This window comes from Blastocatellia bacterium, from assembly GCA_016713405.1.
GTDB lineage: Bacteria > Acidobacteriota > Blastocatellia > Chloracidobacteriales > JADJPF01 > JADJPF01.
On record JADJPF010000020.1, the window covers coordinates 576,713 to 681,850 of the forward strand.

92 protein-coding genes, 1 tRNA gene and 9 pseudogenes (1 of these 102 running past the window's edge) are annotated in these 105,138 nt (G+C 34.5%); 48 read left to right on the top strand and 54 right to left on the bottom strand.

Features of this window, described 5'->3' with window-relative positions:
• The gene (gene prfB / locus IPK14_20830; protein MBK7995729.1) for a peptide chain release factor 2 occupies positions 1 to 916 on the top strand (it extends 213 nt beyond the left edge of the window). Within the gene, positions 1 to 916 belong to an annotated coding region that runs on past the window's edge; the region does not span the whole gene.
• 47 nt (positions 917 to 963) lie between these two features.
• Here the strand turns inward: prfB and IPK14_20835 are convergent.
• The 8 genes from IPK14_20835 to IPK14_20870 form a co-directional block, all read right to left on the bottom strand.
• Entirely contained in the window at positions 964 to 3,222 is a 2,259-nt protein-coding gene (locus tag IPK14_20835; protein ID MBK7995730.1) for a transglycosylase SLT domain-containing protein, read from the bottom strand.
• Between the two features lie 526 nt (positions 3,223 to 3,748).
• The gene (locus tag IPK14_20840) at positions 3,749 to 5,092 is read right to left on the bottom strand and encodes a response regulator (GenBank protein MBK7995731.1); all 1,344 of its coding nucleotides are present in this window, start codon (positions 5,090 to 5,092) and stop codon (positions 3,749 to 3,751) included.
• A 31-nt stretch (positions 5,093 to 5,123) separates the two neighbouring features.
• Positions 5,124 to 5,279: a hypothetical protein gene (locus IPK14_20845; protein ID MBK7995732.1), complete on the bottom strand. Its 156-nt coding sequence runs from the start codon at positions 5,277 to 5,279 to the stop codon at positions 5,124 to 5,126.
• Entirely contained in the window at positions 5,276 to 5,878 is a 603-nt protein-coding gene (locus IPK14_20850; GenBank protein ID MBK7995733.1) for a response regulator, read from the bottom strand. The genes IPK14_20845 and IPK14_20850 overlap by 4 nt, the downstream gene beginning before the upstream one ends.
• Positions 5,871 to 7,733, bottom strand: coding sequence for a PAS domain-containing protein (locus IPK14_20855; GenBank protein ID MBK7995734.1), 1,863 nt, complete (start codon positions 7,731 to 7,733; stop codon positions 5,871 to 5,873). The genes IPK14_20850 and IPK14_20855 overlap by 8 nt, the downstream gene beginning before the upstream one ends.
• 82 nt (positions 7,734 to 7,815) lie before the next feature.
• Positions 7,816 to 8,559 (bottom strand): hypothetical protein, encoded by a 744-nt coding sequence (locus tag IPK14_20860; protein MBK7995735.1) that lies wholly within the window; start codon positions 8,557 to 8,559, stop codon positions 7,816 to 7,818.
• On the bottom strand, positions 8,526 to 9,158 hold the full coding sequence (locus IPK14_20865; protein MBK7995736.1) for a serine/threonine protein kinase: 633 nt from the start codon (positions 9,156 to 9,158) through the stop codon (positions 8,526 to 8,528). Before IPK14_20865 ends, IPK14_20860 begins: the two co-directional genes overlap by 34 nt.
• A gap of 17 nt (positions 9,159 to 9,175) precedes the next feature.
• The gene (locus IPK14_20870; GenBank protein MBK7995737.1) at positions 9,176 to 10,966 is read right to left on the bottom strand and encodes a protein kinase; all 1,791 of its coding nucleotides are present in this window, start codon (positions 10,964 to 10,966) and stop codon (positions 9,176 to 9,178) included.
• Positions 10,967 to 11,210: 244 nt separating this feature from the next.
• Here IPK14_20870 and IPK14_20875 point away from each other — a divergent pair, with 244 nt between their 5' ends.
• The 3 genes from IPK14_20875 to IPK14_20885 are packed head-to-tail and all read left to right on the top strand — an operon-like array spanning position 11,211 to position 13,962.
• Entirely contained in the window at positions 11,211 to 11,831 is a 621-nt protein-coding gene (locus tag IPK14_20875) for a hypothetical protein (protein ID MBK7995738.1), read from the top strand.
• Positions 11,812 to 13,032: a tetratricopeptide repeat protein gene (locus tag IPK14_20880; GenBank protein MBK7995739.1), complete on the top strand. Its 1,221-nt coding sequence runs from the start codon at positions 11,812 to 11,814 to the stop codon at positions 13,030 to 13,032. The genes IPK14_20875 and IPK14_20880 overlap by 20 nt, the downstream gene beginning before the upstream one ends.
• A 42-nt stretch (positions 13,033 to 13,074) precedes the next feature.
• Positions 13,075 to 13,962 carry a cysteine synthase family protein gene (locus IPK14_20885; protein MBK7995740.1) on the top strand — a complete coding sequence of 296 codons (888 nt, stop codon included), beginning with the start codon at positions 13,075 to 13,077 and terminating at the stop codon, positions 13,960 to 13,962.
• A gap of 41 nt (positions 13,963 to 14,003) precedes the next feature.
• On the opposite strand, the gene IPK14_20890 is transcribed toward IPK14_20885, so the two are convergent.
• The 6 genes from IPK14_20890 to IPK14_20915 form a co-directional block, all read right to left on the bottom strand.
• The gene (locus IPK14_20890) at positions 14,004 to 14,276 is read right to left on the bottom strand and encodes a hypothetical protein (GenBank protein ID MBK7995741.1); all 273 of its coding nucleotides are present in this window, start codon (positions 14,274 to 14,276) and stop codon (positions 14,004 to 14,006) included.
• Between the two features lie 614 nt (positions 14,277 to 14,890).
• Positions 14,891 to 15,382: a hypothetical protein gene (locus IPK14_20895; GenBank protein MBK7995742.1), complete on the bottom strand. Its 492-nt coding sequence runs from the start codon at positions 15,380 to 15,382 to the stop codon at positions 14,891 to 14,893.
• Between the two features lie 139 nt (positions 15,383 to 15,521).
• Positions 15,522 to 16,094: a matrixin family metalloprotease gene (locus IPK14_20900; protein MBK7995743.1), complete on the bottom strand. Its 573-nt coding sequence runs from the start codon at positions 16,092 to 16,094 to the stop codon at positions 15,522 to 15,524.
• Positions 16,095 to 16,116: 22 nt separating this feature from the next.
• Positions 16,117 to 16,698, bottom strand: a complete 582-nt coding sequence (locus IPK14_20905) for a hypothetical protein (GenBank protein ID MBK7995744.1) — start codon at positions 16,696 to 16,698, stop codon at positions 16,117 to 16,119.
• Positions 16,699 to 16,940: 242 nt separating this feature from the next.
• Positions 16,941 to 17,168 (bottom strand): hypothetical protein, encoded by a 228-nt coding sequence (locus IPK14_20910; protein ID MBK7995745.1) that lies wholly within the window; start codon positions 17,166 to 17,168, stop codon positions 16,941 to 16,943.
• Positions 17,169 to 17,285: 117 nt separating this feature from the next.
• On the bottom strand, positions 17,286 to 17,444 hold the full coding sequence (locus IPK14_20915) for a hypothetical protein (GenBank protein MBK7995746.1): 159 nt from the start codon (positions 17,442 to 17,444) through the stop codon (positions 17,286 to 17,288).
• 441 nt (positions 17,445 to 17,885) lie between these two features.
• Here IPK14_20915 and IPK14_20920 point away from each other — a divergent pair, with 441 nt between their 5' ends.
• Both IPK14_20920 and IPK14_20925 read left to right on the top strand, forming a co-directional pair.
• Positions 17,886 to 19,130, top strand: a complete 1,245-nt coding sequence (locus IPK14_20920; protein ID MBK7995747.1) for a threonine synthase — start codon at positions 17,886 to 17,888, stop codon at positions 19,128 to 19,130.
• 93 nt (positions 19,131 to 19,223) lie between these two features.
• Positions 19,224 to 20,597 carry a hypothetical protein gene (locus tag IPK14_20925; GenBank protein MBK7995748.1) on the top strand — a complete coding sequence of 458 codons (1,374 nt, stop codon included), beginning with the start codon at positions 19,224 to 19,226 and terminating at the stop codon, positions 20,595 to 20,597.
• A gap of 39 nt (positions 20,598 to 20,636) precedes the next feature.
• On the opposite strand, the gene IPK14_20930 is transcribed toward IPK14_20925, so the two are convergent.
• The 7 genes from IPK14_20930 to IPK14_20960 all read right to left on the bottom strand — a co-directional run bounded on the left by IPK14_20930 (position 20,637) and on the right by IPK14_20960 (position 28,295).
• A complete protein-coding gene (locus IPK14_20930) occupies positions 20,637 to 21,083 on the bottom strand; it encodes a YjbQ family protein (protein ID MBK7995749.1) in 447 nt (148 codons plus the stop codon).
• 94 nt (positions 21,084 to 21,177) lie between these two features.
• Positions 21,178 to 21,921, bottom strand: a complete 744-nt coding sequence (locus IPK14_20935) for a di-trans,poly-cis-decaprenylcistransferase (GenBank protein MBK7995750.1) — start codon at positions 21,919 to 21,921, stop codon at positions 21,178 to 21,180.
• A gap of 50 nt (positions 21,922 to 21,971) precedes the next feature.
• Entirely contained in the window at positions 21,972 to 22,262 is a 291-nt protein-coding gene (locus tag IPK14_20940; protein MBK7995751.1) for a transcriptional regulator, read from the bottom strand.
• A gap of 115 nt (positions 22,263 to 22,377) precedes the next feature.
• Positions 22,378 to 23,001 (bottom strand): hypothetical protein, encoded by a 624-nt coding sequence (locus tag IPK14_20945; GenBank protein ID MBK7995752.1) that lies wholly within the window; start codon positions 22,999 to 23,001, stop codon positions 22,378 to 22,380.
• A 69-nt stretch (positions 23,002 to 23,070) separates the two neighbouring features.
• The gene (locus IPK14_20950) at positions 23,071 to 23,559 is read right to left on the bottom strand and encodes a hypothetical protein (protein ID MBK7995753.1); all 489 of its coding nucleotides are present in this window, start codon (positions 23,557 to 23,559) and stop codon (positions 23,071 to 23,073) included.
• Positions 23,560 to 23,571: 12 nt separating this feature from the next.
• A complete protein-coding gene (locus IPK14_20955; protein MBK7995754.1) occupies positions 23,572 to 26,892 on the bottom strand; it encodes a TonB-dependent receptor in 3,321 nt (1,106 codons plus the stop codon).
• Between the two features lie 233 nt (positions 26,893 to 27,125).
• Positions 27,126 to 28,295 carry a phosphopentomutase gene (locus IPK14_20960; GenBank protein ID MBK7995755.1) on the bottom strand — a complete coding sequence of 390 codons (1,170 nt, stop codon included), beginning with the start codon at positions 28,293 to 28,295 and terminating at the stop codon, positions 27,126 to 27,128.
• A 240-nt stretch (positions 28,296 to 28,535) separates the two neighbouring features.
• Between IPK14_20960 and IPK14_20965 the strand changes: the two are divergent.
• The 17 genes and pseudogenes from IPK14_20965 to IPK14_21045 all read left to right on the top strand — a co-directional run bounded on the left by IPK14_20965 (position 28,536) and on the right by IPK14_21045 (position 43,786).
• Positions 28,536 to 29,385 (top strand): annotated as a pseudogene (locus IPK14_20965) (site-specific DNA-methyltransferase).
• Between the two features lie 64 nt (positions 29,386 to 29,449).
• The gene (locus tag IPK14_20970) at positions 29,450 to 30,190 is read left to right on the top strand and encodes a cytosolic protein (protein ID MBK7995756.1); all 741 of its coding nucleotides are present in this window, start codon (positions 29,450 to 29,452) and stop codon (positions 30,188 to 30,190) included.
• Between the two features lie 19 nt (positions 30,191 to 30,209).
• Positions 30,210 to 31,160 (top strand): hypothetical protein, encoded by a 951-nt coding sequence (locus tag IPK14_20975; protein ID MBK7995757.1) that lies wholly within the window; start codon positions 30,210 to 30,212, stop codon positions 31,158 to 31,160.
• A 5-nt stretch (positions 31,161 to 31,165) separates the two neighbouring features.
• Positions 31,166 to 32,665, top strand: a complete 1,500-nt coding sequence (priA, locus tag IPK14_20980; GenBank protein ID MBK7995758.1) for a primosomal protein N' — start codon at positions 31,166 to 31,168, stop codon at positions 32,663 to 32,665.
• Between the two features lie 53 nt (positions 32,666 to 32,718).
• A complete protein-coding gene (locus tag IPK14_20985) occupies positions 32,719 to 32,919 on the top strand; it encodes a hypothetical protein (GenBank protein MBK7995759.1) in 201 nt (66 codons plus the stop codon).
• A 32-nt stretch (positions 32,920 to 32,951) separates the two neighbouring features.
• Positions 32,952 to 34,595 (top strand): arginine--tRNA ligase, encoded by a 1,644-nt coding sequence (argS, locus tag IPK14_20990; protein ID MBK7995760.1) that lies wholly within the window; start codon positions 32,952 to 32,954, stop codon positions 34,593 to 34,595.
• The gene (locus tag IPK14_20995) at positions 34,549 to 34,758 is read left to right on the top strand and encodes a hypothetical protein (GenBank protein MBK7995761.1); all 210 of its coding nucleotides are present in this window, start codon (positions 34,549 to 34,551) and stop codon (positions 34,756 to 34,758) included. The genes argS and IPK14_20995 overlap by 47 nt, the downstream gene beginning before the upstream one ends.
• Positions 34,759 to 34,795: 37 nt before the next feature.
• Positions 34,796 to 34,990: pseudogene (locus IPK14_21000) on the top strand (hypothetical protein).
• Between the two features lie 290 nt (positions 34,991 to 35,280).
• The gene (locus IPK14_21005; GenBank protein MBK7995762.1) at positions 35,281 to 35,652 is read left to right on the top strand and encodes a VOC family protein; all 372 of its coding nucleotides are present in this window, start codon (positions 35,281 to 35,283) and stop codon (positions 35,650 to 35,652) included.
• A 29-nt stretch (positions 35,653 to 35,681) separates the two neighbouring features.
• Positions 35,682 to 35,834, top strand: coding sequence for a hypothetical protein (locus IPK14_21010; protein MBK7995763.1), 153 nt, complete (start codon positions 35,682 to 35,684; stop codon positions 35,832 to 35,834).
• A gap of 23 nt (positions 35,835 to 35,857) precedes the next feature.
• Positions 35,858 to 36,946, top strand: coding sequence for an ACR3 family arsenite efflux transporter (gene arsB, locus IPK14_21015; protein MBK7995764.1), 1,089 nt, complete (start codon positions 35,858 to 35,860; stop codon positions 36,944 to 36,946).
• Positions 36,947 to 36,963: 17 nt separating this feature from the next.
• The gene (locus IPK14_21020) at positions 36,964 to 37,377 is read left to right on the top strand and encodes an arsenate reductase ArsC (GenBank protein ID MBK7995765.1); all 414 of its coding nucleotides are present in this window, start codon (positions 36,964 to 36,966) and stop codon (positions 37,375 to 37,377) included.
• A gap of 51 nt (positions 37,378 to 37,428) precedes the next feature.
• Positions 37,429 to 37,713 carry an FAD-binding oxidoreductase gene (locus IPK14_21025; GenBank protein ID MBK7995766.1) on the top strand — a complete coding sequence of 95 codons (285 nt, stop codon included), beginning with the start codon at positions 37,429 to 37,431 and terminating at the stop codon, positions 37,711 to 37,713.
• Positions 37,710 to 38,792, top strand: coding sequence for an FAD-binding oxidoreductase (locus IPK14_21030; protein MBK7995767.1), 1,083 nt, complete (start codon positions 37,710 to 37,712; stop codon positions 38,790 to 38,792). The genes IPK14_21025 and IPK14_21030 overlap by 4 nt, the downstream gene beginning before the upstream one ends.
• 263 nt (positions 38,793 to 39,055) lie before the next feature.
• Positions 39,056 to 41,107, top strand: coding sequence for a hypothetical protein (locus IPK14_21035; protein ID MBK7995768.1), 2,052 nt, complete (start codon positions 39,056 to 39,058; stop codon positions 41,105 to 41,107).
• A 160-nt stretch (positions 41,108 to 41,267) separates the two neighbouring features.
• Positions 41,268 to 42,977 carry a tetratricopeptide repeat protein gene (locus IPK14_21040; protein MBK7995769.1) on the top strand — a complete coding sequence of 570 codons (1,710 nt, stop codon included), beginning with the start codon at positions 41,268 to 41,270 and terminating at the stop codon, positions 42,975 to 42,977.
• 131 nt (positions 42,978 to 43,108) lie between these two features.
• The gene (locus IPK14_21045; GenBank protein ID MBK7995770.1) at positions 43,109 to 43,786 is read left to right on the top strand and encodes a methyltransferase domain-containing protein; all 678 of its coding nucleotides are present in this window, start codon (positions 43,109 to 43,111) and stop codon (positions 43,784 to 43,786) included.
• A 67-nt stretch (positions 43,787 to 43,853) separates the two neighbouring features.
• Here IPK14_21045 and IPK14_21050 read toward each other — a convergent pair whose 3' ends face one another.
• The 4 genes from IPK14_21050 to lolA all read right to left on the bottom strand — a co-directional run bounded on the left by IPK14_21050 (position 43,854) and on the right by lolA (position 45,902).
• Positions 43,854 to 44,084 (bottom strand): hypothetical protein, encoded by a 231-nt coding sequence (locus tag IPK14_21050; GenBank protein MBK7995771.1) that lies wholly within the window; start codon positions 44,082 to 44,084, stop codon positions 43,854 to 43,856.
• Positions 44,045 to 44,212: a hypothetical protein gene (locus IPK14_21055; GenBank protein MBK7995772.1), complete on the bottom strand. Its 168-nt coding sequence runs from the start codon at positions 44,210 to 44,212 to the stop codon at positions 44,045 to 44,047. The genes IPK14_21050 and IPK14_21055 overlap by 40 nt, the downstream gene beginning before the upstream one ends.
• 158 nt (positions 44,213 to 44,370) lie before the next feature.
• Positions 44,371 to 45,204 carry a class I SAM-dependent methyltransferase gene (locus IPK14_21060; protein MBK7995773.1) on the bottom strand — a complete coding sequence of 278 codons (834 nt, stop codon included), beginning with the start codon at positions 45,202 to 45,204 and terminating at the stop codon, positions 44,371 to 44,373.
• Between the two features lie 23 nt (positions 45,205 to 45,227).
• Positions 45,228 to 45,902, bottom strand: a complete 675-nt coding sequence (lolA, locus tag IPK14_21065) for an outer membrane lipoprotein chaperone LolA (protein MBK7995774.1) — start codon at positions 45,900 to 45,902, stop codon at positions 45,228 to 45,230.
• Positions 45,903 to 46,196: 294 nt separating this feature from the next.
• Here lolA and IPK14_21070 point away from each other — a divergent pair, with 294 nt between their 5' ends.
• The 3 genes from IPK14_21070 (at position 46,197) to IPK14_21080 (ending at position 49,087) form a co-directional block, all read left to right on the top strand.
• Positions 46,197 to 47,777, top strand: a complete 1,581-nt coding sequence (locus IPK14_21070) for an ABC transporter permease (protein MBK7995775.1) — start codon at positions 46,197 to 46,199, stop codon at positions 47,775 to 47,777.
• 104 nt (positions 47,778 to 47,881) lie between these two features.
• The gene (locus IPK14_21075; GenBank protein ID MBK7995776.1) at positions 47,882 to 48,661 is read left to right on the top strand and encodes an FtsX-like permease family protein; all 780 of its coding nucleotides are present in this window, start codon (positions 47,882 to 47,884) and stop codon (positions 48,659 to 48,661) included.
• 186 nt (positions 48,662 to 48,847) lie between these two features.
• A complete protein-coding gene (locus IPK14_21080; GenBank protein MBK7995777.1) occupies positions 48,848 to 49,087 on the top strand; it encodes a hypothetical protein in 240 nt (79 codons plus the stop codon).
• Positions 49,088 to 49,186: 99 nt separating this feature from the next.
• Here IPK14_21080 and IPK14_21085 read toward each other — a convergent pair whose 3' ends face one another.
• Positions 49,187 to 51,424 carry a S8/S53 family peptidase gene (locus tag IPK14_21085; protein MBK7995778.1) on the bottom strand — a complete coding sequence of 746 codons (2,238 nt, stop codon included), beginning with the start codon at positions 51,422 to 51,424 and terminating at the stop codon, positions 49,187 to 49,189.
• A 136-nt stretch (positions 51,425 to 51,560) separates the two neighbouring features.
• Between IPK14_21085 and IPK14_21090 the strand changes: the two genes are divergently transcribed.
• Positions 51,561 to 52,199 carry a hypothetical protein gene (locus tag IPK14_21090; protein MBK7995779.1) on the top strand — a complete coding sequence of 213 codons (639 nt, stop codon included), beginning with the start codon at positions 51,561 to 51,563 and terminating at the stop codon, positions 52,197 to 52,199.
• Positions 52,142 to 52,618: pseudogene (locus IPK14_21095) on the top strand (hypothetical protein). The gene IPK14_21090 and the pseudogene IPK14_21095 overlap by 58 nt, the downstream one beginning before the upstream one ends.
• 50 nt (positions 52,619 to 52,668) lie before the next feature.
• Here the strand turns inward: IPK14_21095 and IPK14_21100 are convergent.
• From IPK14_21100 to IPK14_21165, 14 genes are all read right to left on the bottom strand, one after another.
• A complete protein-coding gene (locus tag IPK14_21100) occupies positions 52,669 to 53,736 on the bottom strand; it encodes a biotin/lipoyl-binding protein (protein ID MBK7995780.1) in 1,068 nt (355 codons plus the stop codon).
• A gap of 19 nt (positions 53,737 to 53,755) precedes the next feature.
• Positions 53,756 to 54,502: an ABC transporter ATP-binding protein gene (locus IPK14_21105; GenBank protein MBK7995781.1), complete on the bottom strand. Its 747-nt coding sequence runs from the start codon at positions 54,500 to 54,502 to the stop codon at positions 53,756 to 53,758.
• A 5-nt stretch (positions 54,503 to 54,507) separates the two neighbouring features.
• Entirely contained in the window at positions 54,508 to 55,629 is a 1,122-nt protein-coding gene (locus IPK14_21110; GenBank protein MBK7995782.1) for an ABC transporter permease, read from the bottom strand.
• A gap of 2 nt (positions 55,630 to 55,631) precedes the next feature.
• Positions 55,632 to 56,306, bottom strand: coding sequence for a CerR family C-terminal domain-containing protein (locus IPK14_21115; protein ID MBK7995783.1), 675 nt, complete (start codon positions 56,304 to 56,306; stop codon positions 55,632 to 55,634).
• A 118-nt stretch (positions 56,307 to 56,424) separates the two neighbouring features.
• Entirely contained in the window at positions 56,425 to 56,676 is a 252-nt protein-coding gene (locus tag IPK14_21120) for a hypothetical protein (protein MBK7995784.1), read from the bottom strand.
• A 99-nt stretch (positions 56,677 to 56,775) separates the two neighbouring features.
• Positions 56,776 to 56,955, bottom strand: a complete 180-nt coding sequence (locus IPK14_21125; GenBank protein ID MBK7995785.1) for a hypothetical protein — start codon at positions 56,953 to 56,955, stop codon at positions 56,776 to 56,778.
• Between the two features lie 209 nt (positions 56,956 to 57,164).
• Positions 57,165 to 57,698, bottom strand: coding sequence for a hypothetical protein (locus IPK14_21130; GenBank protein MBK7995786.1), 534 nt, complete (start codon positions 57,696 to 57,698; stop codon positions 57,165 to 57,167).
• Positions 57,692 to 58,018 (bottom strand): methyltransferase domain-containing protein, encoded by a 327-nt coding sequence (locus tag IPK14_21135; protein MBK7995787.1) that lies wholly within the window; start codon positions 58,016 to 58,018, stop codon positions 57,692 to 57,694. The genes IPK14_21130 and IPK14_21135 overlap by 7 nt, the downstream gene beginning before the upstream one ends.
• A gap of 6 nt (positions 58,019 to 58,024) precedes the next feature.
• Positions 58,025 to 59,164, bottom strand: coding sequence for a bifunctional diaminohydroxyphosphoribosylaminopyrimidine deaminase/5-amino-6-(5-phosphoribosylamino)uracil reductase RibD (gene ribD / locus IPK14_21140; GenBank protein MBK7995788.1), 1,140 nt, complete (start codon positions 59,162 to 59,164; stop codon positions 58,025 to 58,027).
• Positions 59,165 to 59,167: 3 nt separating this feature from the next.
• On the bottom strand, positions 59,168 to 60,562 hold the full coding sequence (gene glmU, locus IPK14_21145; GenBank protein MBK7995789.1) for a bifunctional UDP-N-acetylglucosamine diphosphorylase/glucosamine-1-phosphate N-acetyltransferase GlmU: 1,395 nt from the start codon (positions 60,560 to 60,562) through the stop codon (positions 59,168 to 59,170).
• A gap of 143 nt (positions 60,563 to 60,705) precedes the next feature.
• Entirely contained in the window at positions 60,706 to 62,664 is a 1,959-nt protein-coding gene (locus tag IPK14_21150) for a hypothetical protein (GenBank protein ID MBK7995790.1), read from the bottom strand.
• A 2-nt stretch (positions 62,665 to 62,666) separates the two neighbouring features.
• On the bottom strand, positions 62,667 to 63,584 hold the full coding sequence (locus tag IPK14_21155) for an ABC transporter ATP-binding protein (protein MBK7995791.1): 918 nt from the start codon (positions 63,582 to 63,584) through the stop codon (positions 62,667 to 62,669).
• A 14-nt stretch (positions 63,585 to 63,598) separates the two neighbouring features.
• A complete protein-coding gene (locus IPK14_21160) occupies positions 63,599 to 64,030 on the bottom strand; it encodes a GntR family transcriptional regulator (GenBank protein MBK7995792.1) in 432 nt (143 codons plus the stop codon).
• A 19-nt stretch (positions 64,031 to 64,049) separates the two neighbouring features.
• Positions 64,050 to 64,457: a GntR family transcriptional regulator gene (locus IPK14_21165; protein ID MBK7995793.1), complete on the bottom strand. Its 408-nt coding sequence runs from the start codon at positions 64,455 to 64,457 to the stop codon at positions 64,050 to 64,052.
• Between the two features lie 755 nt (positions 64,458 to 65,212).
• Here IPK14_21165 and IPK14_21170 point away from each other — a divergent pair.
• From IPK14_21170 to IPK14_21190, 5 genes are all read left to right on the top strand, one after another.
• Entirely contained in the window at positions 65,213 to 67,264 is a 2,052-nt protein-coding gene (locus tag IPK14_21170) for a hypothetical protein (GenBank protein ID MBK7995794.1), read from the top strand.
• 341 nt (positions 67,265 to 67,605) lie between these two features.
• Positions 67,606 to 68,460, top strand: coding sequence for a response regulator (locus IPK14_21175; protein ID MBK7995795.1), 855 nt, complete (start codon positions 67,606 to 67,608; stop codon positions 68,458 to 68,460).
• 6 nt (positions 68,461 to 68,466) lie between these two features.
• Positions 68,467 to 69,111: a hypothetical protein gene (locus tag IPK14_21180; protein MBK7995796.1), complete on the top strand. Its 645-nt coding sequence runs from the start codon at positions 68,467 to 68,469 to the stop codon at positions 69,109 to 69,111.
• 227 nt (positions 69,112 to 69,338) lie between these two features.
• Positions 69,339 to 71,969: a DUF4388 domain-containing protein gene (locus tag IPK14_21185; GenBank protein ID MBK7995797.1), complete on the top strand. Its 2,631-nt coding sequence runs from the start codon at positions 69,339 to 69,341 to the stop codon at positions 71,967 to 71,969.
• A gap of 114 nt (positions 71,970 to 72,083) precedes the next feature.
• Positions 72,084 to 72,170 (top strand) — tRNA-Ser (locus IPK14_21190).
• Positions 72,171 to 72,341: 171 nt separating this feature from the next.
• Here the strand turns inward: IPK14_21190 and IPK14_21195 are convergent.
• The gene (locus tag IPK14_21195) at positions 72,342 to 73,562 is read right to left on the bottom strand and encodes an alginate export family protein (GenBank protein MBK7995798.1); all 1,221 of its coding nucleotides are present in this window, start codon (positions 73,560 to 73,562) and stop codon (positions 72,342 to 72,344) included.
• 455 nt (positions 73,563 to 74,017) lie between these two features.
• Between IPK14_21195 and IPK14_21200 the strand changes: the two genes are divergently transcribed.
• Positions 74,018 to 75,904 (top strand): hypothetical protein, encoded by a 1,887-nt coding sequence (locus IPK14_21200; protein MBK7995799.1) that lies wholly within the window; start codon positions 74,018 to 74,020, stop codon positions 75,902 to 75,904.
• Between the two features lie 105 nt (positions 75,905 to 76,009).
• On the opposite strand, the gene IPK14_21205 is transcribed toward IPK14_21200, so the two are convergent.
• The 11 genes and pseudogenes from IPK14_21205 to IPK14_21255 form a co-directional block, all read right to left on the bottom strand.
• On the bottom strand, positions 76,010 to 76,474 hold the full coding sequence (locus IPK14_21205) for a L,D-transpeptidase family protein (GenBank protein ID MBK7995800.1): 465 nt from the start codon (positions 76,472 to 76,474) through the stop codon (positions 76,010 to 76,012).
• On the bottom strand, positions 76,447 to 76,740 hold the full coding sequence (locus IPK14_21210; GenBank protein ID MBK7995801.1) for a hypothetical protein: 294 nt from the start codon (positions 76,738 to 76,740) through the stop codon (positions 76,447 to 76,449). The genes IPK14_21205 and IPK14_21210 overlap by 28 nt, the downstream gene beginning before the upstream one ends.
• A gap of 6 nt (positions 76,741 to 76,746) precedes the next feature.
• Positions 76,747 to 77,148 (bottom strand): 6-carboxytetrahydropterin synthase QueD, encoded by a 402-nt coding sequence (gene queD, locus IPK14_21215; protein MBK7995802.1) that lies wholly within the window; start codon positions 77,146 to 77,148, stop codon positions 76,747 to 76,749.
• Positions 77,149 to 77,232: 84 nt separating this feature from the next.
• Entirely contained in the window at positions 77,233 to 78,309 is a 1,077-nt protein-coding gene (locus IPK14_21220; protein ID MBK7995803.1) for an ADP-ribosylglycohydrolase family protein, read from the bottom strand.
• Positions 78,310 to 78,351: 42 nt separating this feature from the next.
• Positions 78,352 to 80,054: pseudogene (locus IPK14_21225) on the bottom strand (glycosyltransferase family 39 protein).
• Between the two features lie 73 nt (positions 80,055 to 80,127).
• Complete coding sequence (locus IPK14_21230) at positions 80,128 to 81,306, bottom strand: glycosyltransferase (protein ID MBK7995804.1); 1,179 nt, start codon at positions 81,304 to 81,306, stop codon at positions 80,128 to 80,130.
• A 204-nt stretch (positions 81,307 to 81,510) separates the two neighbouring features.
• Positions 81,511 to 82,722 carry a sterol desaturase family protein gene (locus tag IPK14_21235; protein ID MBK7995805.1) on the bottom strand — a complete coding sequence of 404 codons (1,212 nt, stop codon included), beginning with the start codon at positions 82,720 to 82,722 and terminating at the stop codon, positions 81,511 to 81,513.
• A 259-nt stretch (positions 82,723 to 82,981) separates the two neighbouring features.
• A pseudogene (locus tag IPK14_21240) lies at positions 82,982 to 85,021 on the bottom strand (radical SAM protein).
• Positions 85,022 to 85,168: 147 nt separating this feature from the next.
• Positions 85,169 to 86,224, bottom strand: coding sequence for a radical SAM protein (locus IPK14_21245; GenBank protein ID MBK7995806.1), 1,056 nt, complete (start codon positions 86,222 to 86,224; stop codon positions 85,169 to 85,171).
• Between the two features lie 491 nt (positions 86,225 to 86,715).
• On the bottom strand, positions 86,716 to 88,557 hold the full coding sequence (locus IPK14_21250) for a patatin-like phospholipase family protein (GenBank protein MBK7995807.1): 1,842 nt from the start codon (positions 88,555 to 88,557) through the stop codon (positions 86,716 to 86,718).
• A gap of 37 nt (positions 88,558 to 88,594) precedes the next feature.
• Positions 88,595 to 89,161: a NifU family protein gene (locus IPK14_21255; protein ID MBK7995808.1), complete on the bottom strand. Its 567-nt coding sequence runs from the start codon at positions 89,159 to 89,161 to the stop codon at positions 88,595 to 88,597.
• Positions 89,162 to 89,490: 329 nt separating this feature from the next.
• Between IPK14_21255 and IPK14_21260 the strand changes: the two genes are divergently transcribed.
• From IPK14_21260 to IPK14_21290, 7 genes and pseudogenes are all read left to right on the top strand, one after another.
• Positions 89,491 to 89,814 carry a winged helix-turn-helix transcriptional regulator gene (locus IPK14_21260; GenBank protein ID MBK7995809.1) on the top strand — a complete coding sequence of 108 codons (324 nt, stop codon included), beginning with the start codon at positions 89,491 to 89,493 and terminating at the stop codon, positions 89,812 to 89,814.
• A 192-nt stretch (positions 89,815 to 90,006) separates the two neighbouring features.
• A complete protein-coding gene (locus IPK14_21265) occupies positions 90,007 to 92,535 on the top strand; it encodes a penicillin acylase family protein (protein ID MBK7995810.1) in 2,529 nt (842 codons plus the stop codon).
• The gene (locus tag IPK14_21270) at positions 92,480 to 92,959 is read left to right on the top strand and encodes a penicillin acylase family protein (protein ID MBK7995811.1); all 480 of its coding nucleotides are present in this window, start codon (positions 92,480 to 92,482) and stop codon (positions 92,957 to 92,959) included. Before IPK14_21265 ends, IPK14_21270 begins: the two co-directional genes overlap by 56 nt.
• A gap of 234 nt (positions 92,960 to 93,193) precedes the next feature.
• A pseudogene (locus IPK14_21275) lies at positions 93,194 to 94,447 on the top strand (efflux RND transporter periplasmic adaptor subunit).
• Between the two features lie 30 nt (positions 94,448 to 94,477).
• A complete protein-coding gene (locus tag IPK14_21280; GenBank protein ID MBK7995812.1) occupies positions 94,478 to 95,191 on the top strand; it encodes an ABC transporter ATP-binding protein in 714 nt (237 codons plus the stop codon).
• 99 nt (positions 95,192 to 95,290) lie between these two features.
• A pseudogene (locus IPK14_21285) lies at positions 95,291 to 95,947 on the top strand (ATP-binding cassette domain-containing protein).
• Positions 95,948 to 95,968: 21 nt separating this feature from the next.
• Positions 95,969 to 97,329, top strand: a pseudogene (locus IPK14_21290) (sigma-54-dependent Fis family transcriptional regulator).
• Positions 97,330 to 97,369: 40 nt separating this feature from the next.
• Here IPK14_21290 and IPK14_21295 read toward each other — a convergent pair.
• Positions 97,370 to 98,716 (bottom strand): hypothetical protein, encoded by a 1,347-nt coding sequence (locus tag IPK14_21295; protein ID MBK7995813.1) that lies wholly within the window; start codon positions 98,714 to 98,716, stop codon positions 97,370 to 97,372.
• Positions 98,717 to 98,845: 129 nt separating this feature from the next.
• Here IPK14_21295 and IPK14_21300 point away from each other — a divergent pair, with 129 nt between their 5' ends.
• The 4 genes from IPK14_21300 to IPK14_21315 all read left to right on the top strand — a co-directional run bounded on the left by IPK14_21300 (position 98,846) and on the right by IPK14_21315 (position 102,288).
• Positions 98,846 to 100,225, top strand: a complete 1,380-nt coding sequence (locus IPK14_21300) for a PAS domain-containing sensor histidine kinase (GenBank protein ID MBK7995814.1) — start codon at positions 98,846 to 98,848, stop codon at positions 100,223 to 100,225.
• Between the two features lie 14 nt (positions 100,226 to 100,239).
• The gene (locus tag IPK14_21305; protein MBK7995815.1) at positions 100,240 to 101,175 is read left to right on the top strand and encodes a WD40 repeat domain-containing protein; all 936 of its coding nucleotides are present in this window, start codon (positions 100,240 to 100,242) and stop codon (positions 101,173 to 101,175) included.
• 61 nt (positions 101,176 to 101,236) lie between these two features.
• Complete coding sequence (msrA, locus tag IPK14_21310; GenBank protein ID MBK7995816.1) at positions 101,237 to 101,719, top strand: peptide-methionine (S)-S-oxide reductase MsrA; 483 nt, start codon at positions 101,237 to 101,239, stop codon at positions 101,717 to 101,719.
• Between the two features lie 125 nt (positions 101,720 to 101,844).
• Positions 101,845 to 102,288, top strand: a complete 444-nt coding sequence (locus IPK14_21315) for a chromate transporter (GenBank protein MBK7995817.1) — start codon at positions 101,845 to 101,847, stop codon at positions 102,286 to 102,288.
• Here IPK14_21315 and IPK14_21320 read toward each other — a convergent pair.
• A complete protein-coding gene (locus tag IPK14_21320; GenBank protein ID MBK7995818.1) occupies positions 102,272 to 102,553 on the bottom strand; it encodes a hypothetical protein in 282 nt (93 codons plus the stop codon). The two genes, IPK14_21315 and IPK14_21320, sit on opposite strands and share 17 nt — an antisense overlap.
• Between IPK14_21320 and IPK14_21325 the strand changes: the two genes are divergently transcribed.
• The 3 genes and pseudogenes from IPK14_21325 to IPK14_21335 all read left to right on the top strand — a co-directional run bounded on the left by IPK14_21325 (position 102,511) and on the right by IPK14_21335 (position 104,538).
• Positions 102,511 to 102,639 (top strand): chromate transporter, encoded by a 129-nt coding sequence (locus tag IPK14_21325; protein ID MBK7995819.1) that lies wholly within the window; start codon positions 102,511 to 102,513, stop codon positions 102,637 to 102,639. The genes IPK14_21320 and IPK14_21325 overlap by 43 nt on opposite strands.
• Complete coding sequence (locus IPK14_21330) at positions 102,629 to 102,883, top strand: chromate transporter (protein MBK7995820.1); 255 nt, start codon at positions 102,629 to 102,631, stop codon at positions 102,881 to 102,883. Before IPK14_21325 ends, IPK14_21330 begins: the two co-directional genes overlap by 11 nt.
• A gap of 213 nt (positions 102,884 to 103,096) precedes the next feature.
• Positions 103,097 to 104,538: pseudogene (locus tag IPK14_21335) on the top strand (aldehyde dehydrogenase family protein).
• The last annotated feature ends 600 nt before the right edge of the window (positions 104,539 to 105,138 follow it).

Below are 105,138 nucleotides of genomic sequence, written 5' to 3' on the forward strand. Positions count from 1 at the left end.
AACTAGGTTAGTAGAAGACTCAGAAGTTTTATTAGAATTTGCTCAAGAGGACGAAAATTCTCTAAGTGAATTAGGTAAAACCCTTGATCAATTGGATAAACTTACTAGCGAAGTAGAAACAGAAATGCTTTTTACAGGAGTTAATGATAGTGCTAATGCAATTGTAGAAATTAAGCCTGGTGCAGGTGGAACGGATGCTCAAGACTGGGCAGAAATGATGCTAAGAATGTATTTGCGTTGGGCCGAGCGCAAAGGCTTTAAGACGGAAATCTTAGACCAACAAGCAGGCAAAGAAGCTGGTATCAAATCAGTCACCTTTACTGTTACGGGTGATTATTCTTATGGACTTCTAAAATCAGAAATGGGAGTTCACCGCCTAGTACGTAACTCTCCTTTTAATGCTGGTCATAGTCGGGAAACAAGTTTTGCTTCTGTTGATGTTACTCCAGAAATAGACGACGATATTGAGATAGAAATTAATGAAAAAGATATTCGCATAGATACTTATAGATCTTCTGGTGCAGGCGGCCAACACGTTAATACAACAGATTCAGCCGTTAGAATTACACATTTTCCTACAGGCATAGTAGTTAGCTGTCAAAATCAACGTTCCCAACATCAAAACCGCGAGGTAGCCTTTAAGATTTTGCGCTCTCGTCTCTATGAACTAGAAATGCAAAAGAAACGCGAAGAAATTGCTAGACAAGAAGCTGCAAAAATGGATATTAGTTTTGGCTCACAAATTAGAAACTATGTTTTACAACCTTATCGACTAGTTAAAGATACTCGTACACGTTATGAAACTGGCGATGTAGACGCGGTGTTAGATGGGGAAATAAATGCTTTTATTAATGAGTATTTGCTACAAAATTCACGTCAGCAACAGCAAGTAGATGTTGTTGTAACAGAAAAATAATAAAAGCTCTAAATCCTAGAATTTAGAGCTTTTAGAGATCTTAAAGCTTATTTTTGGGCTGTTTGGCTTTTTCCATAAATGCGTTTATATTGTTGACTGTTACGAATTACACCAAAGACATAAAGGCGTGTCTCTGTAATAGGTATTGATTCTACCCAATCTTCTATATTGCTTGTAGGTAAAGTAGTTAGCCACTTGCTAACACGCCCTGGGCCACCATTATAAGCTGCTGCTGCATATTCAATCTTTCCATATTTATCCAACATTTCAGCTAAATAAGCTGTCCCTAGCTGAATATTTAATTTTGGATTATAAAGCTGTTCGTTAGTGATTTTACCTGCACCTTGTTTACGTGCAACTAATTGACCTGTTGAAGGAAGTAGCTGCATTAAACCTAGAGCATTAGCACGAGACTTGGCCCTAGGGTCAAAAACCGACTCTTGGCGAATTAAACCTGCCACCGTGTAAGGGTCAAGTCCATGTCGTTTAGCTTCAGTTTGAATAGTTTCCCACTCAATTAACGGGAAGAAAATATCATAAACTTCCTGAGAAACTTCATCACCCTGATAAATACTGTAGTCTGGATGTGCTTTCTTTAAGGTATCAACAGCACGGAAATTTTCTCCACGATCTCGATAAATAGCGGCTTGAGCAAAATTAACTTTATGTGAGGTAGGGAATTCCTTACGCACAAACTCGATTTCACTAAAAGCTTGGTCATCTAGTCCTATTTCATGCAATTGCTCTGCTTTTTTCAAGTAGGGGACAACTTTGTCTGTTGCTGTTTCAGGTAAAGGGCTAGCAGGTTTTAAGTTTTCGATGGCTCTGGCTAACTGTGAACCTTCAGCAGCCTTTTGAGCTTTAACACCTTGTTTTTTTAGTTGACCTAAGTATTGCTCTGTTAAATAGCCATAGTAGTTATATTTATAGCGTTTTAACAAGGCTTCATAAAGAGCTACAGCTTTAGAGGGTTGACCAGCTTTTTCAGCATTACGAGCAGCCCAAAAGATGGCAGGGCCACGAAAATCAGTATTAGGAATATTAGCTAAATGTTCTACAAGTGCTTCACTTGCTTCTGCATATCTTTTTTGTTGATGTATTTTCCATGCAGGCTTATAAGAAATTTCGTCAGCTTCTTTAGAATTTGGATAATTTTGGATTAATTGATTTCGATAACGTGTTGCTAAAGATTCATTAGCAATTTGATAGTATTCAACCATTGCTCCTAGCAGGCTTGCAGCTTGTTCCGAGCTAGGTTTTAGGGTTGTTAAAACTTGGTTTGCAACCTCGGCAAACTGTCCCATTTGTTTTTGTTTTAAGTAACTATTGGCTAAATAATAACGAGCTTGTAAATAATCTTCTTTATTGCTATTAGAAACATTTTGTAGTGGTGTAACAGCCTCGCGGAAACGGTTGAGTTTATAGAAGCTAATTCCTAACTCTAGCTCATTATTTGCGCTAACGGCTTGGTTTGGAAAATTAGTTTTTAAGCTGGTGTAAGTTTCTGTTGTACGGGCATATTGACCTGCTCGAAAAAGTTCTTGTGCGCGAGTTTGATAAAGCTCATAAGAGGATTTACTAGTTTCTGGTAGATATTTTTGTTCTATAAGTCGTTTTTCAGCTAAATCCGCTTCGCTACTTTGAGGGACTTGGAAATAAAGTTTTTTATAAAACTCTACTGCTAAATCAGTTTTTTGTAGTTTCTCATAAGCTTGAGCCGTTAGGAATAAAGCTGTTGCGTCTTTGCTATCAGTTAGCCGACTAAGTTTTTTAATTGCTGTGTTAGCATCGTTTAATTGATTTAATGTTATTTCTCCAACAGCTATTTCAGCATTTCGAGCAAGTAGGGAATCGGGATATTTTTCTGCTAATTGGCTAAAGGTCGCAATAGCTTTATTAAATTCTCCTATTTCACGATAAGAGCGACCTTGATAATAAAGTGCATAATCGCTTAAAACGCTTCCTTGACTGATAAAATCAGCATCAAAAAGCTTTGCACTTACAGAAAAATCACTTTTGTTATAATGTAAATACCCTCGTAAAAACCGAGCTAAAGAACCTGTTTTTGAATTAGGAAACTTTTCCTCTAATCTAATTAAGTCTTGATCTGTAGGATTACCATTACTAGCAACTACTAGTTGTCGTATTTGTTCAGTTGAACCAACAATGCGTTTTCTATCTGCTTCGGCTGGGGAAGATGCGCTATATTTTAGTAAAAATGCAGAAAATACGGCTAGAATAACTACTGGCAGTAAAATAGCATAATAAAATTTAGATGAACGAATTAAGGAAAATATTTTTTGCATATTAAACCCTTGTCACTAAAATAACTACTTAAGTAGTTAGGAGGAAAATTATTAATTATAATTTATTGGCTTTATTTTGTTAATTTTGGCTTATGTTCTGGTAAATGTGCAATGAGTTTGTGTATTAGTTTTGGTGTTTTTAAGTTAGAGAAAGCAAACCACGAAGTGTACAAAAAGCATGAAGAAAAAGCCTCTTAAACCTCATGTTTTTAGTAAACTTCGTGGGTAGTTGGCTGCGGTAAAATTAAAAGCTTTGTCAAAACTTTCCTAGCGTGCAAGCTACATTTTTTATTGTGGCATTCCACAGTTTAGATAAAAAGTTTGCTATAAATACACTGTAAACTAACTAATCAAATATTTTTAATTCTAAAACCTTAAAAGAGCATAAGATATATAACTTAGGCTATCAAGCTTAGGAATGTCTTTGCTTATCTTGTTTATTTACTCCATATTACTTGTATTATTGCTATTTTCCTTTTCCTATTATTTTCTATTTCTTTTTTGTATTTTATCACTGCTTATTTATTTAGGCTTGATTTTGATAATAAGCAGCTAATTTTTCAAATATTTGGTCTAAAGAATCCGTAATAACCCGAGGGCCAACTATTTCTTGAGACTCAAAAATAAAACGCCCTGTTTGCCAGCTAATTAGTGAAAATAGTGCTGTTTCTCCATTGATTGCTTCATATTGAGCATCTGTAATCCAACCTTCTTGAAAAGAAATAGAACCAGATGCTTCATCATTAATTAAAGTTAGTAGCCCAGTTTTAGCCATATATTCCAACATTCTTAGTAGGTGTGGCATAGGAATAGTACCTAATCTGCCTGATAATTCTGCTTGATCTGGATATAAAGTGGTTGAAGAAGAGGCATTTTTTTGCCATTGGCGCAGAAGAAGTTTTTTAGTACGTGCAGCAAGTTCGGAAATAACAAAGGGTTTAACCCAATAATCTTCTACACCTTTGCTAAAAGCAGCTAGCTTTTCATCTTCTTGACCACGAGAACTAAGGCAAACAAAAGGAATATTTTGAGTTTCAGGATTTTCTTGTAATTTAGCAAAAAACTGGCTTCCATCCATTTGAGGCATTAGTAAGTCAGAAATAATCAAGTGGGGTTTCCAACTAGATACAGTTTGTAAGGCTTCTGTCCCATTACTAGCTGTAGAGGATTGACAGCCAATAGAGCGAAGCATTGCAGTCAAAATTTTGCAAACACTTTGATCATCATCTACTACTAAAACCCGCATGGGAGCAAAAATAGCTTTTTCTGCTGGAAGGGTGACAGGGACTTTGGATGCTGTATAACCGGGTAAAGTAGCAATTAATTGAGTTGGTTTAGGAGAGTTTTCTTCTACCCAAGTTCCCCGCGCACCCTGGGCCCAAGTTTCGTCTTTTTCACCAATCATTTCCCTAAGTTCTTTTCGGTAAATAGCATCTTTTTCACCTAAAGCAGGAAGGTTAATTACAAAGCCTCGAGCCGCTTCTTTTTGGTTAATCTCCAAGTAAATTTCAATTATTTGTCGGGCCGCTTTATAAGCTTCTTCAAACTGTCCTGTAACATGATAGGTTTTTTCTATGTCTTTTAAAATTGTAGCGCGTTCTGTTTGGTCAGCTAAGCGTTCAGCTTTGCGAAAGTATGCTATTGATAATGCTGTTTGAGGGCTTTTTTGGTAAATTCTACCTAAAGTAGAAAAATGCTGTATAGCCTCCCTATTTAACCCATGATTTTCACAAGCAATGCCTAATTGCCGCAAGATTTCTGGGTCATTAGGTTTATTTTGTAATTGGTGCTTTAATTCTATTATCTCTTTAGGTACTTTTGCGTCAGTTGGTGCAGCGTTTTGTTGTTTAAATTTATCAAATAAGGACATAAAAACCTTTCCTAAGAATTACTAGTAAATATTAAGCTAAATCCAAGTGAGCAATTTTTTCTCTTTCGTGTAATAATACACTTTCTGCACGTATAAATTCCATTTCTAGTTGAAGTAAAAGATTTTCTAATCCTTCAAAAGATTTGTTTTTACAACGTTGTTCTATTTCTGCACAAATTTTCATCATTTGGTTTGCTCCAAGTGATCCAGAACTCCCTTTAATGTATGAGCAACTCGGCGAACCTCTACAAAGTCAGACTGTTGCAAAGCATTACGCAAAATATCTAGTTTTTTTGGTGCATCTTTAACAAACATATCAATTAGTTCTAGTAAAAGGTTAGGTTCTCCAGGAACCTGTATTTGTAGCAAGCTTTCTATAACACTTAAATCTATAGGAGGTAACATAGTTAGTTCACTTAGTTTATTAGTTAGTTTACTAGTTAAATGTTCAGTGGTTTTACGAGCTAATTTTTCTGTAGGCAGTTGATAGCAGCGTTTTAGTACAGCTTGTAATTGCTCTATTTTAACAGGCTTACTAATATAATCATCCATACCGGCTTCTAAGCAATTTTCTCGGTCTCCTTGCATTACACTAGCAGTCATAGCAATTATTCTAGGTTTATGATTAGTATAGTTTTGACGAATTTCTCGAGTAGCTGTTAAACCGTCCATTTCAGGCATTTGTAAATCCATTAAAATTACATCATAGTTTTGACGAGCTAAAGAATATAATACTTCTAACCCATTGGCTGCTATATCAGCACGATACCCCATTTTTTCAAGCATTCGTAAGGTTACTTTTTTGATTTACTACATTATCTTCTGCAACAAGTATTCTTAGCGGATGTTTTAAGGCCATTTCATAATCTATTTGAAGTAATGTGTTTGTATGTCGGGATTTAATAGGTAAATTAGAGAAAATATTAGTAAATACTTCATATAAATGTTGAGGGTTAAAAGGTTTAGTTAATGAACCTGCTATTATTGCATTTAATTGTGAAGTAGGTTTATCAGGACTTACTAAAGCTAGAAGAGGTATATTTTCTTTTAGTTGGCTAAGAAAATACTGGTAGTTATCAACTTCTGTATCAATCACTACAATATCAAATAATGAGCCATCACGTAGCCAATAAATTGCTTCATCTACAAGTGTTGTTGCACGTGGGTGCATACCCCAAGCAACAGCTTGTTGTTGTAACAAATATTGATCTACTGGATCATCAACAATCATTAATAGCCGTTTATCTACTAAAATATTTTCTACTTCACCATGAGTAAATTCATCATCCGTTACTTTTGCCAAAATAGTGAAATGAAAAGTAGCTCCAGACCCTACTTGGCTTTCTACCCAAATATTTCCCCCCATTAGTTCACAAAGTAATTTACTAATAGCTAAACCTAGACCTGTACCACCATATTTTCGAGTTGTAGAAGTGTCTAGTTGAGAAAATGCTTGGAATAATTTATTTACCCTATCAGGAGCAATACCAATACCATTGTCTTTAACAGAGAATTGTATTTTATAAATATTGTAACTATCTTTTTCTAAACAAGAACTAGCTTGTAAAGGTTGTTCTAAAAGACTGGCTTTAACTAAAATAGATACTTCTCCAACCTTAGTAAACTTAACAGCATTACTTAATAAATTAACTAGGATTTGACGAAGCCTAGCTATATCACCTAGTATAATTCTTGGGGTAAGAGGGTCAATAGAATAAGTTAAATTTAAGCCTTTTTCTGCTGCTTTAGGTGCTATTAATACCAAAGATTCCTCAATACAATCTTTAATATCAAAAGGAGCTTGCTCAAGCTGTAATTTGCCAGCTTCAATCTTAGAAAAATCTAAAATGTCATTGATAATTGTTAAAAGAGCATCACCACTACTACGAATTGTTGCTACATAATCTTTTTGTTCTTCTGAAAGGCTTGTATCTAATAAAAGCCCAGTCATACCAATAACAGCATTCATAGGGGTACGAATTTCATGGCTCATATTTGCTAGAAATTCTGATTTAACCCTTACAGCCATTTCTGCTGTCTCTTTGGCTTTTTGTAGTTCTTTATGAACTTGTTTTTGTTCACTAATATCAGTAGCAATGCTTAAGAATCCAAGTGAATTTCCTAAATTATCCTTTAATGCAGTAACTGATAAATTAACGGTTAGGGTTTGATTATTTTTCTTAATATATGTCCATTCTCTAGCTTCTTGTTTACCTTGACGAGCATATTCAGTTAAAACATTTACTCCTGTGATTTTATGATGGAACTTATGACTTAATTCTTGTCCGCGCAAATTAATTTCTGAGCTTAAATGAAAAATTGTTAATTCTTTTCCTATTACTTCTTCAGAATTATAAGCTAGCATTTTCTCTGCGCCAGAATTGAAAATAGAAATAACTCCATTAACATCTGTAATAATAATTGCTACTAAGGAAGCTGCTTCTAGTATGGAAGTAATATTAGCTAAAGGGTTAAATTTTGTGCTTAAGCTATTTTCTGAGGCTTTAGAAAAATTTGAGCTAGATAATTGCGTTTCTAAAATTTTGCCCTTAGATTTATTTTTTGATAGTTTGGTGACACATCGACGTAATTTTTTTAGTTCTAAAATTAGCTGTTTTTTGGTTTTTTTACTCTCCCTCATACAGCTTGTCCTTTGAAAAAAGTTAATCTCAATAACATAATGTGTTTCTTAATTTTTTATTTAAGTACAAAATTAAATACTATTAAGGATTTTGTGTTAAGTATAGGGCTAATGTTATTATTAATAATCCAAATAACACTCCTACTGTGATGATAAGAAATTTAACTTGTTTTTCGCTTGTTTCCCTAGGACTTATTGATGATTGATGAACTTCTCTTGAAAAAGAATCACTATTCATACTATTCATAGAATTTGAGTTTATAGATGGAGAAGAATCAATTTCACTAGGCTGAGGGATTTTATTTAAGGGAGGAACTTGAGTAATAGGAGAGTTAATAGCAATAATATTACTAGGCTTAGTTGCTGTATTATTTATAGTAGCTATTTCAGCTATGGGGGAAAGATTAGGTGTTTGTTCTAGCGAATTATTTGAAAAAGATAAATCTTTTTGTGAGATACTATATTCTTGTCTTAGTTCTGAAATCATTCCTTGATCTAGGACAGGTTGTGTTGCTTGAGAATATTCTAAGCTAATCTCAAAAACAGCTTTTTGGAAATTATCAAATAACTCTTTTGCTGTTTGGTAGCGTTTGCGAGGATCTCTAGATAAAGCAGTTTGTAGAACAACGTCTAAAACTTTAGGGATAAAAGGAAATTTCTGTGATGCTACAGGGGGATCTTGGTTAATTTTGATCGCTAATATTTGCCTAACATTATTACTTTCTATAGGCATTTTGCCTGTAAGCATTTGATAAAGAATAATACCAAGGCTATAAATATCAGCCGTTGGGCCTAGTTGTTGACCAATAATTTGTTCTGGAGACATATAATAGGAGTACCACAAGCTTCTCCCATAGCTGTAAGGTTAGAACCCGCAGTAATTTCACTATCTGGTTGCAAGAGTTTTACTAAACCAAAATCTACCAGTTTAATAACTTCTTTTCCTTGGCTGTCTTTAGCTAATAACACATTAGCAGGTTTTAAGTCTCTATGCAGTATATTGCGTTTATGTGCAGTATCAAGTGCTTCTGAAAGAGGTCGCAGTATTTCTAAAGCACGCATAACATTAAGTGGGGATGAGTGGGTGATGTATTCATCTAAGGTTTTTCCTTCGATAAACTCCATAGCCATAAATAAAATACCTTCTGGAGTTTCCCCAAATTCATGAACTTTTACAATATTAGGGTGAGATAAAAGCGATCCTACTTTAGCTTCTCTTTGAAAACGCTTAACAAAAACACTATTAGCTGTTAAGTGGGGGGAGATAACTTTAATTGCTACTACTTCATTAGTACTTACTTGAACACCACGAAACACAGCACCCATCCCACCTAGAGCTACTTGGCTATCGATGCGATAGGTTTGGTTTAATAGCTTACCTAGAAGGCTATTAAAGTAACTAATTTGTCCAGTTTTACCACTCATTTGAGTTTACCACTCATTTAGTCAGCTTTATAAGCAATACGAAATCCTAAATTTTCAAAAGAAAAGCTGGGTTGTTCCCAAAATCGGTATATTATAGGGTCAACTTTTCCCATCTTACCATCTTCTTTTAGTCCTCGAATAATGTAAAAATTTCCAGGCCCTAACTTTTCAGCTTTTGAGTTTGGATAAGCTTTAAACTCAGAGTTAGTCCATTCAATATTATCTTCCATCATTTGTTTTACATTTAAACTTGCATGATTATTTGCTAAATATTCCCATTCTGCTTCTGTAGGCATTCTATAAGCTTTGCCTGTTTGTTGTGTTAACCAATCACAGTAAGCTTTGGCATCTTGCCAACGAACTGTTGTTACTGGCTTTTCTAGTTGATCGTTAGGAGGAGTTTTTTGACCTCTCCAGTTATCTGGAGGAGGATAGTTAGAGTTCTTAATAAATACTGCGTATTGATGGTTAGTAACTAAGAAGCTAGAAACATAAAAAGATTCTAATTGTACTAAATGCTCTGGGGAAGAATAGAGGTCAATTTTGCTATTTCTTCCCATCTTAAAGGAATCCCCTTTTATTTTTACCATTGGAGGAAGTTCTGTTGCAGATACCTTGTTATTAGTATCAGTATTTTCTGTATTGGCTTTAGATTGGTAATATTTCCAGCCACCAAATCCACCTGCCACTAATAGCACTAATACTACAACATAAACAATAGGGTTAGTACGGGGTTTTTCGTAAGAAATAACTTCTGGGTAATCATCTTCTGGAGGAAGGTTTTGTTGAGGTTTAATACTATTATCTTGACGTTTTCCAGATGCCGTAGTGTTATGACGTTGGGTTTGATTGGTATTATTAAAGTTTTGTCTACCAGTTCTACCAGTTCTATTAGTACTATTGCTAGTATTATTATAGTATATTCCACTAGCATCTTCAGTCCCATCTCTAATAATGTCCATCATAGCATCTTGCTCAACATTATCTATTTCTTTCTTAAGTGCTAGAGCAGATTGCTGACGTTGGTCAGGTGATTGGGCTAGACCTTTTAAGATAATATCACTTAAACGTAAAGAGATTTCTGGGCAAAGTTCATGCAGTGGCTGTGCTAATGACATTACTGCTGGAGGAACTATGCCAGCTAGCATTTCATAAACAATTAAACAAATCCCAAAAACGTCTGAGCGAGCATCTACAGGAGTACCTAAGAATTGTTCTGGAGTCATATATTTTAATGTTCCTAACAATTCTTCATTAGATGTTAAATTTTGACTTGATGGATCATCCACCAGTAATTTAGCAATACCAAAATCTAAAACCTTAGTTACTATCTCTTCTTCGTTAAGTTGTTGAACCATAATGTTTTCTGGTTTTAGATCACGGTGTACAATACCTTGAGTATGTGCTGCATGAAGACCAGAACACATTTGTTTAGCAATTTGAATAGCTTGTTTTTCAGGAAGTTTTCCCATCTTTTCAAGTAAAGATCTAAGAGAAACTCCTTGAATATACTCCATTACAATATAAGGGACTTGTTCTGCTGTAACCCCAAAGTCTGTCACCATAACTACATTAGGATGAGCAATCTTAGCCAATGCTTCTGCTTCACGTCTAAAACGAGCTAAATGGTTTGGGTCTGTAACATTTGAACTAAAATTCATAAGTTTAAGTGCAAATGTTTTATTTAAGTTTAAGTGAGTAACTTTGAAAACTTTACCCATACCGCCTTTGCTCATCAAAGAATCAATGCGGTACTTGTCTTCAATAATAGTTCCGATTGCTGGATCGGCAGCTTGCGCTTGAGACATATTAATCCCCAATTTGTAAACAGATCTAAAATACTTCTAGATCTAAAATTAATGAAAGACTAAACTTTCAGCTAAGGGTTTTTGATATTGTGTTTAGGCAAACAAATAATAGCTATCAATCATATATTAAGGTGGTAGTAGAGACAAGATTTTAGTTATAATTCTAACAAGTTGTCTACCTAAAGCATCTATAAAAAGGATTTTCTCACATCGGTTAATTTAATGTAAAGGGAGAATGTTGGTAATGGTTGCTAATAACAAATTAAATAGCATCTTAAAAAGAAAAAAAGGCTTTTTTAATAAATTTATTCCTACTACTAAAGTAGCCTTAATTCAAATTTTGGGAATAGGACTCTTTTCCAGTGCCTCTTTAGCACAACAACCTATTGCTAATAACCCAGGTATAGCGACTAATAATTATTTAGCTAATGTAGTTTCTTTAATAAACAATAAAGAACCCCAGTTTTCTTTATTAACTACAACTCTTGATGCTCAACGTCCTGGTACTACTAGTCAATCTGGTACAAGCACCCCTTTATCACGTCCAGGTACAGGAACCCCTCTGTCACGTCCAGGCACAGGCAAAGCTTTATCACGTCCAGGTATTGGCGGTACTGTTGGGTTAAATAAAGGTGTTAGCTTATCTCGTCCAGGAATTTCTAATGTTCTTTCACGTCCTGGTATTGAACGTAGCCAAGCACTTGGAATCCAACAAGTAGGAGAAGCTACAGCACAAGCTACAAGACGTGTGGTAACTGCAACCACTGGCCCGGAAGCAATAATAAAAACAGGAGATTCTATAGTTGAAAAAGATCCAGATAAAGCTATTGGTATTTATAAAAAACTTGATAGAAAAAAATCCTAACTTTGGCCCAGCCTATGCTGCTCTAGGTTATGCCTATCTCCAAAAAGAAGATTTTGACCTAGCTATTGATAACCTACGAACTGCTATAGAAAAAGATAATAAAGACTCTGACGCCCGCCTTAATTTACGTGTAGCTCTTTATCGTAATGGGGAAATTGAAGATGCTATAAAAGAATATGAACAATTAATGAGAGATAAGTCTGATAACCCTGAAGTTTACTATAATTTAGGCGTAGCTTATGCCCACCAAGGAAAATTTAAAGATGCTCTTGATCAAATAAACCTAGCAATCACCAAGCGGAAAAACAAAAAATACCCAGAAGCCTACAATAATTTAGGGTTAATTTATGAAGTTATGGGACAATTTGATAAATCAATAGAAAGTTTTCAATCTGCTATTGAACAACAAGGAGGCAGCTACCCCATTGCTAACTATAATTTAGGAAGAATTTATGTAAATAGTAATAATAAAGAAAATAAATTTGCTGCAATTAAACAATATGAACTTGCAGTAAAGCAAAATCCAAAATTTGCAGAAGCTTACTTAGAACAAGGAAATGCTTGGCTTTTTCTTAATAATAATGGAGTTGAAGGTTCTTTAGGAAAAGCAATAGAAAAATATCAAAAAGCTTTAGAAATAAGAGAAAATTTTTACCCACTTGCACATGAAAACATGGCAATTGTCTATAGTAAGTTAGGACAAAAAAATAAAGCCTTACAACACTATTATTTAGCTTTTGAACAATATGATGGTCGTTGTCCTGAAGCTTTACAAAATTTAGTAAATACTATTATAGATGAACAATTTTTTTCTATAACTAATGAACTAGATAAAGTAAATAATGCAGGAAGCTTAAAAAATAAGGCAGTACAAGAAAAAATCACTACTAAAGATGGTGAAGAAATAGAAGCAATATTTTTCCGAACAATGAAGAATTTACTTTCCTATGCTGATGTTGATGAAGAACTAAAAGATAATGCACTAATTCGTTATTGTGGTGGACGTTCCTATGCTTTTGTTGGTGATTGGCAGCTAGCAACTAACGAACTAGCAGCAGCTTTAACATTAGCTAAAAAAGAGGCAAAACAACCTGATAAAAATAAAGAAAAAGCAGATAATGAAATAAATGTTAAAGAAGATGCTGAACGTGCTTTGCTTACAATAGCATCTAATAATTTGGTAGCTATTCTACCGCAGTAGTTTTTAGAAAATATTGTTGGAGGATCTGTGTACAAAGGGCAGTTGTTGGATTTAATAGGAAATACACCTTTAGTAGAATTAAGAAGTTTTAGTAAAAACCCTTCTGTTAAGATATTTGCTAAATTAGAGTTAATGAACCCTAGCGGCTCTCTAAAAGATCGTATTGCAAAATATATGATAGAGTCAGCAGAAGCTACTGGGAAATTAACATCAGGTAAAACCATCATAGAAGCATCAAGTGGAAATACGGGTATTTCTCTTTCAATGGTCGGTTCACTAAAAGGATATCGGACAAAAATCTTTATGCCTGAATCCAAAAGTATAGAACGACGAATAATGATGAGAATGTGGGGGGCCGAACTTATACTGACACCTCGCAATAACCCTCATAGCCACATTGAAGCTGCAAAAGAACTATCAACCAACACTACAGACTATTTTTATATTGACCAAAATGAAAACCAAGATAATGTACTAGCCCATTATCACCATACAGCAGCAGAAATCTTAGAACAAATGCCAGGTTCAATAGATGCTGTTATTGCAGGTATTGGTACAGGTGGGACTATAATGGGAGTTGGACGAAGGCTAAAAGAAGCTAATAGTAAAACCCAAGTAGTTGCTGTACAACCGGCTGAAGGTATTAGCAAAATAGAAGGACTACTTCATTTAGATGGTAGTTATGTACCTGGTATTTGTGACCTTTCTTTAATAGACAAAAATATCTATGTAGAAGATCCTAATGCAATTGAAACAGCCTGTAAATTAGCTTTGCAGGAAGGTATTTTTGCTGGCATTAGCTCAGGAGCCGTACTTTATGCAGCTTTATCTTTAGCTGAAACAATGGAAAAAGGACAAATTGTCATTATTCTAGGTGATCGTGGGGAACGTTACCTAAGCACAGATCTATGTTTACACGCTAGAAGTTAGTACATTTACTAACTTCTAAAATTTTACTTAAAGTCAATTTATTACCAACCTGAACGCCTTTTTGATTCTGGCGGGAGTGTAACATCTTCAGGCCAATCTGTTTCATGAGAAACTACATTAACAATTACACTAGGTGTTAAGTACCCATAAGCAGGACGAAAAGAATAAACATATTGTATATCTTGAACCGTCCATAACTTTCTATTTTCACCACTTACAATCATAATGCTTTCTCCCACACGAGGAATACAAGAGGTGTGCTGACTAAAAATTTCTTTATCATAATGTAGAAATTTTACTAGCGGGACATCCATAGTAATCAGTCTCCAAATAATATAAATATATTAATGATAATTATTATTAATGTATTTTATTAGCAAATACTTAGCGCAAAATAAAAAACAATTATTTTGTTTTGTCCAAACTCTTTTCAACTCTACTTTATTTATAGATTTGAAAAATATGTTTTAAGACTGTTAAGCTATTTTGCAAGTATTTTTTTGATTGTGCAACCTGTTAAATAACTAAATCAATAGTTGCAAGTTTGTTCTTTTAACCTAAAAAGTAGTAAAAGTAAGACTTAAAAAATAAGTTAATTTTTGTTGCACCATAGATCAAACAAATTAGATTCCTATTGCCTAATGTATAAACCCTAAGTTATAGCTCTTTTGCTACTTTGTAGCTTTACTTTTAATGAAATTTGCTTATGTTATGCTGTATTAAATATGGGTTTCTAAACCAAAGATTAAGTTATAAGTTGGATAGCTCTGGGTAGAGGTTTAATAGAAGTGTTAAGTTTCGCTTCATATTGAAGATAAAATAGGTCAATAAAATAACCAAAAATGGAAAATTGAATGTGTAAGACCTTTGATGGTCAGATGTGTAAATATATCATCTGACCATCAAAGTCTTTTTGCAAAATGAAAAGTTATTTGGGTTCAATTCTAACTAAAATTCCTTCAATACTGCGTGACTGGCCTCTTGTACCGCAAAATTGGCCGTTCTTAAGTATAGGAGTATCTCCTTGGCCTTCTAGTTGTGCCATATATAAAACATTGTAATTACTTGCAGCACTACCAGTAAGTTCAATAGAAAAACCTTCTAGCCTTCTTGATTGTCCTCTAGTACCAACAAATTGTCCTTCACCAACGAAAGCAACATCTCCAACGCCTTGTAAATGAGCTTTATATCTTAAACTAACATTAGGGATTGGTTGAGTAATGTTTATTTGAAATCCTTCTAAAATGTTGGGTTGTCCTTTTGTTCCTGTAAATTCATTATCTCTAAAGACTCTATCTCCAATGTTTCGTAAATGTGATAGGACTCTTAATTGTGGGCCTCTACGACCATAAAGAGAACGAACTCCTTGAATGTCATCGTTTGACAAAGAGCGTAATTGTCCGCCATAGTTTGCAAACATAACGGCACTTTGTATTGTAGAGTGATCTAAACCTAATAAATGACCTATTTCATCAAAGCAACTGTTTCAGTATCAAATGTGTTTATTGAGTGTGAGAGTCCCCAAGTTTCATCTTCATCAAAATGTAATGCACCAGCATTTAGACCACCACATGGAGGAGGATAAAAGCATTAAGCAAAACATTTCCAATACCATCAAATGGGTTGTTATCTCCATGGCTACCAGAAAACCATCCTATTCTAAAATTTGGATTGTTGGCTAAACCAACTTCTTGAAAGTCTATAGGAATTTCTCTTTGCCAAGTTGCAAAAGCATTTCTAACAGCTTGTTGCTCACTATTGCCATTTATATCATTTGTTCCATTTATAAAGGCATAAGTTAAAGTACGGAATTTTGCTTGATAGCTGCAACCACGAACAACAAAACTTGAGGATGTTTCTTCACCTGATGGAGGTATATCTCTTAGACCGCATCTAGGTAAATTTAAAACATCTACAGTCTCTTTATCTAAATAGCCTGTTTCTTTAAGGCTCATATTTCTTTGATAAAGCTTCAAAGCTTTTTCTGTTGGTTCATCCAGCCTTCTATCTTCACATTTTTGCTGTAGATATCCAAAACGTCTAAGATATTTTTGTACAAGGTGCATTTCTTCATTCACATCATTTGGTTTAACATCACAAGTTTGTATAAAAAAACGTCTAGTATTAGACATAAAACAGAGTCCTTTCTATTAGCTATTTTATTAGGTTCAATTTTAATTTACAGTAACTTACTGTAGAAGCTTCTCTTAAATGTTCTGCTTTAATGCAAGATGTTAGAAGGTTAGTTTTTGTTGTGCTATCAATCTGAGTAAAAGATGTAATATAGTTGTCAAACTGTTTGTTGAGATTTTTTAGTTGGGTAATAACCATTTTTAATTTTTCTTGGTCAAGTTTTGCTAAATTTCCAGCTAGACTTTCAAATTCTTTTTGTAAAGAACTTAGTTCACCTTCCAACTTTAGTTTTTTGCTTGTTAGAGAGGTTTTTAAGTCTTGTATGATCTTGATATTGTCTCTAAGAGCTAAGATCATTTCTTTTTCCTTCAAAGGCATGGAATAGGTTGAAGATGCTATTTTGTTGAATTTTGCTGAAATATCTATGGTTTCTTTGTAGATATCTGTTGCATAAACTTCCATAAGTCGGGAAGCTTTTTCTATTTCCTCTTTTTCTTTCTTTGATGCAGCTAATAATTCTTCTTCTGTTGATTTAATACTTTTCTCTTTTTCTGTGATTTCACTATTTTTATCCCCTATATTTTGAGACAAGTTTTTAAGCATATTAACTTTTTCTAAAAGACCCAGAATTTCAGAATCAATGTTTCTTAAGAATGGAGGAAAGGTTTTAGGGTAATAAAGGTTTTTTCCTAAACCTTTATCTGTTTGAGCGGCTCTAAATACTTCTGCTACTAATGCACTTTCATCTATATCAAAAGTTTGACCTTTAATTTCGACATTTGTTCTTAAAAAAGCTGTTAAATCAACAAAACCACCTAAAAAACTTTGTGCTATTTTTAATGGTGCTAACGAAGTAATAGAGCACTAGCACCATCAGAAGATTTTTTAGGACAATCAGAATTAGTTATCAAATCACAATAAGCACCTTGCATTAATTCGATTTGTTTTCTTGCTACTTGGTAAGTTAGTAACAAACTAACGTCTTTTTCATTGTAAATAGATAAGCTTGTACTGGATTTTAAAGTGTCCTTTTCTTTAATAGTTGCAACAATTCTGTTAGCAAGTTCTGCCATAGAGATATAAGAAACTGTTTGAGGTTCTATTACAACATTATCATTAATGGTTGTTTTCCTTCTAAAGGTTTACTACTAAAGGCCGGAAAGCTTGCTGAAAAAGCTGCATTGGCGGCATCAATTTCTGCTTTTCTGGCATTTTGCCTCAGCTAATCTAGCTTCAGCTTCATTTTTTCTGTCTTGTGAAGTGCCTTGTGCTAAAACACAAGGTGCCACAATAAATAAGGTAAAAATAAATAAAATCAAGAACTTAAACTTTGGCAAATTGTATCTCATAAATTTCTCCTTGATGATTTTTAAGAAAATTCCTATTAGTAAAAACTTTCTTTTTAAATTTTTTTCTAATGATTAATTATTTATTATTTAAGAACTTATGCGTATTGCACTATACTTACAAACCGTAAGCTACTTTTTACATTGATTTAATATAGTAGTATTACTTTTGTAAATTTCTCTTCTTATTAATTATCTTGTTGTTAGATAAATTGCTTCCAAAGACAAAAGGACATCCTATGAATATTTAATTAGTAATATTCATATAACTTAATACACTTAATTAGCTATGATTAGGAGACGTAGGAGGAAGAAAAAAACATACAGAAAAATAGAAAAATTTTTCCTAGAATTTCCAGATTATTTTCAAAAAGTAGTTTTATATAAAAAAAGATCGCTTATTATCTTGCTTACTTAAGAAAATGAAATAGCTAAGGAAAATACATGACAACTCGCCACATTACTTCTTTGCACTGCGTTAAATGCCATAAAATCTATACTTTAGAGCAGGAGTATACTTGCTCAAGTTGTGGTTTGGATGGAATCTTAGACATAGAATATAATTATGATTTAGCTGCTAAAACATTGACTAAAGAAGCTTTAGCTAGTCGAGAGTTTAACCATTGGCGTTACCTGGAACTACTACCAATTGCAGAAGATGCTGTATTACCACATCTTCAAGTAGGCTGGACACCTGTTTATAATGCACCAAAAATTGCTACAACCCTGAATATGAAAGCTGTTTATATTAAAGATGATGGACGTAACCCTACGGCATCGTTTAAGGATCGTGCTAGCTCGGTTGGGGTGGTAAAAGCTACAGAAAAGAAAGCACCGATTATTGCTTGTGCTTCGACGGGCAATGCTGCTAGCTCGCTAGCTGGTTTTGCTGCGGCAATGGGAATTGCAAGTATTATTTTTGTCCCTGAACGCGCACCAGAGCCAAAAATTACCCAACTATTAATTTTTGGTGCTACTGTAATACGTGTTAAAGGAAGTTATGAAGATGCTTGGTGGTTTTGTCAAAGAGCTTGTGAAAAATGGGGTTGGTATAATCGTAATGCTGCGGTTAATCCTTATTTAGTGGAAGGAAAAAAGACTGCTGGCTTAGAAATAGGCGAACAAATGGCGGATAATATGCCGGATTGGGTCGTCTTTTCTGTTGGGGATGGTTGCACTATTGCAGGAGCTTGGAAAGGTATTTGGGAGATGTACAAACTAGGAATAGCAAAACGTTTGCCTAAAATGCTAGGTGTACAAGCCGAGGGTGCAAGTCCAATTGTAAAAGCTTTTCGTACTAATTCAGACTTAATAACATCAGAGGCACAGACCATTGCTGATAGTATTTGTGTTGGTGAGCCTAGGAATTGGCGTAAAGCTCTAAAAGCAATTCAAGATTCTAATGGTGAAATGATTCAAGTAACAGATGAGGAGATTTTAGAAGCAATGAGGCTTACTGCTAGAAGTGCTGCTGTATTTGGTGAACCAGCCGGAGTTGCTGCACTAGCAGGATTAAAACGCGCTAGAGAAGAAGGAATTGTAAAAGAAGGTGAGACGGCTTTAGTTGCTATTACTGGTAATGGGTTAAAAGATGTGCAAACTGCTCGCAAAGCAGCGGGTGAGCCAATTGCAATTGAGCCAGATATAGAAAAATTAGCTCAAGTTTTACAGGAAAAATTTTTAATTTAAGTTGTTATATTGCTATTACTTTTTTTGTCTTAAGTGGTAGCTTCCGAAAAATATCTATTAACCTTAAGCAAAACAAGTAAATAAATAAAAACAATGGCAAATATTGTTGATGAGCTAAAGAAAATTATTTTTGCAGCCAAAATAGGCCCTTGTTATTCCCAAGAAGAATGGCAAAAGTTTTATTCTGGTAATGCTAAAGACTTGCCAATCAAGCATTTAACTAGTTGTAGTAAATGCTTAGATATTGTTAATCAACTTCATTCATTACCTTTGCTAAATGAACGTAGCCCTTTTGATGTTCTTGAGCGAGATGGCAATAATAATGATGATAATCATGATAAACCCAATCAAAACAATAGTAACAGCCCATTTAGTAGTAATAAAACTGGTTCTAATCAGGCTTTGTTACTAAAACAATTAGAAGAAAAAAGAAAAGAGCATTTTGATTATTTACCACAAGAAATTACTTTTTGTGTTAATGGTTGGCCTTTTACATCTTGCAAAGTAGATGATCAAGTGAAATTGCTTAGTCTAAGACCAAATTTAGATGAGCCGTTGGAATCTATAGAATTACTAGATGAAAAAGGAAAGCTGATTTTTCATAAAATGTTTTCTGAAGAAATAGAACAAGAAATTAAAGAAGATATTAAACTTAATGAAAATCAACAGTTAAAATTTACAATAATCTACTTAAACGACACTCCAGAAATTAACTTAGAGTATACTGACAAGCGAGTTGTCAAGAGTAGAGTTAAGAATAGTTTACTAGCAAGTTTTATTAGTAGCTTTCAGCAGTCAATGGTTTTTCCTAAATTACTGTGGGCTACAAGTGTAGTAGTTATAATGGTTACTAGCTTAGCTGTGCTGCAAATTTACTGGCAACAAAAATTTAATAAATTACAACAAGAACTAGCCAAAATTAATCAGGAAAAAAGCACGTTTGAAGACAGATTAATAAAATCAGAGACCTTAAGTAGAAAACTGTCAGATGAATTAGCTAGTGTTGAGCAACAGAAAATAGAGATTAAGCCAAGCATTATTGAAAAACCAAAAATTATTAGTAAGATTACTAAAATTGATGTGTTAAGCAATATAAAATTAGCACTTGTTTTAGCTACACGTAACACAATTAGTAATTTAATTAATAACACTCGTGCAGTAGTTTCACCGATTTTATTAACACGAGGAACACAATCAAGTTTTGCTGTTAGGTTGCCAAAATATGAAGAAAACAGCCAAGAAGAATTTACCTCTTATTTGGTAAAAATTAACCTATCAAAGGAAAAAACTTTAGTAGAGAAAATAAAACTTCCTAAAACTTCTGAAGATATAGATTTTATTTCTATAGAAGTTAAACTTGCTAATACTAATAACTTACAGGTGAATACTTTAGCACAAGCAACTATTATAGGTATTATTGGAAAACAAGAAGTAGAAATTGCTACATTACCATTAAAATTTGAATAAATACTTTGTTATAACGTAAAATTCAATTCTTGCGTATATTTACACCATACCCATTAGCATTACAGAGATATTTCTGGTTTGTGAGCTATCTAATTCTAGTAAAAAAATCCTCTGCCAAGTGCCAAGTTGAAGTTCCCCTGCAAAAATATTTAATGTTTCAGAGGTTCTTAAAAAAATAGCTTTACAATGAGAATGCCCATTTTCCCGTTCATTAGCGGTCATGTTTACTGTACGAATCTTAAAATTATTGTGCTGATATGCTATTTCTTGTGGAACAAGTCGTTCTAAAGTACTTTTTATGTCTGATAAAAGTAGTGGCTCATGCTCATTAATGATAATTCCTGTAGTAGTATGCTTGGTTTGAATATTAATAATTCCGTTTGAGATTTGAGATTTTTTTACTAAATCAATAATTTGCTCTGTTATATCTATAAATTCTAAGCAGTTAGAAGTTTTGATTGACAAAGTTTGGTGATAGGTTTTCATTACAGAAATAGACTCAACTATATCTACAGTTGCTAACATAAAGCCTCCAAAATTATTCAAATTGGTTGAAAATTGATGGTTGAATGTTTGGTATTTAACTAGCGGCCACTTTACTTAATCCACCAAAACGACGATCACGAGCTAAAAAGCTATTAACTGCTCCAGCTAAATCATTAGCATCAAAGTCGGGCCACATTCGGTTGGTAAAGAAAAACTCTGCATAAGCACATTCCCATAAAAGAAAATCACTTAAGCGTTGTTCTCCACTAGTGCGGATTAGTAAATCTACGTCAGGTGCGCTTGTCTGTGGACAGTCAGCAATTAGTTGTGAAAAAGTTTGCTGATTTAAGGCTTGAAGAGAAGGATTTTCACTAAGTCTTTTAGCAGCACGTAAAATAGCTTCACGAGCAGAATAATCTATAGCAATCCTTAAATGTAATGTTTGACCATTAATAGTTGCTTGTTCTGCTGTTTCAATTGCACTTAACACTGATGAAGAAAGACGATCTCGGCGGCCTATTACACTAATTCGCACTCCATTTTTAAGGGAATTTGCTATCTCTTTACGCATAAAAAGCTTAAGTAATCTCATTAGTGCATTTACTTCTGCTGATGGTCGTCTCCAATTATCAGAAGAAAAAGCGTAAAGTGTTAAAGTTCCAATTCCTAAACTAGGGCAAGCTGTTACAGTTCTTCTTACTGCTTCGGCTCCAACGCGATGTCCAGCAATTCGTGGTAGTCCTCGCCCTACGGCCCAACGTCCATTGCCATCCATAATTATTGCTACATGTAATTTTGGGGGTAAATCATTTTTAATTAATTGTAAAGAACTTTGCATTATAAAGTAGCTCCTCAAAAAAATTTAACTATCTTGGTTTATATTAAATTCTAGCGATCTCTCATAGCTTGAATTAAAGCTTCCATATGGTCTAAGTAACGCTCTAATGCCCTTTTACCAGCAGCGGTTAGCCGATATTCTGTTTTAGGTACTCGGCCTTCAAAGTATTTTTCACAAGTTATATATTCAGCTTCTTCTAATTTACGTGCATGTACGCTTAAATTACCATCAGAGGTTTTAAGTAAAGTTTTTAGCTCATTAAAAGATAGAGAAGCATTTACAGCTAACGCGCTAACAATGCCTAAGCGCAAACGTTCATGAATTAGGCGGTCTAGTTCCATTGGCCCATCATCTGCTAACCCAGGCAAGCCACGTAGTTGCGGGCTTTGTTGGCTGGAAGATAAATTTTTGTTTGTTACTAAATCATCAACAGTTGATTTAGTATTAGCCTTTAACTTAGCCACCATACCTCCAAGCAATAATTAAACCAAAAACTATATGCAGTAAACCAAACCCTAATGCCATAAAAGCATTTCCCCAAGTGGCTGGCGAAAATACTGCAATTAGTCCTAACACCATAAAACAAATGCCCATTACAGGCACAACTTTAACAGAAAATGCTCCACCAGTAATAATTCCTGCACCATAAAGTAACAACCACATACCAGTAAAAAGCGAAAAATTATTACTATTATATAAACTTAATGTAAGTATTGCTGCTGCCAACATTGGTGGAGAGCAGCTTAACGCAAACTTTTGCCCGGGCCTAGAAAATAACGGTATTTTTGATACTTTAGCTTTTAACTGCATTGAAATTAGCGAAATTACTAATGATAAAATAGCTAAGGTTATCCAAATAATTAACCAATAATTAGAGTTAGTTTGTTTGTTAGCTAAATAAGCCGTTATTACAGCCAAAACTCCAATGATAACTTGCCCCCAACCGGGAACTGCCGTGAAGGATGCCGCCGATTCCATTGTTTCACGAATAAATTTTAAGTTGTCCATTGCGTGCAAGTGCAGCGCAGGCGGCTCGCTATCTTTTTCTGTCTGAGAACGAACAGGACGAATTGTTGACATAACGCTATCTTAAAAGACAAGAATCTTTACTGTCAAGTACTTTATTATATAAAGTGCTTTTTATTTTATTTAATTAAAAATTTCTTTAATTGCTTGTTTACAAGTTTCTTCTAAAGTATTGCAAATAGTAATATTAGGGCAATCTTGACTAAAACGTCTACGAATATAGCGACTACCGCTAAAACCTTCTTCAATACCTAAAATTAGCTTAATTTTATCTCTTTCATAACGAACTTTCCATTCAGCTAATTCAAATCTAGAAGTTTGAGCATAAGCACGATCGCAAGAGTGAACAAGCTCTTTTGCAAGCCAAAACATTATTGCCCCATTTTGTTCTGCATAGCGTAGATAGTAGGTTTCCCAGTCTACTTGTTTTTCATAGATAAATTCGCCTTTTGGGTAATCTCGACGAGGGCAAGCAATATTAAGTTTGGGAGAGTGTTTTTGTAAGTATTCTATAGCTAGATGTTGCCAATCAGCACCTTGAATTGGGCCAGCTAAAAAAACTACTGGCCCTGCAATGTCTAAGTAAAAAGGAGGTAAAATTAACTGACCCATAATTAGTAAAACTTAGAATTTTATTTTTAATGAGAATTGAAATTGTCTTGGGTCAAAAAGTGCTGTTGGAGGACTCTTAAAACGTCCTTCATCAAATGTCACCACACGAAAGTTATTATTAACTGTTGAAACATTAACACGGTTAAATAAATTAAATACTTCTGAAATTAGCTCAAGTTTTAAGTTTTCGCCTAAAGAAATACTACGAGAAAGCCGCATATCTACAGAAGCAAACCCAGGGCTAATTCCAACATTACGACCTAGAGAGCCTATTTCTGCTGGCCCAGGGATAGATAACATTCCTGTTGTAATATCTACATTTGGACGATCTGTTACAGAAGATTGATCTAGATTGGTATCTGTACCAGTTAAAATATTAAAAGGTCTACCAGAAGATAACTCAATAATTGGTGAAAATGTAGTGTCAGCTAGTAATTTTCTAAAACCTGCACTATTTTGCTTAAATGGGCTTTTAAGAACACCACTAATAACAAAGCGATGGCGTTGGTCAAATAGCGATAAACTGCGCTCTAGTCCAGGTCTACGATTATCTTGAGGTTGGAGCAAGGATTGTAAATCTGTTGAATCATCAATGGTTTTTGAGTAGCTATAGCTAGCTTGAAGTTGTAGATTGCCTGAAAAGCGTTTGGTTACATTAAAAGAAACACCATGATAGACAGAACTAGAAGTTGCTTCTTGTACTCCTACAGTACCAAAGGGAATTGGTCGATCTGTTTTAACAAAAACTGGATTTGGGCCAGAAGGTCTAAAAAAGTTGTTAATTACTCTATCTGTCGCGCTTGCTGTCAAAACACGCCTTCCATCAGGAGCATTTCGATTAACTGAATGAGGAAGTTTGCGACCGCCTGTAAATAAATAAGTCACCTGTAATGCTGTATCTGAAAATAGCTCATGTTCAATTGTTAGATTGACTTGATTGGTATAGGCAAATTGAAAATCTCTATCTACAGGTAAAGTAAATGGAAGCAACGCGCCATAACCAACAAATGCTGCTTTAGGGTCAAAACGCGACTGACCTGATAAAAATCTAGCTCCTCGATCAATGCCAGGTGTTGCAGGTAGTAATGTGCCTTGGAAAATTTGTGCTGCATTAAGACTATTATTTGGTAATGGACTACCACCAGGTGCAATTAATTGTGGTGAAGTAACACCATTTGCAAATACTGAGTTACCAGCAATAAATAACAATGGATTATCATAAAATAAACCGTATGCAGCACGAATTACTGTTTTACCATTTCCTCTTGGGTCATAAGCTATTGCAATGCGTGGAGCTATATTATTTCTATCTCTTGGTATGCCTTGCATTACATTAAGAAATCTTTCTGCTGCATCTACTTGCTCAGCACTAAGTGTTAACCTATCTGTAGAAATACCAGTAGCAGGAAAAGAAGGTGTTAATTCAAAATCATAACGTACACCATAATTTAGTATTAAGTTAGGTCGTATTTTCCAACTATCTTGACCATAAAATCCAAATTGAGTGTTATTAACTTCAATACTAGAATTTCCAAAGCCTTGAATAAAAGTTTGAGGAAGCCCTAATCCATAAGCTTGAACTGCTGTAAATGATGGTGCGCCAGCAAACATTGGACTAACTGATGTTGCTGCTAAATCCCCAAAGTTAAATACTCCAGAAAAATTTAGCTCAAACATAAATGGCGATGTCCTAACAAAATTTACTGAAGCTCCAAATTTAGTTGTATGTTGGCCTATGATATAAGAAAAATTATCTTTTATTTCATAAACTCTTTCTTGTCTTGAAGCAGGTGAAAAAGGCTCACGTCCAAAAAATGCTGCTCCAGGTATATTGATTGCTACATTAGCACTAGAGGAAAATATAGCAGAACGACGACCAAAGTTAAAAATAAACTCATTTATTTTTGTGTTATCTAAAATACTGGTTAACTGAGCTACTGCCGCAGTATCTCTTATAGATGCTACTCCAGTACGAGATACATCGTTGAGGCCAAAAGGTTGATTTTGCCCAGATGATTGAATACCTGTAGTTGTGATAGGAGTAAAATTATAGCGTGCTGAAAGCCGGTTATTTAAGTTTATTTGTTGGTCTACTTTGGCAGAGTAAAAAGTAAAGTCATCTTTTATTGGGTACACATTTTGTGCTGTAGTAAATGTGCGGAAAATCCCAGGAATTGCTCCTAATTGTCCATTAGAAGCTAAAAATGTTGGTAAAAATACGGCTGCACCTGTAGTTGGGTCAATTCCTGTTTGAGCTACTGAGGCACCAGAACGGGCAAACATTGCATAAAGATTGCCTACACTAGGATTATTAGCAATAAAAGCTTGTTGTGCAGGTGTTAAATCAAAAAGGGTAGAATCTCGCCCAATATCAGAAAAACCTGATTCACGCCGACGTGTTTGATCCAAAGATAAAAAGAAAAATGTCTTATCACGCTTTATCGGGCCACCAAAAGTAAAACCATATTGACCACGAGTAAAAGCTGGTTTTGGATTAGCTCCAACTGGAGGAAAAGCTAGTGCATTGCGGGCCTGGATTGCTCTTTGACGTAAAAATCCAAAAGCATTGCCATGAAATTCATTTGTGCCAGATTTAGTAACAATATTAACTACACCGCCAGCCGTGCGGCCATATTCAGCAGCAAAACTATTTATTACTACTTGAAATTCTTGAACAGCTTCTTGTGAAATTGTAGAACGCGCACCTTTAGAACCATTATCAATATTATCTGCCCCATCAACTTGCACTAGATTAGAGCGTGCGCGTTGACCAGCAAAATTTAATCCTGTTGTTGGGGCTGGGCCTAAGGGCGGGGTATTATCCCGACCAATTAAAGCATTGATAAAAGCAAAGCCTAAAAAATTTCGCCCATTGATTGGTAAATTATCTATTCTATTTGAATCTACGGTTTGGGTGACAGCACTTTTAGTAGTTTCTACTATTTTTGTTCCAGTTACTACTACTACATTAGACTCACCAGCAATATTCATTGTTACATCTAATGAGCCTATCGAACCAAGCACAAGGTTAAATAGTTGTTTATAATCAGCAAAACCTGGAGCAGATACAATTAATTCATAAGTACCCGGACGAAGTGCTAAAAATTGATAAGTCCCATCTTCATTAGCTGTAATTGTTCGTTCAAAATTAGTTTCTGGATTTCTAACAACAATATTTGCCGCAGATATAACACCTCCAGATTGATCTTTGATAACTCCAATTAAATCTGCTCCTGTTGCTCTTGATTGTGCAAATATATCCTTAGTAGTAACTTGAAAGAAAATAAGGCATAAAAACAGAGAGTAGAAAAATACTAAATACCGTTTTTTCATAGGATTAACCTTTTACTTAATGATTTATCTAATTAATTTTGTTGAGAAATGGAATCGCTTTTGAAGTAAAACTAGTAGCAAATTTACTAGCTTTTTATCTCCTGGTAAAGCTATTTTTTAAGATTTTTGTCTAACCTAATTATCCCTAATTTAAGTAAAGATATTTTGGCAAACAAAGAACACTACAAATTTAAGCGAAGGGGGCAGATTTTTATACAAAATACTATTAATAACTAAGCTATTTGGCCTAAGAAACTTTCTCCTGCACCTAATTTTAAGTTAAAATTTTCTGCTATAGTTTGACCAATATCAGCCAAACTCTTTCTTAAACCTAAATTGACACCTTTCCGCGCATTTTTACCATAAGCAATTACTGGAACATATTCGCGAGTATGATCTGTTGAAATATCTGTTGGGTCACATCCATGATCAGCACTAATAATTAGTAAATCATCTGGCTGCATTGCTTCAAAAACTTCTGTTAGGCGATTGTCAAAATCTTCTAAGGCTTTAGCATAACCTACTACATCATTACGATGACCAAAAAGCATGTCAAAATCCACTAGGTTAGTAAAAATAATGCCATGAGAATCTTCTTTTAACGCATCAATAGTGCGATCCATTAACGACATATTATTTTTAGCTTTAACTTCTTTAGTTACACCACGATCACAATAAATAGAGCTAATTTTTCCTATACAAACCGTGTCCAAGTTAGCTTGGAATAGTTCATCTAGAAGGGTATTTGGAGGAGGGGAAATTGCGTAATCATGGCGGCGTTCTGTACGAGTAAAATTTCCTACAGTGCCAATAAATGGACGGGCAATTACGCGCCCTACTTCATGTTTTCCTCTTAGGATTTCTCTAGCTATTTCGCACATTTTATAAAGTTCTGGAATAGGGATAATTTCTTCGTGTGCTGCAATTTGAAAAACGCTATCTGCGGAAGTATAAACAATTGGATAACCAGTTTTTATATGCTCTTCGCCAAGTTCGGCAATAATTTCTGTTCCTGATGCAGCGATATTGCCTAATGTTTTACGACTAATAGCAGTCTCAAAAGCATTCATTACATCATCTGGAAAACCATTTGGATATGTTGGAAAAGGTGTCTCAGTGATAATGCCAGCCATTTCCCAATGTCCAGTTGTGGTATCTTTACCACGAGAGGCTAAAGCGGCTCGTCCATAGCAACCAATAGGGTTATCAGAAGGTGATAAAGGTAAATTTCTAATATTGCCTAAGCCTAATTTTTGTAAATTAGGAATTTTAACTTCACGTGATGCCAAAATATGTCCAAGTGTATCACTTCCAGCATCACCATATTCTGCGGCATCAGGCATCTCGCCAATACCTAAAGAATCACAAACAATAATGGTTACTCGACCAAAAGGAGACGGCATAAAACCTCCAAGCTAGATCTTGTTTTGGGAAATATAATAACTGAGGTGAAAAGATTTTATCTCATTGTAATTAATAGAAAAACCGCTTTCTCCGTTTAAGTTGAGTTACTTAGTTTGCCAGAGAATCGGAAAAATATTTCTCTTATTTTTTGTATTGTGGGCTAAAATAAATTTTACCTTAAAAATAGTTTTAGTGAGCATTCAATAAAATAATTTAGTAATTAACTGTAGAAATTAATAATGTTTTTAGAAAAAGACTACCTCTATCATAGTGATTGTCGGGATATTTTGCCTAAATTACCAGATAGTTGTGTTGATCTCATTATCACCTCTCCACCTTATGCAGACCAACGCAGTAATACTTACGGAGGAATAAAACCAGATGATTATGTTAACTGGTTTTGCCAATAACTAAAGAATTGTTCCGAATATTAAAACCAACAGGAACTTTTATCTTAAACATTAAAGAAAAAGCTGTGAATGGTGAACGGCACACTTATGGTTTAGAGCTAATCATTGCTTTACGTAAACAAGGATGGTATTGGACAGAAGAATTTATTTGGCATAAAAAAAATTGTTATCCAGGTAAATGGCCTAATCGATTTAGGGACGCTTGGGAAAGATTATTACAATTTAATAAGTCTAAAAAATTTAATATGTACCAAGAAAATGTAATGGTTCCAGTAGGAGATTGGGCAAAAAACAGGCTTAAAAACTTAAGCGAAGTGGATAAAATACGAGATACTTCTAAAGTGGGAAGTGGATTTGGCAAAAATGTTTCTAACTGGATAGGTAGAGATTTGGTTTATCCAACTAATGTTTTACATTTATCTACAGAATGCGCCAATAAAGAACTAGTGCAGCTTTTCCTGTAGAACTTCCTTCTTGGTTTATAAACTTATTTACCCAAGAAGGCGATATAGTTTTAGATCCTTTTCTTGGTTCTGGAACAACAGCTAAGGCAGCTTACCAATTAAAACGCCATTATATCGGGATAGAGATTCAGGAAGACTACTATATAAAAAGTAAAAAAAATTTAGAATTATTAACTAATTTATCTCAACCTTATTTATTTGTTGATGTTAAGTAACGAACATAGTTCTAATTAAGGATAATATAATTAAGTAGAGGATTTTCTTAATGTCGTCACAAATATGGCAATATTTTCTTATTTAGGGGAAAATGTTGTAATCCCTTTTTATGAAAAGCGATTGGAGAAACTAAAAAAACTCAGCTTAAAGGATATTTTGCAAAGAAAAAATCCGTATCTTTTCAAAGCTAAAAACATAATGACTGCTGCTGAATTTGTAGAAAGCATTTTGATGGCCTATTTATCTTCTCAAGAAGAAACTATTTTTGGAGATTTACTAGAAAAATTTGCTCTTTATGTTTCATATATTGAATATCAAGGAAAAAAGTCAAATTTTAAAAGTGTAGATTTAGAATTTGAAAAAGAAAATGTTTATTACATTGTAGGAATAAAATCTGGCCCAAATTGGGGCAACAGTGATCAAATTGCACAAATGAGAACTAATTTTAAGCTTGCAAAAGAAAAGTTAAAAAATAATGGAGTTAATAAAGAGATAATTGCAATTAATGGTTGTATTTATGGAAAAGATAACCACCCATTTAAAACACATATTGAGCTAGAAAAAGCTTATTACAAATATTGTGGACAAGATTTTTGGGAGTTTATTTCAGGAGACAACAACTTATACCGCGAAATTATTACACCCATAGACAAAGAAGCTAAGAAAAAAGATGAAGTATTTAAGATAGCTTATGTAGGTAAATTTAATGAAATGACCCAGGAGTTTATGAGACATTTTATTACTGATAATCAAATAGATTGGGTAAAGTTAATAGATTTTGTTTCTCAAAGGAAAAGCTCTTAGAACTCTAGACTAAGATTTTATGTATGTCGAAGTTGCATTGCCGCTTTATATTTTTCAAACCTTTACTTATCTTGTTCCTAAAGAAATAGAGATAGATGTACAGGTAGGGTGTCGCTGTTTAGTCCCTTTTGGCAAACGTTCAATGGTGGGCTATATTGTTGCTTTGCATGATGAAATAGACACAGAAATTGAATCAATTAAAGAACTTTTAGTAATAATTGATGAAGAACCAATAATTATTGTTGAAGTATTAGAGCTAACCCGCTGGATTTCTGATTATTATTATGCTCCCTGGGGAGAAAGCATTAAGGCTGCTTTGCCTGCTGCAATAAATGCTGCTGTAGAGGTAACTATTTCTGTTACTGAAGCAGGCCGTGAGCAATTAAATAGCTTGGATGCTAGCCGAATTGAACGTTCTACAAAATGGAAAGTTCTTGAACAAATGGCAAGCAACAAAAACTTAAAATCCCTAGAAAAAGACTTTCAAAAATCTAGGTTGAGTTCTATAACTCGTGAGCTAGAGCAAACTGGGCTAATTCAAGTTGAACACCAACTAGAACAAAAAACACGCACTAAAAAACAAGCCGCAGTTCGCTTAAATCCTAATTTCACTATAGAAGAATATATAACAAAAGAATCTCAAGAACTTTCTACTAATCAAAAACGAGTGATGGATTATTTAGCTGCTTCAGCAACTGCGCCATTTCTTACTGAGCTACTAGATGGCTTAAACATCAGTGTTTCAGTAATTCGCACATTAGAAAAGCGTGGTCTTGTAGAAATATTTTTCCAAAATGTCCGACGTAATCCGCTAGCCCATATGGAACAGCCTGCTTTAATGCCTACATTAAGCTTAACTGATGCTCAAGCCGAGGCTTTAGAGCAGATCGTTACAGCTATTTTTGCTGAAGAATATGCTACATTTCTATTACATGGCGTTACGGGTTCAGGAAAACAGAAATCTACTTAAGAGCAATGCGAGCAGCAATAGAAATTGGAAAAACGGCTTTAATGTTAGTGCCAGAAATCGCTCTAACACCTGTTTTTTCACGTCGTCTTTGTGAACATTTTGGAGAATCAGTAGCAATTCTTCACTCTTCGCTTTCAGAAGGAGAACGCTTTGATGAATGGCAGCGAATTTATAGAGGCGAAGCTAAAGTAGTTATTGGGACACGATCAGCCGTATTTGCTCCTATTCGTAATCTAGGGCTAATTGTTGTAGATGAAGAACATGAAACGTCTTATAAACAAGATGAAGTACCACGTTATAACGGTCGAGATAGCGCGATAATGCGAGCCTTAAAAGCTCAAGCAGTAGTAATTTTAGGTAGTGCAACACCCTCACTTGAGACTTACCATAATGCTTACTTAAAAAAATACCAATATATTAGTCTTCCTGAACGAGTAGCAAAACGTCCGCTAGCCAAAGTTGAAGTTGTAGACATGCGCGAAGTTTTTCGCCGACATGGAAAAATGCAGATTTTTGCTGATGAACTTATAGAAGCTATCAAAGAAGTACAAGCAAAAGGCGAACAATCCATAGTTTTACTTAATAGACGGGGTTTTTCTGCTTTTGTTATTTGTCGTAGTTGTGGTCAATCAATACGTTGCCGCGATTGTGCTGTAACTTTAACTTATCATCGGGAAGCTAGCCGGCTGATTTGCCATTATTGCAACTATCAAATAGGCGTTCCTCAAGCTTGTCCTAATTGTAAAGGCCCATACATTTATTATATGGGCGAAGGAACTGAGCAACTAGAAGCAAAAATTAAAGAACTTTTTCCAGAAAATAAGATTGCTCGACTAGACCGAGACACTACACGAAGGAAAGGAAGTTTTGAGAAAATTTTAGGTGAATTTGCTGATGGATTAATTGAAATTTTAGTTGGTACACAAATGATTGCTAAGGGGCATGACTTTCCTAATGTTACTTTGGTTGGTGTAGTTTCAGTTGATGCAGGGCTTTCAATGCCAGATTTTCGTTCTGCTGAACGAACTTTTCAGCTATTAACCCAAGTTGCTGGTCGTGCTGGTCGTGGAAATAGTCCGGGACGAGTAATTATTCAAACTTACCATCCTGACCATTACTCTTTACAACACGCTTGTAAGCAAGATTACCTAGCTTTTTACCAGCAAGAAATTAACTTTCGTCGCTCGCTCTACTATCCACCTTTTAGCGTGCTAGTAAATATAATTATTAAACATAAAGAGTTATCTCAAGCTCAGGCTCAAGCCGCAGAACTAGCTAAACAACTAAGAACAGCTAGCGGAGATGATAGAACCATCCGTATTTTAGGCCCGGCTACTGCTCCTTTAGCACGACTTAGAGCAGAACACAGACTGCAAATTTTAATTAAAGCTCGCTCAAGAACTAGGGCGCGGGAAATCTTAGATTTAGCAATGAATAGCTTAAGCTATAATCAGCAAGATCTAAGCTCTATCAATATTGAAGTTGATCCAATTGATTTAATGTAATAATCTTTCGGTTTTTAACCTTTTCATTTATTAATTAAAAAGGTAGCTTGGCTATGGAAATTATACCTGCAAATTTAGTTTTAATTATTGCTGGACTAGCTGTTTTAGCAATAGCAGCAGTCGTTTTTTGGATTGGGGTTAAAATTACAAGTTTTATAACTAAAGTTATTATGTGGGCCATTGGCTTTATAATATTTTTAGCTGCATTAGGTATTTTGTTTCATAAATTTTTACCTAGAATTTATTTTCCATAAATAAAATATACTCAACTCACGGAGAGAAATTAATGTTATTAACTTTACATCGCACAATAAAAGAACAACTTCAAACAGCAGTTAAAAAGAGCTTTGATATAGAACTAGCACTAAGCGATATTATGTTAGAATATCCACCAAAAAGCGAAATGGGAGATCTAGCTTTTCCAATTGCGTTTGAAATTGCAAAACGGCTAAAAGTGGCTACAGGAACAAAACAAAATCCAAGACAAATAGCTGATAAAATTCGCGGTGAACTTACTTCCATAGATAAAGTAGCACGTATAGAAACAGCCGGAGCAGGATACTTAAATTTCTTTCTTGATAGAGGTGCTTTTTTTCAAACAAGAGCGACAGCAGAAAAATGTGTAAAGCTTGATGAAATAACAGGCGGCAAGCTAATTGTTGAACATACTAGCATTAACCCAAATAAAGCTGCACATATTGGGCATGTTCGTAATGCTGTACTAGGTGACACAATTGTTAGAATGTTAAAAGCTAGCGGCGAGACAGTAGAAACACATAATTATATTGATAATACGGGTGTTCAAGTTGCTGATGTCGTTGTAGGCTTTAAGTATTTAGAAAAGAAATCTTTAGCAGAAATTGAAGCTATAACAGAAAAATTTGATTATTATTGTTGGGATCTTTATGCACAAGTGGGAAAATTCTATGAAGAGGCCCCAGATAATAAAAAGCTACGTGCGCAAACCCTTCATGAAATTGAACATAACCTTGGCGACACAGCTATAATGGCTGAATATGTTTCTAATCGTATTCTAAAAACTCATCTTGATACAATGTGGCGATTAGGTATTACTTATGACGTACTGCCTAGAGAAAGTGATGTCTTACATCTAAATTTTTGGCAAACAGCTTTTGAAAAACTAAAAGAAAAAGAAGCAATTTATTTTGAAACCGAAGGTAAAAACAAAGGTTGTTGGGTGATGAGAGCAGAAAATAAAGCTGAAACTGCGCCTACAACCGAAACCGAAGCAACTGATTATGAGGCTGATAAAATTCTAGTTCGTTCTAATGGTACAGTTACTTATACAGGTAAAGATATTGCTTACCATTTGTGGAAATTAGGCCAACTAGGGCTAGATTTTCAGTATCAAGAATTTTACAAGTACCCAACAGATAAAAAAGTTTGGATAACAACTTCAAAAATTGCTTCTGATAATGCAAAAGGCTTAGATTTTGGTAATGGAGTAGCCTATTTTAATGTTATTGATGTAGGGCAATCTTACCCACAAGCTTATGTAAAATTAGGGGTTAAGCTGCTTTCAACAGATGATCGAATTGATCGTAGTTCCCATTTAGCTTATGAAAAAGTAGTTCTAACCCCAGCTAGTGCGAGGGAATTAGGCTATGAGCTATCAGAAGAAGAAAGTAAACGTAGCCAAATTAGTATGTCAGGACGTAAAGGTTTAGGTGTAAAAGCTGATGATTTAATTGATAAGCTAATAGAGAAATCACGTCCAAAAGTTGATGAACACCATCCAGAAGCAAGTGTAGAAGAGCGTCAAGAAATTGCTCAACGTATTGTTGTTAGTGCATTGCGCTATTTCTTACTGAAATATACTCGTAGCTCCATTATTGCTTTTGATTTTGATGAAGCACTAGCATTTGAAGGCGAAACCGGCCTACCTACTTTATGCCGTAGTTCGCATTAATAGCATTTTCCGTAAATTAGCAGAAAAAAATAGAGCTATAGAATTTACTTTAACAGATAATGAAATCAATGAATTATTGGCAGCTAAAGATGATAAGGGTTGGGATGGCAATTATCTTTGGAGTTTAATTTATTTTGCTAGTAGACTTCCTGATGTAGTGTGAATGTCTATAAACTCATTAGAACCAACACATTTAGCAAAAATATTCTCATCAATTAGCTTCAAGTTTCAATAATTTCTATAACTTAAAGAAAGATGCTAAAGTTGTTTATAAAATTGTTGATGAGCCAGATACAAAACGTTATCAACTGCTAGTAGCAATTATGAGTTTTGTTCGCCAGCAATTAAAACAAGCTCTTTGGATATTAGGCGTTGAAGTACCAGAAAAAATGTAAATTTGGGGTATTGTGGAAAATATCCCATGCATAAGTAGCAAAATACTAAGAAAACCGACTGCTTCCTCAATAATACTAATAGTGATAATAAACGGACAATAACCTTTTAATGAGTCACTTGTTAGTTCTTACTCTTTATATTCATATAAAAAATATTCGTTTTACTAACTTTGTAGAAAGGAAAGCTATTTTTATTAGATAAATATGGCTTGACATATATAATTTTTGAAACATAATATAAACATATTCGTTGAGGCATATATCAATTAACTAAAAAGGAGATTTACACAATGAATAGCTTACCAATACAAAGCCTAAAAGCGCATATTTCACTAAATGTTAGCAATGTTGAAAATAGCATTGAATTTTACAAAAAACTGTTTGGCATTGAACCATTAAAAGTACGTAAAGGATATGCTAAGTTTGATGTACAAAACCCACCTCTTAACCTAGCACTTAATCAAATAGCAGTAAAAGATCGAGGCGTGCTTTCCCATCTTGGGATACAGGTTGCAACAACCGAAGATGTTATGGCAGTGCGTGAGCAATGGATAAAGGAAGGACTTACGCCTCGTGATGAAATGCAAACTAATTGTTGTTATGCAATTCAAGATAAAACCTGGGCCCAAGACCCTGATGGTAATGAGTGGGAAGTTTTGTAGTACTTCAAGATAACTTAGCGGAAACTTCTATGTGCTGTGTAACTGATGACAGTAAAGAAGTTAAAACAGAAAATGCTTCTTGTCAGACTACAAATTTAGAAACTTTACAAGCAACTGCCTCTTGTTGTGGAACTAGTGAAGTAGCAGCAAATCTAGTGGGCTTATCTAGCAAAAAACAATAGTAAATCTAATCAAGGATAAAATTATGAGTAACTCAAGTGTAGCAAGCCGACTTTCTTTTCTGGATAGATTTTTAACTTTGTGGATATTTCTAGCTATGGGTTTGGGTGTTAGCTTGGGTTATTTTTATCCTGAAGTTGTTCCAATGCTTAATGGTTTAAGTGTTGGGACAACTTCAATTCCTATTGCTATAGGGCTAATTTTGATGATGTATCCACCCCTAGCTAAAGTACGCTATGAAGAAATGGGAAGGGTTTTCCATAACTTCAAAATATTAGGATTATCTCTAGTACTAAATTGGGTAATTGGCCCATCGCTAATGTTTTTATTAGCAATAACTTTGCTAACCGACAAGCCAGAGTATATGATAGGGTTGATTATGATTGGAATAGCACCATGTATTGCTATGGTGTTGGTTTGGAATGAGTTAGCTAAAGGTGATTCTGAATATTGTGCTGGACTTGTAGCTTTTAATTCCATTTTTCAGGTTTTCTTTTATCCAATTTATGCTTACTTTTTTATTACACTTCTACCTACTTGGTTTGGATTAAAGAGTATTACGGTAAATATAACTGTTTTAGAAATTGCTAAAACTGTATTTATTTACTTAGGGATCCCTTTTCTAGCAGGAATAATAACTCGCTTTTCCTTAATAAAATTAAAAGGAAAAGATTGGTATCAAACAAGTTTTATCCCTAAAATTAGCCCATTAACCCTTATTGCTTTACTATTTACAATTATTGTTATGTTTTCTCTAAAAGGAGGAGCAATTATAGAACTACCATTAGATGTAATTAAAATTGCTATCCCTTTACTAATTTATTTTGTTGTAATGTTTGTATTTTCGTTTTTTATGAGCAAAAAATTACAAGCTAACTATGCTCAGTCGGCTACACTTTCTTTTACTGCTGCTTCAAACAATTTTGAGTTAGCTATTGCTGTAGCTGTAGCAACTTTTGGTATTCATCATGGGGCTGCTTTTGCTGCCGTTATTGGGCCACTGGTTGAAGTGCCAGTCCTTATAGCTTTGGTTAATGTCGCGCTTTGGTTTGAAAAAAGATATTTTCCAGAAAATTTATCTACCAAAGAAATTAAATTATGTAAAACAACATAAAGAAAAGGTGATTTATAATGAGCAATTTACCAAGAGTTTTATTTGTATGTGTAGAAAATTCTTGTCGTAGCCAGTTGGCAGAAGCTTTTGGAAAAATTCATGGTCAAGCAGTTATTGAAGTTTATAGCGCGGGTTCTCGACCATCTGGAACGGTAAACCCTAAAGCTATAGAAGCAATGAAGGGAATAGGCTACGACCTTACCCAACATAAATCTAAATCTTTAGAAGATATTCCTACAAGCGAATATGAATATGCAATTACAATGGGATGTGGTGATGAATGTCCATTTATAGTTGCTAAAAATAGAGAAGATTGGAAAATTCCCGACCCAAAACATATGTCTACAGACGAATTTAAGGAAGTCCGAGATTTAATAGAGTCTAAAGTTAAAGACTTGATTGCAAATATTTCCAAATCATTATTATATTAAAAGACATAAATTTTCAGAATAACGACAAAATTAAAACAGGTTACTTAAGTAATGTCTAAAATGTCTCCTCAAATAGTTGTTTGTGGTGCTGGAATGGCGGGTATTTCGGCTGCTTATCATCTAACAGTTAAACACAAAAAACGTGTTTTAATTATTGATGAAGGTCAACCGCTTTCACTTACAAGTAACAAAGGCACTCAAGCTTATCGTAACTGGTGGCCTGGCCCAGATGATACTATGGTGAAGTTTATTAATCGTAGTATTGAGCTTATAGCAGAACTTGCAGAAAAAACTAATAACCATTTTGGGCTTAATCAAAGAGGCTATCTTTTTTGACTGCTCAAGAGAGCCAAATCAACAATTGGAGAAAATCATCCCAAGAAATTTCTAAACTTGGAGCAGGTGAGTTTAGAGAGCATTCTAGCCTAGATAATTACTTACCAACATTAACGGAAAACTTTAATAAAACACTCTTAGGAGCAGATTTAATTTTAGATCCAGAGTATATTAATAAGCTTTATCCTTTTCTTACAAAAGATGTTAAGGCTGCTTTGCATATTCGTCGTGCTGGTTGGATGAACTCTATAAAGCTAGGAGAATGGCTTAAAGAAGAAGTAGAGCGATGTGGAGGAGAATTTCTTTTAGATAAATTAGAGTCAATAAAAGTAATAAATAATAAAATAGTTTCTATTAAACTAGCTTCTGGCAAAGTCTTAGAGCCAGAAAGTTTAGTTTTAGCTGTAGGGCCTCATCTTAAAAGTGTAGGGGATATGTTAGGGTTAGACTTACCTGTTTTTAATGAATTACATAGCAAAATTACTTTTCCTGATACTAAAAATATTTTTTCAGCAAATGCTCCCTTAATGATTTGGGATGATGAACTTTATTTACCTTGGACAGATGAAGAAAAGCGTTTATGGTCTTCTAATGTTTCTACTAGTTGGCTACTAAATAAATTTCCTAGTGGAGTACACTTAAGGCCAAAAGGAGATAGCAAAAACTTAGAAATAATGATTATTTGGACATATAAACAGCAGATAGAAAAAGATTTTAAGCCAATAAAATTTAATTCTCATTATGGAGAAGTTTTAATTAGAGCAATTTCAAGGATGATTCCAGAAATGTCTCATTATTTCGCTCAAGGCGACAAAGCTTATATAGATGGGGGTTATTACTGTAAAACATCAGAGAATCGCCCATTGATAGGGCATTTACCAATAAGCGGAGTATATATAATTGGTGCATTATCTGGTTATGGCATTATGTCTTCTCAAGCAGCAGGTGAACTTCTAGCTTTACATGTTTTAGGTGAAAAGTTACCTGATTATGCTCCAATGTTTTTGCTTGAACGCTATCAGAATGCTTCTTATCAAAAACTTCTTAAAGAACTTCAAAGCAATTCTGGACAACTTTAATTCATAACAATTTTTTGATGAAAAGATGTTTTGCTCATTATTGGCTTTGTAGAAACAAGCGATTGACGCTAGTAAAAAATCCTCTTATTCTTCAAGAAAACAACTAAAAATCCTTTTTCTACAATCTTTATTACAACCTTTTTACGATTTTATAAAGTTTTTGGAGGCATCCGGCAATGAAAAATCTTAAAACGCTAATACTAGCCTTAGCTTTAGCATCAACACTTACATTTCCTATCCCAACTTTAACAAGAGCAAATAATATGAATAGTCCCAAGCAAGTAGAGTCAGAATTTCCTTGGATTAAAGAAGTCGCAAATAAATTAGAGAGTGAGCTAATTGCTAAACATGGTGAGACTCAGCGAGCAAGATTACAACAAGGTATAAAGCAAGTAGCAAGTTTTTGGCGTGCCGAAGATGGAGACAAAGAAGTTTTTGAGCAATTTGTTAAAGAGCATTTTGCTGGAGATCAAGCTACTTTAGATGAGCTATTTAAGCGTTTTGAGCATAATTTAGAACAACTTGATGGGCATATGCACGAAATTAACCGGGAATTTCGCAATCAATCTGACTTAGATATTGGCCCAATAATGCCTTTTGATGATTTATTTGCTGGTTATGATCCATCGGCACACTTTATTGATGACTTTTTTAAGAATAAATTAGCTTTTGTTGTACTACTTAATTTTCCATTAACTACTTTAGAACAACGCTTAAATGAGGGTGAAAAGTGGTCGCGTCGTCAATGGGCAGAAACCAGGCTAGCACAAAGATTTTCTAAACGTGTTCCAGCAGAAGTTAATTTGGCTATTGCTAAAGTTTCGTCTGAAAGTGAGCGTTATATTTCTGAATATAATATTTGGATGCACCACTTAATAGATGACAAAGGGCAAAGAATTTTCCCTCCAAAATTACGATTACTTTCACATTGGAATTTAAGGGATGAAATTAAGGCTAGTTATAGTGATGCTAACAGTGGGCTAGCTAAACAACAAATGATTCAACGAGTTATGGAACATATTGTTAATCAAACTATTCCAGAAATAGTAGTAAATAACCCTAATGTTGATTGGAACCCTTTGACTAATGAAGTAAAAAAAGCAGCAGTAAAAGATTTTGAAGGTGATGGAAAAGTTGCTGATAATCCTACTAACACGCCTGAGCCTAATACACGTTATGCACAGCTTTTATCAACTTTTCAAGCCGCAAGAAAGGTTGATCCTTATTCACCAACTGCACCAACTTTAATTGCTAGACGTTTTGAAGAAAATAGGGAACTGCCAGAAGCTAGAGTTAAGGCTATGTTGGAGGATGTCGTCTCGTCTCCATTAGTCGCTCAAACTGCTAAATTGATAGAAGCCCGACTTGGACGGCCACTTGAGCCTTTTGATATTTGGTATAACGGTTTTAGACCTCGTGGAAGTTATAGCGAAGCACAACTTGATGAAATTGTATCAAAACACTATCCAAACGGTGAAGCTTATAAAAAGGATATGCCTAATTTGTTGGTAAAATTAGGCTTTAGCAAAGAACGTGCAGAATATTTAGCTAATAATATTGAAGTTGATGCTGCTCGTGGTTCAGGTCATGCTATGGGTGCTTCTATGCGTTCAGAAAAAGCACATCTACGAACTAGAGTTGAAAAAACAGGAATGAATTATAAAGGTTACAATATTGCAGTTCATGAAATGGGGCATAATGTTGAGCAAACGTTTTCGCTTAATAATATTGACCATTTTCTATTGCAAGGCGTTCCAAACACAGCTTTTACAGAAGCTTTAGCTTTTGTTTTCCAAGGGCATGATTTAGAGCTTTTAGGACTAGCTAAACCTGATAGCAAAAGCCAGGCCCTAAAAACACTTAATGATTTTTGGGCAACTTATGAAATTGCTGGAGTAGCTTTAGTTGATATGACGGTTTGGCATTGGATGTATGATCATCCTAACGCTACGCCAGCAGAGCTAAAAGACGCTACTGTAAAAATTGCTAAGGATGTTTGGAATAAATACTATGCACCAGTATTTAAGAAAAAAGATGTTGTTCTACTAGGCATTTATTCTCATATGATTGATGGCTTTATGTATTTGCCTGATTATCCAATAGGCCATTTAATTGCATTTCAAATTGAAGAACAAATGGAAAAAGCAGGTAATATTGGACAAGAGTTTGAACGAATGGCAGTTGTGGGTAGTGTTACGCCTGATATGTGGATGAAAAAGGCTAGCGGCGCACCTGTTGGAGCAGAAGCTTTACTTCATGCTACTAAAAAAGCTTTAACAGAAATTAATCTAAGTAATGCCAAAGCAGAAAAATAAATTAGCAAGTAGATAAGACTAAGCATTTTATATAGTAGTAAGCAAAAAAGCTTGGAACTACTAGATTTTAGTAATCAATGGTTAGGTAGAGAAAAGCTAGTTTTGTTATAATGCAAATTCTCACCTAGCCAAAATTGTTTAAAATCTTTGAGGAATAGCAATGCGTTTATTGAAGTTATTTGCCATTTGTTTGATTCTAACTTTTCCAATTTCTAGTTTAGCTTTTCAGGAAAATGAAGTAAAAGATAAAAAAGAGCAAACAAATAAAAAAGAAAAGAAAGAAAAGAAAGAAAAACAAGATAAAAATAAAAAAGAACAAGATAACCAACAAGAAAATCAAGCCAATACAGAAGAAAATCAAGAACAAACACCAGCACCAAAACCAGAACCTGCTACTAATCCTTTAGTAACACAAATTGAACTAGCAATTTCTCTTAAGCAACTAATTGAGCCACCTGGACAAAACGCTTATGAACTTTATCAAATATTAGCTAAAAATTCTCCAAATGAACCAGCATTAAAAAGCTTAAAAGAAACACTTACTTTAATACTTGGGGATATAGCTAGATCGCCTTTAGAACTTTATGTTCAAGGAGCTAATTATAGCTTTACCCGGGAAGATTGGGCCTCGGCTCAAAAGTATTCAGAACGCTTAAAAACATTACAGCCTAAAGATAAACGCTTTGCTGCATTTGATTTATTTTATCAAGGGATGATCGCTTTAGCTGATAAAGACCCTAAAAAAGCAGAAGAGCTTTTTCGTCAAGGAATAAAAAAAGATGATAAAGCACCCTATTTTTATAATGCTTTAGGACGAGCATTATCTGAACAAAAGAAGGAAGAAGATTCCTTAAAATCTTACTTAAAAGCCGCTTCGCTAGCACCAGATTGGAATTATCCTTTAGTTAATGTTGCGTTAAAATATTTACGACGAGGAAACTTAGAAGAAGCTCAACGCTTTGCTTTAGGAGCATTAAGTGTAAATGTTAATGATGTAGAAGCTCACTCTGTATTAGGTAATATTTATGCTAGTGTTGGGAATTATGATGAAGCAATTAAGGAATATGAAATAGTGATTTCTCAGCGTCCTAATTCTATAGCAGATCAAATTGCTTATGGAAAATTGATGTTAGAAGAAGGGAATTTATTAGCAGCCGAAAGAGCCTTTAGCACGGCATTACAAGCTAATCCTAACGATCAAACAGCAAAACTTTATCTCAGTATTACTACTCAAAGATATTCTGATATTGTGCTTAATGATGCTACTAATCAATTAAAAGATGTTGCCTCAAAAAATAATAATGCCCAAGCACAAGTAGCAATAGCTGAAGGGGCAGCCCATAAAGGTAATACTACGCTAGCTATAGAAGCCTTTCAAGCAGCATTAAAAATAGAGCCTTGGCTTGCAGGTGCTAGATTAAAACTAGCTACCCTATTAGCTCAAACTGGCAAAACAGCAGAAGCCATTGCAGAATATCGTAATGTAAGTAAAACAAACCCATCATTAAAAGAAGCTTATTTTAGTCTTGGTAATTTACTTAGAAGAGAAGGGGATACTAAATCTGCAATTTTAGAATACCGTAAGGCTATTGCTGTAGCACCAAATTTTATACCAGCACATTCTAATTTGGCTATATTACTTCAAGAAATAGGGGAACTTGCGGCAGCGGCTGCTGAGTATCGAGCAATTTTATCTATTGAAGGAAATAATAGTGTTGCTGCTAGTGCATTAAAAGATCTTGAGGTAAAAATTGCTGAACAAAATAAACCTGAACCAGCTAAAACAGTAGAGGAACCAAAACCAACAAAACCAACAGAACCAGCTAAACCAAATGAAGAACCAAAAACTAACATTGAGAATAACAAATAAAAATTTTCTTAAGGAAAATATTATCTTGCTTGCTTCTAAAGATTAAGTTCGTTAGAATCGTCCCCAATAATCTTAATTTTTATAACTAAAAACTAGTAGATTTTAGTAACTTCCAAATGGGTTTTTTTGCTATGCAAAATTCTAAAAAAAAGTTAGCTCTTGACTTAAAAAAATTTCCTAACTTAGATAAGTTTTCTAAAAACTTAGAAAAATTTCCTAAAAACTTAGATAGTTTTTCTAAAGATAAATTTTTATTTGTTAAAACTCTAGTTGAAAATCCTATAGAACTTGGTCAAGTAACACCTAGTTCACGCTTTTTAGCAGAAGGAATGGTGGCTAGTTTAGATTTGGCTAATGCCAAAGCAGTAGTTGAATTTGGCCCTGGTACAGGAGCAATTACCAAAGCTATTGTTAAAAAATGTGGTGATAAAACTAAATTTTTTGCTGTAGAAACTAACGCTAATATGATTGAAATTTGGCAAAGACGTTTTCCAGAACATCAAATTATTCAAGATAGTGCAGAAAATATTGGCGAACTTCTAAAACGTAACGGTTTGGAACATGCAGACTATATTATCTCTAGTCTCCCTTTTGCTTTAATTGAACCAAAACTTGGGCAACGAATCTTAAATAATTCTTATGCCAGTTTGCGACCCGGCGGCGTTTTTGTTACTTATCAATATGTACATGCTAGGGTTATTAATAGTGTTATGAGGCTTTTAAGAAAAACTTTTCCTGTGGTTGATACGTCAGTAGTGTTTCGTAATCTGCCTCCTTCTTTTGTTTTTCGCTGTCAAAAACCTGAGTAAAAGAAAAATACAAAAAAATAAGAGAGTAACAATTTACTCTCTTATTTTCCTTAAGATTTTAGCTAATTTATTTTTTGGCTAATTCTTCAATTCTTTCATTTTCTTCAATGATAGTTGAGCGTAAAGCAATAAAAGCTCGTTGAACATTATCAGGTAAGCTATCACAATTAGCACAAGCATCTGCATTTCCTTTTAATGCAGTAACTCCACAAATTCCACAAAGACGACGGTTAGCTACTTCTTGATAAGATTTTTTTTCTAAATATTTTTTGCTTCTATGACTGCATCTTCTAACCAAGCAAAGTGTTTTACATCTGTTTCAACAAATTCTGTAATATGTTCAATAGTCATTACATTATGTTCGCTTGATTTAGTCAAAACTTCAAAGGTTGGTTCAAATAAAATTGCATGTTTTCCTAGTCTCATAACTTCAACTCCTCCTATAACTTGCAAAATAAGATTTTAGGCAGACATTAGATAAATCTGCATTAATAATTTTAAGTATTACTTAATTGTTAGGATGTTTTTATAGCCGACAGTATAGCACGAGTTAGAAAAATCTAACCATTTTTGTCAAGAGATTTTTAATAATTTTCTAGTTTTTCAGCCACAACTAAACAGCTACCACCAAAAGGGATCTGGCGTTTGGATTTAATAAAGCTAAGTTCTAGCTCTAAATATTGATTAAGCAAATGGTTAAATAACCCTCGTTGAACATTATGTTCCTTACGTGTAGTTTCTAGGCTTCCTTCTTGTCGCCAACCTAATTTACTAGGGATTGTTCTAAGTAAAAATATTGGTAAGGGTAAAAATGAAAAAAAATAAGAAGAATAATTAATTTTATAGCCTAAATTAACTAATTTTTTGGTTAATTTATTGAGTGTATAGCGTCTAAAATGTCCTGTTATTTCATCTTCGGTTGACCAAAGAAATTGATAAGCAGGAACTGTTAAATAAAGCTTACCACCTATTTTTAAGATAGATTTTATTTGAAGCAAAAAATCTTTTTCTGCTTCAATGTGTTCTAAAACATCAAATAAACCTATAGCAGACAAAGAATTAGCAAAAAATCCAGCATCTTCTAAAGAAGAGCAGATCACTGTTAAACCTTTATTTTTAGCATTTTGTGCGCCAATCATTCCTGGCTCAACAGCTACTGAGTTAAAACCTGCTTGGCTTAAAGCTTTTGAAACATAACCGTTACCTGCACCAATATCAAAAATTGTTCCTTGAGGAGAAAAATTTTTCATTGTATCAATCAAGCAATTATTCCGATGGTAAAACCAAAAAGACTTTTCTTCTACTTGTTCACATTCTGAGTGACCATCTTCAGGAAAGGCTATTGCACGCTGATTATTTGCTACCCAAATATCATTGCTTGAAAGAGTTAAATTTTTGGCTAATTGCTCTATATTCATAACTTAGTTGGAGATATTGTAGATTACTGCAATATTTTTACTCCAGGTGGAACAGAAAATTCAAATTGTTCATCTATAGCTAAAAAGTTTTCTCGGAAATTTGATAAAATAAAATCTGACCGACGATCATTTGCATTAATTAATACTAACCGACTTAATTGCATAGCTTTAGGGTTTACTTCTACAAATAATCTTTTCAATGAACTACTTATACGTTTAGGGATTAACTCTAGCACAATATTACCAGAGATTACTGGTGATTCTACATTAGAAATTTCTATAGACTTAAAATCTTTTTGTAGATTACGGCGACCTAAGAGAAAAACAAATGGTGCGCGTGGATCATCGCTTTCTTTAAGTGCAGTGATTGTTACTTCTTTTTCTTCAGGGAGGTAAAAATAAACTTTTTTATCATTTACAATAAATATTTTTTCTTCAGGCTGTTGATAATCCCAACGCATTTTTCCGGGTCGTTTTAAGGTTAAAGTGCCTTGTTCACGGAGTTTGCGCCCGGCTCGGTCGCTATAAACTTGGGTAAAATCTGCTGCTAACCCTTTCATATTGCCATAGCGATTTTCTAGCCCAATAATTAACTTTTTGACTGTTTCATCTTCAGCTTGCCCTGGTAAAGCAATTAATATCAATAAGATAAAAACGAAAATAGCCTTAAAAATTGCAAAATTAATAAAACGTGTCATAAATAAAATATCCTTAAATTTATTGTCTAATGCTAATTTCTAAAAGTTTTAGATGCAGCATAAGTTTATTTTTGTATCTTTCTAATAGTTTTTTCTACATAAGAAAAGTTTTGTTATTTATTCTTTTTGGGACAGCATTATCCCACAAACGAACAAACCTAAATATGCAAAGTTAGAGATTTTTCTACAAGGCTAATTTTATCAATTAAATAAAATAAATCAAAAAGTTGGCACAGCATTTGGGTAAGTATTTTAATGGCCTTTTTAAGTTCTACAAAATAAAAGGGGAAAGTTATGGAAAAATTTCTTCAAGATTTCCGCTATGGATTACGAGTATTAGCAAAAAGCAAAATTTTTACTGTAGCAGTAGTTTTTATTTTAGCTTTGGGCATTGGGGCAAACACAACTATTTTTACAATCCTAAATGCTATTTTCCTACAACCATTGCCAATGGAAAAGGTTGAAGAAGTAGTTTCCCTTTTTACTCTAGATGGAAAAAATTCTAATGATAGTCGTAACACCTTGGCGGTTTCTTTTCCAAACTATAAAGATTACCGTGACCAAAATACTACTTTTACCGCTATTGCAGCCTTTTCAGGCGCATCTTTAAGTCTAATAGGTCAAGGAGAGCCTAGACAGCTTAATGGCTCAATCGTTACAGGGAATTACTTTGATGTTTTAGGAGTAAAAGCTTTAATAGGGCGGACTTTTTTACCTGAAGAAGACCAAACCCCAGGACTGCATCCTGTGATTGTTTTAAGCCATAATGTATGGAAAAACCAATTTGGTGCAAAGCCTGAAATTATAGGTAGCCAAATTACATTAAATGCTACTAGCTACACAGTAATTGGTGTAACTCCACCAAACTTTCGAGGAACTTTTGCTATAGGATCAGTGGACTTTTTTGTCCCAATGATGATGCATGAACAAGTTTTTAATGGCATTTTTAAGCAATGGTTTGATTCTCGGCGGGCATTACTTTTTAATTTGGTAGGTAGACTTAAGCCAAATGTAACTATCGAACAAGCACAAGCCGAAATCACAACCATTGCTAGCCAATTAGCTAAAGAATATCCAAAAGATAATGATGGTCGTACACTAACGCTTATACCATTAGCACAATCTACTATTAATCCTAACCAACGAGACATTTTTATAAGAGGTGGGGCATTATTAATGGTAGTTGTTGGATTAGTTTTATTAATTGCTTGTGCAAATATTGCTAATCTTTTGTTAATACGGGCTAATATTCGTCGTCGGGAAGTTGCTATTCGTATTGCTCTTGGTGCTAGTGCGTGGCGATTATTTCAACAATTTATGATTGAAAGTATTTTACTTTCCACTATAGGGGGTATTATTGGCCTTTGTTTAGCTCTTTGGGGACGTGATTTATTATGGTCTTATCGTCCTGTTTTTATTCAAGCTGATGGACTGGATTTAAGTCTAGATTTAAGAGTGCTAGTTTTTACTTTTTTGATTTCACTAATTACAGGGATAATTTTTGGTATTATTCCAACACTTCAAGCTACTAGGTCAAACTTAGTAATAGAATTAAAAGAAAAAACAGCCCCAATTAATTCAGGTAATAAACTGCTAACACTACGTAATATTCTAGTGATTGCTCAAATAGCTTTTTCATTAGTAGCTTTAATTAGTGCTAGTCTTTTCCTTCATAGCCTTATCAATGCCCAATCAATTAACCCAGGCTTTGAAACTAAAAAAGTTTTTACAATCTCATTTGAATTAAATCGCCAAAATTATAATGAAGTTCAAGGAAAAGAATTTTTCCGTAATGTTCAAAGCCATGTTCAAGGCTTACCGGGTGTAAAGTCTGTTAGCGTAGCGGCTAACCCTCCGCTTGGAGGAGGCTTTTAAGGAGCGTTTTCCCTGAAGGTGGAGATCCTCAAGCTTTAGGTAAAGGTATCCTTACAACTACTAATAATATTGGAACAAAATTCTTTGAAACCCTTAATATTCCTATGCTTCAAGGGCGCGATTTTAATGACTCTGATAGAGAAACGGCTCCAGGAGTTGCAATTATTAATGAAGCAATGGTAAAACGCTTTTGGCCCGGACAAGATGCTGTCGGAAAACGATTTAGGTTTTTTGGAGATGATAATTTTACCGAAGTAATAGGGATAGTTAAAGATACAAAAATAGTTTCTCTTGGTGAAGAGCCAACACCTTGTGCTTATATTCCAATATTTCAACGCTATACAAATTTAGTAACTTTATATGTCCAAAGCAAAGAAGACCCTAAAACCATTTTAGGAATAGTTAGAGCAGAAGTACAATCGCTTGATAGCAATTTAGCTCTTACAAATATCAACACGGTTTCCGAAATAATAGGTCAAAGTCTTTGGGCTGCTCGTATGAGTGCTACTTTGTTAGTTTTGTTTGGGTTGTTAGCTTTAGTTCTTGCTGCTGTTGGAATTTATGGAATTTTAGCCTACTCTGTAAATCAGCGTACCCAAGAAATAGGTGTTCGCATGGCGTTAGGTGCAAAACCATTTGATATCTTAAAACTAGTTCTTAGCCAAGCAATGTTGTTAGTTGGAATAGGGATTACGCTTGGCACAGTGGGCGGTTTATTTTTAGTACGTATTTTTGCAGGTCTTTTATTTGGTGTAAGTGCTTTTGATCCAGTAACTTTTATAGTAGCCCCATTAATTTTAGCTCTAGTGGCCTTGCTAGCTAGCTATATCCCAGCTTATCGTGCTACAAAAGTTGATCCATTAGTAGCCTTACGCTGTGAATAATAAAGTCATATTAAACTAGGGCTAATTTTTTTCTTAGCCCTAGTAATTAACCTAAAGTCCAGTTTAATCTAATACTTACGCTATTTTTCTAAAACATTACTCACACAACTTAAAAAAATGTTATTGCATCCCAACAATGGTTAAGCAACAATTAATTATCTCGAAAAAGGAAGGTTGGGTAATTTTATGGGAAAAGAAGGGACTAATAAAACTTCTGGTGCAAAATGTTGGATTAGATTAAGAGGATCTCCAAATGACCCAGAATCCTTTGAATTAGCTGCTTGGACTGGTATTGCTTGGGAAATCCCTGCAAAAACGAATGATGGACGTATAGTAGTTTTATCTATACCTGATTATATGGTTGCAGAAACATTACCAGCAGAAACAGACCCAGAAAAGCTCTATCATCCATTAAAAGTAGCTTAAGATTGCAAGTGCAATCTTAAAAAATTTGTAAATTATAGCTAGCACAACGTTAAAAAGTGTTTAAAAGTATTTCTTTTGCCCTCCTCATTTTGTTAAAAGCTAGGAAACAAAAAACTTATAAGTAGCTGAACGTATACCATTAATTTCTATTACTAGGGTATTTTCACCTTTTTTAAACTTAAATTTTTTCTCTTTACCCTTAAAAAATAATAAATCCTCTGTTAATTTTGCTGCGCGGTTAATAGAAACACCATTAATCAATAATTTTACTTTTGTAGAAAGCCCTTCACCTATTACTTCTAAGCGGTTATCTAGAATTGAATAACGGGCAAAATCTATGCGTAAATTTGTGCCAATATTGATGTTAGCATCACTTGTGTCAACTATTTGACTACTAGAATTTGTACGTACAACAATACGAAAAAGTGCTGTTGCGGTTATTTTTGTTGGAGTAAAATCAAAACTTCGCAAGTTTGCAGCTAAATTGCTAGCAATGGTTTGGAATGTTTTTCCTTCATCTGTAGAAAGCATTAAATCTTGGTTTGTAGTCTTAGCAGCTAGGTCTTGAGATAAAATCCAGCGAATATTGATTGCTTGGTTTTGTGGTAAAACTTCACCTCCATTTGGAAAAGTTAAAAATAATCCATCAACTTTATCTGGAACGCTAGCGAGACTACGAGCAAAACGATCAACATTAGGAGTCCCCCAACCTGTAGCTAGATCGTAACCTGGGCGTGCTTGATAGCCATCAAGTCCACCACCACTATTATTTCCTACCGTAATATCATTGAAAAATAATGAACGTGGGCTAGCACTAGTTTCTTGTTGTTTACCTAGTTGGTAGATGCGATGGTTGGCATTACCAAACCCATCTGTTTTAGAAAATTGATTAGTTAAAGCTAAAATCCCCGCCCAAACCGGAGCAGAAGCACTTGTTCCACCAATAACACGAGTAACACCACTTTCAACAACAAAAAATCCTGGACGGCTAAAGTCGGCTAGTAATGAAACATCTGGCACAGTTCGACCTGTTTGAGTAATTCCGGCTAAAGTTTGAAAGTCTGGACGTGGAAACATTACACTTATTCCACCGCCGCTACCTTGCCAAACTTGTTCGTCTTGATAAGCTGTTACATTTCCATTTGCATCACTTTCAACCATTAAAGATGTGCCTCCAACCCCAACTATAAAAGGACTTGAGGCTAAACCATTAACTTGCAAACTTTGCCCATCACCACAATCATTTGCACCTCGATCACCTGAGGAAACAAAAACCGTCTGACCCTGAGCCGCAGCTTGTTTATAAAGATTGTTAAATATGGCGACAAATTGAGGAAATAAAAACTTTTCACAAGCTCCAAAGCTAATACTTAATATTTTCGTATCAGGTAAAACATTTAGAAAATAGGTTAAAGATTGATCAATCTCGCTATCTCTATCAGCAATAACAACTTGGATATCTGCTTTTGGTGCTGCCGCGCCTGATAATTGGGTGTCAAGCAAAACTTCTAAAGTTTCTATGCCTCCACGATCAATAATTTCTCCGCCAGCAGGGATTTTTACAATGTTAACAGCAGGTAACTTAAATAAATCTCGATAAGTGTTAACATCTGACATATCAAAATCACTTCTAGCAATAATACCAATTTTTTGTCCTTGGCCTTCAATACCATTAGCAAAAAGAGGTTTGAAATTATAAGCAACGTGTAAATCCTGTGGGCCAATAGCAAAACGTCCGCGATCTATTACAGTAGGCAAAATATCTTGGGGTTGTCTTTTAAGGCTTGGTTCTGTAAAAAGAAAACTATTTAACTTAACATCCATAATCTCTAAAGCTAAGTTAGAAGGTAAGTAGTTAGTTTGGGAGTTTGCATAATAAATTTGGTTATCTAATTCAAATAATTTTATTTGTGTTTGAAAAGCTTTTTGTAGCGTTGAGACGGAAGCTTGAAAATCTAGCCTTAAACGATTTGACCAGCTTTGAGTAACTTTAATATTTGAGCTTTCTAGCCAACTAATAGCCATTTGATAAACATCTTTTGAAACACCAAACTTTTCGCCAAATTGAGTAGGAGTAAGCCATTTTTGATAATTTTCGCTTGTAGGGTTTTGTTGTTCTCTTAAAAGCTCATCAAGTGTAGATTCATTTTTTAAGCGAAAATATAATGTACCACTAATAAGCATATTTGCTGGTGCAGCAGTTTTTAATCTTGCTTGAAGAGGAATAAAGGGTTTGCTAACAGGCTCTAAATTTTCTACTTGGGCTTTAGTTGTAGGAAAGATAATTGTTAAAAGGCAGAAAATACAAATTATTAGCAAGAAAACTTTTTTAGCCATAAATAACCTACTCTCAACAATTTATTTTGATAAATTTATATTATTTGTTATTAACTCTTTTATTTTCTGTAAAAAACCGTGATAGAATTTTAATCATTTTTTAATTATTCAAACAAGGGGATAAACTAGCTAAATTATGGACTCACCACAATCAAAAACCAAGACTAAAACACCTAATAAATCAACTAGTGAAGCTAACAATAACGATAGACAATCGGATATTAAAAAAATCTATGATATTGCTACAGGGTTTTGGGCTTCTGGCGCACTTATTGCCGCAATTAAACTTGGAGTCTTTACTAGGCTAGAAAATAACCCTGCTACAAGTGATTATTTAGCACGTAAACTTGGCTTAAATCGCCGTTGGACAGAAAAACTTTTAACTGCTTGTGCTGCTATGGGAATGTTAGAAAAAAGCGATAAATATTTCAGCAACTCCCCCACCGCATCACAATATCTAGTTGAATATAAACCACATTACCAAGGTCATTTCCTGCTGCATTTAGGATCATTATGGGAAAGATTTGGTTCTTTAGCCAGTACAGTCCAAACTGGTATGCGAAATGATAGTCAAACAACAGAACGAACAGATCAAGAAACTAGTAGAGCCTGGATTCTTAGCTCACATAGTGTTGCAATGAGTGGTCAGGCAGAAGCTTTAGCTAAAATGCTGGATTTAAGCGATAGTCAGCATTTATGTGATGTTGGAGGAGGCCCGGAACCTATGCAGCAGTTCTTTGTTTACGTAATCCAAATTTACAGGCCACTGTTTTAGATGATCCAGAAGTAGTTCCTTATGCTGAGGAAATTATTGCTCGCTCTGGCCTAAAAGAGCGTGTTAGCGTTAAACCAGCACAAGTTCCTTTTCATACCTATGATCAAGACTATGACGTAATGTTGATTTCTGGTGTTTTGCATGGTTTTTCTGAAGCTACTTGTAAAAAAATGTTACGTAAAGCCTATAAAGCTATGTCTTCAAATGGTTTAATTGTAATTCAAGAAATGCTCTTAGATGATGAAGACGCTCAACCCTTGTTACCAGCACTATTTAGCTTAAATATGACTATGGGAGAAAGTTACACGGCTGCACAAATTATGTCTTGGCTTTATGATGCAGGGTTTGTTAAAGCGGAAGTAAAAGAAATTCCTGATGGTTCTTGGATGGATCATGTAATTATGGCTGTAAAAGCCTAAAAAACTTATATTTAACTTAAAAATAGCCTAGTGACTGCTAGGCTATTTTTTTATTTGGCTGCAACTTTAGGTGCTGCATCAACAAATACATCTACTTGTTGACCAACATAAACAGGAAATGAAGGTGGTGAAAACCTGTAAATTACTTGTAAAACCCGAATATCTACACGCTCAGTATTATCACCAGTTAAACTTTTCTTTGGCAAAATATAAGGGTCTATTCTGACAAATTCTAAGGGAATTTTTTTATTTGAATCTCCTTTTAGATGTGCAACTGCTTGGCTACCAGAAGAAAATTTAACAGCATTGACCTCATCTATATCTACTCTAACCTGTAAAAGGTCTGTTTCTCCAAGCAACATTGAAGCTTGATTTGGGTTAGCTGTAATCATTTCTCCAACACGAATATTAAGTTGTAGGACTCGTCCAGTTTGCGGTGCAGTAACTGTTAATCTTTCTAAATTAACTAAAAGTTCTGCTCTTTGTGCTTTTAAGACACTTAAATTGGCTTCAGATTCTTTTATTCTAGCTTTTGCACTGTTAAGCAAGGCATCTGCTTGTTGAAATTGTGCCTCGGCTTGACTTACGCGAGCTTTTGCAGCATCACGAGCCTTAAGGCTAGTGTTATAAGTTAAAAAAGGAATTACACCAGTCTGATAAAGTTTTTCATTGCTGATTAAAACTTGTTCATTATCTTCTAGTAGTGCTTTTAATTGAGAAATATTAGCATCAGCACTTTGTTTAGCTGCTTCTTGAGTAGCAATATCAGCTTGTGCTGTAGCTAAAGTTGCTTCAGCACGGGCAATATTAGCCTCGGCACTAACAATTTTAGATCGTTGTTCCCGATCATCTATCAAAAAAAGTTTATCACCTGTTTTTACCAAATCGTTTTCTTTAACAAATATTTGTATAACTTGACCCGCTATAGGAGGGTTAATTTGAATATTTCGCCCTGCTGCTTCAATAATTCCGGCTCCAGCAATGGTTTGATCATAAGTATTTTGGGCAGGTTCATTAAGAGGTGGGGCAACAGGTGTTGGACGAGCAGAGACTTTTACCCAATAGATCGCAAAACTTATTCCAATTAATGCTAATAAAATACTGGCATACTTTCTCATACTTTCTAATCCCTCTATATTATTGATGTACTAAATTGTTATCGTTATTTTGGTTAGTATGAACGGCTATAATTTCCCCATCTAGCATTTCTGCTATTCGGTCGCCATAAGAAAAAATACGGTTATCATGTGTTACAACAATAATTGCTCGATCTTTGCTAAGAGCAGTACGTCTAAACATTTCCATTACTAATTTTCCTGTATCTCCATCCAAGCTAGCTGTAGGTTCATCACAGACAATAAGCCTAGGTTCAGATACTAAAGCACGAGCAATAGCGACACGTTGTTGTTGACCGCCTGAAAGTTGTGTAGGAAAAAATTCTGTTCTTTCGCCTAACCCTACTAAAGATAAAAACTCTCGCCCTTTTTTTACAGCCTTTGCATAAGGAGTTTTGGCAATTAGTAAGGGAACAGCAACATTTTCCGCGGCTGTTAAAGTTGGAATTAAGTTAAATTGCTGAAAAATAAAGCCTATATACTGGCGGCGAAAACTAGTTTTTTGAGATTGGCTTAATTTATCTACTCTTACACCAAAAACATCAACTACCCCATCATCATTATCTAATATTCCAGCCATTACACTTAGTAAGGTAGTTTTACCGCATCCAGACGGCCCAACTAGCAAAAGTAGCTCACCACAAGAAACTTGTAAATCTACTGTTTTTAATGCTTTAACCTGAGTATCTCCAACGCCAAAAGTTTTAGACACTTTAGTTAAAGACACTGCTATATCATAATTTGTTAATTGATTATCTTGTATTTTCATAATTATTAACTTCGGAAAACTACGGCAGGTTCTAATTGTAAGACTCGTTTAATACTAATTAAACTAGACACCATACATATTACTATTGTTATAACAAAACTAATTAAAAGTAGTTGATAGGGAGTAAAAAATGCTAGTCGGCCAGTTTGATTTACCCAACCAATAAGGCAGCCTGCTCCTGAACCAATACTATAGCCAATTATTCCTACTGTTAAACTTTGAAGTAAAATCATTTTAACTAATGTAAAACTACTAGTTCCCATCGCTTTAAGCGCGCCAAAATAACGCTCGTTTTGCAGAGCAAAAGCATAAAATGTTTGTCCCGCAATAGCCATTCCAACAAGAAAAACTAGGGTTAAAGAAATACCGATATTAATTGGAATACCAGTATTTTTCATATAGTAGCCAATAGTAAGCCACTGCATATCTGCTTTAGTATAAGCAGCTAAACCTGTAGATTTTTTAATAGTTTCTACAAGTTCTTTTGGGTCTAAAGAGTCTTGAGCTTGGACTAAAATAAAATTAAGTTGTTTACGTTGACGGGGTGAATATTGTAATGCACGGTCATAAGTAGTGTAAACATAAGGGTTAGACAAAAAATCTCTTGGAACATCAGCAATTCCAACTACACGAGCAAGACGGTCATTAATTTCAAAAGTATCCCCAATTTTAGGACTATTTAAGCGTTCTGATTCTGCTTTTCCAATAATTACAGAATCAGGAGAATTAAGCGCAGATGTGTCGCCTTCAAGCATTTTGCCGGGACGACCTGCTAAACTAGCATTATCTAAACCAAAAAGTCTTACAGTTTGAAACTTACCAGTTTTTAACCTTACCTGTGTTTGTCTCATAAATAGAGGAACTGCCCATTTTACACCTGGCACACTTCGCACACGTGTTAAATCGGTGTCTAGTAATGGTTTAGACTCATCAATAGATTGTAGTGTAGGATCTGCTACCCAAATTTGCGCTCCAACAGTTTCTATAGGTTTGGCAGTACGAAGCATTAATCCACAGAAAACAGAGCCTTGTTGAATAAATAACAATGAAACAAAGGCTAATCCACTAACTAAAGTAATGTACTTAGCGCGATCACCAATAAGCATTTGTAAGGCAATACGTAACATATTTAGACCTCTATTTGATTTACACCTTTTAATGCTGTTAGGGAAAACTCAGCAATATGTTTAGCAATACGACTAATTAAGTCGGGAGACATTTCTTTTTGATTAAGCACTTTTAAGATAATTGGTAGGGCAAAATGATAATGCAAACATTGAGAAACAATACTAAGAGTATAAAGCGGTAACTTATCAGAATTTGCTAAAGCAGGTTGAAATTGGGCAATTAATCTAGATAAAGCTCTATTTTTAGGCAAAATAAATTCCTGCACAATAACATCTAAAGCTGGTGTAGGATCGCTAATTTCTCTGCTCATTAAACAAGCGTGCCGACGTGCTTGGTCAGAGGAAAGAATTAAGAGCAGAAATTCTTCAATATATTTAGTAATAGCTATTTCGGCAGCTTCTTTTGTATTAATGACTTCAGCTTTTTTAATTATTTTTTGAAATTCTGGAGAACTTACACCGGTTTGTTGAAAAGCATAACGCAGAGTTTCTAGGTAAAGATTTTCTTTACTACCAAAATAATAATTTACCGCAGCAACATTAACTTCTGCTTCCCGTGCTAAGTCTCGAATGCTTGTTGCAGCTAAACCACGCTCGGCAAAAAGCTTTTCTGCAACTGCTAGTAGCCGTTCTTTGGTTCCTAATTCTTCCTGATTTTCTACTAAATTATTTGCCATTTTTATAATTTAAAACAGATGATTAAAACAAACGTTTGATTTTCTTAAAGTAAATGGCAATGGCAAAAAGGTCAATTAAATTTTGCTAAAACTTGGATAATTTTTAAGACAGAAAATTTTATAGTTGAAGTATTGGAATAGAGAACTGACGGGCTTGGGTAAAAATACTTTCTACTTCAGTTGCTTTTAATTTGCGGGAAATCACAACTAAAGCATTATTTTTTGCTTTGGAAAAATCATAAGTATTAAGTTCACTAGGCTTTTTACTAGTAAAATTTACTATGCCACATTTTATTAAGAGACACTTTAAGCTAATAAGCTCTATGTCCTCGCCGCTACCAAAAATTACTATTGATAAATTTTTTCTCATAAGATTACCTAGCAAATTTATTAAAACTAGCAAAAAGCTACATTTAAGGATAAGTCCTGCCTAAGCTCAATGTAGTTTTTGCTAGCATTTTGTAAAAATTTAAGGTGTCTTAAAGTTGCTTATTTCAATGACTCTTGCGCTTATTACACCATTTTCTGCACAAATTATGCGACGCTCAGAAGGAAACCAAATGTCTAGTTTATCCTTTACGTAGCGGACAATCTTTACAGTATTTACCAGCTTTTTTGTATTTTTTACAGCATTTTTCTTATAGTGCATAACTTATCCTTCTTTTAGTAAATTAGAAATTAGACTCATAGTTTTAACCTAATAAAAATACTATTTTGTTAATGTTAATTTTGAAAATCAATGTCAATTTCATTTTTCTAAAAATACTAAATCTTCTAGAAATATGTCAAGGTAAGTTAGGAAAGGTTTTGGCAAGTTTTCTAAAAATTTTTAACTGTTGTGGTAAGTGCTAAATTTATCTATAAGTTATGGGCAGTATTTTTAGTATATTGGTAAAAAGTGTTTGCTAGCAGAGCAAATTCCTTAGAACTAAGAGTTTCAGCGCGTCTTGTTAAAACAATATTGGCTTGCTCAAGAATAATTGGTATTTGAGAAGGTTCTAGCTTTGAATCAATAGTTTTGTAGTTGGATTTTAGGCTGTTTAAGATGGTTTTGCGACGTTCAGAAAAAGCAGCACAAACAACTTTTACAAATAAATTTCGGTCTAAAACCTCAACTAAAGGTTGTGGATAGACTTTTAATTGTAAAATGGCTGATTCTACTTTAGGAATAGGGCGAAATGAGCCAGCTTTTACAGGAAATAAAACCCTTGTATCAGCATAAAGTTGGGAAATTACAGATAAAATTCCATAATCTTTTCCTCCAGCCGTGCTAGCAATTCGTTCTGCTACTTCTCTTTGAAGCATTAAAGTCATATCTCGAATTAAATCACTAGCTGATAATAATCTAGTTAATATTGCTGTAGAAATATAGTAAGGAAGGTTAGCTACAATGCGAACTTTCTTTTTAACTCAGGGTGCAAATTTAATTGGCTATGAATTAACTGTTCTAAGTCTAAATCTAAGGCATCGGCTAAGATTAGCTCTAAATTATTTTGGGGAAGAGTTATTTTTAGTTCTTGAAGAAGTTCGCTATCTATTTCAATTGCAACAACTTTGCCCGCTTTTTCAAGTAAAGCTTCGGTCAAAATACCATGACCTGGGCCAATTTCTATTATTAATTCATCTGATGTTGGCGCAACATGTCCGACAATTCGGGCAATAATGTTTTGATCAACAAGAAAATTTTGTCCAAGGCTTTTTTTTGCTTTCAATGTAGTTTAATTTTCCACCTGAGTTTTAGGATAGCCAGTAATTTCAATATCTTTGTTATGTTGGATGATTTCAACGTTTTCTAGCTCTACGGCTTCATCTAGGCTTTCAAAGCCAGTTGCGCCCATTGCTACAGTTGCATTTTGTCCACCAACTAATTTAGGAGCAATAAAAAATGAGGCTTTATCAAACAAATGATTTTCTAAAAACTGTCCTGTGATGCTTGAGCCGCCTTCAACAATTAAGCTTGTAATTTGACGGCGTGCTAGTTCATTAAGTAGTGCAGGAAGCGACACATAGCCGCTTATTCCTGCTTCAAAAATTATTTGAACTCCAAGATCTTCATATTGTTTAACACGCTGCATTAAAGCTTCTTTGCTTCCAAGATTATTAATAGCTGATTGCTCATCAGCAAAAATAACTACAGGATATAGCGTGGTAGTAGTAAACATTTTTGCTGTAAGTGGAGTGTTTAGACTACCATCAACAATAATTCTAAATAATGCGCGATGTCGTTTAGCTTCAATTCTTAGGGTTAGTTCTGGATCATCAGCAATAACAGTTCCAGCACCTACTAAAATAGCATCATATTCTGCTCGGAGTTTTTGAGATGCTAGGCGAGAGGCTTCGCCCGTTATCCATTGGGATTTGCCAGAGTAAGTAGCAATTTTACCACCTAGGGTCATAGCTGTTTTTAGCAAAACAAAAGGGCGTTTTTTAGTAACAAAAGTAACAAATTTTTCATTAAGCTTTTGAGCTTCTTTTTCACATAGTCCAACTTGAACTTCTACACCATTTACTTGAAGCGCGTGAAAACCTCCACCAGCTACCAAAGGATTAGGGTCTGTCATTGCAGCAACTACACGACTTACACCGCTTCTTAAAATTAAATCTGTACAAGGGGGAGTTCGTCCATGATGGCAACAAGGCTCAAGATTTACAAAAAGTGTCGCATTTTGGGCAAGACTTCCAGCTTCTCTTAAAGCGTGTACCTCGGCATGGTCAAAACTGCTATAGCGATGATAGCCACGTCCAAGAACTACATCGCTTTTTACTACCAAAGCACCAACCATTGGATTAGGGCTAACTTGACCTTGACCCTTAGCGGCAAGTTTTAAGACTTCCTGCATCCATTTAAGATCATTCATAATTTAAGCCTTTGTTATTTGTTTTTTGATTACTGCTGGAACACCTACAGCTAAAGAGTTTGCTGGAATATCTTTTGTAACAACAGTTCCGGCACCTGTTATTGAACCTTCGCCAACTGTGACAGGGGCAACTAGCATTGTATCGCTGCCAATCTTAACATTATCAGCAATGATTGTAGAATGCTTATTTTTCCCATCATAATTACAAGTAATCGTTCCTGCACCAATATTTACTTGGTTGCCAATGGTTGCATCTCCTAAATAAGCTAGGTGCATAGCTTTAGTTTTACAGCCTAAAGTTGATTTTTTTACTTCAACAAAATTTCCTACAGTTGCATTAGCTTCTAATCTTGCTCCCATACGTAGATGTGCAAATGGGCCAACCATAGTGTCATCAGCTAAAAAGCTATCTACAACTAAACAGTAATCCTTAACCGTAACTCCATTAGCTAGTTGAGCGTTAACTAAATGAACTCCCGGGTAAAGTGTGCAATTTTCTCCTACAGTTGTATAACCTTCAATAACTACATTTGGGTAAATTACGCTATCCATTCCAATTGTAACTTGTGGGTCAATAAAAGTGCTATCAGGGTCAATAATTGTGACACCTGAAAGCATTAGGTTAGTTAATTTGCTTTTACGCAGGCGTTTTTCGGCTTCGGCAAGTTCTAAACGGTTATTAATTCCTAACACTTCATTGGCTACAGGGTATTGATAAATAGCTACTTTATTACCTTGTTTTTTTAGAACAGATAAAACATCTGTTAAATAATATTCACCTTGGGAATTGTTAGGGGAAATTCGCTCTAAAGCATTAAAAAGGGCATTAGATTCAAAACAATAAATTCCTGCATTAATTTCATTAATTGCTAGCTCTGTTGGGCTAGCATCTCGATGCTCAACAATATAGCTAAAATCTTCACCAGTGCGAACTATACGACCATAACCAGTTGGATCTGCAATAGTTGTAGTTAAAACAGTAGCTTTAGCATTATTTGATTTATGGACTTCAAAAAGATTTTTTAAGGTTTGAGCAGAAATTAAAGGAACATCGCCAGATAAAACTAAAATAGGTGTATTGTCGTTTGCAAGCTGTTCTTTAGCCATCATTACCATATGACCTGTGCCGCGTTGCTCAAGTTGTAAAACATGCTCTGGAGCAACAAGATTAGAGTCTGATAATTTTGTAAGTTGTTGATGACAAGTTTTTAAGTTTCGGGCTACATCGTCAGCTTGATGACCAATAATCATTAGGATTCTTTTTGGTGAAAGTGAAAGGGCTGTTTGGTAGACATGATTTATCAAAGGTTGACCAACTAAATTATGTAAAACCTTAGCTTTACGTGATTTCATTCTTGTACCTAAACCAGCAGCCATTACTAAAATATTTAAGTCCATAAATATATCCTACAAAAAAGAAGTTTTAAGAAAGCCAAGATTTTAACTACTTAAAAGCAAAAAGTTAATAGACTTATGCAAATACAAAAAAATAAGGCAGCCATTTAAGCTGCCTTATTTTTTGGATTATTTGTTAAAAGTTATTAGTTAGTAAAGCCAAAGCTATTCATCACTTCTGAGCTATCTTTTGTAAAGTCCATTTTTACTAACCCTTGCTTATTTAAGAAATATCTTTCAGAAGTACTTGATATGGTAGGGATATTTCTTTTTAGTCCCCAAGTCCAGTCTTGAATTTGTTGGAGTTTTTGTTGTTTGCTAACAGTTAATAAACCAGTGTTGATGTCTAGGATTGCAAGTTGTTGTTCAGGAGCAACATTGTAATCTTTTACTAAAGTTACTAGTATTTGGCTATTATTAATATAATCCATAATGTAAACATCAGCAAAATTCCCTGTTTCAATGGTTTTTTCTACTTGTCCTTCAGAAGATAAAATTTGCATAGTAGATTTTTTAGCATTTCTATCTACTTGTGCTAAAGCTATTTTGTCATTAGCAATAAAACGGACACGTTGATTTAACTCTTTATTTGGAGTGTAGATATTAGCTATAAGTTCACCTGTTTTAGCATTATAGAGTCCTGTAAGTTCATCGTTGCTTAGAATCATTTTTTCATTGTTGGATGACAACATAATTTGGTGAAATCTAAATGCTGTTGCTTTGCCAACTTCAACTAATTTTTTGTCACTAACATTTAGTTCAAATATTGCTAAATCATAGCTATCTTTGTTTCTTTTAGTATCATCAACTATATAAAAGCGTGCTAACTCAGGAGTTAAAAACACACCACCTTTATAAACCTTGTTTGTTAAAGGAATATGAACAGTTGCTAATTCTTTATCTGTGTTTAAGTCAAATATAGTAATCATATTATCTCTAACAAAAGCAAGACGTGAACCATCATCAGAAAGCTCTATTTGACCAAAAGAGGACACATTAATATCAGTGTAAACAGGTTTAATTTTGTCTGTGCTTAAATCTGCTTTAACTATTGAAAATTTGTCATAAAGTAAACCATAAACTCCAGCTTTGCTTTCTAACCAAACAGCCTTGTTACCATCAGCAGAAAATACTATTCCATAGAAGGAAGCACTAAAATTATCAAGTTGATGATAGTTACCACTTTTTACATTAAGTAAATAGCCGGATGTATAGTTGCCGCGTCCCCAACCTGCGCCCTGGAAAGTTACCCAACTACCTTTTGAATTAGTTTCAGCATAATTTACATTAGTTAAATCATCTGGAGCAGCAGAAACTATCCATTGAGAAACACCATAACCACCTACTATTAGAGTCATTATCATGCTCCAAAAAGAGATAGATAAAAATTTGTGTATACTTTTAATGTTAGAACGACCAAAAGAGAGAGCAAAACCATTAACAACTAGTAGCAGTAAGCCTAAGCCAAAAGGTAAAGCAGTTGCTAAAGTTTCGCTATAGTTGGTAGATACATAACCAGGGTTAAAATAGGCGACGAAGATAACAAAAAAGGAAAATGCTCCTAAAACTAGTGCAACAGGAGTAAGTGCTAAATCAGTTATTAACCAAAGAGATTTAGAACGAAAAATAATGCCTGCTGTTACGCCTAAACCTAGGCAAAGAACGGTTAGCGTACTATATATTTCTATTGCCTCGGGTGCAAAGAACTGATGGGATTGTGAACTAAAAAATAATAAGCTTGGTAGTGTTGTAAGCATTAGTGAGAGAACAACTATAGATAATGCACCTAGCACTTTTCCTATATAAAGGGTTGTAGCCGATAAGGGACGGGAAAAATAAAAACTCATTTGTCGGTTTGCTAGTTCTCTACCTAAAATAGATTCTCCTAATAGTAAAGAGAAGGCAAAAACAACACAAATTGTTATAGCAAAAGTACCAATTCCAACATCATTACCAGTAAAAGGTGCGCCAAATTTATTAAACACTGGGAATAGTGCGGGGAAAAGACCTATTACAAATGCTGCACCAAATAATGTGATTCTAGATTTTACTTCTCTTAAGGCGACGGTAAATAAACTTTTTAATTCTCTTTTAATTTCTCTCATAGCTATTCTCCTTTTTCTCCTACCATAACAGTAAAAATATCTTCTAATGACGTTGCAGAAACTTCTGCATCAGTTATTCCACCTAAATTTCTAAATTTATTAAATGAATATTCGTCATAGTTTGAAACAACAGCCTCTACTCCCCAACCCGACACCTTAACTTGAACTGTTGTAAGTCCATCCCAAGCCGCATCTCGGCTAGTTATTTCCATACCTCGGTTAGGGCAGCGGATACGACGAAATTTTGCTTTTAATGTTTCAATTTCTTCATTTGCTACTAATTTATTGTCCTTAATAATTCCTACTCGATCAGCGATTCTTTCAATACCAGCTAAATCATGCGAAGTAATAATTACGGTCATACCGCGATCAGCTAATTCACCAACTAATTCTTCAAAAAAATTTTTTCGTGCTACCACATCTAAGCCAAGTGTTGGGTCGTCAAGCACTAAAATTTCTGGGCAAGAACCAAGTGCAAGTGCAAGTGCAACTTGACCTTTTTGGCCTTTAGATAAATTGCCAAAAGCTACATTTAAGGGGACTTGAAAACGTGCTAGACGTTGGTTAACTCCAACAGCATCCCATTTTGGATAAAGATCTGAACAAAAATTTACTAATTGTTTAGCTGTCATATCAGCAGGGGCATCTGGTTCTTCTGGAATTACTCCAACTTTTTCCATTAGTCTAGAACGGTTTTTCCAGACATCTTGACCAAACATTGTTACTCTACCTGTTGTGGGCTTTTGTTGTCCTAAAAGACAACGTACAGTAGAAGATTTTCCTGTACCATTGCGCCCAAGTAGAGCATAAACTGAACCTGAAGGAACTTGAAAAGAAACATTTTCTAAAACGCTTTTTTTACCATAGCGGATGGTTAAAGCTTCAAAACCTATTGTTGCACCATCTGACAAACTTTCCATAAAACCTCCCATTCCTACCTTTGCCCTAACCTTGTTAATTTTACGGCTACTTTTAATCTACCTTGTTGTAGTTTTATATTGTGAAATGCCATTTTTAATTGCTGAATGGCTACTTCTTTTTCTATTCCTAATTCACTGGCAGCATAGGCATATCTTAAAGCTTCTTGATGTAATAAATCTTTTTGTTCATCTACTGTTAAATAATTAGCTACTATGATACCTTCCCAACGCTTATTTACTAAAAGCCCTGTATCTATTAAACGTTGATAAGCCTTTGCTACAATGGTTGGATTGATTTTTAATTCTTGAGCTAGCTCACGTACAGAAATAATTAAGCTTCCAGGGGCTAGAATTCCACTTGTAATTAACTTTCTTACGCCTTCTTCAACTTGTTGCCATAAGGGTTTTTCATTACTTGGATCTACTTTTAATCTAAAACTGACCATAAGTAACTACTCCTAATCCTTAAAATTCTGTTTCAAGTTCACTGCTACTAATTTGTTCAATAGCTTCTTTTAACTCTAAAATAGCTTCTTCAGAACTAGCTCCAATAGTAATAGCTGTAGTTGCATAGCGAATAGCACCTTCTCTTAAGAGTTGCTTACGTTCAACAATTCCCATTACTGGGCGACTTTCAGCAACAAAAGTTCCTTCACCACGCTTGACCATTAAAACTCCAGCGTCTACTAGACGTTGATAAGCTTTTGCTACTGTTGCTGGATTAACTCTTAACTCTTTGGCTAAATCTCTGACAGAAGGAACAGCTTCTCCTGGCACTAAAGCACCAGAAGCAACCAAACGTCGCAACCCTTCTTCTATTTGCCGCCAAATTGGAGCAGCATCACTAGGATCTATATGCAACGCTCGACTCATCTGTCCTCCTTAAAATTTAACTAATACGCTTTAGTTTTACTGTATTACTGTGTCACTGTATTAGTGTATTAGAAGTCTAATACACTAATACAGTGAAGTCAATAATAATTTTGCAAAAATTTTTAATTTTTAGCTTAAGATAATAAAAAATTAGAAAAAACTATAAAAATAGTAAAAAATAATAAAGATAATAAGAATAAAAGCCTAGGAATTTTGCTAAATACAAATTAACATCCATAAATAGCTTGTTAGTTAGGAGGTCTATACATAAAATAAGAAATTTAGCTAAGGTTGGTTTGTTAATTAGCAATTTTTTAGCAATTTTTAATAAATATAGAAATAGGAATAAAATTAAAACTTATAGCTTTAACATATAATTGAAGCTTTTATAAAAATAGTATTGATGATTAGTACACTGTAAACAAAGTTTTCTGAAATTTTATCTCTTAAAGCCCCAACGGGGCGGCATATTTGTAGCGCAGGGGTTCAACCCTACGTATGATAGTGTAATATTTATAGAGTCACGTAGTGACGACATAATTAAAATATTGTGTTAATTAGGTTTATTATGTTGTCGCTACGCGACTCTAGTTATGTATAATCACTAAGCTTATGTCTTACGACCTAGGCTACAATTATTTCGTCCCTTCAGGACTCAAGAAATTCAAAAAATATTAACTTACTTAGTTTACGCTGTAATTAGCTAATTTTTAATAAAAATCTTGCTGTAGTCTTAGGACAAAACTTTTAACTATATGAGTTCACAACAAATTAAATCCTTTGTTTCTTTACATCAATTTAATCAAATAACCCAGTTTGAGCTAGTAAGCGATGAGCAAAATGCCAAAGCTTATCAATTTACAGAAGATTTGCAAGAACTAGCTATAAGAATATTAGTTAATGCTGCTGCTGGTATTGGCACACAAGCTATTGTAGCTGAGCGTGGTATGGGTAAAAGTCATTTGCTTAATTTAGTACGTAGTTTAGCTAATCGCCCAAGATTTGTTAATTTATTACAAGATCAAAACGTAGTCAGTGCTTTTGAGAAACTAGCTTTACCTAAATTACCATCAGATGGATTTCCTACTTTAATTTTAGGGTTTGATTTAGAAAAAGGGTTAAATCTAGTAAAAGCTTATCCTATCATTCCTGGAACAGAAAATCTTTCTCCAGAAAATTTAATTACTCAAGTAGATGATATTATTGATCAAAAAATACGCACAGGAGTACAAATAGCTTTATTTATTGATGGTATTTCTCAATTTCTTATTGATCCACAACAAGGTGGGCCACTACTTGAATGGCTCCAAGAATTAGCAAAAGAGGCTGTTAATGGCAAATTTAGTTTGGTAATTACCTTGGATCAAAATGTTGCTGAAGGATCACTAAAAAAAGTACTCTCTACTATATTTAAGTATGAATACATCAATACTAATAGTATTGTTAATATTATTGATAAAAAGATCTTTGTTAAAACACAATCCCAACGCTTACAAGTAGAAAGTCTTTATTCTGATTTACGCCGTAGAATACCTTATTTTTCTTCTTCACAATCTCAATTTGCACAACTTTATCCCTTACATCCTTTAGTTGTAAAGCTAGCACCAGCAGTAAGACGCTATGCACGTTCATTTTCATTATTTGGATTTATTACAGCCGTTTCTTCTCGCGCATTGCTTAGACGAGCATTTAATTTAATTTGCTTAGATGAAGTGTTTGATAGTTTTGAGTTTGATTTACGTAAACATCCAAGTTTAGCTGAGACTTTTGTTCTTTATGATTATCTGTTTAATAAATACATTCCTTCCTTACCACAACCACAACCGCTTTATGCCAAAATGATGTTAAAAGCTTTGTTAATATTTTCATTAGCAGGCCAATCTGTAGCAGCAAAAAGCTTAGCTGATTCTGTAATGCTTTATGATGAGCGAGATCCATTATCTTTTATTGAAATGCTTAATTCCATTATGGCGCGACTTGCTGCTACAAGTAGCGGAATTGTTGTTAGTGCAGAGGGGCCAGAACTAAGCTATAAATTTAATATTGCAGAAACCAACCCCTTATCTTTACTTGCTAATAAACCTGATATAGATATTAGAACTATTACTAAAACTATTGCTAGAGATAAGCCCAAACGACAAGTCTCTAGCCAAAACTTTAAACCTATAGAAGTTAAAGGTGAACCTAGTTTATTGCCCCAATCCCCTATTAAAACAGATAGTCTTGTTGCTGCTAGTTCTAATGCTTCCGATATTTTACTAGATTTAGCTGATGCAATACCTGATGATGAGATTAAGCTAGATTACCTGCTTGTATCTACAGGAAAGAAGTTTTTTAAGGATTGGCCTTTTGTCTTAGAACAGGATAAACTCCGCGATAGAATAGAACTTAACGTAAAATGGCGAGGTTCATTAAGAAAAGGTATATTAGCCTTTGGTGGAAGTATTGAGTTATTTAATGATACAGATGAGCATCAAGCTGTTTGTGAGTATGATTGGCAAATAATTATGCTACGTGCTTATGCTCCAATGGCACTACCTCCACCAATAGAATTACCTAATACTTTGCTGTATTGGCAACCAATAGCAGTTAGTAGTATAGAACGTTTGTTATTAAAACAGTTATTAGTTATCAATGAAGGTAAATCACCTTTAAGCAAAGAAGAAACTTTACAGCTTAAAACTCATTTGGAAGAAGAAATAGGAAATATTTTTCAGCATGTTTATTTGACTAAAGGACGCTTAATTAATAATCAACAAACAGACTTACATTTAACTGCTAGTAATTCTTTTTTAATACTAATTTAACTAAACTCTTAGAACCTCTTTTAAGCAAACGTTTTTCTAAACATCCTGAATTTGAAGATTTATTAACTTTAGAAACAGTTTATGAGCTACTTCCTGGGTTATTTCAACCAACTAGTACACCTAGCCCAGATCAACAAGTTTCATTAGAACAATTTGCACGTCCTTTACACTTAATTTTTAATGAAGGAAATACTTATAAAATATCTGATTTATTAAATAATGTTGTAAAAGGTTCTGTAGTTGATTATTTTCATCAAGCACTTGAGCAAAATCAAGTCATAACTAAATTACAAGCTTTTAAGTTAGTTCATAAAGAGCCTTTTGGACTTCAACGACCAGCTTTGCTGTTGATTCTTGCTATTTTAGCTGCTAGTGGTCAAATAGTCTTATTAGATGAGGTTGACTTACCTATTCATGATAGTAATGGTCTTCGTACCGATATAGACCTTTCAGATTTTAGTTCTATACGCCTTTTACAAGGAAATATTAAACAAGTTAGCTGGAAAGATGTTAATACAAAACCAGTAGATGAGATTACTGAGTACCAAAACTCTAATATATTAGTAGTCGATGATGATCCTACCATCCATATGATCTTAAAGATTGCTGCACAAAAGCTTAAATGCCATATAGAAACAGCACTAGATGGGGTAAATGCTTTAGAAAAATTAGAAAAACTTCCTATACATTTACTAATATCTGATTTACGTATGCCCAATATGACAGGTATAGAATTATTTCAAAGTTTGCAAAATAATCCTAAATTAGCAGATATTCCTTTTGTTGTACTATCTTCTATTGATGATGATGAAGAAGTTGCAGCAGCTTTAGAACAAGGTGTAGAAGATTATTGGATTAAACCCTTAAGAGTAAATGAAATCCAAGCTCGTATCAAACGCTTACTTACACGTCAAAATAAAAAAACAACCAAAGCTAAAGACTCAAAACCACCTGCTCTAAATATACCAACATTGCCTAATAAAGATGTAGTTGTCAAAGGATTAGCTGCCCCACCAACTTTGCCAACTTCAATAACTCCAGCAATTACACCACCACCAATAATAACTTCATCCACTACACCACCTCAACAAACAAGTAAAACACTTGATGAGCAAACAGCACAAAACTTGTTGCACTATTTCAAGAAGAAGCTAATAAGGAAATTACTATTCTTCCAGGAAAAATGGATCTTATAAAAAGAAATGCTGCCCAAAGTCAGTGCAGCAAAAACACCAGCAAATCCTGTTACTTCCACAAAAACGCCAGCTAACTCTGCTGTTTTACCAAAAGTTTCTCAAGTGGAAAAACCTACCGCAAGTAACACTGATAGTAAGTTTACTACCAGGAAGTATGCTATTAAACCATTACCACCAAATATAGATCTATTTCAAAGTGAGTCTTCTCAACCTACTACAATAGAAAATAAATCTACTACAGATGGCTTAACTATCCCTACTATAGATAAAGAAACTCCACCTATTAATCAATTACCAGAATTTGAAATTACATCTGATGAAGAAAAAGAAACTTCACATAAAATAAATGAATCAATACCTACAACTTTTAGTATTAACTTATCAAATCCAGAAGCAATGGGTATTGAAATTATGCAGCTTTATAATCAATTTTGGGACACTTGTCGCCGAGTTGGTAAACCTACTATTATTCCAGAATATGAAGAATTTAAGGATCTCGTTATAACAAAAGCTAATAAATTAAAAAAACAATTTCATTGTGATGAAATTGCTTTTATTGTGATCACAGAAGAAGATCAAGCTTATATAGATTGTCAGGTAAATCGCACTAGTAATTTCCTAAAAACCCCACCTAAGTTTAGATTATTATAGTATTTTTTCTTAAGATCGGTATTTTTGCTAGAATAACAAATAAAATTATCTAACTAATCCAATACAATTTTTGTTAAAATGGATTTTTACTTTGATAATTTCACAAGAAATAGATATTGTTTTATTAAAATCTTAACAAAATTTTAACAATTATTTCTCACACTAAAAAAACTGTTAAGTATGTGTTTGTAACATGTTGATTTAGTTCAACTTAAACGGGAATCTATATGTCTGAGCTAAAAGAAAATTTTATCCCACAAATACTACTAGACTATTACTTTAATCAAAGAACAGGTATTCTTACCATTAAACAGCAATCTGTCCGTAAGACTATACATTTTGAAAATGGTAATATCGTTTTTGCTACTAGTAATTTAGAAACTGAGCAGTTAGGTCAATATCTTCTTAGTTGCAACTTACTTACTTTACAACAATTAGAAGAAGTAAATAAATTAGTCCAAGAAAACCGACGTTTTGGAAAAAGTTTAGTTCAACTAGGTTATTTTCAGACAGAAGCATTACCAGCGATGTTTCAACAGCAAATAATAAGCATTATTACTAGTATGTTTATATGGCAAAACTTTGATAATCGTTTTACTCGTTGTGCATTGCCAGAATATGAAGTTAAAAATCTTATTTCTGTACCACAAATTTTATTAGCTGGATTTCGTGAACTAACTGATCTCTCAGTAGTTGAGCAAATTTTGGGTAATTTTCAAGCACCATTAAAACTAGCTAAACCGCTAGTAGAAATTCGTAAGCAAATAATTTTAAGTCCCCAAGAAGATATTTTATTAGGTAGGTTAGAAAATATTACTTTTAATATTAATGAAATAATAAAACTAGCTTCTTTTCCTAAAGAACTAATCCTAAAAACTTTGGCTACCTTGCAATTACTAGGATATTTATCTGTTTCTGCTGAACCAATTAGTTTGACTAATTTAGTAGAACAAAGTAAGGGAACTAAAACAGAACATAATAGCGGTAAAACAGGGGATTTAATGCAACAAATGGCTAGTTTACTTATAGAGTCCTCTAGTCCAAGTTTACAAGAAAAATTACCTAATGTTTCTCCTGTAATACATAGTAAAACAGCTAACGTGCCAGATTCACAAAATACTTCTAAAGCTTATGTTGATAATAGTTTAGATACACGTTCAGCAATGGAATTTTATTATCAAGTTGAATCAAAAGTAAGAGCTATAAATTCTCAAGCTTCTATTTATGAAGTACTAGAAGTAGATATTAGCTCTAGTTTGACACAAATAAATGTTTCTTATCAAAAACTAAGTAATTACTTTAACCCGAGTAGGCAAAAAGAGTTACAAGCTTATAACATGGATGTTAGTTCACACATAAATTATATAAATACTGCTCTCAATCAACCCTATCAAATATTAATTACCCAACAATCTCAAAACAAAACAAATAATGCTAGTTCTTCTGGCAATAAAACAGCACCTATTGCCAAAACACCTAGTTCTCAAACTGTATTACCTTCTACAAGTCCAAATACAAATTCAAAAACTTCTCTTAATTATCAAGAAATAATGGAGTTTTGTTATCTTATAGAAAATAAGTTAAATCAAATTCGTGCTAATGCAACTCATTATCAAGTATTGGAGCTAGAACGAAGTGCAACAAAAGATATGATTGAACAGTCATATACTAATTTGATGAGGCAATTTGATATAAAAAAACAAGAAAACTTGACAGCGTATGGAATGAATATGTCTTTGCAGTTGGAAGAAATTTCTAGGGCAATCCGCTTAGCTGTAGAAGTTTTATCTAATCCGCATAAAAGAAACTTATATGATGATCAAACAGGTAAAATGTTACGTAGAAATACAGGTCAATATAATACTTTACCAAATCCACAAGAACAAAAAATAGTTTCTACAGATAATAAATATGCTTCTCCAATTACAGGCTCTAAATATCAACCTTCTCCACCAAGGCCAACTCCATCAGCAATGCCATCTCTAAAAGTAGATTCTAAAACAGGTAGTCAGCTATCTAATCAGGCCCCAAAGACAAGTGGTAGTTATTCCTTAAACCCTGAGTTGCTTCGCTCTAATGCTGGTACTCGTCCAAATACAAATGAATTGGTTGACCCTAATAAATCTAGTGCAGGTACTAAAATACCAACTAATCTTCCTAATACTAATCAAAGTCCAGTACGCTCTAATCCTGGTGCAAAACCTTCTATAGTAATTGATACAACTAGCAATATACGCCCAACTATTACACCTTTAGCAGCTTCTCGCGCACAGTTTAATCAGCCAGCAGTACCTGTGGCGCAAGTACCGACACCACCCATTAATGAGCCTACTACTAATAATAGCGTTGCTAAACAATCAACTCCCACAACTCCTATAACTCCTACAAATGAATTACCCTCACAAAATAGGCCATCTCCTGGAGGTAAAAGCAAATCTTTTACAGCCGCAGAATATTACTTAAAATCTATTGAGTTTTGTGATGAAAAAAAATATGTTGAAGCAATAGAAATGTTAATGATGGCAATAAAAATTTCTTCAAAAGACGCAGAATACTGGGCCCAACTTGCTCGTGCTTATAATCATTTGCCTGGTTATGAAAATGATGCAGAATTTGGTTATCAAAAAGCTATTGAATGTGCGCCTAGAGATAGCAACTATTTGTTAGAGTTAGGGGATTTTTATCGCAATCACAATAAAATAGATAAAGCCATAGAAACCTATCAGGATGCGTTAAGAGTAAATCCTAATGGTAAACGTGCTAGACAAGCATTAGAAGAAATAGAAAAAGAGGAAACAGATACTAAATCTGGCACAAAACCTAAAGGTTTTTGGTCAAAACTCCTTGGTCAAGAATAGTTTTTATTTTATCTAACAACTATCCTCCTTACTATGCTTGCTGTTTATAAAACATTTTTTTATAATAGCCAAGTTTTGCAGTCACAAACTATAGATTACTTAAAATAACTTCTTGGAGAGGTGGCTGAGTGGTTTAAAGCAACGGTCTTGAAAACCGTCGTAGGGTTACTCCTACCGTGGGTTCAAATCCCACCCTCTCCGTAAATAAAAAAGCTCTAGTATGTACTAGAGCTTTTTTATTTACGGAACTAAAATAAGAAACTAAAATTTATAAGTTAACATACTATAGGCAAAAGAAACTTTAGCTCCCATAGTTGCTTCTTTCCAAAAATCTCCAGGTATCCAGCGACCATAACCGTTTTCTAAATCAACTCATGGACGTAAATTATAAGTAGCTCTTATATCTATTTCTTGGGCGACATGATTTGATTTTGCTCCCATTGCAACACGAGCAATTAAATTTCCACCAGCGTTATAAAGGCCATCCCGACGTTTAGCTAGCCAAATTGAATGATAATCAAGCTGCAATTTTAGTTTTTTATGTGCCTGCCAAACACTACCTACCCAAACATCGTGCATATTACGTAAACCAACTAAATCAGTTAATCCATATTTTGCATGTCCTGTAGGAAATAACTGGTCAAATGTTCCTCTAACACGATCATTAGGACTGGCATCTCCAGAAGCATGATTATATTCAACAAAAAGTGTAGGAATATTTTCTTTTTTGGAGAAAGTATAGTTAATTTTACTATGAGCAGCATAAGCCCTAACATCATCAGTTGAAAAAGAGCCTCTTTGCAGCATTAAATCAACTTCATAGTTTATTTTTGGATTTAATGCACCTATAAGATTTGTTCCTAAGGTGACAATGTTAGCTGAACCAATTAGACCGTTTTCGCTACGTACAAGTGGACGCTCAGTTTTCCAAAATAAATATGTATTAAGTGTGGTTTTAGGAGCTATTTTTGGAAGTTTAAGATATGCCCCATATAAGTTTTTACCATCTCTATGACGGTCAAATACAGTATTATCAACATTTACAACTGAAGAAGCAAAAACTTCTAGTCCATAATTTTTTTGGCTATAACCAATTTTAATTGCATCAAAAGTCCTTGATGTGTTAGTCCAATTAAGGCTTCCAATTAAACGCTGATCTCCAAAATTTAGTTCTTGACGGCCTGCTTTTACTGACCAACCAACTTTAGATTTTTGTTGCCATTCAATATAAGCTTGTCTTAAGTCAATACTATTAGCATGTATTGTTGGAGTTGGTTTGCTGTTAAATCCAAAAACTCGTGAGTCTTGAGCTTGTAGGAAAATTTTTAAGTTTTCTGTAGGCTTTATAGTTAAATCTAAGCGAATCCTAGAAAGACTATAAAGGTCATCTCGGTTTCTTTGACCATTAATACCAGAAAATCCCTCTACTCTTAATCTATATTCACCAGAAAAACTCAACCATTTAGGAAGTTCTTTATTTATTTCATCAGAGATTGGGGTACTTGATACTTTTTGTGTTTGTCCATTAACCTCACTAACATAAATTATTACTATAAGAAATAAGAATGCTAATTTTGTTATTAAGTTATTCATAATTTTTGCCCCCAAGTATATAGTTTTACAACTTTTAAGCAATTTTTATTCCAGCAATTAATCTATTGATAGGACAGCTTTTATAGGTTTTAAATAATTGTTTTTGCGAACATTTCACCAAATTTAGCAAAAGATTTTTAATTTTCCCCATTCCTAGACAACCATTTTTAACTATACAATTTTAAGAATTTTTAATTCGTATTATTACTATTATGCAATTTTATTCTAACTTAAGATCTAACTTGTAGTAAAACAAGAGCTTTATCTTATTAAATAGAAATAGTTTTATCAAATTTATATTAAACCTACTGGTTTAATATAAGTTTGGAATAATGGTTGCTTTATTTGTTGCTCAAATAAGCTAGATAAAGTTCTTAGAAATTTAAGTTTAATCTTTCTAAAGATATAGGCTAGATAAAATACTACTTATTAGTATTAAAGTAAGAGGAGGGATTATGAAACAGGTAATATTTACACTACTATTAATTTTGATTAGCCTTAATGTATTGCCATCAAATACTTTAGCTCAAATTACTAATCATGATCGAATACCTCAAGCAGCAATGGCAAAACCTGAAATAAGAATGGCTGTTAAAGAGCCTGATTTTTTTACAAAAATGGTAAGAATAACAGATAGCCAAACTGCTAATATGAAAGGCTCTTTCCCACTTTTGTCTAAACGCCAAGCTTGGAACATAGACGAAAGCTTAATGATTCTAAAAAATGGCGATGATTCTGTTTTACTTTATGATGCTCAAACTTATGAGTTTAAGAAAATACTAATGGGTGTATCGGGCCAAGACATCTTTTGGCATCCAACCGACCCTTTTTCAATAATTTACAACCCAGGAAATGCACTCTATTCTTACAATGTAATTACTGATGAAGTAAAACTTATTCGCTCTTTTTCTGAGTATGTTATAGCAAGTAGTCGTGGTGAAGGTAATCTGTCTGATAATGGTCGCTATTATGCCTTTATTGGTGAAACTAATAAACTTCAAAGTCTTAAGCTAGAACATTTAGTTCTTTATGATCTTTGGATGGATAAAATTGTAGGCCAAAAAACATTTCTTAATAGATTTGCTGATTTTTCAGGAATCTCTGTTTCTCCAAAAGGAAATTTTATTGTTGTTCATTACCAAACAGAAATGAATACTTTCTTTCATGCAATAGAAGTTTATGATCAAAATTTTAATGTTTTATGGCGAGATAACTTAGATATTAAACATAGCGATTTGGCTATAGATTCTAATGGAATGGAAGTATTAGTTGCTAGCCGTTATAAACTAGAAACTAATGCTACTGTGATTGAAAAATATCGCCTAATTGATGGAGAAATGACAACATTATTAACTCTTTCTCCAGAATTTAATGCTAGTGTTTCTTGTCGTAATGCTATGCGTTATGGCTGGTCTTTAATTAGTACTTATGATAACCAAGCACGTTTAACAGATAGTATAGACAATTGGCTACCATTTGAAGATGAAATTTTTTTATTAAATATGGATGGCAGTCAAAGAGTACAACGTCTTGCACATCATCGTAGCCGTCGTTTTTCTCCTACTACTCCAGATGCTTATAACAGCATTGCTCAAGCTGAACCACAAGCCACGATTAGTAAAAATTTAGATAGAGTATTATTTGCTAGTAATTGGCGAGAAAATGTAGAAAGTATGCCTAGCATAGACACTTATTTAGTAGATACACGTAGCTTAACCACTATTTTGAAAGATTTTCGTATTGAACTAGATCGCTCTAAAATACTAACTCAAGCTGGCAATATTGCAGATTTTTCCTTAGAAGTTAAATCATTTGCTGCTGTTAAAGATGTTGTAGACCTAGACATTAACATTAGTCCTAATCCAGAAAACTTTAGAGTATTTTTTACTAGCTCTGTTGTAAAAGGTGAAAACATTAAAGTTAGTATAATGGTGCTAAATAAAACTCCTATGGGTAAATATTTAGTACATATTACAGGTCGATCAGGTCAAGTTATTCATAATTATGGATTAATGCTACAAGTTGGATCCGTTGAGCAAGATTTTCGTATCCGATTACAACCATCATCAATGACACTTCGACAAGGTGAAAGCTTTCCTGTAATGATAGGTATAGAACGCTTTAATGGTTTTTCTGATGAAGTAATGATTTGGGTAGCTGATACTAAGCAATTAAAGATAAAAGCAGCCCCAACAGTAGTAACAACCATTGATGCAATGGCAGAGATAACGCTAAAAGCTAGAAATAAAACACCACTAGGGACACATTTAGTTAGGTTTTTAGCTAAAGATTCTAGCGGTAGAATACAAATGGCAACAATGAATTTAACCGTAATTGAATGATTTTTTCGTGACAAGCTATTGCTTGTCTTCCCTCAAAAATAGGAAGGTGTAGATAAACTAATCTACACCTTCTTAGTTTTTATACAGTAAATTTTTAATCTTAACTTAGCTAGAAGTTTTATAATGACTTAATTCATTACTAATATTACTATATAAGTCTGTTTGCCATAGATATTCTATTTTTAACTCTTCTATTTTTCGTTTTCTTAAATCTATTGGAGCAATAATAATTTTAGTTTTGTCCTTTCCAACTGAATAAACTGTATAGAAAAGCTCTTCTATAGCCGTATCTCCAATAGGAATACAGCCAATTGTCACCGCTTTTCCATGAATAAAAATGTCGCCACCTAAATTTGTTCTTGCTTGCTGGCTAGCAATTTTTCTATCAAACTGATTAGGATAATTTACTTTGATGGATAAATGATAGCTGCTATTAGGGTTAAGACCTTCTGCCCTGTAGATTCCTTCTGGAATTTGACGATCTCCTTCTTTTAGCTTTGGCCCTAATTTTCCGCTAAATGCTGTAAAATCATAGGTCTTAATTAGTTGCCAGCTATCCTTTTTCCCCAAACTTCTAGCTTTTTCTCATCCTTTAATGCAATCAATGTAAGTTCTTTAAATTCATTAAAATTAATTGGCAATCGCTTCTTAACATCTGACTCAATGGTTTGAATTGCTTCTATTGTTGTTCGTTTTCCTGCTAATTTATATTTAATATTTTCAGACAGGGAAGAACGATAAAAATAAATTGCTGTAATAAAAATAACACCTACCACCAATAAAACTATTAATTTATTATTAGCTATTTTATTTGGCAGATCTTTTTTCTCACCCATAAACAGTTAATCCATATAAACTGCAACAGAGGTTTCTGTTTCCCAAAGTTTTACAGATATAACAGGGAGGTTTTGCAAGCGAGCATAATCAAAAATTAATTTAGCAATATTTTCTGCTGTTGGATTTTCCTTCATTGTGTAAAAAACTTCATTACATTCTGTAAGTATTGGTACTAGAGGGTCATCTTCTCTTAGTAAAAGTTTATGGTCAAGTTCTGACATAATCCAATTTTGTACAATATTTTTAATATCAACAAAATCAACAACCATTCCCCGATAATCTAATTTATCTGTAGCTAAGGTAATTTCTACACGGCCATTATGACCATGCAAATCCTTACATTTTTTTGCGTAATCTCTTAACCTATGACCGTAAGAGAAGGAAATTTCTTTTGTTACTTGAAACATTAAGCTTACTCCGAAATATTGGCTAAAATGACTTTGTATTTTGGCGATAATAAAGAAATAAGTAAAGAGGACTTTGATTTAGAACTAATAGGGTGGAAATAATCGTCTAAGCCCATGTAGCAAGATAATAATTATAAAAAAGATATTACGCAGTAATACTTGATAAATAGGTAATCTTAAAACTTTTCTTGGCTGGTTTGAATTTAATGAGTTGCTTAACTCTATAGCTAAATTTTCTAGCCATTTTCTTGATCTAGGCCATTCAAATAAATTTTCAAGTAAATCTTTTGGAATACCTTCTTTACCAACTCTAGCACCAACAATACCCCCAACTATTGCAGCAGTTGAATCTGCATCCCCCCCACATTCAATAATTTGTGTAACGGCTTTAGAAAAGTTTTTTTGATTACTTAGCCAAGCATGAATAGCAACAGGTACAGTATGATAAACATAGCCTGAAACGCCTTTTGCTAAACCCAAATGCTTTGCAAAAGTAATAGTTAGCTCTTGTTTTTCAACGCTTTTAACAACCTGTTCAATTAAATTTATTAATTCTTCTCCTCCGCCAACAAGCAAAGGCCTTAGCTGTTGAAAAAAATCTTTTGGTGAAATATCTAGTTTTGTTGCTGCCATTCTAGCTGCAAAAGCAACCGTTAATGCTCCATATTCAGCTTTTGGATCTGTATGTGTAATTTTGGCAGAAGCTTTAACAAAAGCTTTTAGTTCTTCTAAATCCTCTATTGCTATTCCAAGTATTGCTGCTCGCATTGCTGGAGCATTTCCAGCAGAAAAGACACCGCTATTATTAGGATTAAAACCTAACCAAAGTTTTATAACTGCTCGTAATGTTGCCCAACCTACTCCAGCAGGTAAACAAATTGCCCATAATCTTAATTGCCAAGAAAATTCTTTTTGAAAAGCTTTAACATCTTGGTTTGCAACAATTAGCGATTGTACTAACATAGCAGTATGCTCGGTATCATCAGAAATCATTCCAAACCTAAATAAAAATCTATATCTATTAGCTTTACCTAGTAATTTTGCTGCTCTACGAGGTGACAAAGCCTCATAAGGCAATCCCAACGCATCACCAACAGCCGTTCCAAGTATTGAACCAACTATTGTTGATTGATTAGAATTATTTTGTTGATTGTCTGACATCTTGGTCTGATAATACTAAATAATTTATAACTAAGTGGATGTTTAGAACTTAATATTTGTTAGTAGTAATTTTCCGCCTGATTCACGCACTAGATAAAAACTTTCTTTGCCAGCAAGCTCTTGTAATCTAGCAAAAGAAGGTTTTTCTACCAACAAATAACAGCGATCGGGTTTTGCCCATAATGCCTTAAATTCTGTCATCAATAAAAACGTCTGGCGCGCCCGGAGCATATGACCCATATTCTAAATTATTGATCCTACCATTAAGTAAAACAGCTCTTTTGGATGAGCATAAAAAAAGACTGATGAAAATGTAATATTGATTATCAAAATTACTAGTCCTTTGGGAGCATCTACAAGGGCTTCGGCTAAAGGACGTGAGCCTAAATAAGGCTCAAATACCACTAAAGCTTGATGTGCAGCTTGAAAGAAAATAATCATCATTACTGCTAAAATTACACAAGCACGATCTCGATTTTTCCTAGCAAAAAATATTACTGATAACCCTAGTAACATACTAATTAAAGCCATTACTAACGGCAATTTTAAGTAAGCAAATGAATTTAGGGTTAAGTCTCCAAAATGTCCTAATGATAAGGTGTAAACACCATAAACATCTTCATTTTTAGCTAGTGCATTAGAAATATCTCCTGACACAGGAACATTTCTTACTAGATATAAAATTGCAATTATGGCAATACTGGCTAGGGTAGAAACAATTGTGATTAACCATAAACCAAATTTTGGTAACTCACTCTTTTTGTCAAGTGCTAGGCCAACTAGCAGGGCAACCGCAGGATAAATTGGCATTGAATAATATTCTTGAGTTGTGGAAAGACTAAAAAATCCCATAACGGTTGCTATCCAACACACAGCTAATAAACAAACTCGTTGCAAACGGTTTTTTGGTGTAAAAGTAAAAGCTAGTGTTTTAAGTGAAGGTAAAAGCTACTCCAGGAAATAACCAAACTAGGTTAAGTAACCAAAATGAAAGCAATGGGACAGTGTTATAGTCTTTTGGATAGCGGCGACCTAAAAAGCGCAAAATATGCTCATTAAAAAAATATAACCAGAAAAAACCACGATATTTTCCCGGTTCGCTAACAAGTGAAAAATCAAAGTAAGGAGGATTTTTTAAGGTTGCTAAAATATGCCAAGGGGCAACAATTACAGCTAAGACTAGGATAAAAACAGGTAAATTAACACGTTGCCAAACACGTTTTTCTAAAATTTGTCGGCTAACGACTAGGTATAAACCAGCGATTCCTATTGGAAAAATAAAAGCAATTAATCCTTTAAGTAAAATACCAAAACCAATAGAACTTGCTCCTAATACTGAATAAAGCAAAGGCTTAGGCTCATCATCATCAATAATACGTAAAAAGCACCAAAGAGAAGTTGTAATTGTTAATGCTATCAAAACATCAGCAATTAAAATTCGAGTAAAAAGAAATAGCCCAATACAGCTTGCAATAGCTAGTCCAGCTTGAAACCCTGCTCGTTCTGAAAGAGTCCATTTGCCAAAAAGAAAAACAACCCAAGCTAAAGTTACTGCTCCAAGCGCGATTGGAAGACGTGCAACCCAGTCATGTACCCCAAAAATAGAGAAAAAACTAGCTATTAGCCAGTATTTCATAGGGGGGTTTTTCCATATAAGCAATTGTATTAAGGTGAGGTGTTATCCAATCGCCTGTTTCTAGCATAGTTCGCGCGATTTGTGCTTGTACTGCATCAACATCATCCATTAAACCAGGAGGGGAAATGCAGGCTAGCAAAAACACACCAGCAGCAATTAAAATTACTCCCCATTGATAACGATTAACTAAGCTCATTTTTTACTTCACCTTCTATAGGAATAAATCGCCCACCGGCGACAATTCGGAAACGACGGTTACGCCAAGAAATTTCACTTCCTAAAAAACCACCTAACCAGGAAGCAAAACTAATAAAATCTTGTAGTGGAATTAAAAATAAATATTTGTAAATAGTTTTATCTTCTAAAAGATAAACTCCAACTTGAATTGCTAAAAACCATCTAATTATTAATGTAAATAAAAATAAAAAAAGGCCATAGGGAAAAGGTAAAAGAAAAATTCCTAGAAATGCCCAAGATAATCCATAAGTAAAACCTTGTCCAATGTAGCCAGATGGACGAGAAAAACGAGTACTACGATTCCAGCGAAGTCTATGCTTAAAACTAAGTAAAAAACCTGGGGATGTTGCATGGTGATTAATTACATGAGTTGATAAAACTACTTCAGCACCTTTTTCTGCTACCCAATTGCCTAGCACAAAATCATCAGCTAAAAAGTCCGCCATTGCAGCAAATCCACCTATTTGAGCCAGGTTAGATTTACGAATAGCCATTGATGGGCCAAGGGTGAATTTCATCCCCTCTAACCATTCCGCCACAATTACCCCAGACATAAACTCGCTACTCATTCCCAAAGCTTCAAGCTTTGACCAAAAATCATTTGCTGCAACTCCGCGATAAAGATTAGTCATTGCTCCAACTTTTTCAGATTGAAAAGCTTCAGCTATTGCATTTAAGTAATCTTTTGCTACAGAAGTATCACTATCAGTAATTACCAGAATATCAAAGGTTGCTACTTTTGCCATTTGTTCTAAACTATATACTTTAGCATTAGCATAAGGTGGATTTTCAGCAATTACTAGACGTGACTTGACTTGTGGATAATGTGAAATAAGCTTATTGACTACTTCAACAGCAGGATCATCTTTAGTATGAACAGCAAAAATAATTTCAAATTTAGGATAATCTAGTAAGTAAAAACTTGTTAAATATTCTTTTAATCCATCCTCAACACCTTTTAGAGGCTTTAATATGCTGATTCCTAAACTACTAGCCATAAAAGCTTTAGGTCGTCTTTTAATCAACTTTTTTGCTGCAATAATTCCTAGAAAATAATAAACAATGCCACCAATGATAATGGCTGTTAAAATTAGCTGTAAGACAATAACTGCCCAATGCAGCATAGTTGCTCCAAAATATAAAAAATTTTTAGTTGAAATTTTTATAACCGGCTAGTATATCAGCAGCAAAAAATAATTCTACAGATGCTAGAAATTTGGGTGGTTTTAGACTAAATTTCAACTACTTCTGCTTTATGTTGAAATTTTAGCTAATACTGTAGAAAAAATAATTAAGCGTGATTAAGCCTAATCAAAGTTAGTAGCTACTTAAACAGTAGCTACTTGTTCATTTTTAGCTATAGTGTTTTTACTAGTTATAAAGTCATTTCGGTAGCGCAGTAGCCAAAATAAAAAGCCTATAGATAAAACTATTGTTAAAGAGAGAGCTAAAAGAGGTAATTGATTTAATAAAAAGTAACTTGTACTAATTGCAGCAATTAAAATTAATCTAAAAATCTCTGCTGGAAATGCCCAAGATTTTCCTTCAAACATCGCTCCCCAAATTAATGAAGTAAATAAAATTAGTATAATTCCTAGCACTATTTGAGATAGTGGTAAAGCTTTTTCAAAAAACATTAACCCACTTGTAGCCAAAGCTACAAAAATAAAGTTTACAAAAATATAAATAGCTAACCCTGATGAAATTTTGGTATTAAAACGAACAGCCCTTTCAGGTTGAATAATTTTTTCTATATCATATTTAGCTTCTAGTCCGCGTGGCTGCCATCCTGGACGCATAAACCAAACTTTAATTTTATCAACAAAATAAGGTGCTTTTTGAGCCTGCTTAAATAAATCTACCCAATAATGAAAATTTGCCCAAATAGGATTCCAACTTGTATAAGGTGAAACTGTTCCATAAACAGGTTCTTCTTCTTCCTCTTGAAATGAACCAAATATTCGATCCCAAATAATAGAAATTGCTCCATAATTACGATCTAAATATTTAACATTACGGCCATGATGGACACGGTGATGTGCTGGAGTATTGAAAAACCACTCAAAAAAGCCTAATTTGCCTATTGTACGCGTGTGAATCCAAAATTGATAAAGTGTGCTAATTGATTCTGCTGTAAGTAAAATAGCAGGATGTACACCTAATAAACTTAATGGAGCATAAAAAGGCCAAATGCTAAAACCAGAAAACCATGCCTGACGCAAGGCTACAGATAAGTTATATTCTTCGCTGTGATGGTGAACTACATGAATGGCCCAGAGAAAATTTACTTCATGACTTAATCGATGCCACCAATAATAAAAAAAGTCTACACCAACAATTGCTACTACCCACATTAGCCAAACTGGTAATTCAAAAAGTGCATAATTTTCATATAGATAGAAATGTCCTGCTAAAAGTAAGCCTTTTTTTAAAATATGAATTACTTGTTGACCAATACCACAAGTTAAGTCTGTAATTGAATCATTAAGCCGATAATAATGAGCTTTACCTTGTCGGCGAGCAACAAAAATTTCTACCATAATCAAAATAAAAAATACTGGAATAGCTAAGGCAATATAACTAGCACAACTTATCACCTTTCAAATAAATAACATAAATAAAAATTTTGGATTAATTGAAGCCTTCTAATTATGCTTGTTTTTGGTTATCTAGCCAAGCTAAATTGGTAAGACCACTGGAAAAATTTTACAAAAATTTTATTAACAAAATAACAAACCCAGCAGAATTAATTAGACTCTACTGGGTTTATCGGTTTATTTAGTTAAATAACTTTACAGATTAATCACCAACACCGGCTGGAGTATTATCTTTACGTTTTTTCACACCAAGCTGTAGTAATTTACCTTCGGCTGGTTCAGCTTCTCCAACTTGTTTAAGAACGTTTTGTTGATAAAGTTTTTTCATCATTCTAGCTTCTTCTCTAGCATTCATTGGCTTAGTCTTATCACGGTCACGAATTGCATTAGCTGCTTCATCATTAACTATTAATTTGTGATCAAAAGAGCCAAGATTTACATTTCTGTTATTAGCATAAACTTCGTGTTTTCCATATTCCTTGTACCATTTAGCTACAGTAGCATTTTGGTGCATATTCTCAATAATATTTCTCCAACCAATACCAGTATTATAGGCACAGAAAGAAATCTCGCCTTCTTGAGTACCATAAGGAATAATACACATTTCTGTACGGCGGAAATCGTAATTAAAGAGGTCTTGGAACCACATACCAGCAACAAACAAGAAATTCCATGGGTCGCTACGTCGTTTTTCAATATCTTCACGAGTGCGATCACCTGATACTTTACCGTAACTCTTACCAGTTAAGCCAAATGACTTATCAAATTTCTTAAACATTGCTCCTAGTGAAAAGCTCTTAGGTGCGCCATAAGGATTATAATTTTTAAGTAAGGCTAAACCCATCATAAGATTAGACATCCATTTTCCACGGGCAGCATCAGTAATTTTTGTCATATCTTGGACTAGTCCAGGAATATTTAGAAATTGTGGAACAGGTGCCATTTCTTTAGTTTCTTTGTTAACCATTAATGCTGTACCTACACCACAATTAGGATGGCAACCACAGCTTACTTGTCCCCATTCAGCCTTTGGGCCAAATGCTAAATCAGCAAAATCAGCAAAGGAACTCATTAAAGAAAGTGGGAACCAATCACGAGTAGGTTCGGTTATGCTCATTTGGTTTTTAACGTCATGTGCTAAATGTGAAAGGGTATAGCGTTGACGTATACGACGCTCATCGGTGATTTCTTCATCGCGGCCAGTAAAGGAAACTGGTTGAAAAGCAAGGAAGGCAATCTTTTTGGGGTTTTGTAATGCAAACTCTACGATTCTACCTACTTGATCATTATTAACACCATTGACTAGGGTTGTAACAAGAACAATTTCAATACCAGCATCATGGATATTGTTGATAGCTCTTAACTTAACATCAAAGAGGTTGCCGATTTGACGATGGCTATTAGCATCATTACCAATGCCATCAAATTGTAGATAAACATAGCGCAAGCCTGCTTCAGCAGCTTTTCTAGCATATGTCATATCTTTAGCAAATTCAATTCCATTAGTAGCAGCTTGAACACTGTTATAACCAACTTTTCTAGCATAGCGAATAGCATCAAAGAAATAAGGTGACATTGTTGGTTCGCCGCCAGAGAATTGTACTGACATTTGACGACGTGGCTTAATTTGCATTGCATTATCTAAAACTTGTTTAATGTCGTCAAAGTTTAGTTCATGAACAAAACCAACTTGGTTTGCGTCCATAAAACAAGGGTCACACATCATGTTACAACGGTTAGTAAGGTCTACTGTTAAAACTGCACCTCAACCATGTTTAATTGTGCTGCTGCCATAATTATGTAATTTCTCGTCATTGTGCGCCCAAATATCACGACCTGGAAACATTGCTTCAATGTGTTCTAGGAATTTGGAGTCTATTGCCATCATGTCTTCGATTTTGCCATGTTTATGGCATTCTTTTACCATCCAAACTTCGCCATCACGCTCAATAATTTGAGCTTTTACTTCGCCTACTTGCTCATTGATTAATACACGATAATCTTTTTCACCATTAATAATCTGGTTTCGTGCTTCAATAACACATTTTGGGCAAAGTGAATCTGTAGTACGAGGCCAACCTAGTACAGGCTTGGATTTTTGCCAAGACTTGAGCATAGGTTTTTCTGACCATTTAGGGGTAAAAGATGGGTTGGGACGAAATTGATTTAATTTTTGAATTCCATTGAATGCTTTGCCAGCAACTACGCTTAATCCCTTTTCTACCATTTTTTTCAATGACATGTTTTTATCTTTCTCCTTAAGCAGACTTAATTGGTCGCATAATTTAGGGATTTTATTCCCCTAGTCTTAAAATATTGTTTTTAATCACCTAAAAAATTAGCCATATGGCTAAGAACAAAATAAAGCTTGTTATTAAGAAAATTAACTTTATCCAGCATTAACTAATTCTTCTTTTTCGGACTTGGTTGAAGTTGCTTTTGCAGCTACTTTCTTAGATTTTTTAGAAGTTAGTGATACTAGTTTTAACTCTTCAGCAATAGCTCGGCCTGGGGTTAAAGTAAGGCTTACTGGGTCTGGTAAAGTTTGTGGAGCCGAACGCCAGTTATCCATTACTGCTACTTTATGCACACAAGCTACTGTGCAATAAGGTGCGCAATCTTTTTTGGTGTTAAACTCTCGGACAATATCCTGTGTTGTATATTGCAGTAAATCTACTCCAGGATAGCCTCGGCGTTGAGAACAATAGTGTACTAAACCATCTTCACAAATATAAAGGTAACGACTACCAGCCCGACAACGCCAATCATTTGCTTTTCCAGTAGCTAAATTATCCTGAAAGCGATTAAAGCGAGCATAACTAGTTTTTCCTAAATCTCTTAACTGCATAAAGATATTTTGTTCAACTTCATTAAGTTGACCTAGTTGTCCGTGATGGTCATGAATAATTCCTACAGTAGTAGAAAATCCTAGCTCTACGGCTCGTTTTCCAACTACTAGGGCATCTTCTGGGGTACGAATACCACCGCCAATAACAGAGTTGATATTTACTGCAAAAACTGCATGTTCTTGGAGCATTTGCAGTTTTTTATCTAATACTTTTAAGCTTTTAACAGAAATTTCATCAGGTTGGATATTATCAATGCTAATTTGCATATAATCCAAACCTGCTTCATTTAGTCGTTTGATACGCTCTGGCATAAGCAGATAGCCATTTGTAATCATACCAACTAACAAACCTGATTTACGGGCATGAGCAATAATTTCATCTAAGTCTGGGTGTAAAAGAGGCTCACCACCACTAAAAACCAAAGCAGAAAGACCTAGTTTAACTAAGTGGTCAATTCGCTTTTTCATTGTCTCTAAAGCAATACCCTTAGAGTAATCATCATATTCATTGCAATAAACACAAGATAAATTGCATTTGCGAATAGGTATAATATGAGCAACTAATGGATGGTTAGTTGATGTAAGTCCTTTGGCGATAAACTTTAGCTCTTTTACCTTTCGTTGCCAAGCGGCACGAGTTTTTTTACATTCATAGCTTAAAAGTTATAGAGCTCTTTAGAACAAGATCAGGAAAATAGCACTAATTTTCTATTTCAACAAGCTTTGCTTCTCTGTTTTGTACCTTTAGCTGAACTAGTTGCTTTTAGTGGCCTGTTTTAGGTAGGTTTTGGCACATTAGCATTAAATATAGATTAGTTTCAGCTTATTAGGTGTGTTGTCTTAAAGCTAAAGCAAAATTTATGCCACTCAGAGTAGAATATTTAATAGCTTTATTTACAATAAGTTACAAATAATAAAATAGTTTGTGCTTTTTAGCAAAAAATGCTTGCGTGTCGAAATGACACAGGCTTTTAATCTTATAGTTAACTAATTAGTCAAGAGTAGATTTTAGTGAGTCTTATTGACTCACAGAAGGTTTAACAAAAATTTTTCCTGTATCAAAACGACACAAAATATTAATTAAGAGGTTATTTTTTTTGATCTGCTAATTCATTTAAGGCTGGATCAAGTTCTGAAAGATTGTCATTTGATTTGTCTAATTCTCTTAATTCTCTTAATTCTCCTAATTCGCCTATTTGTAAAAATAGGCGATCGTAGACAAATAAATGTAACCAAACTAAAGGAAAACATAATGCAGGAAGTAAGGCTTTTGCCCAGAAATTAAACCAGTTTTGTCTTAATTTTGAATAAAATTTAGCTAAAATTATACGTAAGAACAATAATATTGCTAAAATAGGGCTAATTGTTAATATTGCTTGATTTAAAGGAATATTTAATATTGTTTGGACATGCTCAATATTCCAAATAATGCTTAAAATAGAAAAAATACCAAGAAGAATTAAAAGAAAAACTAGAAATAATACTGTTAAACTAATAGTTCTTACTTGAGAATTTAAGCGAAATACTTTAAGAAATCTTTCAGTAGCTACTTTAAGCTGAAATAAAAAGTCTTCAGTAGGTTGGCGCATTAGAGGAGCAATTTTTAGAAAATTCCAATTTATCTTATTAGCTTGTTTTTTAATAAATACTTGTTGAAAAGATGTTTGGTCAAAAGTTTGCTCACTAAGCTTATAGCCATAATACATCAAGGAATCTGCTTCTAAGTTAGTAAATGAATCTAAATGCGTTCGTACTCGTGCTAATAACTGTTGAACTTTTGGATCTATGCCAGTTTTATCACTATCTAACTTAGTAGTTGGTAAATCAGGGCTTAGAGAATTATTAGAGTCTGATAAGTGGTGTTTAGTAGTAATTGGAAAGTTTTTTCTTAAATGAATAAAAGCAGTATGGTTTTTATGCTTACCTGTTAGCATTCTTAAGAGTTGTTCTTCTCTAAGTCGATCTCCTAGCATACTTCTTACTCTTAGAAGTAAACCATCTGTACGTAAATCTGGGCGCGTTTCAAACTCTAACGGACGACAAGCATCACTAATAATAAAATCTGTACAACCAAAAGTAAGTAACCCTGCAATTCCTTGGTTATCGTGTACTCCAGCATCAACTAATTGTAGTTGAATATCATCTGGATATAGCCCATCTATTTTTATTGGTGCAAAAACACCAGGCAGTGCAGCAGAGGCAGCAACAGCGTGGCTTAAAAGAAAATTTTTATGCTTATCTTTTAATTTTTGGTAGCTTTCTGGTCTAAGTAATCTAGGGTTTTTATCTACACTTTGCCAATCTAGGGTGTCACGGGGATGTTCTCCCATATGAGTAGCTTCAAAATACCAATTGCGACCAGTGTTTAAGAGGGCAGCATTGATAAGCAAAACGGGGACTTTTGCTTGGCGGGATGGATTATCTTTTAAGGGGTAAAAATTATTATTTTCTCCTTTAGGAATAATCTTTAAATCAGACATTTTTATAGGTTCTTTGCTGTTTTTATTAAAAACTGGTCTATAAAAATGCTCTTCATAAAGCTCTGCTAAACGTATGCTAGAATTATAGTTATCCCCAGCCATACGGATAGTCTTAAAAGGATTCTTATAAGCTGTCATAATAATATTTTTTTGAACAGCTTTAAGAAAATCTACTTCTATTTTTTGTAAGATATCTAAGTAATCTTTATTAGAAATTTCATCGTCAGACTTGGTTTCCAGTAAATTTTTTAGATGTAAATAATAAAGTGCGCCAATAATGGAACCACCTGAGACAGTAGAAATAACTTCCACCTGTCTTAATAATCCTATTTCAGCTAGATGTGCTAGTAGGCCAATATGGAAGAAAGAAGCACGAAAACCGCCCCCAGAAAGTGCTAAGCCCAATTTAGGTAGATTAGGATTAGCATTTTCTAAGAACGGTTTTAACATAATTACCTACTATATTAAGCTAGGAAAGTAAATTTACTTATCGGTAATAAGGGTTTGCACCACCAGCATGATCTGTAGCATCTAAGATTTGTCCAATGCTAGGAACTGCTTCACGAATCATACGTTCAATTCCCATTTTCAAAGTCATATTAGCCGAGCCACAACCTTGGCAACCGCCACCCATGCGAATATAAACATTATTGTTTTCTACATTAATTAAATCTACAAAACCACCATGTGAAGCTACACTAGGATTAATTTGTAGATCTAATACTTCTTGAACTTTTTTTCTAAGCTCTTCTGTTGATAGAGTGTTAGCATAAACTTCTGGTTGTAAAAAAGCGCGAATAAAGCCGCCAATACGTTTTCCAATAACTGACCAATCATCATGACCATCTTTTACAACAGTTAATACATTGTCAGCTATTTCCGCTTTTTTGATTTCAGGAATGCTAAAAAGGTTTTCTGCTAAAGCGTTTCCTTTTGCAGATGTTTTGCTTGTAAAACTAGCAGTACCATTAATTAGCGGTCTATCTGCCATAAAACGGCAAGTATTTATGTCTTGTTTATCTACATTAGCTTTAATCATTATTGCTTGACTCATTATTTTTTATTCCTCCAAAATAAAGTTGTTATTTTGCGCTCATTATAACAACTTAAATAATTAGCTGCGACTAGCTTTGCACTACTTACCGATAAGTGTATTTATTGGAGACAAAAAACTAAGTAGTAAAATCTTGTATTTAATAATAGCTTTTAACATACACATATAATCTATAAGCTATATTTTTTATCCCTACTAAAATATTTAATTTCTTGCAAATAGCTTATTGATTATAATATATTTCTTTTAGCATATTAATTATATATTTATATAGTTATATTATTAAATATAGGTGGGTATTTATGAGTAAATCTTCTAGTAAGCCAAATATGTCAATGGAAGCATTAGAATTAGTGGCAGAACGTTTTAAGGCTTTGTCTGAGCCAATTAGACTTCGTATTTTACAAGAATTACATGATGGTGAAATGAGTGTTTCGGAAATTACACAAGTAATAGATTCTAGTCAGCCTAATGTAAGCAAACACTTAAAGTTATTACAAGATGCTGGCCTACTAGCACGACGACAAGAAGGAAATACAGTTTATTACTCTATTTCTGATAAAGTAATTTTTGATATTTGCGAAATAGTTTGTAATAGTTTACGGGAAAAATTTTCTGCTAAAGCTGATGCTCTTAGTCTTAAATTAAAATAATTATCTTAAGTTACAAAGTTTGTTTTCAGTTATTGCAAGTAAGTCAAAGCTTAACTAAACTTAGCTACCAAGACTCTAACGAAATTAAAAGTTTTAACTGTTTCAATCGACACATTTTTCTAAATTTCTAAAACAATTTAGCTAAACAACAAAAATTTTATTTCATCAGCATATAAAAACTTAGGAGCTTTTATGAAGTGGACTAACACACTAAAACATTTTTTCTTGTTTTTAATTTGTTTTCAATTAATGACTTTAGGCTTGCCAATAGCAAACAATGAAGTTTTAGCTAAACCTAGAACATCAAAAAAGCTAGAAATGAATCCTGAAATACTTCCTGGACTTGCTGCAAAAGTTGATGTTGTGGAAGATGAATTTGGAACGCCACATATTTTTGGCAAAAACTTTAAGGATGTTTTTTTTATGCAGGGCTTTTTGCATGCACGGGATAGATTTTTCCAAATGGATGTTACACGTCGCACGGTTGAAGGCTCTTTAGCTGAATTACTTGGCGTTGGGCCAAATAACAGTATTTTATCTAGCGATGTGCAATTGCGAGGCTTAAATCTTAAAGCTTCTGTCACCAAAGCTTTATCAATGATGCAAAAAGAAACTCGACAATTCTTAAAAGCTTATAGTGATGGTGTTAATGCCTACTTAAAAGACAACCCACTACCAGCAGAATATCAAGCATTAAAAATCACCCAAAAACGTATGTGGACGGAAACAGACTGTTTATTAGTTGGTAAAGGTTTAGCACTAAGTCTTTCTTTTGACACAGGCGATATTAACAACACATTAGCTTTACAAGCTTATCAAGCAGCAGGTATGGCGCAAGGTTTTGATGGTTCAGCATTATTTTTTGAAGATGTATTTCGTGTAGCTCCTTTTGACCCAAGTTTTTCTATTCCTGACGCAACGGGTCGGCCATTTTCTACCACTGGCACTAAAGCTAATAATCAAAGACTTAGTGCTAAAGTCCAAGAGCAGCAAAAATGGGCTAAACATATTTCTGACACAATTAAGCCTGAAACTTTAGAAATGGCTCAAGACTACTTAAATAAAGTTAAAAATATTCCTCTGCTAGCTAATGGTGCTGAAGGTCATGACCCAGATCGTGGAAGCAATTGGTTTATTTTAAGTGGTAGACTAACTGATTCTGGCGCACCGCTTTTAAATAATGATCCTCACTTAGGGTTTAATACTCCTCCAATTTGGTATCAAGTTCAACTTAATGTTACAAAAGGCAAAGGCAAAAAATTACTTAATGTTACAGGAGTAAGTTTAGCTGGGGTGCCTGGTGTGGTTTTAGGCCATAATGATGATATTGCTTGGGGTGCAACCACTTCAAACTTTGATGTTACAGATGTTTATCAAGAACAAATTAAAGCACAATTTGGTAGTGTATCAATTATTCATGATGGCAAAGAAGAACCTGTAATATTTCGAGATGAGTTTTTCCGAGCAAATCAAGTGGTAGATGGTATGAATGATAATTTAGTTATGATACCTGCTAGTGATTCTGTTCCTGGCCGATTTCCTTCTGTTCCACGTCGTAATGGTGGCCCAATTGTATCTATTAACTTATCTGCTCAAACAGCTTTAACACTGCAATATACTGGCTTTGGGCCAACTTTAGAAGTAGAAACATTTCTTGGCTTTAACCGTGCAAAAAATGTTGATGATTTCAAAAAAGCATTAGAGTTTTTTGATGTTGGATCACAAAACTTTTCTGTGATTACCACAACAGGCGATATGGCTTATTTTACAACAGGCGAAGTGCCTATAAGAGAAGACCTAGAAGCAGGTAAAGTTAACGGCGCACCTCCGTTTTTAATTCGTAATGGTGTAACTGGTAATGAATGGATGAGCATTAGAAATCGTCAACCAAACCAAGTCTTACAATATGAAATTTTGCCTTTTAATGAGCTACCTCAAGTCGTCAATCCAACCAACGGTTTTGTAGTTACTGCAAACGCTGACCCAACAGGTATTACAGCCAACAACAACCCATTTGAGCGTAAACGAGCAACAGGGGGAATCTATTATCTAGCTGCTACTGGTTATGCTTCGGGTGCGCGTAATGCACGATTAACAAAAGATATTCAAGAAGCTATTGCAAGCGGGCAGAAAATTACAGTTGAAATGGCCCGACGTTTTCAAGCAGATGTAAGAATGCGTGATGCAGAAATTTTAATGCCATTTATTCAACAAGCTTTTGCTAATGCTACAGCCGTAAATGCTCCAACTGAACTTTCTGCACTAGCCAAAGATGCAGGTATAAGTGAAGCTGTAAATCGCTTTAAGACTTGGGATTTTAGCACCCCTACAGGCTTAAAATCTGGTTATGATTCTTTTGTAGCTTTTGGCAGTGACCCTTCACAAAAACAAATTGATGATAGTGTTTCTACCACAATTTATAGCCTGTGGCGTTCACAAATGGTTAGAGATACTATTGATGCCACACTTCAATCAATGCAATTAACTAGACTTCCTGATAATGCTACCTCTATGGCATCTCTTCGTAATTTACTAGATAAATTTTCATCCAACAAAGGAAAAGGTGTTTCAGGAATATTTTTCTTTGGAAATACTGGTTTAGATAGTGCAAGTCCTGAAGTACAAAGAGATTTTGTTATTTTACGTAGCTTGCGACGTGCTTTAGATTCATTGGCGGCCAGATTTTGCTCTAGCTTTCCAAGGCTCTACCAAACAAAGTGATTATCGTTGGGGAGCTTTACATCGTGTTTCCTTCCCAAGTATGTTAGGGGTAAATACTGATTTTACAATTCCTTCTGTTAATGGCAAGTTCCAATCTCCAGTTCCAGGGCTTTTTGGACTACCTAGAGACGGAGGTTTTGATGTTCCAAACGCTTCTGGACATTCAGTTAGAGCTAGGGGAGTCAATGATTTTACTTTTAGAAGTGGGCCTAGCAAACGCACAACTATTGTTATGAAACCTGGGGCAATTGATTTTACTACTGCTATACCAGGTGGACAAAGTGCAGCACCTAATAGCAAATTCTTTGATAATTTACTTCAGTTTTGGTTAACAGCAGATGTTTATCCTGTACGTGATATTACTAAGCCAACTGCGGCACCAAATGAAAAACGTACTACTTTTGCTCCATTCAGAAAAGAGTAGGTCTTACTATAAATAAACAATTTTGTTAAATTTTAGCCCAGCAGATAGATCGCTGGGCTAATAATTTGTTGATACTATTATTGTTCTCGTTTTTGATAATAGCTTGTCCCAGAAACGGGCACCACATCTTGATTTTCCTTCTAGTTATTTTAGCTAAGTCCAATTAGATAAGTAGTTAACTAATAATACTTGAGTGGCATAGAAGTTTCTTTATAGTTAGCTTGGAGGCATTAAATGGACATTCAGCGCAAAGGCGTTAGTCGCAACCGCAAAATTCGCAATATTGTTTATCTAGTCCTAACACTAGTTGTTATTGCTGGTGTTAGCGTTGGTCTATCAAAGTTAAAACCTGCTGCTCCAACTGTTGAACGCTCTACAATTTGGGTTGACAGTGTTAAACAAGGCGCGATGCTGCGCCAAGTTCGCGGATTAGGAACATTAGTTCCTGAAGACATTCGTTTTATTCCTGCCACAACTCAGGGCAGAGTAGAAAAAATTCTTGTCCGTCCCGGTGCAATGGTGACACCTGACACAGTTTTAATGGTGTTAAGCAACCCAGAGCTTGATCAATCTGTTCAAGATGTAGACCTTCAACTAAAAGGCGCAGAAGCTGATTATGCTACATTACAAGTAAAATTAGAAAGCCAACAATTAGACCAACAAGCCATTGCTGCTAGTGTTCAAGCTGATTATAACCAAGCAAAATTACAAGCTGAAGCAAACGAAGAACTTTATAACAAAGGGTTACTTTCAGAATTACTTTATAAAGTAGCTAAAAATAAAGTTTCAGAACTAGCCACACGTTGCCAAATTGAAGAAAAACGTATAACAATTAGTTCAGAGTCCACTAAAGCCCAATTAGTAGCTCAACAAGCTAAAACTGACCAATTACGCGCCCTTTATCAACTAAGACGAAACCAATTAGATTCGCTTAACGTTCGCGCGGGTAGCAATGGAGTCTTACAACAATTATCAGTTGAAGTAGGCCAACAAGTCACCATTGGCACAAATCTAGCTCGTGTTGCCGACCCTAGTCGCTTAAAAGCAGAATTAAAAATTGCAGAAACTCAAGCTAAAGATATTCAAGTAGGGCAAAATGCTACAATTGATACTCGTAATGGAATTATTGCAGGCCAAGTTACTCGAATAGATCCAGCCGTGTTACAAGGCACTGTTACTGTAGATGTTGCTTTACTAGAATAACTGCCTAAAGGCGCACGTCCTGATTTAAGCGTAGATGGTACAATTGAGTTAGAAAATTTAACTAATATTCTTTATGTTGGTCGACCTGTTCATGGTCAAGCTAATAGCACAATAGGCTTATTTAAGCTAGATAGCACTGGAAAAGAAGCCATTCGTGTAACTGTAAAACTTGGTCGTAGTTCTGTTAATACAATTGAAGTTATAGAAGGTCTTTCTGTAGGAGAACAAGTAATTCTTTCCGATATGTCTGCTTGGGATGCTTATAATCGTGTCCGATTAAATTAAAAGTCTGATAAATCAAGGAGAACAATAACAATGAGTAAAGCTGACCAGCCCTTAATACGCTTAGAAGGAGTAACTAAAGTTTTTTATACCGATGAAGTAGAAACACACGCCCTTTCAGGCATTGAGCTAGAAATCCGATCAGGTGAATATGTTTCTATTGCTGGGCCATCTGGTTGCGGTAAATCTACGTTACTATCAATCTTAGGTCTACTTGATACACCCAGCCAAGGAAGTTATGCCTTAAATGGTAAACCTGTAGAAAAGCTAACTTTACCCGAACGCGCCAGAATTCGTAATCAAGAAATAGGCTTTATTTTTCAGAGTTTTAATTTAATTGGAGATTTAACAGTTTATGAAAATGTTGAACTGCCGCTAACTTACCGAGGTATGGCAGCCACAGAACGTAGAAAACTAGTCAATGAAGCATTAGAAAAAGTTGGTATGGGACATCGTGCTAAACACCTTCCTAGTCAGCTTTCCGGCGGGCAACAACAACGTGTTGCTGTTGCACGTGCAATTGCTGGGCAACCGCTAATTTTGATGGCTGATGAACCTACAGGAAACTTGGATTCAAAAAATGGTGATGCTGTAATGGAACTTTTAAGAGACTTACACCGAGGCGGTGCAACCATTTGTATGGTGACACACGACCAACGATTTGCCCGACACGCTGATAGAACTGTCCATCTTTTTGATGGTCGTATTGTAGAAGAGCGAATGACTGTCAATAGTGCGACTGCCTAGAACAAAACTACTCCTTGGTTGATGAAAACATGTTTTTACCAACCAAAATCACATTATAATAGCCTAAGTTATACTCTTAGGCTATCTACTGGTTTATTTATGATATCACTACGAGATATAGATAAAGTTTATTCTCATGGCGTAAGTAAAACTTATGTACTTCGCAAAGTAGCCTTTTATGTTTCAGAAGGCGAGTTTATTTCAATAATGGAATATCTGGAGCAGGAAAATCACCTTGCTACATTTGTTAGAATGCATGATAGTTCTTGGACGGGTGAATATTATTTTTAGATCATCCAGTTCATAAATTAGGTAAGAGGGAAAGATCAGATTTACATAAAAAAATATATTGGTTTTGTATTTCAAAGCTATCAATTACTTGATAATTTAACAGTTTATGAAAATTTAGAAGTACCTCTTTCTTATCGTGATATTAAAAGAAGTGAACGAGATAGCATAGTTTGTGATGTTTTAGATCGCTTTCAAATGGTTGGAAAAAAAGACCTTTACCCTAATCAACTGTCTGGTGGACAACAACAATTAGTTGCTATTGCAAGGGCTGTTATTGCTAAACCAAAGCTGATTTTAGCCGATGAACCAACAGGAAATTTACACTCAGATCAGGGAAGAGAAATTATGGAAATGTTCCGCTTACTTAACCAAAGTGGTACAACTATAATCCAAGTTACCCATTCTGAGCAAAATGCTGGTTATGGTAATCGAGTTATTAGACTTAGGGATGGTTGGATAGTTTAAAAATTTTTTGAGGTTTAGTTAATGAATTTTCCAAAGGTTTTAGTAGCTGATGATCAGCCACATATTTTAGAAGCTTTAAGACTGTTGCTAAAAAGCGAAGGGTTTCAAATAGAAACCGCTACATCTCCAGCAGCCGTTTTAAGTGCCATTAACGCAAGAGATTTTGATGCTCTATTAATGGATCTTAATTATGCAAGAGACACTACATCAGGCCAAGAAGGACTAGATTTACTTTTCCGTCTACACGCAGTTGATAGCACTTTGCCTATAGTAGTAATGACAGCTTGGGGAAGCGTTGAACTTGCTGTTGAAGCAATGCGACGTGGAGCAAGAGATTTTGTACAAAAACCCTGGGAAAATGACCGTCTTATTAGTATTTTACGAAACCAAATTGAACTAGGACAAGCACTTAGAAAAGGACAACGCTTAGAAGCAGAAAATCAGTTGCTTAGAAATGAGGGCCAAAATGTCCCAAAGTTGATTGCTGAATCTGCAACAATGAAGCCTATTTTACAAATAATTTCACGTGTCGGGCCATCGGATGCTAACGTGTTAATTACTGGTGAAAATGGAACTGGTAAAGGCTTAGTTGCACAGGCTTTACACGCGGTTTCTTCACGTTCGTCTAAGTCTTTAGTAACCGTTAATGCTGGTGGACTTTCAGAAGGAGTTTTTGAAAGTGAGTTGTTTGGTCATGTAAAAGGTGCTTTTACTGATGCTAAAAGTGAAAGAGTTGGACGATTTGAATTAGCTGATACAGGAACATTATTTTTAGATGAAATTGCTAATGTTCCACTAAATCTTCAAACTAAATTGCTAAGAGTTTTAGAAACAGGCGAATTTGAGCGCGTTGGATCTTCTCGTACTCGTAAAGCAGATGTAAGAATTATTTCTGCTACCAATGCTGATCTTAATGAAGAAGTTAATATAAACCGTTTTCGTCAAGACCTACTTTTTCGATTAAATACAATTGAAATACGCTTGCCACCCTTGCGTAACCGACGTGAAGATATACCATTACTTGCATCACATTTCTTACGCCAACATTCTCAACGTTACCGAAAAAAAATTATAGGTATTGATGATGCTGCTATGCAGGAATTGCTTAATCACCCTTGGCCCGGCAATGTACGCGAATTAGATCACTCATTAGAAAGAGCCGTGTTGATGGCTCAAGGAACTTCTATAAAAGCCGCAGATTTAGGTTTAAGAGTTGGACGCGAAACTGCCCTACGTTTAGAGGATATGAGTTTAGAAGATGTAGAATGCCATTAATTAAAAAAGCTCTAGCTCGCTATGAAGGTAATGTTAGTCGTGCCGCTGAAGCACTAGGATTAAGTAGAAGTGCGCTTTACCGACGACTGCAACGCTACCAACTATAAATTTCAAAGTGCGGGCATCCTGCCCGCATTCCTTTGAAATTTAATTATTTATTTCCATATCGCTATAAAAAACGCCTATAGGCACACTTTCGCCTTCTGACTCGGCTGTAACATCAGTTAATTTTAGATTAGCTTTTCCTGCTCCAAAAGCCTCAATGTTTATTGAAAAAGTGTTATGTTGATCATTTGGTTCAGGATGTCCAAATGTAGAAATCCCAATACTTGCAACAGTTATTTGCTTATCAACTTCATGAGGAAATAACACAGAAGCATTATTGCCAACAGATCGTTTAACTTTAATTACTTGTGGATTAAACTGTAAGTTAAACTTTAAACTAACAGATTGTTGAGTATTAACAGAAATTCTTATCTCTCCACTTTGACCAACTCTTAAATTTGGATTAAGAGGAGTTACTACAACTTTTATAGGTGAACGTGTTGTTGTGTTTGTTGGATTTTCGACTTTTGAACTAACTTTTCCTGTTGCATTAGAAGCCAGTTCTGTAACTGATTTGTTACCTAAACTAGTAGTATTATTAGTTGTTGGATAAGGGGTAAAAATTATTTCTCCTGTTGTTGGTTCGTTTTTATCACAGACACCATTTTTGTTGTCATCTAAGCAATTTGGATCTTTAGTTTTTGTGTTGGATGTGATTTTGTTATTGTCTAAAAAGCTGTTAACAAAAGGTTTTTTTGACTTTTTAGTACTAGATGAGGCCATAAGACTATTTTGTTTTGTTTTTTTTGAGGGCTTATGGTTTGCAGTTAGAGTTAAGTTTTGATTTTTGCTAATAGCAAAACGGCTAGTTTTATCAATGGTAAGGCGTGTTTCAGCCGTCTTTGGTGAAAGGGCAATATAATAAACTTTCTCTTGGTTGGGAAAGGCTGTATTACTAGATAGAGTAATTTTGCTAGTATCTGTGGAAAATCCAAGCCCAAAACCTCCATAGAAAATTAAGGAAGCAACACTAGTAAGCCAAATAAAAGTTGCTACTCTAACGCCTTTATCCCAGTAGGGGCCTTTATGCGCTTGACCAATATCATTAATAATTGCAATCATAAAAACTTTAGGACTACTAGCAAAATCCCGTAAGCTAGTTTCTACTTCATCAAAGCAATTAGTAATAAGTGGTTTTTGATTTAACAGAGTAAATTCAATAGGTTTAGTTAAAGAAATAGGGTTTGAAATTAGCAATTTAAGTTCTTGCCATTGAGGAGAATCCAAATTAGAAACCCTTTCTTTACTTGGAAAAGTAGAAAGTAACTTTTGGCAATCCTTACGGCAAAATTCGCAGGTGTATAGATGGGCAAAGAGATCTTTACCAATGTTACTAGTTATTTCTTCCAAATAATCTTGGAAGTCGGAGATCACTGTTTCGCAGCGCATAGTTGCTCCTCAAAATTAGTAAATGGCTTAATATTTTCGTTTTAGAGATTGGTTCAGACTGGTCTAACATTAAACTTCAGATAAGCAAAAGAAGTTGCAAATTTTTCTCTTTTTTACGGAACTTTTTTCATGTCAGAACTAGAAAAAAACTTTACTCAAGAAACATTAGAAAAAAGAGTCTTAACCTACCAAAACCGTATCTTACTTTTTAGTTTGCTTACGGGTTTTCCCGCAGTAGTTGTATCAATTGTCTTGCTTTGGAATAACAACTATAGCCCAAAAGTTATTTGGACATTAATTTTAATTATTCTGAGCTTTTGGTTAGGCTTTTCTTTTTCTATTGCCAGAAAAATTGTTTTTAATTTACAAACAGTTACTAATTTACTTGCTGCTCTACGTGAGGGAGATTATTCAATTCGCGCTCGTAGTATTGGACGAGGTGACGTACTAGGAGAAGTAATGCTAGAAGTAAATGCTATGGCAGAAACCTTACGTGAGCAGCGACTAGGAGCATTAGAAGCAAATGCCCTACTACGTAAAGTTATGGTAGAAATTGATGTAGCAATATTTACTTTTGATAGTGAACAGAGGCTGCAATTAGTCAACCGTGCAGGAGAAAAACTTTTATCTCAGCCAATGGAAAGAGTTTTAGGACGAACAGCTAAAGAATTAGGTTTAGCAGAATGTTTACAAGGAGAAAGTAATACTACAGTTACTCGAACATTTCCTGGTGGACGTGCTGGACGGTGGGAAATTAGACGTGGAATTTTTCGGGAAAAAGGCATGGCTAACCAACTACTAGTTTTAACTGACCTTAGCCGCGCACTACGTGAAGAAGAACGCCAAGCTTGGCAACGCTTAGTTAGGGTGTTGGGGCATGAGTTAAATAACTCTTTAGCTCCAATTAAATCTATTGCTGGAAGTTTAGAAAATATGCTGACTCGTAAGCCCCCTGATTGGCAAGAAGATATAAAACATGGTCTTTCTGTTATTGCTGCTCTCGCCGAAGCCTTAAACCGGTTTATGGGTTCTTATGCACGGTTAGCTAGGCTTCCACAACCAAGATTTCATAGTCTTGATGTAGCTGAATGGATTAAGCGTGTTGTTAGGTTAGAAACACGAATGGAAATAAAATTATCCCCAGGCCCAGATTTAATTATTGAAGCAGATGGAGATCAGTTAGATCAATTACTAATAAATTTACTACGTAATGCTGTAGATGCTGCTTTAGAAACTAGTGGTGGAGTTAGCCTTAGTTGGCAAGTAGAAAATAATTATCTTGAAATCTGCATAGAAGACGAGGGTTTAGGTTTAGCAAATACCTCTAATTTATTTGTTCCATTTTTTACTACTAAGCCGCAAGGCTCTGGAATTGGGCTTGTTTTATCCCGCCAAATTGCAGAAGCGCATGGAGGAACACTTTCTTTGCAAAATCGACCAAATGATAAGGGATGTGAAGCAAGGTTAAGAATTCCAATGGCTTCAGATGTAAGTAACTCTATAATATGATATTTAGTAATTGTATGAAATTAGAATTAGTAGCAGAATCAATAGAAATAGGTAGACAAACGCTTTTAATTCGAGATCTTGCATTTAGTCCTGATGGTAAGTTGCTGGCTAGTGCTGGGACGGATTCAATAATTAGATTTTGGGATGTTGCCACACAAAAAGAAGTAGGGCAAATTCTATGGGAAAAATTAGTTCCATATGGCTACTCTACTGTTGAATCAGTTGCATTTAGCCCTGATGGTAAATTATTTGCTGCCTGTGGCGGTATTGGCAGTCTAGCCCTTTTTTACACCTCTAACTTTCAATTAATTACAGAATTTCCTTTGCAAAAACGGACAAAACTTATTGAATCAAATGTTGCATTTAGTCCTTGTGGAAGATATCTTGCTGTAGTTGGCTGGAATAACGTTTTGCGTCTAATTTCTATAGAAGAACAAAAGGTAGTTCAACAATTAAATCTTCAAGGCTGGCTACATTCAATAGCTTTTCATCCTACAAAAAAATTATTAGCTGTTGGTGGTTCTAATTTTGTGCGATTGTTTGATTTTGAAACTAATCAAAGCTTTAATAATTTGCCAAAGAAAATAGCTCTTGATACTGAAAAGTTAGGTGGTAGCGATCTAGGTTTTAGTAATAATGGAAAATGGCTAGCTATAGCTTGTAGTGATGATAGCGTAAGAATTTACCAAGCCAACAAAAAGGAACCTCAGTTTATTTGTCGTAATCATCGTGGTGGATCTACTGCTGTGGCCTGGCATCCCAAAAATGACTTATTTATTAGTGGTGATGGAAGTAAGTTTATTTATCTTTGGAATGGTGAAAGCGCAGAATTACTTACATCTATTGCTGGTCATCAAAAAAAAGTTTCTTGTCTAAAATGGCGTTTAGACGGTGAGGTGTTTGCTTCAGCAAGTTGGGATAGATCCATTAAATTTTGGCAAATAGTTTAGTTATACTTTACAACTTTAAACTAGCTTTAATTAAACTAGCTTTAATAAAGGTAAGAAAATAATGGAAAAAATAATATTAGGGGCAGGATGTTTTTGGGGTGTTGAAGACTTGTTTAAGCAAGTTTGCGGAGTTATTTCAACCTGTGTTGGCTATTCAGGAGGATTTTTAGAAAATCCAAGCTATGAAGATGTATGCTACAAAAATACTGGACATACAGAAGTTATTGAAATTGAATATGATACAGCACAAATTAATCTTCAAGAAATATTGAATTTATTTTGGGATAATCATAACCCTACTTATAAAACTAAACCTCAATATAAATCTGTGATTTTTTATTTTACTCCTGAGCAAAAAAATTTAGCTGAGAACTTAAAAGAGCAATTAATTAAAAGTCAAAAATACAATAGTGAGATTAGAACAGATATTTTGCCTGCGCAAACCTTTTATAAAGCTGAAGAATACCATCAAAAATATTATGAAAAGCAAAAAATTAAGCTTGAGAAATATTTATCAATTTGCAAAGTTGATTTAACAGATTGAGAGCTAAAAAGCTTAGTTAGCTAGCTTTTTTTTTAAGAATAACAATAATCAACCATTAGCTAAATTTAATTTAGGTAGTTTAGTTTTATGGTCGTCTCACGGACGAAATTATGGTGGACATTTCTTTGGTTAGGCTGTATTGGTTTTGGTGGTGGAATAGCTGTTTTAGCTCAAATTTATGTCCTCATAGTCCAAAAAGAGGTTGGTTAAAAGAAGCAGAATATTGGGAGGCTGCTGCCTTTGGTCAAAGTCTACCTGGCTCATATGCTGTTAATGCTGTTAGCTATATTGGTTTAAGACTTCAAGGTACAATAGGAGCAATTATAGCTGTTGTAGCTTTTTTACTACCTTCTTTTTTTATGATGATTGGTCTAACGCTTCTTTATCGTGAACTACAATCCAGACAAATAACAAATCTAGTAACCCTTTTTATGTCAATGAATGCTGCTGTTGTAGGCATTGTTTTAGCTGTCAGCATCAAACTTGGACGTAATGGAGTTAAAAATTATACTCAAGCAATAATGGCTGTTGCAGCTTGTCTTATTCTGCTGCTTAAATTCTTAATGTAGTTGAGGTAATTTTAGCTGCGGGTATTATTGGAATTTTTCTAAATTCATTAAAACATTCTAATGAGGCTGTAATACAAACCGATGCTAGCACAAAGTCTAAAACAGATACTAGCTCTATACCTTCAACACGACCTGAAAAACTGTTATTGTTAATTCCACTACTTTTACTACTTACACCTATCTTACCATTATTAGGAAAAGTTATCTTTTTTATTTCTACGAATTGGAGCAGTAACTTTTGGTGGTGGGTTTGTGATGATCCCACTAATTGAGCAGGAAGTAGTTAAAAACGCTCATTGGCTTACACATCAGCAATTTGTTGATGGTATGGCTAGGACAAATGACCCTTAGGCCAGTTTTAATCACAGCTACTTTTGTTGGCTATTATGTAGCAGGTTTTTTAGGTGCAATAATATCTACTATTGCCGTATTTCTCCCATCGTTACTTATTACTATTATCATAGGTCATCCTTTAGAACGTTTTCGCACTAATCCACAAGTCCAAGCTTTTCTATCAAGCTGTTACTCCTACTGTTGTAGGAATGATAGAGCCTTATTGTTAATATTACCCAAGCAGGCGTTACTTCTAAAATAGGCATTTTAATTGCAGCTACAGGTTGTTTAGTTTTGCTTAAATGGCGCGTTAGCCCTGCTTTAGTGATGTTGGGAGCCATAATATTAGGTATCGCCTTAAGATATTTTCAAATAAGTTTAATTTAATTAACTATTAGCAATGTTTTGATTTAATCAAAAACTAAATATATAATCTCTGCTCACCGCAGTTTTCTTGATTTTTATGGAGCAAAAAATGAAGTATTCAGATGTAGAAAATTATATTCAGGTCAATTTGTCCCTGTTAACCTAGACCTCTTGGATGCATATAATCCCCGCTAATGGTAGTGTTATATCTAAAGTCCCGCTTTCAGGTATGGAACAAGTTGACGCGGCTGTAAAGGCTGCAAAAGAAGCCTTGCCTGCTTGGTCAAGTCTGCCTGTTAAAGAGCGTGTCCAAGTTCTTTATCGCTATAGAATGCTTTTAGAAAAAAATATTGAAGAACTTTACACATCTTATAACTGAAGAAAAATGGGAAAAATTTATAGTGAAGCAAAAGCTGAAGTCTTAAAGTCTATGGAATTAACAGAATTTGCTTGCTCAATGCCCTCAAATTGTCGCTGGCGAAGTAATGAAGTTAGCCGAGGCGTAGAATGTCTATAGAAAATACCTGTTGTTGGAATTGTAGCTTCTATAACTCCTTTTAACTTTCCAAATATAAAGGCTTAATTGACTATACCTAATGCTCTTGCTTTAGGCAATTGTATGATATTAAGCCTTCTGAATTAGTTCCTTTAAGCAGCGGGACGTATTGCAGAACTGCTAAAAGAAGCTGGGCTGCCTGATGGAGTGCTTAATATTGTTCATGGTAGTAAAGATAACAGTAGATGCAATTTGTGACCACCCTGACATAGAAGCAATTAGCTTTGGGTTCAACTAGTAGCAAAAATAGTTTACCGACGTGGTTTAGCTAACTTAAAGAGTATTAGCTTTGGGTGGTGCAAAAATCACTTAATTGTAATGCCTGATGCTGATTTAGAAATGAGTGCAAGCAATATTGTTTGCCTCAATGTCTGGCTGCAGGGCAGCGTTAGATGGCTGCATCGGTAATGATGGCTGTAGGTAAAGTAGATCACATCATTGACCGAATGGTTAGCTTTGTAAAAACTTGCGCTAAAGAAAGACATTGGCCCAGTAATTTCCAAGGAAGCCAAAGCACGAATTGAAGGCTATATCACAGAAGCGAGCAGCAAGGAGCAAAAGTTTTAGTTGATGGACGCGGCACAGTTGTGCAGGTCAAGAAGATGGTTTTATGTTGGCCAACTTTAATTGATTATGTAAAACCTTCTATGCGAATTGCTCAAGAAGAAATTTTGGCCCCGTTTTAGTAATTGTTCGCGCATGAACGTTGACGAAGCATAAAAGTGGAAAATAGTTCACCAATTTGTCACGCTGCATCAGTCTTACTGAAAGGAGGAACTGCCCGCTTTGTGTTGAGCATTTACCGAAAGTGACGGTATGGTAGGAATAAACGTCGGTACCTGTTCCACGAGAGCCTTTTCTTTTGGTGGTTGGAATGAATCACAAATTTGAGTAGGTGATATTACTGGACAGGGTTCTATTGAATTTTGGACTAAATCCCAAGAAAATTACCACCAAATGGAATATTGAGGTTGGTACCAAACTGGATGTCTTAAGATTTTTAAGTTAAATTGTTAAAGGGTTTGCCAATGTTAAGTTGCCCAACCTTAACATTTTATGAAGATACAACTTATTACTCTATCAACCTAAAGACTTAATCAACGGCAATCAAATTATCAGTTATTAGAATTAAGCAAATTTTAACTAAACTTGGTCAGTGTAAGTAAGTGTTAGCAGAAATCATAATGGTCAAGATGTAGATTAATGATTTGCCTTGCACGCGCTACGTAGAAACTTTTCATCAATTGAAAAATTTCATCAATGATCCAAATAAATAGGTTAGTAGTTGTACTAACAGGAACAGAATCCTTTATCAAAATATTCAAGCAGATATGTCAGCCCGTCAAGCTTTGGATTGGGCAACACGTTTAGTAGTGCTACAAAACAAGGTTTATTTGAACTTCCAGAAGCATTACAAGCTAAAACACAGGTTATTTATCAATCTGCTAAAAAGTTAAAGCTAAAAATAATTTTTTCCCACTAAAAGTTTTAATGTCTTAGTAGTTGCTAATTTACGTGTAGAAAAGGATCCCTTTCGCACAAGCTTTCTTAGCACTATCAAAATTACCTGAAGGGATTCTAAAATACAAGTTTTT

Bases quoted from the DNA above. Each gene is read 5' to 3' on its own strand.
- IPK14_21220 (MBK7995803.1), bottom strand. From the start codon at position 78,309: ATGTCAGACAATCAACAAAATAATTCTAATCAATCAACAATAGTTGGT.
- IPK14_20855 (MBK7995734.1), bottom strand. From the start codon at position 7,733: ATGAGGGAGAGTAAAAAAACCAAAAAACAGCTAATTTTAGAACTAAAA.
- IPK14_20845 (MBK7995732.1), bottom strand. From the start codon at position 5,279: ATGATGAAAATTTGTGCAGAAATAGAACAACGTTGTAAAAACAAATCT.
- IPK14_20930 (MBK7995749.1), bottom strand. From the start codon at position 21,083: ATGAAAACCTATCACCAAACTTTGTCAATCAAAACTTCTAACTGCTTA.
- IPK14_21280 (MBK7995812.1), top strand. From the start codon at position 94,478: ATGAGTAAAGCTGACCAGCCCTTAATACGCTTAGAAGGAGTAACTAAA.
- ribD (MBK7995788.1), bottom strand. From the start codon at position 59,164: ATGAATGATCTTAAATGGATGCAGGAAGTCTTAAAACTTGCCGCTAAG.
- IPK14_20875 (MBK7995738.1), top strand. From the start codon at position 11,211: ATGGTTGCTAATAACAAATTAAATAGCATCTTAAAAAGAAAAAAAGGC.
- IPK14_20985 (MBK7995759.1), top strand. From the start codon at position 32,719: ATGGAAATTATACCTGCAAATTTAGTTTTAATTATTGCTGGACTAGCT.
- IPK14_21040 (MBK7995769.1), top strand. From the start codon at position 41,268: ATGCGTTTATTGAAGTTATTTGCCATTTGTTTGATTCTAACTTTTCCA.
- IPK14_20865 (MBK7995736.1), bottom strand. From the start codon at position 9,158: ATGAGTGGTAAAACTGGACAAATTAGTTACTTTAATAGCCTTCTAGGT.
- msrA (MBK7995816.1), top strand. From the start codon at position 101,237: ATGGAAAAAATAATATTAGGGGCAGGATGTTTTTGGGGTGTTGAAGAC.
- IPK14_20835 (MBK7995730.1), bottom strand. From the start codon at position 3,222: ATGCAAAAAATATTTTCCTTAATTCGTTCATCTAAATTTTATTATGCT.
- glmU (MBK7995789.1), bottom strand. From the start codon at position 60,562: ATGGACTTAAATATTTTAGTAATGGCTGCTGGTTTAGGTACAAGAATG.
- IPK14_21125 (MBK7995785.1), bottom strand. From the start codon at position 56,955: ATGCACTATAAGAAAAATGCTGTAAAAAATACAAAAAAGCTGGTAAAT.
- IPK14_21265 (MBK7995810.1), top strand. From the start codon at position 90,007: ATGAAGTGGACTAACACACTAAAACATTTTTTCTTGTTTTTAATTTGT.
- IPK14_20895 (MBK7995742.1), bottom strand. From the start codon at position 15,382: ATGTTTGCAAACTATGGCGGACAATTACGCTCTTTGTCAAACGATGAC.
- IPK14_20955 (MBK7995754.1), bottom strand. From the start codon at position 26,892: ATGAAAAAACGGTATTTAGTATTTTTCTACTCTCTGTTTTTATGCCTT.
- IPK14_21020 (MBK7995765.1), top strand. From the start codon at position 36,964: ATGAGCAATTTACCAAGAGTTTTATTTGTATGTGTAGAAAATTCTTGT.
- IPK14_20975 (MBK7995757.1), top strand. From the start codon at position 30,210: ATGTATGTCGAAGTTGCATTGCCGCTTTATATTTTTCAAACCTTTACT.
- queD (MBK7995802.1), bottom strand. From the start codon at position 77,148: ATGTTTCAAGTAACAAAAGAAATTTCCTTCTCTTACGGTCATAGGTTA.
- IPK14_21055 (MBK7995772.1), bottom strand. From the start codon at position 44,212: ATGAGACTAGGAAAACATGCAATTTTATTTGAACCAACCTTTGAAGTT.
- IPK14_20860 (MBK7995735.1), bottom strand. From the start codon at position 8,559: ATGTCTCCAGAACAAATTATTGGTCAACAACTAGGCCCAACGGCTGAT.
- IPK14_20850 (MBK7995733.1), bottom strand. From the start codon at position 5,878: ATGCTTGAAAAAATGGGGTATCGTGCTGATATAGCAGCCAATGGGTTA.
- IPK14_21155 (MBK7995791.1), bottom strand. From the start codon at position 63,584: ATGGAAAGTTTGTCAGATGGTGCAACAATAGGTTTTGAAGCTTTAACC.
- IPK14_21060 (MBK7995773.1), bottom strand. From the start codon at position 45,204: ATGAATATAGAGCAATTAGCCAAAAATTTAACTCTTTCAAGCAATGAT.
- IPK14_21255 (MBK7995808.1), bottom strand. From the start codon at position 89,161: ATGAGTCAAGCAATAATGATTAAAGCTAATGTAGATAAACAAGACATA.
- IPK14_21230 (MBK7995804.1), bottom strand. From the start codon at position 81,306: ATGCTGCATTGGGCAGTTATTGTCTTACAGCTAATTTTAACAGCCATT.
- IPK14_20915 (MBK7995746.1), bottom strand. From the start codon at position 17,444: ATGAGATACAATTTGCCAAAGTTTAAGTTCTTGATTTTATTTATTTTT.
- IPK14_21235 (MBK7995805.1), bottom strand. From the start codon at position 82,722: ATGGTAGAAATTTTTGTTGCTCGCCGACAAGGTAAAGCTCATTATTAT.
- IPK14_20890 (MBK7995741.1), bottom strand. From the start codon at position 14,276: ATGGATGTCCCGCTAGTAAAATTTCTACATTATGATAAAGAAATTTTT.
- IPK14_20900 (MBK7995743.1), bottom strand. From the start codon at position 16,094: ATGTCTAATACTAGACGTTTTTTTATACAAACTTGTGATGTTAAACCA.
- IPK14_21100 (MBK7995780.1), bottom strand. From the start codon at position 53,736: ATGAGAAAGTATGCCAGTATTTTATTAGCATTAATTGGAATAAGTTTT.
- IPK14_20960 (MBK7995755.1), bottom strand. From the start codon at position 28,295: ATGCCGTCTCCTTTTGGTCGAGTAACCATTATTGTTTGTGATTCTTTA.
- IPK14_21250 (MBK7995807.1), bottom strand. From the start codon at position 88,557: ATGTTAAAACCGTTCTTAGAAAATGCTAATCCTAATCTACCTAAATTG.
- IPK14_21185 (MBK7995797.1), top strand. From the start codon at position 69,339: ATGTCTGAGCTAAAAGAAAATTTTATCCCACAAATACTACTAGACTAT.
- IPK14_21170 (MBK7995794.1), top strand. From the start codon at position 65,213: ATGAGTTCACAACAAATTAAATCCTTTGTTTCTTTACATCAATTTAAT.
- IPK14_20905 (MBK7995744.1), bottom strand. From the start codon at position 16,698: ATGCTTAAAAACTTGTCTCAAAATATAGGGGATAAAAATAGTGAAATC.
- IPK14_21200 (MBK7995799.1), top strand. From the start codon at position 74,018: ATGAAACAGGTAATATTTACACTACTATTAATTTTGATTAGCCTTAAT.
- IPK14_21085 (MBK7995778.1), bottom strand. From the start codon at position 51,424: ATGGCTAAAAAAGTTTTCTTGCTAATAATTTGTATTTTCTGCCTTTTA.
- IPK14_21195 (MBK7995798.1), bottom strand. From the start codon at position 73,562: ATGAATAACTTAATAACAAAATTAGCATTCTTATTTCTTATAGTAATA.
- IPK14_21070 (MBK7995775.1), top strand. From the start codon at position 46,197: ATGGAAAAATTTCTTCAAGATTTCCGCTATGGATTACGAGTATTAGCA.
- IPK14_20950 (MBK7995753.1), bottom strand. From the start codon at position 23,559: ATGGGTCAGTTAATTTTACCTCCTTTTTACTTAGACATTGCAGGGCCA.
- IPK14_21010 (MBK7995763.1), top strand. From the start codon at position 35,682: ATGTGCTGTGTAACTGATGACAGTAAAGAAGTTAAAACAGAAAATGCT.
- IPK14_20840 (MBK7995731.1), bottom strand. From the start codon at position 5,092: ATGTCCTTATTTGATAAATTTAAACAACAAAACGCTGCACCAACTGAC.
- IPK14_20920 (MBK7995747.1), top strand. From the start codon at position 17,886: ATGACAACTCGCCACATTACTTCTTTGCACTGCGTTAAATGCCATAAA.
- IPK14_21305 (MBK7995815.1), top strand. From the start codon at position 100,240: ATGAAATTAGAATTAGTAGCAGAATCAATAGAAATAGGTAGACAAACG.
- lolA (MBK7995774.1), bottom strand. From the start codon at position 45,902: ATGACACGTTTTATTAATTTTGCAATTTTTAAGGCTATTTTCGTTTTT.
- IPK14_21025 (MBK7995766.1), top strand. From the start codon at position 37,429: ATGTCTAAAATGTCTCCTCAAATAGTTGTTTGTGGTGCTGGAATGGCG.
- IPK14_20870 (MBK7995737.1), bottom strand. From the start codon at position 10,966: ATGTCTCAAGCGCAAGCTGCCGATCCAGCAATCGGAACTATTATTGAA.
- arsB (MBK7995764.1), top strand. From the start codon at position 35,858: ATGAGTAACTCAAGTGTAGCAAGCCGACTTTCTTTTCTGGATAGATTT.
- IPK14_21090 (MBK7995779.1), top strand. From the start codon at position 51,561: ATGGACTCACCACAATCAAAAACCAAGACTAAAACACCTAATAAATCA.
- IPK14_21295 (MBK7995813.1), bottom strand. From the start codon at position 98,716: ATGCGCTGCGAAACAGTGATCTCCGACTTCCAAGATTATTTGGAAGAA.
- IPK14_20945 (MBK7995752.1), bottom strand. From the start codon at position 23,001: ATGTCAACAATTCGTCCTGTTCGTTCTCAGACAGAAAAAGATAGCGAG.
- IPK14_21080 (MBK7995777.1), top strand. From the start codon at position 48,848: ATGGGAAAAGAAGGGACTAATAAAACTTCTGGTGCAAAATGTTGGATT.
- IPK14_21180 (MBK7995796.1), top strand. From the start codon at position 68,467: ATGCTGCCCAAAGTCAGTGCAGCAAAAACACCAGCAAATCCTGTTACT.
- IPK14_21110 (MBK7995782.1), bottom strand. From the start codon at position 55,629: ATGTTACGTATTGCCTTACAAATGCTTATTGGTGATCGCGCTAAGTAC.
- IPK14_21115 (MBK7995783.1), bottom strand. From the start codon at position 56,306: ATGGCAAATAATTTAGTAGAAAATCAGGAAGAATTAGGAACCAAAGAA.
- IPK14_21045 (MBK7995770.1), top strand. From the start codon at position 43,109: ATGCAAAATTCTAAAAAAAAGTTAGCTCTTGACTTAAAAAAATTTCCT.
- argS (MBK7995760.1), top strand. From the start codon at position 32,952: ATGTTATTAACTTTACATCGCACAATAAAAGAACAACTTCAAACAGCA.
- IPK14_21260 (MBK7995809.1), top strand. From the start codon at position 89,491: ATGTCAATGGAAGCATTAGAATTAGTGGCAGAACGTTTTAAGGCTTTG.
- IPK14_21005 (MBK7995762.1), top strand. From the start codon at position 35,281: ATGAATAGCTTACCAATACAAAGCCTAAAAGCGCATATTTCACTAAAT.
- IPK14_20970 (MBK7995756.1), top strand. From the start codon at position 29,450: ATGGCAATATTTTCTTATTTAGGGGAAAATGTTGTAATCCCTTTTTAT.
- IPK14_21300 (MBK7995814.1), top strand. From the start codon at position 98,846: ATGTCAGAACTAGAAAAAAACTTTACTCAAGAAACATTAGAAAAAAGA.
- IPK14_21150 (MBK7995790.1), bottom strand. From the start codon at position 62,664: ATGAGAGAAATTAAAAGAGAATTAAAAAGTTTATTTACCGTCGCCTTA.
- IPK14_20935 (MBK7995750.1), bottom strand. From the start codon at position 21,921: ATGCAAAGTTCTTTACAATTAATTAAAAATGATTTACCCCCAAAATTA.
- IPK14_21165 (MBK7995793.1), bottom strand. From the start codon at position 64,457: ATGAGTCGAGCGTTGCATATAGATCCTAGTGATGCTGCTCCAATTTGG.
- priA (MBK7995758.1), top strand. From the start codon at position 31,166: ATGCGAGCAGCAATAGAAATTGGAAAAACGGCTTTAATGTTAGTGCCA.
- IPK14_21105 (MBK7995781.1), bottom strand. From the start codon at position 54,502: ATGAAAATACAAGATAATCAATTAACAAATTATGATATAGCAGTGTCT.
- IPK14_20910 (MBK7995745.1), bottom strand. From the start codon at position 17,168: ATGGCAGAACTTGCTAACAGAATTGTTGCAACTATTAAAGAAAAGGAC.
- IPK14_21035 (MBK7995768.1), top strand. From the start codon at position 39,056: ATGAATAGTCCCAAGCAAGTAGAGTCAGAATTTCCTTGGATTAAAGAA.
- IPK14_20940 (MBK7995751.1), bottom strand. From the start codon at position 22,262: ATGGAACTAGACCGCCTAATTCATGAACGTTTGCGCTTAGGCATTGTT.
- IPK14_21075 (MBK7995776.1), top strand. From the start codon at position 47,882: ATGCTTCAAGGGCGCGATTTTAATGACTCTGATAGAGAAACGGCTCCA.
- IPK14_21120 (MBK7995784.1), bottom strand. From the start codon at position 56,676: ATGAGAAAAAATTTATCAATAGTAATTTTTGGTAGCGGCGAGGACATA.
- IPK14_20925 (MBK7995748.1), top strand. From the start codon at position 19,224: ATGGCAAATATTGTTGATGAGCTAAAGAAAATTATTTTTGCAGCCAAA.
- IPK14_21160 (MBK7995792.1), bottom strand. From the start codon at position 64,030: ATGGTCAGTTTTAGATTAAAAGTAGATCCAAGTAATGAAAAACCCTTA.
- IPK14_21330 (MBK7995820.1), top strand. From the start codon at position 102,629: ATGACCCTTAGGCCAGTTTTAATCACAGCTACTTTTGTTGGCTATTAT.
- IPK14_21210 (MBK7995801.1), bottom strand. From the start codon at position 76,740: ATGGGTGAGAAAAAAGATCTGCCAAATAAAATAGCTAATAATAAATTA.